This window comes from Pseudomonas sp. 008 (genome assembly GCF_016861935.1).
In the GTDB taxonomy this organism is placed as follows: domain Bacteria; phylum Pseudomonadota; class Gammaproteobacteria; order Pseudomonadales; family Pseudomonadaceae; genus Aquipseudomonas.
This window is the reverse complement of record NZ_BOMA01000004.1, coordinates 339,672-450,368: the sequence shown is the minus strand read 5'-3', so window position 1 is coordinate 450,368 and position 110,697 is coordinate 339,672. Positions and strand designations below refer to the sequence as shown.

At 59.5% G+C, this 110,697-nt stretch carries 99 protein-coding genes and 1 pseudogene (1 of these 100 cut by a window edge); 63 read left to right on the top strand and 37 right to left on the bottom strand.

All coding sequences use genetic code 11. The annotated features are described in order from the left end of the window. Positions 1-38: 38 nt before the first annotated feature. Both JUI81_RS11440 and JUI81_RS11435 read right to left on the bottom strand, forming a co-directional pair. Positions 39-989, bottom strand: a complete 951-nt coding sequence (locus tag JUI81_RS11440) for a homoserine kinase (protein ID WP_018927273.1) — start codon at positions 987-989, stop codon at positions 39-41. Between the two features lie 61 nt (positions 990-1,050). Continuing rightward, on the bottom strand, positions 1,051-1,338 hold the full coding sequence (locus JUI81_RS11435; protein ID WP_028940060.1) for a DUF2782 domain-containing protein: 288 nt from the start codon (positions 1,336-1,338) through the stop codon (positions 1,051-1,053). Positions 1,339-1,412: 74 nt separating this feature from the next. Here JUI81_RS11435 and polA point away from each other — a divergent pair, with 74 nt between their 5' ends. Continuing rightward, complete coding sequence (polA, locus tag JUI81_RS11430; protein ID WP_096481537.1) at positions 1,413-4,181, top strand: DNA polymerase I; 2,769 nt, start codon at positions 1,413-1,415, stop codon at positions 4,179-4,181. Positions 4,182-4,479: 298 nt separating this feature from the next. On the opposite strand, the gene yihA is transcribed toward polA, so the two are convergent. Then, positions 4,480-5,121, bottom strand: a complete 642-nt coding sequence (gene yihA / locus JUI81_RS11425) for a ribosome biogenesis GTP-binding protein YihA/YsxC (protein ID WP_007940707.1) — start codon at positions 5,119-5,121, stop codon at positions 4,480-4,482. A gap of 191 nt (positions 5,122-5,312) precedes the next feature. Here yihA and JUI81_RS11420 point away from each other — a divergent pair, with 191 nt between their 5' ends. From JUI81_RS11420 to JUI81_RS11390, 7 genes are all read left to right on the top strand, one after another. After that, positions 5,313-5,603 (top strand): cytochrome c5 family protein, encoded by a 291-nt coding sequence (locus tag JUI81_RS11420; RefSeq protein ID WP_003196231.1) that lies wholly within the window; start codon positions 5,313-5,315, stop codon positions 5,601-5,603. 46 nt (positions 5,604-5,649) lie between these two features. Continuing rightward, on the top strand, positions 5,650-6,261 hold the full coding sequence (locus JUI81_RS11415; RefSeq protein WP_007940706.1) for a cytochrome c4: 612 nt from the start codon (positions 5,650-5,652) through the stop codon (positions 6,259-6,261). 198 nt (positions 6,262-6,459) lie between these two features. Beyond that, positions 6,460-7,101 carry a thiol:disulfide interchange protein DsbA/DsbL gene (locus JUI81_RS11410; RefSeq protein ID WP_019580303.1) on the top strand — a complete coding sequence of 214 codons (642 nt, stop codon included), beginning with the start codon at positions 6,460-6,462 and terminating at the stop codon, positions 7,099-7,101. A gap of 14 nt (positions 7,102-7,115) precedes the next feature. Beyond that, positions 7,116-7,976 (top strand): endonuclease/exonuclease/phosphatase family protein, encoded by an 861-nt coding sequence (locus JUI81_RS11405; protein WP_007940704.1) that lies wholly within the window; start codon positions 7,116-7,118, stop codon positions 7,974-7,976. After that, a complete protein-coding gene (locus tag JUI81_RS11400; RefSeq protein ID WP_204124271.1) occupies positions 7,977-10,016 on the top strand; it encodes a GGDEF domain-containing protein in 2,040 nt (679 codons plus the stop codon). A 102-nt stretch (positions 10,017-10,118) separates the two neighbouring features. Further along, the gene (locus tag JUI81_RS11395; protein WP_019580305.1) at positions 10,119-10,898 is read left to right on the top strand and encodes an N-acetylmuramoyl-L-alanine amidase; all 780 of its coding nucleotides are present in this window, start codon (positions 10,119-10,121) and stop codon (positions 10,896-10,898) included. Between the two features lie 73 nt (positions 10,899-10,971). Continuing rightward, positions 10,972-12,588, top strand: coding sequence for an EAL domain-containing protein (locus JUI81_RS11390; protein WP_019580306.1), 1,617 nt, complete (start codon positions 10,972-10,974; stop codon positions 12,586-12,588). 12 nt (positions 12,589-12,600) lie between these two features. Here JUI81_RS11390 and JUI81_RS11385 read toward each other — a convergent pair whose 3' ends face one another. Together JUI81_RS11385 and algB are read right to left on the bottom strand one after the other, a co-directional pair. After that, the gene (locus tag JUI81_RS11385; RefSeq protein WP_204124270.1) at positions 12,601-14,391 is read right to left on the bottom strand and encodes a KinB sensor domain-containing domain; all 1,791 of its coding nucleotides are present in this window, start codon (positions 14,389-14,391) and stop codon (positions 12,601-12,603) included. A gap of 10 nt (positions 14,392-14,401) precedes the next feature. Next, the gene (gene algB, locus JUI81_RS11380; RefSeq protein ID WP_018927282.1) at positions 14,402-15,748 is read right to left on the bottom strand and encodes a sigma-54-dependent response regulator transcription factor AlgB; all 1,347 of its coding nucleotides are present in this window, start codon (positions 15,746-15,748) and stop codon (positions 14,402-14,404) included. A gap of 440 nt (positions 15,749-16,188) precedes the next feature. Here algB and JUI81_RS11375 point away from each other — a divergent pair, with 440 nt between their 5' ends. From JUI81_RS11375 to JUI81_RS11355, 5 genes and pseudogenes are all read left to right on the top strand, one after another. Further along, complete coding sequence (locus JUI81_RS11375) at positions 16,189-16,476, top strand: hypothetical protein (protein WP_204124269.1); 288 nt, start codon at positions 16,189-16,191, stop codon at positions 16,474-16,476. Between the two features lie 81 nt (positions 16,477-16,557). Beyond that, on the top strand, positions 16,558-16,722 hold the full coding sequence (locus tag JUI81_RS11370; protein ID WP_003177151.1) for a DUF1328 domain-containing protein: 165 nt from the start codon (positions 16,558-16,560) through the stop codon (positions 16,720-16,722). A gap of 66 nt (positions 16,723-16,788) precedes the next feature. Beyond that, a pseudogene (locus JUI81_RS11365) lies at positions 16,789-16,893 on the top strand (Ivy family c-type lysozyme inhibitor); the annotation flags it as partial. A gap of 683 nt (positions 16,894-17,576) precedes the next feature. Further along, positions 17,577-18,908 (top strand): glutamate/aspartate:proton symporter GltP, encoded by a 1,332-nt coding sequence (gene gltP, locus JUI81_RS11360; RefSeq protein WP_204124268.1) that lies wholly within the window; start codon positions 17,577-17,579, stop codon positions 18,906-18,908. 104 nt (positions 18,909-19,012) lie between these two features. Next, on the top strand, positions 19,013-20,242 hold the full coding sequence (locus JUI81_RS11355) for a nucleoside recognition domain-containing protein (RefSeq protein ID WP_019580309.1): 1,230 nt from the start codon (positions 19,013-19,015) through the stop codon (positions 20,240-20,242). Between the two features lie 48 nt (positions 20,243-20,290). Here JUI81_RS11355 and JUI81_RS11350 read toward each other — a convergent pair whose 3' ends face one another. From JUI81_RS11350 to JUI81_RS11310, 9 genes are all read right to left on the bottom strand, one after another. Beyond that, on the bottom strand, positions 20,291-20,917 hold the full coding sequence (locus JUI81_RS11350; protein WP_019651219.1) for an ABC-type transport auxiliary lipoprotein family protein: 627 nt from the start codon (positions 20,915-20,917) through the stop codon (positions 20,291-20,293). Continuing rightward, positions 20,914-21,852, bottom strand: coding sequence for an MlaD family protein (locus JUI81_RS11345; protein ID WP_019580311.1), 939 nt, complete (start codon positions 21,850-21,852; stop codon positions 20,914-20,916). Before JUI81_RS11345 ends, JUI81_RS11350 begins: the two co-directional genes overlap by 4 nt. A 1-nt stretch (position 21,853) precedes the next feature. After that, the gene (locus tag JUI81_RS11340) at positions 21,854-22,657 is read right to left on the bottom strand and encodes an ABC transporter ATP-binding protein (protein ID WP_018927288.1); all 804 of its coding nucleotides are present in this window, start codon (positions 22,655-22,657) and stop codon (positions 21,854-21,856) included. Beyond that, complete coding sequence (locus JUI81_RS11335) at positions 22,654-23,802, bottom strand: ABC transporter permease (RefSeq protein ID WP_204124267.1); 1,149 nt, start codon at positions 23,800-23,802, stop codon at positions 22,654-22,656. Before JUI81_RS11335 ends, JUI81_RS11340 begins: the two co-directional genes overlap by 4 nt. A 53-nt stretch (positions 23,803-23,855) precedes the next feature. After that, positions 23,856-24,884: a DUF5924 family protein gene (locus JUI81_RS11330; protein ID WP_028940067.1), complete on the bottom strand. Its 1,029-nt coding sequence runs from the start codon at positions 24,882-24,884 to the stop codon at positions 23,856-23,858. 233 nt (positions 24,885-25,117) lie between these two features. Further along, a complete protein-coding gene (locus JUI81_RS11325) occupies positions 25,118-26,494 on the bottom strand; it encodes a pitrilysin family protein (RefSeq protein WP_204124266.1) in 1,377 nt (458 codons plus the stop codon). Between the two features lie 56 nt (positions 26,495-26,550). Then, the gene (locus tag JUI81_RS11320; RefSeq protein WP_018927292.1) at positions 26,551-28,209 is read right to left on the bottom strand and encodes a Na/Pi cotransporter family protein; all 1,659 of its coding nucleotides are present in this window, start codon (positions 28,207-28,209) and stop codon (positions 26,551-26,553) included. A 211-nt stretch (positions 28,210-28,420) separates the two neighbouring features. After that, a complete protein-coding gene (locus JUI81_RS11315) occupies positions 28,421-29,188 on the bottom strand; it encodes a TerC family protein (protein WP_019580315.1) in 768 nt (255 codons plus the stop codon). An 82-nt stretch (positions 29,189-29,270) separates the two neighbouring features. Then, on the bottom strand, positions 29,271-30,578 hold the full coding sequence (locus tag JUI81_RS11310) for a CitMHS family transporter (protein ID WP_018927294.1): 1,308 nt from the start codon (positions 30,576-30,578) through the stop codon (positions 29,271-29,273). Positions 30,579-30,897: 319 nt separating this feature from the next. Here JUI81_RS11310 and JUI81_RS11305 point away from each other — a divergent pair, with 319 nt between their 5' ends. Further along, entirely contained in the window at positions 30,898-31,299 is a 402-nt protein-coding gene (locus JUI81_RS11305) for a GFA family protein (protein WP_019580316.1), read from the top strand. Here JUI81_RS11305 and JUI81_RS11300 read toward each other — a convergent pair whose 3' ends face one another. Beyond that, positions 31,300-31,626, bottom strand: a complete 327-nt coding sequence (locus tag JUI81_RS11300) for a DOPA 4,5-dioxygenase family protein (protein WP_019580317.1) — start codon at positions 31,624-31,626, stop codon at positions 31,300-31,302. A gap of 82 nt (positions 31,627-31,708) precedes the next feature. Here JUI81_RS11300 and JUI81_RS11295 point away from each other — a divergent pair, with 82 nt between their 5' ends. Beyond that, on the top strand, positions 31,709-32,374 hold the full coding sequence (locus JUI81_RS11295; RefSeq protein ID WP_019580318.1) for an NAD(P)-dependent oxidoreductase: 666 nt from the start codon (positions 31,709-31,711) through the stop codon (positions 32,372-32,374). A gap of 5 nt (positions 32,375-32,379) precedes the next feature. On the opposite strand, the gene JUI81_RS11290 is transcribed toward JUI81_RS11295, so the two are convergent. Continuing rightward, on the bottom strand, positions 32,380-33,330 hold the full coding sequence (locus tag JUI81_RS11290; protein ID WP_204124265.1) for a choline sulfate utilization transcriptional regulator: 951 nt from the start codon (positions 33,328-33,330) through the stop codon (positions 32,380-32,382). Positions 33,331-33,444: 114 nt separating this feature from the next. Here JUI81_RS11290 and betC point away from each other — a divergent pair, with 114 nt between their 5' ends. From betC to JUI81_RS11275, 3 genes are all read left to right on the top strand, one after another. After that, complete coding sequence (gene betC / locus JUI81_RS11285; RefSeq protein WP_204124264.1) at positions 33,445-34,959, top strand: choline-sulfatase; 1,515 nt, start codon at positions 33,445-33,447, stop codon at positions 34,957-34,959. Positions 34,960-34,975: 16 nt separating this feature from the next. Next, entirely contained in the window at positions 34,976-35,908 is a 933-nt protein-coding gene (choX, locus tag JUI81_RS11280; protein ID WP_028940070.1) for a choline ABC transporter substrate-binding protein, read from the top strand. Positions 35,909-36,110: 202 nt separating this feature from the next. After that, positions 36,111-37,679, top strand: coding sequence for a SulP family inorganic anion transporter (locus JUI81_RS11275; RefSeq protein WP_019580322.1), 1,569 nt, complete (start codon positions 36,111-36,113; stop codon positions 37,677-37,679). 128 nt (positions 37,680-37,807) lie between these two features. Here JUI81_RS11275 and aroE read toward each other — a convergent pair whose 3' ends face one another. Together aroE and hemF are read right to left on the bottom strand one after the other, a co-directional pair. Then, positions 37,808-38,629 carry a shikimate dehydrogenase gene (gene aroE, locus JUI81_RS11270; RefSeq protein ID WP_204124263.1) on the bottom strand — a complete coding sequence of 274 codons (822 nt, stop codon included), beginning with the start codon at positions 38,627-38,629 and terminating at the stop codon, positions 37,808-37,810. A gap of 13 nt (positions 38,630-38,642) precedes the next feature. Continuing rightward, positions 38,643-39,557, bottom strand: a complete 915-nt coding sequence (hemF, locus tag JUI81_RS11265) for an oxygen-dependent coproporphyrinogen oxidase (protein ID WP_018927302.1) — start codon at positions 39,555-39,557, stop codon at positions 38,643-38,645. A 174-nt stretch (positions 39,558-39,731) separates the two neighbouring features. Here hemF and JUI81_RS11260 point away from each other — a divergent pair, with 174 nt between their 5' ends. Beyond that, on the top strand, positions 39,732-40,709 hold the full coding sequence (locus JUI81_RS11260) for an NADPH:quinone reductase (RefSeq protein ID WP_204124262.1): 978 nt from the start codon (positions 39,732-39,734) through the stop codon (positions 40,707-40,709). A 153-nt stretch (positions 40,710-40,862) separates the two neighbouring features. Here JUI81_RS11260 and JUI81_RS11255 read toward each other — a convergent pair whose 3' ends face one another. The 3 genes from JUI81_RS11255 to JUI81_RS11245 form a co-directional block, all read right to left on the bottom strand. Beyond that, positions 40,863-41,420, bottom strand: a complete 558-nt coding sequence (locus JUI81_RS11255) for an L-threonylcarbamoyladenylate synthase (protein WP_018927304.1) — start codon at positions 41,418-41,420, stop codon at positions 40,863-40,865. Between the two features lie 55 nt (positions 41,421-41,475). Continuing rightward, on the bottom strand, positions 41,476-42,582 hold the full coding sequence (gene dprA / locus JUI81_RS11250; RefSeq protein ID WP_204124261.1) for a DNA-processing protein DprA: 1,107 nt from the start codon (positions 42,580-42,582) through the stop codon (positions 41,476-41,478). 80 nt (positions 42,583-42,662) lie between these two features. Beyond that, positions 42,663-43,688 (bottom strand): LysM peptidoglycan-binding domain-containing protein, encoded by a 1,026-nt coding sequence (locus JUI81_RS11245; protein ID WP_019580326.1) that lies wholly within the window; start codon positions 43,686-43,688, stop codon positions 42,663-42,665. A gap of 169 nt (positions 43,689-43,857) precedes the next feature. Between JUI81_RS11245 and def the strand changes: the two genes are divergently transcribed. The 5 genes from def (at position 43,858) to JUI81_RS11220 (ending at position 48,554) form a co-directional block, all read left to right on the top strand. After that, complete coding sequence (def, locus tag JUI81_RS11240) at positions 43,858-44,364, top strand: peptide deformylase (RefSeq protein ID WP_007941507.1); 507 nt, start codon at positions 43,858-43,860, stop codon at positions 44,362-44,364. A 70-nt stretch (positions 44,365-44,434) separates the two neighbouring features. After that, positions 44,435-45,394 carry a methionyl-tRNA formyltransferase gene (gene fmt / locus JUI81_RS11235; protein WP_204124260.1) on the top strand — a complete coding sequence of 320 codons (960 nt, stop codon included), beginning with the start codon at positions 44,435-44,437 and terminating at the stop codon, positions 45,392-45,394. Continuing rightward, positions 45,391-46,701, top strand: a complete 1,311-nt coding sequence (rsmB, locus tag JUI81_RS11230; RefSeq protein WP_019580328.1) for a 16S rRNA (cytosine(967)-C(5))-methyltransferase RsmB — start codon at positions 45,391-45,393, stop codon at positions 46,699-46,701. The genes fmt and rsmB overlap by 4 nt, the downstream gene beginning before the upstream one ends. 22 nt (positions 46,702-46,723) lie before the next feature. Continuing rightward, positions 46,724-48,097 (top strand): Trk system potassium transporter TrkA, encoded by a 1,374-nt coding sequence (gene trkA, locus JUI81_RS11225; RefSeq protein ID WP_018927309.1) that lies wholly within the window; start codon positions 46,724-46,726, stop codon positions 48,095-48,097. Between the two features lie 142 nt (positions 48,098-48,239). Beyond that, positions 48,240-48,554 carry a tetratricopeptide repeat protein gene (locus JUI81_RS11220; RefSeq protein ID WP_096481554.1) on the top strand — a complete coding sequence of 105 codons (315 nt, stop codon included), beginning with the start codon at positions 48,240-48,242 and terminating at the stop codon, positions 48,552-48,554. A 60-nt stretch (positions 48,555-48,614) separates the two neighbouring features. Here the strand turns inward: JUI81_RS11220 and JUI81_RS11215 are convergent, their stop codons facing one another. Then, a complete protein-coding gene (locus tag JUI81_RS11215) occupies positions 48,615-49,502 on the bottom strand; it encodes a lysophospholipid acyltransferase (protein ID WP_019580330.1) in 888 nt (295 codons plus the stop codon). Between the two features lie 40 nt (positions 49,503-49,542). Further along, positions 49,543-50,100 (bottom strand): DNA-3-methyladenine glycosylase I, encoded by a 558-nt coding sequence (tag, locus tag JUI81_RS11210; RefSeq protein ID WP_028940074.1) that lies wholly within the window; start codon positions 50,098-50,100, stop codon positions 49,543-49,545. Positions 50,101-50,181: 81 nt separating this feature from the next. On the opposite strand from tag, the gene glyQ reads away from it, so the two are divergent. From glyQ to JUI81_RS11190, 4 genes are all read left to right on the top strand, one after another. Beyond that, entirely contained in the window at positions 50,182-51,135 is a 954-nt protein-coding gene (gene glyQ, locus JUI81_RS11205; protein WP_003213601.1) for a glycine--tRNA ligase subunit alpha, read from the top strand. Continuing rightward, complete coding sequence (glyS, locus tag JUI81_RS11200) at positions 51,132-53,186, top strand: glycine--tRNA ligase subunit beta (RefSeq protein WP_204124259.1); 2,055 nt, start codon at positions 51,132-51,134, stop codon at positions 53,184-53,186. Before glyQ ends, glyS begins: the two co-directional genes overlap by 4 nt. A gap of 4 nt (positions 53,187-53,190) precedes the next feature. Then, positions 53,191-53,730, top strand: a complete 540-nt coding sequence (gmhB, locus tag JUI81_RS11195) for a D-glycero-beta-D-manno-heptose 1,7-bisphosphate 7-phosphatase (RefSeq protein ID WP_177324973.1) — start codon at positions 53,191-53,193, stop codon at positions 53,728-53,730. An 81-nt stretch (positions 53,731-53,811) separates the two neighbouring features. Further along, positions 53,812-54,591: a 1-acyl-sn-glycerol-3-phosphate acyltransferase gene (locus tag JUI81_RS11190; protein WP_018927315.1), complete on the top strand. Its 780-nt coding sequence runs from the start codon at positions 53,812-53,814 to the stop codon at positions 54,589-54,591. A 182-nt stretch (positions 54,592-54,773) separates the two neighbouring features. On the opposite strand, the gene JUI81_RS11185 is transcribed toward JUI81_RS11190, so the two are convergent. From JUI81_RS11185 to JUI81_RS11175, 3 genes are all read right to left on the bottom strand, one after another. After that, on the bottom strand, positions 54,774-57,086 hold the full coding sequence (locus tag JUI81_RS11185) for a CHASE2 domain-containing protein (protein ID WP_204124258.1): 2,313 nt from the start codon (positions 57,084-57,086) through the stop codon (positions 54,774-54,776). 18 nt (positions 57,087-57,104) lie between these two features. After that, positions 57,105-58,091, bottom strand: coding sequence for a FecR domain-containing protein (locus JUI81_RS11180; protein WP_032831056.1), 987 nt, complete (start codon positions 58,089-58,091; stop codon positions 57,105-57,107). 341 nt (positions 58,092-58,432) lie between these two features. Beyond that, positions 58,433-58,636: a hypothetical protein gene (locus JUI81_RS11175; protein ID WP_172901216.1), complete on the bottom strand. Its 204-nt coding sequence runs from the start codon at positions 58,634-58,636 to the stop codon at positions 58,433-58,435. Between the two features lie 236 nt (positions 58,637-58,872). Here JUI81_RS11175 and JUI81_RS11170 point away from each other — a divergent pair, with 236 nt between their 5' ends. Further along, positions 58,873-59,592: a response regulator transcription factor gene (locus JUI81_RS11170; protein ID WP_026331802.1), complete on the top strand. Its 720-nt coding sequence runs from the start codon at positions 58,873-58,875 to the stop codon at positions 59,590-59,592. Between the two features lie 79 nt (positions 59,593-59,671). On the opposite strand, the gene gyrB is transcribed toward JUI81_RS11170, so the two are convergent. The 4 genes from gyrB to dnaA are packed head-to-tail and all read right to left on the bottom strand — an operon-like array spanning position 59,672 to position 65,882. After that, the gene (gene gyrB, locus JUI81_RS11165; protein WP_007934319.1) at positions 59,672-62,089 is read right to left on the bottom strand and encodes a DNA topoisomerase (ATP-hydrolyzing) subunit B; all 2,418 of its coding nucleotides are present in this window, start codon (positions 62,087-62,089) and stop codon (positions 59,672-59,674) included. 5 nt (positions 62,090-62,094) lie between these two features. Beyond that, on the bottom strand, positions 62,095-63,198 hold the full coding sequence (gene recF / locus JUI81_RS11160; protein WP_018927321.1) for a DNA replication/repair protein RecF: 1,104 nt from the start codon (positions 63,196-63,198) through the stop codon (positions 62,095-62,097). 20 nt (positions 63,199-63,218) lie between these two features. Beyond that, entirely contained in the window at positions 63,219-64,322 is a 1,104-nt protein-coding gene (dnaN, locus tag JUI81_RS11155) for a DNA polymerase III subunit beta (protein ID WP_007903001.1), read from the bottom strand. Between the two features lie 39 nt (positions 64,323-64,361). Beyond that, on the bottom strand, positions 64,362-65,882 hold the full coding sequence (gene dnaA, locus JUI81_RS11150; protein ID WP_007934322.1) for a chromosomal replication initiator protein DnaA: 1,521 nt from the start codon (positions 65,880-65,882) through the stop codon (positions 64,362-64,364). Between the two features lie 568 nt (positions 65,883-66,450). Here dnaA and rpmH point away from each other — a divergent pair. The 27 genes from rpmH (at position 66,451) to JUI81_RS11015 (ending at position 94,782) form a co-directional block, all read left to right on the top strand. Further along, a complete protein-coding gene (rpmH, locus tag JUI81_RS11145) occupies positions 66,451-66,585 on the top strand; it encodes a 50S ribosomal protein L34 (protein ID WP_003213577.1) in 135 nt (44 codons plus the stop codon). Between the two features lie 16 nt (positions 66,586-66,601). Beyond that, complete coding sequence (rnpA, locus tag JUI81_RS11140; protein WP_026286513.1) at positions 66,602-67,003, top strand: ribonuclease P protein component; 402 nt, start codon at positions 66,602-66,604, stop codon at positions 67,001-67,003. Then, positions 66,996-67,241: a membrane protein insertion efficiency factor YidD gene (yidD, locus tag JUI81_RS11135; RefSeq protein ID WP_003213574.1), complete on the top strand. Its 246-nt coding sequence runs from the start codon at positions 66,996-66,998 to the stop codon at positions 67,239-67,241. The genes rnpA and yidD overlap by 8 nt, the downstream gene beginning before the upstream one ends. A gap of 2 nt (positions 67,242-67,243) precedes the next feature. Next, complete coding sequence (gene yidC, locus JUI81_RS11130; RefSeq protein ID WP_019580342.1) at positions 67,244-68,929, top strand: membrane protein insertase YidC; 1,686 nt, start codon at positions 67,244-67,246, stop codon at positions 68,927-68,929. Positions 68,930-69,008: 79 nt separating this feature from the next. Then, on the top strand, positions 69,009-70,379 hold the full coding sequence (gene mnmE / locus JUI81_RS11125) for a tRNA uridine-5-carboxymethylaminomethyl(34) synthesis GTPase MnmE (RefSeq protein WP_019580343.1): 1,371 nt from the start codon (positions 69,009-69,011) through the stop codon (positions 70,377-70,379). 550 nt (positions 70,380-70,929) lie between these two features. Further along, positions 70,930-72,828 carry a tRNA uridine-5-carboxymethylaminomethyl(34) synthesis enzyme MnmG gene (mnmG, locus tag JUI81_RS11120; protein WP_028940079.1) on the top strand — a complete coding sequence of 633 codons (1,899 nt, stop codon included), beginning with the start codon at positions 70,930-70,932 and terminating at the stop codon, positions 72,826-72,828. Continuing rightward, positions 72,825-73,469 carry a 16S rRNA (guanine(527)-N(7))-methyltransferase RsmG gene (gene rsmG / locus JUI81_RS11115; protein WP_007934329.1) on the top strand — a complete coding sequence of 215 codons (645 nt, stop codon included), beginning with the start codon at positions 72,825-72,827 and terminating at the stop codon, positions 73,467-73,469. The genes mnmG and rsmG overlap by 4 nt, the downstream gene beginning before the upstream one ends. An 18-nt stretch (positions 73,470-73,487) precedes the next feature. Continuing rightward, positions 73,488-74,285, top strand: coding sequence for a ParA family protein (locus JUI81_RS11110; protein ID WP_007934331.1), 798 nt, complete (start codon positions 73,488-73,490; stop codon positions 74,283-74,285). Between the two features lie 9 nt (positions 74,286-74,294). Further along, a complete protein-coding gene (locus JUI81_RS11105) occupies positions 74,295-75,167 on the top strand; it encodes a ParB/RepB/Spo0J family partition protein (protein WP_007934333.1) in 873 nt (290 codons plus the stop codon). 148 nt (positions 75,168-75,315) lie between these two features. Beyond that, positions 75,316-75,723, top strand: a complete 408-nt coding sequence (locus tag JUI81_RS11100; protein WP_007934335.1) for a F0F1 ATP synthase subunit I — start codon at positions 75,316-75,318, stop codon at positions 75,721-75,723. 16 nt (positions 75,724-75,739) lie between these two features. After that, entirely contained in the window at positions 75,740-76,609 is an 870-nt protein-coding gene (gene atpB, locus JUI81_RS11095) for a F0F1 ATP synthase subunit A (protein ID WP_007934337.1), read from the top strand. A gap of 133 nt (positions 76,610-76,742) precedes the next feature. Then, positions 76,743-77,000 (top strand): F0F1 ATP synthase subunit C, encoded by a 258-nt coding sequence (gene atpE / locus JUI81_RS11090; RefSeq protein ID WP_003097235.1) that lies wholly within the window; start codon positions 76,743-76,745, stop codon positions 76,998-77,000. Between the two features lie 58 nt (positions 77,001-77,058). Further along, on the top strand, positions 77,059-77,529 hold the full coding sequence (locus tag JUI81_RS11085; RefSeq protein WP_008064601.1) for a F0F1 ATP synthase subunit B: 471 nt from the start codon (positions 77,059-77,061) through the stop codon (positions 77,527-77,529). A gap of 12 nt (positions 77,530-77,541) precedes the next feature. After that, positions 77,542-78,078 carry a F0F1 ATP synthase subunit delta gene (locus JUI81_RS11080; RefSeq protein WP_019580345.1) on the top strand — a complete coding sequence of 179 codons (537 nt, stop codon included), beginning with the start codon at positions 77,542-77,544 and terminating at the stop codon, positions 78,076-78,078. A gap of 21 nt (positions 78,079-78,099) precedes the next feature. Beyond that, positions 78,100-79,644: a F0F1 ATP synthase subunit alpha gene (atpA, locus tag JUI81_RS11075; RefSeq protein ID WP_007934342.1), complete on the top strand. Its 1,545-nt coding sequence runs from the start codon at positions 78,100-78,102 to the stop codon at positions 79,642-79,644. A 50-nt stretch (positions 79,645-79,694) separates the two neighbouring features. Further along, the gene (atpG, locus tag JUI81_RS11070) at positions 79,695-80,555 is read left to right on the top strand and encodes a F0F1 ATP synthase subunit gamma (protein ID WP_007934344.1); all 861 of its coding nucleotides are present in this window, start codon (positions 79,695-79,697) and stop codon (positions 80,553-80,555) included. Between the two features lie 27 nt (positions 80,556-80,582). Next, positions 80,583-81,962, top strand: a complete 1,380-nt coding sequence (gene atpD / locus JUI81_RS11065) for a F0F1 ATP synthase subunit beta (protein ID WP_007911961.1) — start codon at positions 80,583-80,585, stop codon at positions 81,960-81,962. Between the two features lie 45 nt (positions 81,963-82,007). After that, positions 82,008-82,433, top strand: coding sequence for a F0F1 ATP synthase subunit epsilon (locus tag JUI81_RS11060; RefSeq protein ID WP_007985046.1), 426 nt, complete (start codon positions 82,008-82,010; stop codon positions 82,431-82,433). A gap of 117 nt (positions 82,434-82,550) precedes the next feature. Beyond that, positions 82,551-83,918 carry a bifunctional UDP-N-acetylglucosamine diphosphorylase/glucosamine-1-phosphate N-acetyltransferase GlmU gene (glmU, locus tag JUI81_RS11055; RefSeq protein ID WP_028940080.1) on the top strand — a complete coding sequence of 456 codons (1,368 nt, stop codon included), beginning with the start codon at positions 82,551-82,553 and terminating at the stop codon, positions 83,916-83,918. 192 nt (positions 83,919-84,110) lie between these two features. Further along, positions 84,111-84,890: a DeoR/GlpR family DNA-binding transcription regulator gene (locus tag JUI81_RS11050; protein WP_172901217.1), complete on the top strand. Its 780-nt coding sequence runs from the start codon at positions 84,111-84,113 to the stop codon at positions 84,888-84,890. 1 nt (position 84,891) lies between these two features. Beyond that, the gene (gene glmS, locus JUI81_RS11045) at positions 84,892-86,724 is read left to right on the top strand and encodes a glutamine--fructose-6-phosphate transaminase (isomerizing) (protein ID WP_019580348.1); all 1,833 of its coding nucleotides are present in this window, start codon (positions 84,892-84,894) and stop codon (positions 86,722-86,724) included. Positions 86,725-86,805: 81 nt separating this feature from the next. Then, positions 86,806-87,708, top strand: coding sequence for a LysR family transcriptional regulator (locus tag JUI81_RS11040; protein ID WP_028940081.1), 903 nt, complete (start codon positions 86,806-86,808; stop codon positions 87,706-87,708). A 131-nt stretch (positions 87,709-87,839) separates the two neighbouring features. Then, the gene (locus JUI81_RS11035) at positions 87,840-88,466 is read left to right on the top strand and encodes a glutathione S-transferase family protein (RefSeq protein ID WP_018927332.1); all 627 of its coding nucleotides are present in this window, start codon (positions 87,840-87,842) and stop codon (positions 88,464-88,466) included. A gap of 63 nt (positions 88,467-88,529) precedes the next feature. After that, positions 88,530-90,560, top strand: coding sequence for a pyridoxamine 5'-phosphate oxidase family protein (locus tag JUI81_RS11030; protein ID WP_204124257.1), 2,031 nt, complete (start codon positions 88,530-88,532; stop codon positions 90,558-90,560). Between the two features lie 402 nt (positions 90,561-90,962). After that, the gene (locus tag JUI81_RS11025) at positions 90,963-91,340 is read left to right on the top strand and encodes a DUF6124 family protein (RefSeq protein ID WP_204124256.1); all 378 of its coding nucleotides are present in this window, start codon (positions 90,963-90,965) and stop codon (positions 91,338-91,340) included. 129 nt (positions 91,341-91,469) lie between these two features. Then, on the top strand, positions 91,470-92,663 hold the full coding sequence (locus tag JUI81_RS11020) for a DUF3142 domain-containing protein (RefSeq protein WP_204124255.1): 1,194 nt from the start codon (positions 91,470-91,472) through the stop codon (positions 92,661-92,663). Continuing rightward, positions 92,650-94,782: a hypothetical protein gene (locus JUI81_RS11015; protein ID WP_204124254.1), complete on the top strand. Its 2,133-nt coding sequence runs from the start codon at positions 92,650-92,652 to the stop codon at positions 94,780-94,782. Before JUI81_RS11020 ends, JUI81_RS11015 begins: the two co-directional genes overlap by 14 nt. Before the next feature lie 3 nt (positions 94,783-94,785). On the opposite strand, the gene JUI81_RS11010 is transcribed toward JUI81_RS11015, so the two are convergent. After that, entirely contained in the window at positions 94,786-95,415 is a 630-nt protein-coding gene (locus tag JUI81_RS11010; protein ID WP_019651261.1) for a LysE family translocator, read from the bottom strand. Positions 95,416-95,559: 144 nt separating this feature from the next. Between JUI81_RS11010 and JUI81_RS11005 the strand changes: the two genes are divergently transcribed. Then, positions 95,560-96,033 (top strand): Lrp/AsnC family transcriptional regulator, encoded by a 474-nt coding sequence (locus JUI81_RS11005; RefSeq protein WP_019580354.1) that lies wholly within the window; start codon positions 95,560-95,562, stop codon positions 96,031-96,033. 65 nt (positions 96,034-96,098) lie between these two features. Here JUI81_RS11005 and lpdA read toward each other — a convergent pair whose 3' ends face one another. Next, entirely contained in the window at positions 96,099-97,499 is a 1,401-nt protein-coding gene (lpdA, locus tag JUI81_RS11000) for a dihydrolipoyl dehydrogenase (protein ID WP_204124253.1), read from the bottom strand. A 211-nt stretch (positions 97,500-97,710) separates the two neighbouring features. On the opposite strand from lpdA, the gene hflK (JUI81_RS10995) reads away from it, so the two are divergent. The 5 genes from hflK (JUI81_RS10995) to cfaB all read left to right on the top strand — a co-directional run bounded on the left by hflK (JUI81_RS10995) (position 97,711) and on the right by cfaB (position 105,077). Further along, entirely contained in the window at positions 97,711-99,675 is a 1,965-nt protein-coding gene (hflK, locus tag JUI81_RS10995) for a protease modulator HflK (protein ID WP_204124252.1), read from the top strand. Next, entirely contained in the window at positions 99,672-100,727 is a 1,056-nt protein-coding gene (gene hflC, locus JUI81_RS10990) for a protease modulator HflC (RefSeq protein ID WP_026331807.1), read from the top strand. Before hflK (JUI81_RS10995) ends, hflC begins: the two co-directional genes overlap by 4 nt. Then, positions 100,724-101,782, top strand: a complete 1,059-nt coding sequence (gene hflK / locus JUI81_RS10985; RefSeq protein WP_204124251.1) for a protease modulator HflK — start codon at positions 100,724-100,726, stop codon at positions 101,780-101,782. The genes hflC and hflK (JUI81_RS10985) overlap by 4 nt, the downstream gene beginning before the upstream one ends. Then, a complete protein-coding gene (locus tag JUI81_RS10980; RefSeq protein ID WP_204124250.1) occupies positions 101,779-103,689 on the top strand; it encodes a cation-translocating P-type ATPase in 1,911 nt (636 codons plus the stop codon). Before hflK (JUI81_RS10985) ends, JUI81_RS10980 begins: the two co-directional genes overlap by 4 nt. Before the next feature lie 203 nt (positions 103,690-103,892). Next, a complete protein-coding gene (gene cfaB / locus JUI81_RS10975; RefSeq protein ID WP_019580358.1) occupies positions 103,893-105,077 on the top strand; it encodes a C17 cyclopropane fatty acid synthase CfaB in 1,185 nt (394 codons plus the stop codon). Here the strand turns inward: cfaB and cls are convergent. Next, a complete protein-coding gene (cls, locus tag JUI81_RS10970; protein WP_204124249.1) occupies positions 105,074-106,513 on the bottom strand; it encodes a cardiolipin synthase in 1,440 nt (479 codons plus the stop codon). The genes cfaB and cls overlap by 4 nt on opposite strands. Positions 106,514-106,645: 132 nt before the next feature. Between cls and JUI81_RS10965 the strand changes: the two genes are divergently transcribed. Next, positions 106,646-107,167 carry a DUF3617 domain-containing protein gene (locus JUI81_RS10965; RefSeq protein ID WP_019580360.1) on the top strand — a complete coding sequence of 174 codons (522 nt, stop codon included), beginning with the start codon at positions 106,646-106,648 and terminating at the stop codon, positions 107,165-107,167. Positions 107,168-107,245: 78 nt separating this feature from the next. On the opposite strand, the gene JUI81_RS10960 is transcribed toward JUI81_RS10965, so the two are convergent. The 4 genes in view from JUI81_RS10960 to JUI81_RS10945 are tightly spaced (at most 34 nt apart) and all read right to left on the bottom strand, a layout consistent with a single transcriptional unit that may run on beyond the window. After that, positions 107,246-108,139, bottom strand: a complete 894-nt coding sequence (locus tag JUI81_RS10960) for a His/Gly/Thr/Pro-type tRNA ligase C-terminal domain-containing protein (RefSeq protein WP_204124248.1) — start codon at positions 108,137-108,139, stop codon at positions 107,246-107,248. A gap of 34 nt (positions 108,140-108,173) precedes the next feature. Next, a complete protein-coding gene (locus tag JUI81_RS10955) occupies positions 108,174-109,511 on the bottom strand; it encodes a dihydroorotase (RefSeq protein ID WP_204124247.1) in 1,338 nt (445 codons plus the stop codon). Between the two features lie 2 nt (positions 109,512-109,513). Continuing rightward, positions 109,514-110,074 carry a DapH/DapD/GlmU-related protein gene (locus JUI81_RS10950; RefSeq protein WP_019580363.1) on the bottom strand — a complete coding sequence of 187 codons (561 nt, stop codon included), beginning with the start codon at positions 110,072-110,074 and terminating at the stop codon, positions 109,514-109,516. Then, a protein-coding gene (locus tag JUI81_RS10945) for a metal ABC transporter substrate-binding protein (RefSeq protein WP_019580364.1) crosses the window boundary here: on the bottom strand, positions 110,071-110,697 show its 3' portion. The gene runs 249 nt beyond the window's last position; the window shows 627 of its 876 coding nt (coding positions 250-876); the start codon falls outside the window, past its right edge — the gene reads right to left on this strand; it ends in the stop codon at positions 110,071-110,073. Before JUI81_RS10945 ends, JUI81_RS10950 begins: the two co-directional genes overlap by 4 nt.

Here is a 110,697-nt window from a genome sequence, read left to right as displayed (position 1 = left end):
CACACATCCTGTAGGAGCGAGGCTTGCCCGCGAAGCTTTTAGAGGGCGAAAGGCAGCGGCGTGTCGACCTTCTGCCGCTGTGCCAAGCGCAGCTGAAATTCCATCGGATCGTGAATCAACACGTCCTGCCCAGCGAAAGACTCCGCCGCAATCAACCGCGACAACCAGAATCGCACGCACGCCACGCGCAGCATGGTCGGCCACAGCTCAGCTTCGGCAGCGGTGAACGGTCGCAGCGCGGCATAAGCGCCCAGCAACGCCCGCGCCCGAGCCCCGTCGAGCTGCCCTTGCTCGTCCGAACACCAGTCGTTCAAGGCAATTGCCACGTCATAGAGCATCGGCCCTGAACAAGCGTTGTAGAAGTCGATCAACCCGGTCAGGTGCGTGCCTTCGAACATCGCATTGTCGCGGAACAGATCCGCATGGATGTTGGCCCGCGGCAGCGCCAGAATTTTCGTCTTTTGCTGGGTGATTTCTTCCAGGGCCCGTTGCAGCAAATCGCTTTGCTCGGCGTTCAAGTGCGAAAGAAACTGCGTGCCCTCTTCCAGCATCCAGTCCAGGCCGCGATCGGTTTTGCGCTTGATCATGTTGGCCTGGGTCGCCAGGTGCAGATGGGCCAGCAGCTCGCCGACCTGAGCGCAATGCTGCGCGTTGGCGTCCTTGATGTGCTTGCCCGCCAGACGTGGCTGCAACAGCGCGGGTTTACCGGCCAGTTCGCGCAAAGCGACGCCGTCGGTGGTGCGCAGGGCATAAGGCACCGGCAGGTTGGCGTCGTGCAGCACATCGAGCAGTTCGATGAAGAACGGCATCTCCTGCACCGGACCGCGCTCGACCAGGGTCAGGACAAACTCGCCCTGCTCCAGGCTGATAAAGAAATTGGTGTTTTCGCTACCGGCGGCGATCCCCTGGAAATCAAGCAGGCGGCCGAGCCCGTAAGGGGCGAGAAAGGTTTCCAGCTCGGGCCGAGCCAGGGGGGTGAACACAGACATGGTTAAAACTGCCAGTACGGGCGCCGCTACATAGCAAGCGCCGATTAAAGTTAAGAACCGCTTACCACTTAAAGATTTCCCACGCAGGGATCAGCATATCCGGCTGATCCGAGCGGATATAGTTACCCTCCGAGCCATCAGCGCGCACCAGGAAGTACGGTTTACCGCCCTTCGGAGTGACCTTGATGGCATACAGAAAACCGTTCTGCCGGTATTCCTGAATGGTTTTATCGCCTTCCGTGCGGATCGTTACTTCCGGGTCCGCCGAGGGCTTGTCATCCGCCGCCATGACAGCCAACGGAGTGATTGCAAAGAAGCCAGCCAGCAACAAGCGATTTAGTGTGCGCATGATAACCTTGTCCCTTTGTCGTCAACGGTCCCGCTATTCTAGCGCCGGACCCGCCGAAAAGGTTGATCCTGCTCATGAGCCAAGCCCCCCTCGTCCTGGTGGACGGTTCTTCTTACCTGTACCGCGCTTTTCATGCGCTGCCACCGCTGACCACGTCCAAAGGCCTGCCGACCGGTGCGGTCAAGGGCGTGTTGAACATGCTCAAGAGTCTGCGCAAGCAGTACCCGGACAGCCCGTTCGCCGTGGTGTTCGACGCCAAGGGCGGGACGTTCCGCGACGCGATGTTCGCCGAGTACAAGGCCAACCGTCCAAGCATGCCTGACGATATGCGGGTCCAGATCGAGCCGCTGCACGCCAGCGTCAAAGCCTTGGGCTTTCCATTGCTGTGCGTGGACAACGTCGAAGCGGACGATGTGATCGGCACCCTGGCCCGCAGCAGCGCGGCCGCGGACCGCCCGGTGGTGATTTCCACCGGCGACAAGGACATGGCGCAACTGGTCGACGGGCACATTACCTTGGTCAATACGATGACTGGTAGCACGCTGGACGTGGAAGGCGTGAAGGAGAAATTCGGCGTCGCTCCCGAGCAGATCATCGATTATCTGGCCCTGATGGGCGATTCGTCCGACAACATCCCGGGCGTTCCGGGTATCGGTCCCAAGACCGCTTCCGGCCTGCTGGTTGGCGTGAATGGCGGCCTGACCGAGCTCTATGCACAGCTCGATATCGTCCCGACCCTGCCGATTCGCGGCGCCAAGACCCTGCCGGCCAAGCTCGAAGAACATAAGGAAATGGCCTTTCTTTCTTATCGATTGGCAACCATCAAGATCGACGTACCGCTGGACTTCGGCCTCGACGACCTGCATATGGGACCACCGGATCACGACAAACTTGCCGAGCTGTATTCCCTGCTGGAATTCAAAAGCTGGTTCGAAGAGAACCAGCGCGATGCCAAGCGCTCGGGCCAGGACATCGTCGAGGCTGTCCAAGAGCAGCCGGGTGCCGCCGAAGCGAAATACGAAACCATCCTCGACCAGAAGCGCTTCGAGGCCTGGCTGGACAAGCTCGAAAAAGCGCCGCTGATCGCCTTGGTCACCGAAACCAACGGCAACGACCCCCAACACGCGCAACTGGTAGGCCTGTCGTTCTCTGTCGCGGCCAACGAAGCAGCCTACATTCCGCTGACCCATTCCTACATGGGCGTGCCAGAGCAACTGGATCGCGACACCGTACTGCTGGCGTTGAAACCGCTGCTGGAAAACCCGAATAAACTGAAAGTCGGCCAACATGCGAAGTACGACACCAATATCCTCGCCAATTGCGCCATCGGTGGCGATCAGAACAACGGGATTACTGTTCGGGGTATTGCCTACGACACCATGCTCGAGTCCTACGTACTGGACTCAACGGCCACCCGCCACGACATGGACAGCCTGGCGCTCAAATACTTGGGCCAAAGCAAGACCGACATTCAGGAGATTGCGGGCAAAGGCGTCAAACAGCTGACCTTCGACCAGATTTCCCTTGAGCTGGCAGGCCCCTACGCCGCCGAAGACGCCGATGTCACCTTCCGCCTGCATCTGGTATTGCAGGAAAAACTGGCCGCGACGCCAAGCCTGGTCAAAGTGCTCAACGAAATTGAAATGCCGCTGATGCCGGTCCTGGCCCGTATCGAGCGCCAGGGCGCGCTTGTAGACGCCAACCTGCTGGGCATCCAGAGCGTCGAGCTGGGCGAGAAACTGGTCGCCCTTGAGCGTGAGGCCTTTGCCATTGCCGGTGAAGAATTCAACCTCGGCTCGCCGAAGCAACTGGGCGTGATCCTCTACGAAAAGCTCGGTTTGCCCGTACTCAGCAAAACCGCCAAGGGTCAGGCGTCGACTGCCGAAGCCGTGCTGGCCGAGTTGGCCGAACAGGACTACCCGCTGCCCAAGGTGCTGATGCAATACCGCTCGCTGAGCAAGCTCAAAAGCACCTACACCGACCGTTTGCCAGAGCAGATCAACGCACGTACCGGGCGCATTCATACGTCTTACCAGCAAGCTGTCGCAGCCACCGGGCGTTTGTCGTCCATCGACCCGAACCTGCAGAACATTCCGATCCGTACCGCCGAAGGTCGCCGGATTCGTCAGGCGTTCGTCGCGCCGAAAGGCTACAAACTGCTAGCCGCGGACTACTCGCAAATCGAACTGCGGATCATGGCGCACCTGGCCAAGGACGAAGGCTTGCTGCATGCCTTCCGCAACAACCTCGATGTCCACCGGGCCACGGCAGCAGAAGTGTTCGGCGTCGAGCTGGATGCGGTCACCAACGATCAGCGTCGAAGTGCAAAAGCCATCAACTTCGGCTTGATCTACGGCATGAGCGCGTTTGGTCTGGCCAAGCAGATTGGCGTTGACCGCAAACAGTCCCAGGCCTACATCGACCGTTATTTCGCTCGTTATCCCGGCGTGCTGCAGTACATGGAACGCACGCGCGCCCAGGCCGCCGAGCAAGGCTTCGTCGAAACCATCTTTGGTCGTCGCCTGTACTTGCCGGAAATCAACGCGAAAAACCAGGCCCTGCGCAAAGCTGCCGAGCGCACGGCGATCAACGCCCCGATGCAAGGCACCGCGGCGGACATCATCAAGAAAGCCATGGTGGCGGTGGACAACTGGCTGGCATCGTCAGGCCTGGACGCCAAAGTCATCCTGCAGGTACACGATGAATTGGTGCTCGAGGTGCGTGAGGACCTGGTCGACCAGGTACGCGAGGAGATTCGCGTGCACATGAGCAACGCTGCACAACTGGACGTACCGCTTCTGGTCGAGGTGGGCGTAGGCAACAACTGGGATGAGGCGCACTGAGCCGCCTGAAAAGACGTTTGTGCTGCGGCCTGGCGCCGCAGCACATGACGAAGGGCTATAGAGCGAAAAACGACAGTGATTATTTCCAAAGGATTTTGAAAATAGTCTGAACTAAATCCGTGAACCGCCACTCAGAGATACTGAATGGCTGGTGAAGCCCTTCGATGCTCCTATGTTGTGTTAAGTGTTGGCAGATATCTGGACCCCGCCCTAGCGGTCCGGAACTTGAACCCCGGAACTTCTCCCTCCCCATACGAAGTCCGGGGTTTTTTTTGCCTGCCGATTGGTCTCGAGAGCCTTACTCGGCAGCCTCGGCACCCTTGTCCGCCAACTCCATCCAGTCCGCCAGTACGGTGTAGGCTTCTTCCAGCCCCATGCGTTTGGGGGCCGAAAACAGCTGGATAGTGATCGTATCGCCCCAACCCTTGCGGATTTCCGATTGAACCTTGAGCAGCGTGTTTTTTGCCGCGCCGTAGGTCAGTTTGTCGGCCTTGGTCAGCAGAATATGCATCGGCATGCCGCTGGCGACGGCCCAATCGAGCATCAACAGGTCGAAGTCGGTCATTGGATGACGGATATCCATCATCAGAATCAAACCTTTCAAACTCTCACGGCCACCCAGATAGGCTTCCAGGTGACGCTGCCAGTGCATCTTCAACGGGATCGGTACTTTTGCATAACCGTACCCCGGCAGGTCGACCAGACGGCGTTCATCGTCTAGCTTGAAGAAGTTCAACAGCTGTGTGCGACCCGGTGTTTTCGAGGTCCGCGCCAGGCTGGCGTGGGTCAGAGTATTCAACGCGCTGGACTTGCCGGCGTTGGAACGCCCGGCGAAGGCCACTTCAAAGCCTTCGTCGTCGGGACATTGGTCGACTTTGGCGGCGCTGAGCATAAAGGTGGACTGTTGGCACAGGCCGAGGATGGGATTCTTGAGTTGCATGGGATTTCCGATGTGGGCGGCGCCGGGAATGGACGCGGCAAGCAGTGTCGTTTCCGTTTCAGTGACGCCAGTATATAATGCCGCAGATTTTGTGTGCGCTTTGTCCCAGCGTAGGATGAAGTTCACGAGAGCGATTGACCTTGATTGCGCATTAGAACGCAGCACGCTCTCAACCCTGAAAAGGTCGTTTTATGACGAAATGGCTGCTAGCTGCCGGTGTCTTGATGCCGCTTTACAGCGCTCAGGCTACACAGGATCCGGAAGCTGTGTACAACCGTGTTTGTGGTGCCTGTCATTCCGGCCAACTACCCATGGCGCCCCGCAAGGGCGATCAGGAAGCTTGGACGCCGAGGTTGGCGAAAGGTATGGAGACGCTGGTGCAACACGTGACCCAGGGTTTCAAGGCGATGCCGCCGCGTGGTTTGTGCATGGACTGCAGTGCCGAGGATTACCGAGCCATCATCCAGTGGATGAGCGAGTAAACCCGGTCCATAACTCTTTAACCCTTAGCCGTAGTTGGATTAGCTGATGAACAAATTGATCGTGAGTCTGCTGTTGACCGTGGGGATCTCCGGTATTGCCCATGCTGCAGGTGATGCGACTGCTGGTCAGGCGAAAGCCGCAGTATGTGGCGCCTGTCATGGCCCGGATGGCAATAGCATGGCGCCTAACTTTCCGAAACTGGCAGGCCAGGGCGAGCGTTATCTGAACAAGCAGCTGCACGACATCAAGTCCGGCAAACGCACGGTACTGGAAATGACCGGCCTGCTGACCAACCTCAGCGATCAGGACCTGGCCGATATCTCCGCCTACTTCGCCAGCCAGAAAGGCAGCGTTGGTGCCGCCGACCCGAAAATCGTGGCTCGCGGTGAAGCACTGTTCCGTGGCGGCGACCTGGCCAAAGGGCTGCCAGCCTGCACCGGCTGCCACTCGCCCAATGGCGCAGGCAACGCAGCTGCCGGCTTCCCGCACCTGGGCGGCCAGCATGCCCAGTACGTCGGCAAGCAACTGACCGAATTCAGAAAAGAAGAAGGTGGCCGGACCAACGACGGCGACACCAAACCAATGCAAAGCATCGCTAAAAAGCTGAGCGACGAAGATATCGCCGCCGTCTCCAGCTATATTCAAGGCTTGCACTAAGGCCTGTGATCGAGCGTTGTGAGTGATGTACATCTCTTGCAACGTTAACTCTCGATTAATCCGTCGATGCAAACATAAAAAGGGTAGCTTTGGCTGCCCTTTTTTGTGGCCGCTGCCGTTACACTACAGAACTCAAGCCCGCCGGAATCTGTCTGAAAACAGGTCGCGCGAGGCGCCCAAATTGTCCAGGAGTAAAGCATGCGTAATCTGATCATCAGCGCCGCACTCGTCGCTGCCAGCCTGTTCGGCATGACTGCCCAAGCCGCCGAAAAACCTGAAGCGCCCTATGTCGAACTGAGCAACCCGGTCCCAGTGGCCGAGCCTGGCAAGATCGAAGTCGTGGAGCTGTTCTGGTACGGCTGCCCGCACTGCTATGCCTTCGAACCCGTCATCAACCCATGGGTTGAAAAGCTGCCCTCCGACGTGAATTTCGTGCGTATCCCGGCCATGTTTGGCGGCCCTTGGGATGCCCACGGCCAGATGTTCCTGACGCTTGAGGCCATGGGTGTCGAGAGCAAGGTTCATGCTGCGGTGTTCAACGCAATCCAGAAAGAACACAAGAAGCTGACCGATAAAGAAGACATGGCGGACTTCCTGGCGACCCAAGGTGTAGACAAGGACAAATTCCTGGCCACCTTCGACTCCTTCGCCATCAAGGGCCAGATCAACAAAGCCAAAGAGCTTGCCAAGAAATACGAAATCACCGGGGTGCCTACCATGATCGTCAATGGCAAGTATCGCTTTGACATCGGTTCTGCCGGCGGCGCCGAACAAGCGTTGAAACTGGCCGACCAACTGGTCGCCAAAGAGCGAGCGGCAACCAAGGCCGTTGCCAACTAAGCGCGGCACCTGCCATGCGCCGCTGGGGAACTGAACGCATCGTTGGCCTGCACGACCCGCGGGTCAACGAGCATCACCTGGAATCGACGGGGTTGCCCGTGGACAGCCGTCTGCGTTTGCTCAGTTTCAATATCCAGGTCGGCATCAGTACCGAGCGTTATCGGCACTATCTGACCCGCGGCTGGCAGCATCTGTTGCCGCACACCGGGCGTGCCGACAACCTGCAAAAAATCGGCAATCTGCTGGGCGACTTCGATCTGGTCGCCTTGCAGGAAGCCGATGGCGGCAGCCTGCGATCGGGCTACGTCAATCAGGTCGAACACCTGGCGCAGCTCGGCGCCTTCCCTTATTGGTATCAACAACTCAATCGCAATCTCGGTCATCTCGGCCAGCACAGCAATGGCGTGCTCAGTCGCCTGCGCCCGTGGGCGATCGAGGATCATCCGCTGCCGGGGCCCAAGGGTCGCGGGGCCATTCTGGTGCGCTTCGGCGAAGGTCCGGAGGCGCTCGTGGTGGTGATGATGCACCTGGCGCTGGGCGCTCGCGCCCGTAGCATGCAACTGGCTTACATCCGCGAGTTGATCGGCGGTTATAAGCACCAGGTGCTGATGGGCGATATGAATACCCATGCCGGTGACTTGCTGCAACATTCCCCGCTGCGCGATTTAGGCCTGCTCGCGCCGCAGATGGAAGCGACCTTTCCCAGCTGGCGCCCACAGCGCTGCCTGGACCACATTCTGCTCAGCCCCACCCTGACGCTTGAAAAGGTCGAGGTGCTGGCACAACCCATTTCCGATCACCTGCCGGTCGCGGTAGAAATTCGTCTGCCGGGCTCGCTCACGGCCGATGCATTCCCCGCGTTGAGTCCTGCCTGAATGAGCGACGAAGCACAGCGCTGGAAAGAGAAATACCTCAAAAGCATCGAACAACAGGAAAAGCTCGAACGTCGATGGGACGCCCGGCTCGACCTGCTGCGTCGCGGGCTGGTGCGCAGCACCCTGGCTGCCGAAGGTACCGATCGCGCCGTTGACCAATGCATGAAGGAAATGCGCGAAGTCGTACGCACAGACGACATGGACGCCGGCCTGGCAGCCTTGCTGCCGCGCCTGGAAAAAGCCGTGCTCGACTCCGAGCAGCGCCGGGAAACCCGGGTTGATCAAGTCAGCGCCGCACTGACGGCGCTGGTCTCCCAGTTGCAAGCATTGCCGCTGCCACGGGAAGTGAGCCGGCCACTGAAGAGTTTCGCCAAGCAGCTGGACGGACGTGTCGGCCAGGCTCGCGAAATCCCGTTGCTGCTCAGCGAACTGAGCGGCTTGCAAGGCAAAGCCTTGAGCCTGTTGGAGAACCCTGTGGAACCGGGTCGTCCGGGTTTTCTGCAGCGCCTGTTCGGTGGCCGGGATGCAGACGAGGCTGCGCCACAGATCGCCGCCCCCGAATTGCACATGCCTGCCCCGCAACCTATCGAACCGGTTGCCGCACAACTGGCCGAGCTCCCAATCGCGACGGTCAATCTCGCGCCAGCCGCCAACAAACCGCAAGCGGTAATGCCAACCGTTGAAGCTGCCCTGCCCGCCGCTGCGCCCGCTGAACCCGTGGACACTCCGGTGCCGACAGCAACAACGGCACCCATAGCCGAAGTCGTGGCGTTCGTCCCGCCCGTCCTGGAGCCAGAGGCCACGAGCAGCCAGGCCCCAGAGCCACAAACCCAGCCGAACATCGAACAGCCGCAAGAGCCGGTTCCATCGATCGCCGTACCGCCTACCCAGGCTCCGTCGGCAATCAACCCGGATGAACTGATTCCGGAGGCCAGCGATCCGCAAACGCCAGAACACGACATTCTGTATGCCCTGCCGGACTCACCGGAACCGTCCTACAGCTCTGTGGCCAAGCACATCGAAGACACTCTGCTGGGCCTTCTCGACGACCTGACGCTGCCCGAGCGCCATCGACCGCAAGCCGAAGCGATGCGCAATCGTCTTCAAAACGGCCTGAATTGGTACGAGCTGCTACCGATCCTCGATGATCTGGCAACATTAATGCTGGCCATTACTGACAGCGGCCAACACGAATTCGAAGCCTATCTGCAGCGACTCAACGAACGCCTCGAATCATTTCAGAGCAACCTGCAAGCCGCCAGCGAAGGCCACGCCGACAACCGCTCTGCCGCGCGGGTGATGGACACGCAGATTCGCGAGCAAGTCGACGGCCTGCAAAGCAGCATGCAGGACGCGGCGGACCTCGATGACCTCAAGCACATGCTGGAAGACCATCTCGAAGGCCTGCTCGGCACCATGGACCAGCACCAGAAGCAACGCGACGAGCGCGAGCAGGAAGTCGCGGCCCGCCTGCAAAGCCTGGCTGAAAGGGTGGCCCACATGGAGCAGGAAGCGCTGGGCTACCGCGAGCACCTCGAAGAACAGCGCCAGAAGGCTTTGATCGATCCGTTGACCGGCCTGCCGAATCGAGCGGCCTGGAGCGAACGGCTGGACCACGAAATCAGTCAATGGCAACAACACGGCAACACCCTGTTGCTGGCGATGCTCGACCTCGACCATTTCAAACGCATCAACGACAACTACGGCCATCTGGCGGGCGACAAGGTGCTGAAAATCATCGCCAGTGTGCTGCGCAAGCGTCTGCGCGGGACGGACTTCATAGCCAGGTTTGGCGGTGAGGAGTTTGTGCTGTTGATGCCTGCCACGGCGCCGATGGTCGGCGCGAAACTGCTGGAAACCCTGCGCGCATCGATCGAAGCTTGCCCGTTCCACTTCAAGGGCGAGCGAGTCACTATCACCATTTCCATGGGACTGACCGCCTTCAGACCGGGCGAGCATAGCGACCTGGTGCTTAAAAGAGCCGATCAGGCGCTATATCGCGCGAAAAATACCGGCCGCAACCGGATAGAACTGGGCTGACAGTTAATTGTTCCATTTTGTTTAAAGGCGCGCTTTTGCGGTCGGCGCGCAAGGCAATACGTTACACTGTTGCATTATTGTCTCGCGTGTATTGCCTCCACCATGAAATTTCTTGCTCTTATTGCTTCGCTGCTTGTATTAGCCGGTTGCGCCAGCGGTCCCCGGATTGACACCAGCCACCCTTCAGTCAATCACGACAGCCGTATTCAGTTCGTGGTGATGCATTACACCTCCGCATCCCTGGAGGACTCGCTGCAATTGCTGACCCATGGCGAAGTCAGCAGCCATTACCTGATCGGCGACGACGAGCACGCCACCATCTATAAGCTGATGGATGAAAATCTTCGGGCCTGGCACGCCGGCGAAAGCCAATGGCAAGGCCGGACCTGGCTGAATTCCAGTTCCATTGGCATCGAAATCGTCAATCCAGGCTTCCAGGACACCCCGACCGGGCGCCTCTGGTATCCCTACAGCGAAGCCCAGGTTCAGTCGATGATCTTTCTGCTCAAGGACATCAGCAAGCGCCAGGGCATCAGCCCTCGCCATATCATCGGCCATAGCGACATCGCCCCCATGCGCAAGCTCGACCCTGGCCCGCTGTTCCCCTGGAAACGCCTGGCGGCCGAAGGCCTGGGAATCTGGCCGAACGAGCAGGCCGTGGCGCGTCAGCAAGCGCAGTTCGCCGCGCAGCTGCCAAGCATCAGCTGGTTTCAGGCGCAACTTGCCCGCCTGGGCTACGCCACGCCACAAACCGGCGAACTGGATGTAGCGACACGCAATGTGCTGGCGGCTTTTCAGCTGCATTTTCGCCCATCCCGTTTCGACGGCACGCCGGACGCGCAAACCGCAGCGCTTCTCCAGGTGTTGAATCAGACAAAATAATGACGCCCGCCCGACGGTCAGGGCCTTTTCCCAATCAGCAGCTATAACTCATTGGTAATCCTTCGGATATTCCATGATGACGGCTGCTCGAGAGAGGCTGCGTAGCTGGTTCTATCGCCCTTGGTTTCTGGCGACGCTGGCGGCTGCCTTGAGTGCAACGCTGCTGATGACCGGCAGTCTGTTCATTGCGATGCATCAGGTCGAGGACAACGAAAGCCAGGAGATGAACGCCCAGGGGGAGCGCTTTCTGGTCCGTCTGGAGCAGCTGTTCGGGCAACTGCGCGAAAGCCTCGACGACCTTGAAGCTCAACCGCTGCGGGGCTGCGATGATGAAATGATCGCCACATTGCAGCAGGTCAGCTTCAATTACCGCTTCGTTTACGAAGCCGCTTACATGGATGCTTCAGGAATCTGCTCCAACCGCCCCCGTCAGGAAGGGCTGTCGGTGATCCGGCCACCGGACATCGAGGGCCCCACCTACAGCTATTGGTTGAACACCACCACCGAACCCGATGAGAACCGCGCCGCACTGATGCTGGGGCGTGGCAATTTCCGGGTGGCTACGTCTCGCGGGCATTTGACCGACATGGTTGATCTGTCTCCGGGGAGCAGCCTGTTGGTGGTGCTCGACCACGACACCCGCGCGATTCCCGTGCTCGGTGCCGAGCAGGAGTGGCCCCCGACGCAACCCTGGCCCCCGAAAAATCACGATGCACTGCAAGTCACCCCTACCCGCCTGATTTACCGAATGCCGACCAACACTCCCGAATACCAACTGGTGCTGATCACCCCGCGTACCGGGATGCATGTGCCGGCCGTTTGGTGGTGGCTGCTTCCGGCCAGCCTCGCACTCAGTGCCTGCGTAGGCATTCTGGTGTTTCTGCTGGTGCGCCAGCGTCAATCACTGGATGCTGAACTGCACGGCGCGATACAACGAGGCGAATTGCAGGTGTTGTATCAGCCGATCTTCGACCTCGACAGTCGCAACTGTGTCGGAGCCGAAGCCTTGCTGCGCTGGCGAAGGCCGGACGGCACCTTGACCAGCCCCGAGCTGTTCATTCCCATGGCGGAAAACACCGGCCAGATCCGCCAGATGACTGATTTCGTATTACAGCGCCTGCTGGAACAGCTCGGACAACTGTTGCGCGCCAATCCGCAGTTGTATATCTCGGTCAACCTGGCGGCCTGCGACGTCATGGTGCCGCGTATCGGTCAGGTGATGGCGCGCCTGCTGGCCTTGCACCGTGTAGCCGCCAAACAGATTGCCTTTGAGGTGACCGAGCGCGGATTGGTTGATGTCGTGGTGGCCAGAGAAAACCTGCAGGCCTTGCGCGATGTCGGGCATCAGGTGCTGATCGATGACTTCGGCACTGGCTATTGCAGCCTCGCCTACCTGCAAACACTGCCCGTGGACTGCCTGAAAATCGACAAGGCGTTTATCGACGCGCTGGGTCATGACGCCGCCAGCAGCGGCGTGGCACCGCACATCATTCGCATGGCCCAGGCCCTGCAACTCAAGGTGATTGCCGAAGGCATCGAATATGAAGCCCAGGCAGAATTTCTGAGCAGCGAGGGGGTGAAGTTCGGTCAGGGCTGGCTGTTCGCGCACCCATTGAGCGCTGTGCAATTCATCGAATTGATTACCCGTGGCCGCCGACAAGCAACGCGGCGTCTGGATGACGAAGACTGAGAGGGTTCAGGCTTATACCGCCAGCGCCATGTAGAACTGCGAACCCTGCCCTGGCCGTGAATACACGCCCATCCGCCCACCGTGCAACTGCACGATCTCCTTGCACAGCGCCAGACCGAGCCCGGCGCCGCCCTTCTTGCGGCCGACCTGAACAAAAGGCTCGAATATCCTCCCTTGCTGGCCGTAGGCAATGCCTTCGCCGTTGTCTTCGACACTGATAATCACCCGCTCCCCATGACGTCGAGCCTGCAAACGTATCAGCCCGTCGCGGGAGGTATGGCGCAAGGCGTTGTCGATCAGGTTATCGAGCACCCGCTCCAGTTGCGCCTGATCGGCTTGCAGCCGCGGCAAAGCTCCCTGCACTTCCACCAACAGCTCAATGCCCTTCTCCTGCGCCGGGCCGGCAAAGCGTGCCTGGGCCTGCTCCAGCAAATCTTCGATGGAGCACGGCGCCAGGGTGAGTTTTTGCAGGCCGTTCTGATAGCGAGAGAAATTCAGCAGGTCGTTGATCAACTGCATCAAGCGCTGCATTTCTTCATTCACGGTGTTCAGCAAGTCGGCCTCACGGGAGTCCTCGGCAAAATGCGCCCGCTCGCGGAACAGGCCGAATGCCATGTGCATCCCGGTGACTGGCGTGCGTAACTCATGGGAAGCACGCAAGACGAACTCGCTGCGCACCCGTTCGAAGGCACGCTGCTCGGTGACGTCATGCAACACCATCACGGCGCCGAGGATATGACCCTGGGTATGGCTGACCGGCGTCAGGCTATACGTCAGCAATCGCGACTCCCCGTCAACCTCGATGCTCAGGTCGTCCGGCACTTGCTCCAAGGTGCCGCCGCGCAGCACCAGGTGCAGCTGTTCATCCAGCTCGGGACGCTCAAGTGCCGTGCCCAGCCCTTGGCCGAGACGCTCGGTGTCCCAGCCTAACTGGCGCTGAGCCACCGGATTGAGGTGCTCAAGATGACCTTGACGATCAATGATCAGCAAACCGTCGTCGATGCTATCGAGCACCGCTTGCAGACGTTGCTGGCCGGCGAGCAGTTCGTCGATATTGGTTGCTTGGTGTTCACGCAGGGCCTCGGCCATGATTCCGAAACGCCGGGTCAGCTGGTTCATTTCCACTGCGGAGGAAATCGGCAGAGTCACTTCGAAATTGCCTTGGCCGATGTTGTCAGCGGCCGCCGCCAGGGCCTCGATCGGGGCTCCGAAACGCTGGGCGATCGCATGGGCGGTAATGAACCCGATGAACAGCACCCCCACCCCGATCAACCCGAGCAGGCCGGCAATCAGCAACGCGCGGTCCCGGGCCTGGCGTTCGGTTTCACTGATGTTATCCAGCGCGCGCTTCTGTTCGGCGATCAAACCGTTGCGCAACATGTTGAATTTTTCCGTGAGATCCCCGCCCCCAGTGAGCACCTGTGCCGTATCGCGGGAAAGATCGTAGGCCTGCAGAAAGCTCTGGTAATCAGCCTTGGCCTTTTTGAAACCGTACTGGGCGCCCTCGCTGGACGGCTCGCGAGCAATGCCTTCATCGAGCAATTCGAGGTAATGCTGTCTGGATGCCTCGAACGCCGCGGGATCAGGTTTCTCGCCGAGCATGATGATCAGTTGATCACCCAGGGTCTGACGCAGCTTCAATCCCAGATCCAGCCTGACGAAGTTGTCACGGATCAGGGCCTCCTGCGTGCCGGCCATCTGCATCACGCTGACCAGCCCGAGCAACAGCCCGAGCAGCGCCACGGTGATCAAGGCTGAAATACTCAGGAACAACCGGGTGCGCAACGTCATCGCCAGTTTCATCGGGTGCGGCTCACAAGTTGTACTGCTTGCGCTTGCGGTACAGGGTCGAGGCATCGATACCCAGGGTCTTGGCCGCCTGATCCAGGGTATCGGCGGTGGCAAGGACCGCGCCGATGTGGGCTTTCTCCAACTCATCCAGGCTCAACGCGGCGCCAATGCGTGGCGTATTGTTGGTCGGAGCTTCGGCCATGCCCAAGTGGCTGATCTCGACCCGCTCCTGCGGACAAATAATGCTCGCCCGTTCCACCACGTTGCGCAGCTCGCGGATATTGCCGGGCCAGCGGTAGCTGAGCAGCGCCTCGCGGGCCTCGTCGCTGAAACACCGGGCCGGACGCGAGTACTCCTTGACGAAGCGCGCCAGGAAACGGTCAGCCAGGTTCAGGATGTCTTCCCTGCGTTCGCGAAGCGGCGGCAGGTGCAAGGTGATAACGTTCAGCCGATAGAGCAAATCTTCACGAAAACGACCGTCGCGGACCATGTCTTCAAGGTTGAGGTTGGTGGCCGCGAGGATTCGCACGTCGGCGCGACGGGTCACCGGGTCGCCCACGCGCTCGTATTCCTTGTCCTGGATGAAACGCAGCAACTTTGGCTGCAAGGTCAGGGGAAAATCGCCGATCTCGTCGAGAAACAACGTTCCGCCATCAGCTTGATTGACACGACCCAAGGTGCTTTCGCTGGCACCGGTGAACGCGCCACGGCTGTGGCCGAAGAGTTCACTGTCCATCAATTCCGCTGTCAGGGACGGGCAGTTGATGGTGATGCAGGATTTCTTCTGGCGTTTGCTCCAGCCATGAATGGCCTGTGACAGCTCACCTTTACCGGTGCCGGACTCTCCGAGAATCAGAATGTTGGCGTCGGTACTGGCGACCTGGCGTGCGGTTTCAAGCACCACTTTCATCGCCGGGCTGTGGGAGTCCAGCCCCTCCTTGGGTTTACGCACTTCACCTTCGAGGGCTTCCAGGCGTGCCGAGAGTTGCCGCACTTCCAGCTGTTTGGCGGTGGCCAGACGTAACTGATCGGGGCTGCAAGGTTTGACCAGATAGTCGGCGGCACCGGCCTGAATTGCATCCACGGCAGTGTCTACGGCCGAGTGAGCGGTGACGATCACTACACGCATCCAGGGCGCCTGAATCCGCATCTGGGCCAGCACATCTAGGCCGTTGTCTTCACCCAGGCGCAAATCGAGGAAGCACAGGTCGAAAACCTGACGCTGCAACAAGGCTTCGGCCTGAGCGGCGCTGGTCGCGGTGGCCACGCTGTAGCCTTCGTCTTCGAGGCAATAGCGAAAGGTTCGAAGGATGGCGGATTCGTCGTCCACCAGCAGAATGCGGCCTTGATGCTCAGTGGCTGATTCCATGTTCCTACGCTCCTTTAATAGGTGTTCTTGGTTAGTCCCGGAAAAATCGGGCAAGTTGCATGATTGATTCTGGTCGATTCCAGCCACAACAGGCTATCTATCTACTCAAAGTTCATCTAATACGCTGATTTATTTGAACTTTTATTTACAGACCATTCTTTCAGCGATTGCCTGCGTCCCTTTCTGACATCTACGCCCTCCCCGCAATTCCAAAAATATTGAAAGTGCCTGCGAACTCATCGTGCATTACGCACGACTGCAAACGGATCATCGTGCAGGATGCGTCTAAAACGTTTTCTACAAACACAATAACCTTTTGATTTCTATCGTATTTATTCTTTATTAAAGCTGGCATGCAGGCTGCAATGGTCTAGGTAATCAGGGCATTTAATGAACCAGCGCCCGCCAAAGATCACTACCCGTATGGGAGGAACTTCAGGATGAATCGCCAAAGTGCCGCCCAATTGCGTCTTTCGCCACTGCATGTCCAGCAAGCCTTGTTTGCCCTGTTGGCGTTGTTGATCACCCTGATTGGTGGCCAGCAGTACATGCGTTGGGAGCAGAGCGAGCAACCGGCGCCAGTGCACCTTTCGATTCCACATCCCCCCCAAACCCACTTCAGCGCCGTCAGCAGCAACCCGGCTGACAACGCCTCAATACGAATGATGGGCGTCGACCAGGCCCGGCCTGTGGACGAGACGCCCTCCCTGGAACGTTGGGTGTTTTAAGCAAACGAACTTGGCGCGCTTAACGCGCCGGGAAAAGCACCACAAGCAACATCCTTAAATAGAAGCGTAAGGAGAATCACCATGTTGAGCTGGGCAATCACATTCCTGATCATTGCCATCATCGCTGCAGTATTGGGCTTCGGTGGTATCGCGGGCACCGCCACGGGTATCGCCAAGATTCTCTTTGTCGTATTCCTGGTGATGTTCATTGCTTCCTTCTTCTTTGGCCGTCGCGGTCGAGGTTGATATGTGTGTTTTGGTTAAAGACATTGGCGGCCGCCCTGCTTCTGGGCGGCAGTGCCATGACGATCGCGGCCACCCACGCGACATGCCGACTACCGCTTACTCGGTAAACCGGACGAAGGCATGCAGAGGATGTGGATGGCGCGACTGAAGAAAGATCCAGGCAGGTATTGAGTTTGAAACACGAAAGAGGCCTGGCGCTTCTTTCCACTGCGCTACCCGAGGACGGTAGACGCATGACCAAGGGGTCGGGACGTTCTGACTGCTTCAGGGTCGGAGTGACCTACGGGTACAGGGAGTAGCCGCGCAAGGGCCGGGTCAGGTGAAGCTGCGACGCAAGTTCGTCGGCCTAGCGTGGCTCGACGGACTTGCGGAGAGCTTCAACGTGCAAAACGTTGATCTAGAGCATTCTGCTCATATGTTCTTGCTGCATATTCCCCGCAAAACCGTTTCGCGGTGTTTCTTCGTGACCGTATATCGAGAAAGCTCTGACTTTCATGAGAAGAAAAATCGTAGTCGAACGTAGGACATCTCCTAAATTTTCATTGGTTCAAAAAAACATCAACCTGCGCTGAAATGGCCGGTTCACGGCACTTATACCTGCCGAAATGTCGCATTCGAACCGGCTGGGACGTGGGTTTCAGTTGAAAAATCTCATGCCGATTCGGCATAGGGTAGGCGTTTACGGCATTAGACGGCGCTTCCCCGCATCGGAATAGTTGCGCCTTTTTCGCTGCCAGAGAGCTGTAAATGCTCGCTCGCGGGGACCTTATACGGGGGTTGGTGCAAGACGGCTTCGCCATTGAGCGTTGCAGTTCATGCATCGACCTGAGTCAAACGCAAGTAAGGGTAAAGATATGAAGAAGGCAAAGCTTAGCCTCGCCTGGCAGATCCTCATCGGTCTGGTTCTGGGGATAGCAATAGGTGCACTGCTCAACCACTTCAGCGCTGAAAAGGCCTGGTGGATCAGCAACGTCCTGCAACCGGCAGGCGATATCTTTATCCGTCTGATCAAGATGATCGTGATCCCGATCGTAATCTCCTCGCTGGTCGTCGGCATCGCTGGCGTTGGGGACGCGAAAAAACTCGGGCGTATCGGTCTGAAGACCATCATTTACTTCGAGATCGTCACCACCATCGCCATTCTGGTCGGTCTGGTTCTGGCCAACGTGGTCCATCCGGGCAGCGGCATCGACATGAGCACCCTGGGTACTGTGGATATTTCCAAGTACCAGGCCACTGCTGCCGAGGTTCAGCATGAACACGCGTTCATCGAAACCATCCTCAACCTGATCCCGTCGAACATCTTCGCAGCCATGGGCCGCGGCGAAATGCTGCCGATCATCTTCTTCTCCGTGTTGTTCGGTCTCGGTCTGTCGAGCCTGCAATCGGACCTGCGCGAACCTCTGGTGAAGATGTTCCAGGGCGTGTCGGAAAGCATGTTCAAAGTCACCCACATGATCATGAACTACGCCCCGATCGGCGTGTTCGCACTGATCGCGGTGACCGTGGCCAACTTCGGCTTCGCCTCCCTGCTGCCACTGGCCAAGCTGGTCGTCCTGGTTTACTTCGCCGTCGCCTTCTTCGCCTTCGTGGTGCTGGGCCTGATCGCTCGCCTGTTCGGCTTCTCGGTGATCAAGCTGATGCGCATCTTCAAGGATGAGCTGGTCCTGGCCTACTCCACCGCCAGTTCCGAAACCGTGCTGCCGCGCGTGATCGAGAAAATGGAAGCCTACGGCGCGCCGAAAGCCATTTGCAGCTTCGTGGTACCGACCGGCTACTCGTTCAACCTCGACGGTTCGACCCTGTACCAAAGCATCGCGGCGATCTTCATTGCCCAGCTGTACGGCATCGACCTGTCGATCAGCCAGCAATTGCTGCTGGTGCTGACCCTGATGGTCACCTCCAAAGGCATCGCCGGCGTACCGGGCGTGTCCTTCGTGGTGTTGCTGGCCACTCTGGGCAGCGTCGGTATTCCGCTGGAAGGCCTGGCATTCATCGCCGGTGTCGACCGCATCATGGATATGGCCCGTACCGCGCTGAACGTGATCGGCAATGCCTTGGCCGTGCTGGTCATCTCGCGTTGGGAAGGCATGTACGACGACGCCAAGGGCCAGCGCTACTGGAACTCCCTGCCGCACTGGCGCAGCAAGGAAAAGCTGCCGGTTGGTGAAACCTCCAGCAACTAATGCCCGCTCCCACAAGAGCCCCCAACAAACCCCGGAGAAATCCGGGGTTTGTCGTTTCTGCCTACCCCGCTATCATTCGCCGCATCTTCCGGGGGATTTGACTGATGCTTAATGGCCTGTGGCTTGGCTTCTTCATCGTGGCAGCCGTATCGGCGCTGGCGCAGTGGCTGATCGGTGGTAACGCCGGGATCTTTGCGGCGATGGTGGAAAGTATTTTCGCCATGGCCAAATTATCGGTCGAGGTCATGGTCCTGTTGTTCGGCACCCTCACCCTCTGGCTGGGCTTTCTGCGGATCGCCGAGAAGGCCGGGATCGTCGAGTGGCTGGCGAAAGCGCTGGGGCCGCTGTTCCTGCGCCTGATGCCGGAAGTGCCGGCCGGTCATCCCGCCATCGGCCTGATCACCCTGAACTTCGCCGCCAACGGCCTGGGCCTGGACAACGCCGCCACACCGATCGGCCTCAAAGCCATGAAGGCGCTGCAAGAGCTCAACCCCAGTGCAACGATCGCCAGCAACGCGCAGATCCTCTTCCTGGTGCTCAACGCCTCCTCCCTGACCCTGCTGCCCGTGACGATCTTCATGTACCGCGCCCAGCAAGGCGCGCCCGATCCGACGCTGGTGTTCCTGCCGATCCTGCTCGCCACCAGTTGCTCAACCATCGTCGGCTTCCTGACCGTAGCGTTCATGCAACGCCTGCGCATCTGGGACCCGGTGGTGCTGGCGTACCTGATTCCCGGCGCCCTCGCCCTTGGCGGCTTCATGGCACTGCTGGCGACGCTCTCGGCGACCGCGCTGGCGAGCCTGTCATCGGTCCTCGGCAACGTGACACTGTTCGGCTTGATCATGCTGTTTATGATCATCGGCGCATTACGCAAGGTGAAGGTCTACGAGGCATTCGTCGAAGGCGCCAAAGAAGGCTTCGACGTCGCCAAGAACCTGTTGCCGTATCTGGTGGCGATGCTCTGCGCCGTGGGTGTGCTGCGAGCATCCGGAGCGTTGGATTTCGGTCTGGACGGGATTCGTCACCTGGTGGCGTGGGCCGGTTGGGACACGCGCTTTGTCGATGCCTTGCCGACCGCATTGGTCAAACCCTTTTCCGGCAGTGCCGCCCGGGCAATGCTGATCGAAACCATGAAGACCGAGGGGGTGGACAGCTTCCCGGCGCTGGTGGCGGCAACGATCCAGGGCAGTACCGAAACGACTTTCTATGTCTTGGCGGTGTACTTCGGCGCGGTGGGCATCCAGCGTGCACGGCATGCGGTGGGCTGTGCGCTGCTGGCGGAGCTTGGCGGGGTGCTGGGGGCCATCGGGGTTTGCTACTGGTTCTTCGGTTAAACGAAAACCCTGTGGGAGCGGGCAAGCCCGCTCCTTTCAGCGGTGGCTTCAGGGCCTCAGCGGCGGCACGACTTTCTGACCCTGCTCCACCGTCCAGGCCACCACCTGCGCCGTCAACTGGTCGCTGGCCTGGCCGAACCCGGCGACCACCGCCGGCACCTTCACATCGCTCAACGGCTGGCGCACTTCAAAGCGCCGACTGGCGAGGATGCGCTGGTCATACCCACGCACCAGCAATGCATCCAGCCGCACGACCACGCTCGCCGTCGTGCCCTGGTATTCGGTCTGGAACGCCTGCAGGTTGCCGCCCAGCTCCAGGTCCGCCTGCAGATTGCTGTCATCGGTGCTGAGCAACGGCACCCGACCGTCACGCTGGAAACCATCGAGCAGGCGATTGCGCAGCAGCACCGGCGCCGGGTCGCTCCAGCGGGAAGCCTTGTAGCTGCTGATCAGGTCACCCTGAGGGATCACGGCGATCTTCGGGTTGTTCAAGGCTTCGCTGGTCTGTGGCTTGGCCAGCCGCAACGACCAGTGCAGCGCCGTGCTGTGATTGGCCGGTGCGCCGCTCTGGGCCGAGGGCAACCGGTAGACATCGGATGGCTCGGACTTGGGCAGAATCGAGCAGGCACTGGTCAGCGCAAAACCAACAGCCAAGGCTAACGGGATCAGCTTCATGGCGTGAACTCCTTGTTCTTGTCACTGCCCAGCAGGTAACCGCTGGGGTTGGCCTCAAGCCGCTGGGAAATGGTGCGCAGCGAGCTCAAGGTATCGCGCAACTCACGCACTGCCGGCGCCAGGCCATTGAGGCCCTGCATGCCGTTGTTGAGGGAATCCTGATTAGTGGTGAGCAATGAGTTGAGGGTCGCGCTGCTCTGTTCCAGGGACTTCATGGCTTGCTCGGCACTGCCAAACATCTGCTTGCCCTGATCGTTGAGCAGGCCGTTGGCGTTGCGCATCAGCCCTGCGGTTTGCTCGAGTGTGGCCGAGGCCTGTTTACCGATCGACGCCAGTTGCTGCATGGCCTGACCAATGTCGCCGCGCTGGTCGGCGATGGTGCTGGTGGTTTGCTCCAGATGCTCAAGGGTTTTGCTGATGCGCTCGACGTTTTCCGAAGAAAACATCTGATTGGCGTTCTGCATCAACACGTTCACACCGGTCATCAGATCGTTACTGTCGCTCATCAAACGGGCGATAGGCGAGGGTGATGCCACGATGGTCGGCAAATTGCCGCCCTTGCCCTTGAGCGTCGGACTTTGCGGTGTACCACCGCTGAGCTGAATGATCGAGGTGCCAGTGATCCCGGTCAGCGCCAGTTTGGCCTGGGTGTCTTCCTTGATCGGGGTATCGCCGCCCAGGCGGATCCGCGCCAACACCCGGCGTGGATCGTTCGGGTCCAGGCGCAACGTCACTACGTCGCCGACCTTGATCCCGCTGTACTGCACGGCGCTGCCCTTGGACAAACCGCTGACCGCCTCGTTGAAGACGATTTCGTAATCCTTGAATTCGGTGTCGACGCTGGACTTGGCCAGCCACAGACCGAAGAGCAGGGCGCCTGCCACCACTATGACGGTGAACAGGCCGATCAATACGTGATGGGCTCGGGTTTCCATGTCAGACCTCGTTGAGCTGGTTAGCGGCCGTCAGCGCCGCGCGGCCGCGAGGGCCATGGAAGTATTCGTGAATCCACGCGTCGTCGGTTTCCGAAACCTTGTCGATGGCATCCGCCACCAGTACTTTCTTTTGCGCCAGCACCGCCACCCGGTCGGTGATGGTGTAGAGCGTGTCGAGGTCGTGGGTGACCAGAAACACACTCAAACCCAACGCGTCGCGCAGGGTCAGAATCAATTGATCGAACGCCGCCGCGCCAATCGGGTCGAGACCAGCGGTGGGCTCGTCGAGAAACAGAATGTCCGGGTCCAGCGCCAACGCCCGGGCCAGGGCGGCGCGCTTGATCATGCCGCCAGACAGTGAAGCAGGGTACTTGTCGGCCGCCGACAAGGGCAATCCGGCCAATGCCAGTTTCACCGCCGCCAAGTGCTCGGCATCGGTACGGCTCAGGCCGGCGTGTTCGATAAGGGGCAGGGCGACGTTCTCGGTCACTGTCAGCGAAGAGAACAGGGCGCCTTTCTGGAACAACACGCCGAAGCGCCGCTCGACCAGCGAACGCTCGTGCTCCGACAGGCTCGGCAAGTTCTTGCCGAAGACCTTCACCAGCCCTTCGCTGGGCTGGCGCAAGCCGACGATGCTGCGCAACAGCACCGATTTGCCGCTGCCGGAACCGCCGACCACCGCCAGAATTTCGCCTTTGTACAAATCCAGGTCGAGGTTCTCGTGCACGCTCTGGCGGCCGAAGCGATTGCACAGCCCACGGACTTCGATCACCGCCTCGGAAGGCGCTCGGGGTAGACGACTCACCAGCCCATCTCCATGAAAAACAATGCGGCCACGGCATCGAGGACGATCACCACGAAAATCGACTGCACCACACTCGACGTGGTGTGCGCACCGACGGACTCGGCGCTGCCGCTGACCTTGAAGCCTTCAAGACAGCCGACGGCGGCGATCAGGAACGCAAAAATCGGCGCTTTGACGATCCCCACCAGGAAGTGCTGAACGCCGATGTCCGATTGCAGCAGCGACAGGAACATCGCCGGCGATATATCCAGCGACAGCGCACACACCACGCCACCGCCGACAATCCCCGACAACATCGCCAGGAAGGTCAGCATCGGCAGCGCCACCAGCAACGCCAATACCCGCGGCACCACCAGCAACTCCATCGGGTCGAGGCCGAGGGTGCGGATCGCATCGATTTCTTCGTTGGCTTTCATCGAGCCGATCTGCGCGGTGAACGCACTGGCGGTGCGGCCGGCCATCAGGATCGCGGTGAGCAACACGCCGAATTCGCGCAAAAAAGAAAACGCCACCAGGTCCACGGTAAAAATGCTCGCGCCGAAGCTCGCCAGCACAGTCGCACCGAGAAACGCTACCACGGCGCCCACCATAAAGGTCAGCAGGGCGACGATGGGAGCGGCGTCGAGGCCAGTCTGCTCAATGTGCGCGACCATCGGCGTGAGGCGCCAGCGCTTGGGACAAAACAGCCCGCGCGCGATGGTTTGCAGGATCAGGCCGACAAAACCCAGCACCTGCAGGGCGTCCTGCCAGACCGCATCGACCGCACGGCCGATACGGGTCAGCAGTTGAATGCCGACGCTGATTTCCGGCTCTTTGATCGGCACGCAGAAATCAGTCAGCGAGCAATACACCGTCTGCAACAAGGCGCGATCGGCGGAGGAAAGGGTGCAATCAGGGTGTTCGGCGGACTTGCCCAGACGCTCGGAACCCAGCAACTCCACCAACAGCGATGCACCCGCCGTGTCCAGGGCACCGAGGCCGTTGAGGTCGATGGGGGTGTTGTTGTCGTATTGGCCACGGAGCTTTTCGCTCAGGTGGCTGAGATCGGCGTAATGAGCGAGCGTCCAGTCACCCGTGACCCGCAGCAGGGCAGGGATGTGCGAGGTATCCAGTCGGACATTGCCAGGCGTTGTGCTGCTGGTCATAAGCTCCTGCTTGTTCGGCAATTGCGCAGACCAGATTAATAGCACGAACCGCGTTACTTATCTTTGATGGGTGTGCTGTCCATGACCTTGAAGCGCAGCACGCCGATCAACTGGCCGTCTTCGGTGAGCACCCGAACTTGCCATTTACCCGCGGGATTGCCGGGGAAATTCTGCTTGTGGGTCCAGGCGCGGTAGCCTTCCTTGCGCCCGCCGTGGATATCCAGAGGGATGCGGTCGACCTCTTTACCGTTGAACATCCAGACGTGATAAATCCGCTCGTCCAGCCCCCGTGGGGCATTGATCGCGGTGTAGGCGTACAAACCGTCGCCACGAATCTGCTCGGCGCTGACTTCTTCCAGGCTCTTGCCGGGGGTGCGGTCCTGCATTTGGGTGCTGATCGCCACATCGGTCATCCACAGGGTGGCCGGCGGAACCCAGGAACGCAGCACCCAGCCGACAGCGCCAATGCCCACGGTGATGCTGAGGATCGCCAACGCATTGCGCACGGTCCGAATCGGGAAGATCGACGCCAGACTCGGGAACGACAGCACCATGGCGATGCCCAGCGCCAGTTTGAAGCTCTGGGAGGTGGTCAGGTGCAGGATGACGGGCAGGGCGGTCAGCAGAGCGGCGAACAGGGTCAGGGTATGCAACGCCAGGAACGCCCAGCGGCGCGGCGCCAGCCATTTGTAGTAGAGCGGGTCGGTGATCGAGATCAGCGCCGCCATGCCCAACAACCCCGTGAAAAACAGTTGGCCACTGTTCCAGGTGGTGGTGATGAAAAAGAACGGCAGGACGAAGAACAGGCTTTCCTGATGGATCATCTGCGTCGCATAACGCAGCAGGGGCTGGGGTATTTCGCGCTTGAAGACCTTGGCGAACAACTCAGTGAGGCTGTTTTCCAGCATCAGCCAGACCCAGCTGACCAGCATGATGGTGGTGATCCAGGTCGCCAGGCCTTGCTGGCGATCCACCAAGATGAAGCTGCCGACCCCGGAAATGAAACCGCCGAGCGCGATGACCCCGGGGTAGCGCTTCATCAATTCCAGGATGCGCTGTATGTACAGGGTCAGAGTCGGCATTCGGCGGTTCACAATAGTCGTGGGAAAAATCCCCGACAGGGTACCGTCCGAGGAGCCCTGTGGCGAGGGGGCTTGTCGGAACGCCGCATCGCCCCGTTCGGCTGCGCAGCAGTCGCAATATCGGTGAATGCGGTGTACCTGATAAACCGGGTTGCCGCATTTTCAGGGCCGCTTCGCAGCCCAACGGGGGCAAGCCCCCTCGCCACACAAAACCCGTTACCACAGGGAAATAACTACTTTCTGCGGTGAACACGCCAACCCAATGCCCCAAGCACCATCAATCCAAATACCCCGGCAATCGCCCACATCAACTGGTCATAACTCACCAACGGCTTCTCGATCCGCAAATACCCCGGTTGCAGCAGCAACTCACGCATCGCCTGGTTCGCCTCGGCCAGCGTCACTTCTTGCAGTGCCTTGGCCGGGTTGGTGAAATGGCCGTCCTCGTAGTCCCCAAGGGCGCTCCAGTAGTAATCCGCCAGGGCGCTGTTGCCTTGCACCGCCCAGGCCTGACGGGCGATGGCGGCCTGCTTGAGGCGGGCGAAGGTGGTGGCGTCGAGACCGTCCTTGAGCAAATCGGCTTTGAGCTCATCCAGCACCTGTTCAGCTGCCGGCACGTCGCCGCGTTCAAGGTCGGCGTTCAGGCTCATGAAGCCCACTCCGCCAAACACCTCACGCTCGGCCGAGGGCCCATAGGACAACCCATGGACCAGGCGCAGTTGGCGATAAAGCGCCCAGTCCAGGTAATCCTTGAGCAGATCGAACGTTTCGTCGGGTTGGTCTTCCTGCACCGGTTCCGGTACCAGCCAGTGCAACTTGGCGCCACCACCGACAAAACCGTGGCTCAGAGTACGCTCGTGGGCCGCGCTGGCCTGGATTGTCGGCAAGGGCAGGTGATCGGCAGGCTCGACGGCTACGAGCGCGCCATACGCCCGTTCCAGATAGGCCGGCAGCAGGCGGTCGAGCTCGCCGACCACGATCAGGGTCATGTTGTTGGGCGCGTACCAGGCTTTGCGCACCTTCTCCAGTTGCTCGCGGGTCAGGTGATTGACTTCGGCGCGCTCCGAGCATTTGAGGCCCAGTTCCACCGCCAATTGATTACTGGCGGTGTGGCCCAGGTCCTGGCGATCCAGCCAACGTTGCAGGTGCGAATAATGGCCACCGTCTTCGCGCTCGACCACCTGCTTGGCAACGTTGATCGCGTTGTCGTCGATACGGGTCTGGGTCAGCAGCGCCAACAACAGATCGAGAACCTTACGCTGGTTTTTCGCCGGTGCTTCGATGACGAACGTGGTGTCGGCGTTGCTGGTGTAAGCGTTCCACTCACCACCCAGGGCCTGCATGCGCTCCTCCAGACCACCTTCGCCGGTGGCGTCGATGCCGCTGAACAGCAAGTGTTCGAGCAGATGCGGCAGCTCCTTGTCGGTGCAGCTGAAATCATCCAGACCCACGCCGACTACCAGCCGAATCGCCACGTGCCCGCGCTCGGTGCCCGGTTTGAGGACCAATTGCAGACCGTTGGGCAGCGTATAGCCCTCGACCTGAAAGCGATCCAGGGCAAATGAAGGCAGGGCGCCGAGCAACAGACAAGCGAATAGCAGACAACGCATAACGAGTTTCCGTACGACCAGCGTAAGTACAACAGACTTCAGGCAACTGTGGACGTTCAGGGTGAATGAGTGATGTCAGCCAAATCGTCGACCGCCAGAGCACCGGTGTCCGAAGTGCCCAACACCGCATAGGCACTGCTGCAGAACAGTGAATTCAGGCGTCTCATGTCGGCAATCAGTTCCAGATGCAGCGAACTGGTCTCGATGCTTTGCACAATCTTACGGTGCAAACGACTGACATGAGCGTGGGCCAGGCGGCGTTCCTGTGCGCGAAAGCGACGTTTCTCCCGCAGTAACTGGCGAGCACTTTCCGGGTCGGAACTGAGGAATACCGACAACCCCAGGCGCAGGTTGGCAATCAGCTGGCTGTGCAGGCCCGCCAATTCTTCCAGACCGACCTCGGAAAACGACCGCCGCTGCGCGGTTTTCTGCTGCTGAACCTTGCGCAGCATGCGTTCGATCAGGTCACTGGCCAGTTTCAGGTTGATCGCCAGCTCGATGGTTTCCGCCCACCGTTGGCTATCCTGTTCGCTGAGGTCTTCCCGAGGCATTTGCGCCAGATAGAGTTTGATCGCGCTATAGAGCGCTTCGACATCATCGGTCAGGCGACGGATTTCCTGGGTGACGGCGGTCTGTTTGCCGCGCAGTACGGCGAGCATGGCTTCGAGCATGTTGTCGACCAGATCGCCGATGCGCAGGGTTTCCCGGGCGGCATTGGCCAGCGCCAGGCTGGGGGTCACCAAAGCCGTCGGGTCAAGGTGCCGCGGCTTGGCCGTGCCGTTGATGTCCGGCCGCTCCGGCAGCAGCCACGCACAGAGCCTGGCCATCAGCCCGACGCTGGGCAACAGGATCAGGCAGCGCGCGGTGTTGTAGAGCAGGTGGAAGCCGATGACCATTTCCTGAGCGCTGAAATCGAAGCTGTCGATCCAGTGCACCAACGGATCAAGCACCGGAATGATCAGCAGCAGACCAATCAGTTTGTACAACAGGCTGCCCAGCGCCACCTGACGGCCGGCGGCGTTCTGCATGCTGGTGCTGAGGAAGGCGAGAACGCCGCTGCCGATGTTGGCGCCGATCACCAGGCCGATGGCCACTGGCAGGCTGATCACGCTGGCACCGGCGAGGGTCGCGGTCAGCAATACGGCGGCCAGGCTGGAGTATGAAATCATCGCGAACAGTGCACCGACCAGCGCATCGAGCAGGATGTCGCCGGTCAGTGAGGCGAAAATCACCTTCACCCCCTGAGCATGAGTGATCGGCGTGGCGGCCTCGACGATCAGTTGCAGCGCCAGAATGATCAGCCCCAGACCGATGCTGACCCGCCCCATCTGCCCGACCCGGGTCTGCTTGCGCGACAGGAAGAAAATCACCCCGAGGAAGATCAACAGCGGTGACAGCCACGACAGGTCGAGGGTCAGTACCCGTGCCATCAGTGCGGTACCGACGTCGGCACCGAGCATGGTCGCCAGGGCAGGGGTCAGCGCCATCAGCCCCTGACCGACAAATGAGGTGACGAGCATGGCGGTGGCGTTGCTGCTTTGGACCATGGCGGTCACCATGATCCCGGCGATAAACGCCAGCCAGCGCCTGGCCATGTTCTGGCCGATCACATGGCGCAAGTTGGAGCCATAAACCCGCAGGATGCCGGTTCGGACGATGTGCGTGCCCCAGATCAACAAGGCCACGGCCGATAACAAATTGAGCAGGGTGAGCATACAGGCCCCCTGTGGTGGTAGCGCCCCAGCGGGGCAAGTCGACGGTACCGCGTTCTTTTACGTTCTGTACTTAAGCTGTAGTTGGCTAACGGTCTGGACGCCAGCATCGCACAGCTAAAGAAGCGATTGAAACAAAACTGTCATGAAAACAGTTTGATGCAGACATGACAAAGGGGCCCGAAGGCCCCTTTGTCACAGCAGGGTGTTCGGGTTACTGGCCCGGAACATCCTTGCGCAGTTTCACCGGCTCTTGCTGTGTACGTTTTTTCGCAATCGCGGTGCGCATCCTGATGTTGATCGCTTCCACTGCCAGCGAGAACGCCATGGCGAAGTAGACGTAGCCTTTCGGCACATGCACATCGAAGGATTCGGCAATCAGCACGGTACCGACGATCAACAGGAAAGACAGCGCCAGCATTTTCAGCGACGGGTGCCTGTCGATGAACTCGCTGATGGTGCCGGAAGCCCACATCATCACCAGCACTGCGACGATGATTGCCGCGACCATGACCGGTACGTGGGACACCATGCCAACGGCAGTGATGACGGAGTCCAGCGAGAACACGATGTCGATGATCGCGATCTGGATAATGGTGTAGAGGAAGTTACCGCCCTTGCCACTTGGCTCGTCGCTGGTTTCATCCTCGCCTTCCAGCGCGTGATACATCTCTTGCGAGCTTTTCCACAGCAGGAACAGACCACCGAAGAACAGGATCAGGTCACGCCCGGAAATGCCCTGGCCGAACACTTCGAACAGGTCCGCGGTGAGACGCATGACCCAGGTGATCGACAGCAGCAACAGAATCCGCGTGACCATGGCCAGCGCGAGGCCGAAGATCCGGGTACGCGCCTGCATGTGTTTGGGCATGCGGCTGACCAGGATCGAGATCATGATGATGTTGTCGATGCCCAGGACGATCTCCAGGGCGGTCAGGGTGAAGAAGGCAACCCAGATTTCAGGGTTGGTCAGCCATTCCATGTGTATTCCTTTGAGGATGTGTTTAAACCACGAAGGGCCCAGGCTTCAAACAAAGCCTGGACCCCTCATGGCGAGTCTTGGCTTATAGCGTGCTGAACAGCGGAAATATCCCCATCAGCAAGGCCGCCACCAGTATGCACAGGCAAACCAGCACCGCCCACTTCAAGGTGAACCGCTGATGATCACCGAATTCGATACCGGCCAGGGCCACCAACAGGTAAGTCGATGGTACCAGCGGGCTCAGCAAGTGGACGGGCTGACCGACGATCGAGGCACGTGCCATTTCTACCGCGGTTATACCGTAATGACTGGCGGCTTCGGCAAGCACTGGTAACACGCCGTAATAAAATGCGTCGTTCGACATGAAGAACGTGAACGGCATACTCACCAGCGCAGTGATCACGGCCAGGTACGGGCCGAGGAAATCCGGGATGACCGCCAGCAGGCTCTTGGACATGGCGTCGACCATGCCGGTGCCTGTCAGGATACCGGTGAAGATACCCGCGGCAAAGATCAACCCGACCACCGCCAACACGCTACCGGCGTGGGCCGCCACTCGATCTTTCTGCTGTTGCAGGCAAGGATAGTTGACGATCATCGCGATACTGAACGCCACCATGAACAGCACCGGCAACGGCAGCAGGCCGGCGATCAAGGTGCCCATCAGTGCCAGGGTCAGCGCGCCGTTGAACCAGATCAGTTTTGGACGACGGGCGTCCGGGAACTGCGAAACGCTGATTTCGCTGTGGTCGATTTCATCACCGACCAGATGCAGTTCACCCAGACGCGCACGCTCGCGTTTACCGTAGACATAGGCAATCGCCAGGATCGCCACCACACCAGCCAGCATTGCCGGAATCATCGGCACGAAGATCGCGGACGGGTCCACATGCAGCGCACTGGCCGCACGAGCGGTCGGGCCACCCCAAGGGGTCATGTTCATCACACCACCGGCAAGGATGATCAGACCGGCCATGATCCGCGGGCTCATGCCGATACGGCTGTAGAGCGGCAGCATGGCAGCCACACAGATCATGTAAGTGGTGGCGCCATCACCGTCCATGGACACGATCAGCGCCAGCACGGCGGTACCGACCGACACCTTCAACGGGTCGCCCTTGACCAGTTTGAGGATCTTGCGCACGGCCGGGTCAAACAGGCCGGAGTCGATCATCAGGGCGAAGTAGAGGATGGCGAACATCAGCATCACGCCGGTCGGCGCAAGCTTGGTGATGCCTTCGAGCATCATCGGGCCGATCTTCGGCGAGAAACCACCGAACAGGGCGAAGATGATCGGGATAATAATCAGGGCGATCAGCGCGGACAGGCGCTTGGTCATGATCAGGAACATGAACGTGATGACCATGGCAAAGCCAAGGAAAGTCAGCATAGGAATACTCCAGGCGTAGCGCGGCTAGGGAATGGGCGAACCGATGAGGTCAGCGCAGAACGGAAAGCACGAAACGTACGGGCGGAGGTGCAGCGAAGAGGCGGATAGGAGCGGACATCAGAATCACCATTGTTGTTGTTAAATGGGCCGGGCGGGCAATGAAACACTCGCGTTGGCCAACCGGTCTGTTGCCGGCAGTGAGGCGATCCTAATCGGGGAAGCTTTCAGCCAGCTTTCGCGGATGAAAGCATTGACCGAATGTACGACCGGTCGTCGGCCGGGTTGAAAGTCAGCAAACACGGGCTCAGGAGGAAAAAACATGGGCGAACTTCACACTGGCGGCTGCCACTGTGGGCAAATCCGCTATCAATTCAGCGGGCCGTTGCAGGATATCGCCCACTGCCATTGCTCGATTTGCCGACGGGTCAGCGGCGGGATCGTGACCACCTGGATCACCGTGCCTGCCTCGGCATTTGCCTGGGTCGCGGGTACGCCATCCCGGTATGGCTCATCATCCACTTGCACGCGGTATTTCTGCCCCAACTGCGGGGCGCAATTGGCGCTGGTGACAACGCTCAGTCCCGAAAGCATCGACGTGACCATCGCCACCCTCGACCACCCTGAGCAGGCGCCGGCCGAGCGGCATATCTGGACGGACAGTCGGTTGCCCTGGCTGCATCTGGACGAACATTTGCCTGGCGAGGCCGAAGAACAACTCTGATCAGAAAACAGACAGGTCCAGCGGCCGGATTGCCCCCATCCAGATCGCGTGTTCAGTGTGGTCGAGCAGATCGTTGCCGGTCTCCGGGTGCAGGAACACCACCAACCCCTTGCGATTGAGCGCCAGCCACGGCAATACCTCGCCAAGGTATTGCGGCTCGAAGGCCAATTGGCAGCTCCAGTCCGGGTGCGGGCCGACCAGGCGTTCGTGCACGCGGCCCATCTTCAGCGGAAACAATTGCGCGGCCTGCTCGCACAAGGCCCGGGCCTGCGGGAGGGTGTTGGCGTCAAAATAGACATGGGCGTGGTAGCCCTTGATCTGTTGCATCTGAAACCTCTTTATACCTGGTCGAACCCACACCGTCCCTGCAGGTCTCACGCTATATAGGCAGGACGTTCGGAGCACAGCCATGAAAAATGCCGAAACCCCGGTAGTGAAGGTAGTGCTTTATGGTGCCATGAGTAGCCTTGGCAGTGCGCTGATGGCGGAAATGCTGCGGCGCCAACATGAAGTGATCGCGATTCTCGATGACCTGACGGCACTCGCGCCACGCCCCGGATTGCGCACCAAGTCCGGCAATCTGTTCGATGCCAAGCGGGTCAAGCAAAGCGTGGCCGGCTGTTCGGCGGTGATCTGCCTGCTGGATGCGCCGGGGTTGCCGATGAACAGCGAACACATCGAAAAATCCATCGTGCCTGGCCCGGTCGAGCAGGTGCTGGCAGTGGATGCACTGATTGACGGCATGCAGGCCGCGGGTATCGCGCGGTTGTTTGTGGTGGGTGATTTCGAGGTGCTGGACGATCCGGAGATAGAAGACGAACTGCAACGCCACGCCGCAGAAGAAATCCGCGAGGCACTGCAAAGCAGCCCATTGCACTGGACCCTGGTGAATGCCCCACGCGGCGTACCAGGACTGTCCATCGAGCATTTCAGTCACGTCAGTACGAGCCTGGAACCTGGCCTGGCCGAACCGCTGGAACGGCTGAACCGAGTTGCCGTCGGGATTGCCGACGAGTTATGGCTGAATTTGCATGTCGGTCAGCATGTGAATTTTGTCGCGACTTCGGAACCGTAAAGCCCTCATACCGCAATCGATGGCAAAGGAAGGCCATTAAGCGATTGCGCACTGCTGGCCTGTTCCGCCATCAACCAATCCACAAATGTTTGAATCAACGCCCCGCGCCGTTTGCGCTGGGGCAGGACCACGTAATAACCCAGCCTGGAAATCACCGTCTCGGCAATAGGTCGACACAACAGACCTTGCGCCAGCAAGTTATCCACAAGGTGCCGCCAACCGATCGCAACGCCCTGGCCGCCAATCGCCGCTTGAATCAGCAAGGTGTAATTGTCGAAGCGCAGTTGCCCCGGCGCTGGCGCCGACGTGATCCCCAGTTCGCGAAACACGCCGCTCCAGTCGAACCAGTTGCTGCTGTGTTCGCCTCGCAGGTGCAGCAGCGGAAACTCCAGCAATGACTGAGCCGGCAAGGGAAGGGGACGATCCTTCAAGAGCAGCGGGCTGCACACCGGAAACACTTCTTCACTGAACAACCAATGGCTCTCGCCTTGCTTGAACCGGCCATCGCCGAACAGCACCGCCACATCGATATCAGTGCGCAGCATGTTGTGGCTGCGCTCACTGGTAACCAGGCTGACGTCCACTTGAGGATGGGCGGTATGGAAGCGGTGCAGCCGTGGCATCAGCCAGTACGCGGCGAAGGCGAAGTCGGTGGCCACCTGCAACACTTCGTGTTGCTGCTGTGCACTGATCGCGCTCAATCCGGCGTCGATATTCTGTAAACCGAGCTGAACTTGCTCAAACAGAATCGCGCCAGCCTCGGTCAGTTCGATACCGCGATAAATGCGGTCAAACAATCGTGTAGCGAGCTGCTCCTCCAATCGTTTGATCTGCTGACTGATGGCCGGTTGCGTGGTGCCGAGCTCCACTGCAGCAGCAGTAAAGCTGCGTTGGCGGGCCGCGGCCTCAAAGACACGCAGCAGGTCCAGAGACAAATCACCGAGGGCGTCATACATAAGCTGTGCTTATCCTAGTCATTGCCTGGCATGGGCTTTACCACAAATTCCATGGGTTGCATGCTCGATCACAGCACTCTCGCATAAATATCCACTATGGAATGCCGCGATCACATGAAGCGCAAAAATATTCTTTTCATCATGGCCGATCAAATGGCCGCGCCAATGTTGCCGTTCTACGGCCCTTCGCCCATCAAACTGCCGAATCTGAGCCGCCTCGCCGCCGAAGGTGTGGTGTTCGACGCCGCGTACTGCAACAGCCCGCTCTGTGCACCGTCACGTTTCACCCTGGTCAGCGGTCAGTTGCCGAGCAAGATCGGCGCTTACGACAACGCGGCCGATTTCCCCGCCGACGTTCCGACCTATGCCCACTACCTGCGGCGCCTCGGTTATCGCACCGCGCTGTCGGGCAAGATGCACTTCTGCGGCCCGGACCAGTTGCACGGCTATGAAGAACGGCTGACCAGCGACATCTACCCGGCCGACTACGGTTGGGCGGTGAACTGGGACGAGCCGGACGTGCGGCCGACCTGGTACCACAACATGTCGTCGGTGCTGCAAGCCGGGCCCTGCGTGCGCACCAATCAGCTGGATTTCGACGAAGAGGTGGTGTTCAAGGCCCAGCAATACCTGTTCGATCACATCCGCGAGGATGGCGATCAGCCGTTCTGCCTGACCGTGTCGATGACGCACCCACACGACCCGTACACGATTCCCAAGGCGTTCTGGGATCTGTACGACGACGCCGACATCCCTTTGCCGGAAACACCCGCACAGGATGAACTCGATCCTCACTCCCAGCGCCTGCTCAAAGTCTATGACCTGTGGGACAAGCCGCTGCCTGTGGATAAAATTCGCGACGCGCGCCGTGCCTACTTTGGTGCGTGCAGCTATATCGACAGTAACGTCGGCAAGCTCCTGCAAACACTCGAGGAAACCGGGCTGATCGATGACACCATCATCGTGTTCTCCGGTGACCACGGCGACATGCTCGGCGAGCGCGGCCTCTGGTACAAGATGCACTGGTACGAAATGGCCGCCCGCGTACCGCTGCTGATCAGCGCGCCGGGGCAATTCGGCGCCGGACGGGTCAGCGCAGCGGTATCCACCGCCGACCTGCTGCCGACCTTTGTGGAATTGGCCGGCGGCTCATTGGAGCCAGGCCTGCCGCTGGACGGCCGCTCGCTGGTTCCGCACCTGCAAGGGCAGGGCGGTCACGACGAGGTGTTCGGTGAATACATGGCCGAAGGCACCATCAGCCCGTTGATGATGATTCGTCGCGGCGCCTACAAATTCATCTACAGCGAAGACGACCCTTGCCTGCTCTTCGACGTGCACAACGACCCGCGTGAACAGGAAGAACTCAGCCATTCGCCGCAACATCGTCAGCTGTTCGAGGATTTTCTCGCCGAAGCACGGGCTAAATGGAATATCCCGGCGATCCACCAACAGGTGCTCGCCAGTCAGCGGCGCCGGCGTTTCGTCGCCGGCGCCCTGACCATCGGCAAGCTGAAGAGCTGGGATCACCAGCCGCTGGTGGACGCCAGTCAGCAGTACATGCGCAACCACATCGACCTCGACGATCTGGAGCGTAAAGCCCGTTATCCACAACCCTGCCAAAACCAATAATGTTAAGGGGACGTCCATGCAAAAGTTATCCACAGTACTGACAGTCGGGCTTCTGGCTCTGGGCAGCGCCTCGGCGTACGCCGAGCAAAGCTGCGAAACGGTGAAGATGGCCGACCCCGGCTGGAGCGACATCGCCGCCACCAACGCCATCACCGGGTTTCTGCTGGACGGCATGGGCTACAAGGCCAAGGTCGACACGCTGGCGGTGCCGATCACCTTTGGCGGTCTGAAGGATGGCCAGGTGGACGTCTTCCTCGGCAACTGGATGCCGGCGCAGCAAGGCTTCTACGACAAGTTCGTGGCCAACGGCGATGTCACACAACTGGCGAAGAACCTCGACGGCACCGAGTTCACCCTGGCGGTCCCGGATTACGTCTGGGACGCGGGTGTGCATAACTTTAACGACTTGAACAAGTACGCCGAGCTACATCCAAAAGAAGTCGACAAGAAGATCTATGGCATCGGCTCCGGCGCCCCGGCGAACATTTCGCTGCAAGAGATCATCAAGAAGAATGACTACGACATGGGTCAGTGGAAACTGATCGAGTCCAGCGAGCAAGCAATGCTGGCCGAAGTGTCCCGCGCGGTGAAGAAACAGAAGTTCGTGACCTTCCTCGGCTGGACGCCACACCCGATGAACGTGCAGTTGAAAATGCATTATCTGAAGGGCGGCGAGAAGTACTTCGGTGACACCGGTAGCGTTTATACACTGACCCGCAAAGGTTATGCACAGGCCTGCCCGAACGTCGGCAAACTGCTCACCAACCTGAGTTTTACCCAGGAAATGGAGAACAGCATCATGGCCGAAGTGGTGAACAAAAAGGTCAGCAATGCCGACGCGGCCAAGGCATGGATCAAGGCCAATCCGGTGGTGCTGGATAAATGGCTGGAGGGCGTGAAGACCGTGGATGGCAAGGATGCTCTGCCAGCGGTCAAAGCCAAGTTGTAAGGTTTCCCTGTGGCGAGGGAGCTTGCTCCCGCTGGAGGGCGTAGCACTCCCATTTCGGCAAACTCGGTTTATCAGCCTCACCGAGTTGTCCGGATTTGCGACTGCTGCGCAGCCGAGCGGGAGCAAACTCCCTCGCCACAATGATCTGCCCACTACGAGCCAATGCTTTACCCTGACGATTTACCCCGTACCGAGAGGACCCATGGCCTTCCCCAGCCGCCATTCACTCTTTCCCTTCCTGACCTGGTTGCCCCGGCAAACCCGCGCCAGCGTCGGTCGTGACCTGATCGTCGGCCTGAGCGGTGCGATTCTCGCGTTGCCACAATCCATTGCCTACGCCCTGATCGCCGGCCTCCCACCGGAATATGGCCTGTACGCCGCCATCATCCCGGTGCTGATTGCCTGCCTCTGGGGTTCGTCGTGGCATTTGATCTGCGGCCCTACGGCGGCCATTTCCATCGTCCTGTATGCCAGCGTCAGTCCTCTGGCCGTCCCTGCATCGCAGGACTACGTCACGTTGATCCTGCTTCTGACTTTCCTTGCAGGCATTTTCCAGTGGTTACTGGGTTTGCTGCGGTTCGGTGCCCTGGTGAATTTCGTCTCTCACTCGGTGGTGCTGGGCTTCACCCTCGGCGCGGCGGTGGTGATTGCCATCGGGCAGCTGCCGAACCTGCTGGGGCTGGATGTGCCCAACCAGGCCACGGCGCTCAACAGCTTGATGATGCTGCTCAATCATCTGGGCGAAGTGGACAAACCCTCGCTGCTGCTGGGCCTGGCCACGGTCGCGGTTGGCATCGTGTTGAAACTGCTGGTGCCGCGCTGGCCGACGCTGTTGATCGCGCTGGCCCTGAGCGGATTGCTGGTGTGGCTGTGGCCAGCGATGTTCGGTCATGTGAAGCTGGTCAGCGCGTTTGTCGGGCGGCTGCCGCCCTTCAGCCCGCTGCCGCTGGATCTGGACCTGATATTGCGCCTGCTGCCCAGTGCGGTGGCGGTCGGCATGCTCGGGCTGGTGACGAGCCTGTCGATTGCCCGCTCCCTGTCGGCCCGCTCGCAACAGTTGCTCGATGCCAATCAGGAAGTTCGCGCCCAGGGTTTCTCGAACATGGTTGGGGCGTTTTTTTCCGGCTCGCTGTCCGCCGGTTCCTTCACTCGCTCGGGCCTGAGCTACGATGCCGGAGCCTGTTCACCGCTGGCCGGGGTTTTTTCGGCGCTGTGGGTGGCGCTGTTCGCGATCTTCGGTGCGGCATTGATTGCGCATATCCCGATCCCGGCCATGGCTGGCAGCATCCTTTTGATCGCTTGGGGATTGGTGGATCATCGCGGCATTCGTGCGTTGTTGCGGGTCAGCCATGCCGAATTCCTGGTCATGGCGCTGACCTGTGTCGCCACCCTGTTGCTCGAGTTGCAGACGGCGATCTACGCCGGGGTGTTGGCGTCACTGTTCTTCTACCTCAAACGCACCTCACAGCCACGGGTGCAGCACTGGCGTGATGGCGACGAAGACATTCTGAGGGTCGGCGGTTCGATCTTTTTCGGCGCCAGCCATTACCTGCAAGTGCGCCTGCAACGGATGCAAGGCCCGCGAGTGGTGATCGAGGCCCAGCAGATCAACTTCATCGACTACTCAGGCGTGGAAATGCTGCACCAGGAAGCACGACGGCTGCTGCGCCAGGATCGCAGCCTGACCCTGCGGCAGGCACGGCCCCAAGTGGTGGAAGAATTGAGGAAGCTGGAAGGGCCGGAGAAATGCCCGATCCGGTTTGAGGACTAAACGCCCAACCCTGGGATAAACACCGACCTGTGGCGAGGGGGCTTGCCCCCGTTCGGCCGCGCAGCGGTCGTGGCAGCTTTGGGACGGCTTCGCCGTCCAACGGGGGCAAGCCCCCTCGCCACAAAAAACTACAGTGCCAGTTGCCGGCGAAGTTCGGCCAGCACCGGCGCCGTATCCGGGCGCACACCGCGCCACAGATAGAAAGCTTCCGCCGCCTGCTCGGCCAACATGCCCAAGCCATCCATCGACACACCAGCCCCATGTTCACTGGCCCAACGGCAGAACGAGGTTGGGTCCTTGCCGTACATCATGTCGTAGCAAACCGTCTTGCCCGGTTCGATCAAACTGCCGGCAATCGGCGGTACATCGCCGGACAGACTGGCGGATGTGGCGTTGATGATCAGGTCCACCGGCTCGCGCAGCCAATCGAAACCGCTGGCCGACACCGGCCCCAGATCGGCAAACAATTGCGCCAGCAATTCGGCTTTTTCCACGGTGCGGTTGGCAATGATCACCGACGCCGGTTGCTCCGCCAGCAGCGGCTCCAGCGCGCCGCGCACCGCGCCACCGGCCCCCAGCAGCAGGATGCGTTTGCCCGCGAGGCTGAATCCGGCGTTGATCGTCAGGTCCCGTACCAACCCGGCGCCATCGGTGTTGTCGCCCAGCAGACTGCCATCGGCCAGTTTGCTCAGGGTATTCACCGCGCCGGCCCGCTGCGCCCGCTGGGTCAAGCTGTTCGCCAGGCGATAGGCATCTTCCTTGAACGGCACTGTCACATTCGCCCCACGGCCTTCGCGGAAAAATTCCAACGCACAGCCGGAAAAGTCGTCGAGAGGTGCCAGCAAGGTGCTGTAGTCCAGTTTCTGCCCAGTCTGCTCGGCGAACAGACGGTGGATCAGCGGCGACTTGCTGTGGCCGATCGGGTTACCGAATACGACATAACGGTCCATCAGAATTCCTCGTTCAGGCCTTGGCCAACCAATCGCGGTCTTGCAGGAAGTATTCGGTCAGGCGCGCTTCTTCGCTGCCCGGCTCGGCCTTCCAATCGTAGGCCCAGCGTACTTGCGGCGGCAGCGACATCAGAATCGACTCGGTACGCCCGCCCGATTGCAGGCCGAACAGCGTGCCGCGGTCATAGACCAGGTTGAATTCAACGTAACGACCACGGCGAAACTCCTGGAACTCACGCTGTTTGGCGGTGAACGCATCATTCTTGCGGCGTTGCACGATCGGCAGGTACGCGTCGATGAACGCATCACCGATGGCGCGCATGAAGGCGAAGCTGGTGTCGAAGTCCCACTCGTTCAAGTCATCGAAGAACAGGCCGCCAATGCCCCGTGGCTCGTGACGATGCTTGATGTGGAAGTAGCTGTCGCACCAGGCCTTGTAGCGCGGGTAAACGTCCGGGCCGAACGGCGCGCAGGCCTGTTCGGCGACGCGGTGCCAATGCACGCAATCTTCTTCATTGCCGTAATAAGGGGTCAGGTCAAAGCCACCACCGAACCACCAGACCGGCTCTTCACCTTCTTTTTCGGCGATGAAAAAGCGCACATTGGCGTGGGACGTCGGCACATGGGGGTTATGCGGGTGAATCACCAAAGACACGCCCAGGGCTTCGAAGCCTCGACCGGCCAGTTCCGGCCGATGGGCGCTGGCGGACGGTGGGAGACCGCTGCCAAACACGTGGGAATAGTTGACGCCGCCCTTTTCGATGACTGCACCGTTCTCAATCACCCGGGTGCGACCACCGCCGCCGGCAGGCCGGGTCCAGGCGTCTTCGACGAAACGCGCGCCGCCGTCTTCGGCTTCGAGGGCAGCGCAAATACGGTCTTGCAGGTCGAGCAGGTAGGCTTTTACGGCCTCGGTGCGGGTAGTCATGGCATCACCTTGAATCGGGCAAAGCTACGCGGCGCTCAAACAGGCCGGCGGCAAATTGCTGCGTAGGATAACACTGCACCTTGTGCCGTCGCAGTTGACGAAGATCAAGCTTGGGAGTTCGATAGGGCGCTTGGCGCTACGACTCTAGAAGCCAAAGACCTAAGGAGAGAGCAGATGGCAAAGCGTATCCAGTTCCGCGTCCATGGCGGCCCCGAAGTGCTCGAATACGTGGATTACCAACCCGCCGAGCCCGGCCCGCAACAAGTACGCGTGACCAACAAGGCCATCGGCCTGAACTTCATCGACACCTATTACCGCAGTGGCCTTTATGCACCGCCAGCCCTGCCATCGGGCCTGGGCGCCGAAGGCGCGGGCGTGGTCGACGCAGTCGGTAGCGAAGTCACCCGCTTCAAGGTTGGCGATCGCGTGGCTTATGGCAGTGGCCCGTTGGGCGCCTACAGCGACGTGCATGTCTTGCCGGAAGCCAACCTGGTGCACCTGCCGGACGCCATCAGCTTCGAACAAGCCGCCGGCGTGATGCTCAAAGGCCTGACCGTGCAGTACCTGCTGCGTCAGACATATGAGCTCAAGGGTGGCGAAACCATCCTGTTTCACGCCGCGGCCGGCGGCGTCGGATCGCTTGCCTGCCAATGGGCCAAGGCCTTGGGGGTGAAGCTGATCGGCACGGTCAGTTCAGCGGAAAAAGCCGCCCTGGCAAAAGCCAATGGTGCCTGGGCGACCATCGATTACAGCCATGAGAGCGTCGCACAACGCGTACTGGAATTGACTGACGGTAAAAAAGTCCCGGTGGTGTACGACGGTGTAGGCAAAGATACCTGGCTGACATCGCTCGACAGCGTTGCGCCGCGGGGGCTGGTGGTGAGTTTCGGTAATGCTTCAGGTGCAGTCGATGGGGTGAATCTGGGGATTCTCGCGGCCAAGGGTTCGCTGTACGTGACCCGGCCGACGCTGGCGACCTACGCCAACAATGCTGAAAACCTGCAACGCATGGCTGATGAACTATTCGAGATGATCATCAGCGGCAAGCTGAAGGTGGACATCAGCCAGCGGTATCCACTGGCTGATGCAGCGAAGGCGCAGACCGAGTTGTCGGCGCGGCGTACGACTGGTTCGACGATTCTGTTGCCTTGACACCAGACTGTGGCGAGGGGGCTTGTCGGAACGCCGCACCGCCCCGTTCGGGTGCGAAGCGCCCCCCAATGAGCGACGCGTTCTAACTGGCAGACCGCATCATCGGGTTGGGGGCTGCTGCGCAGTCCAACGGGGGCAAGCCCCCTCGCCACATTAATCCGGGCGCACCACGTGCCCCGTCGCCAGATCGCGAATCACACTCGGATTCTTGCGCCCGCCCAGATTGCCACCGAGTACATAATCAACCTGCCCCCGGAAATACTGCTCCACGCGAATCCGCGTCCGTGCCGCCGGTCGGCCCTGAGGGTTCGCCGAGGTCGACACCAGCGGGCCGACCACCGCACACAAGTCCCGCACCAGAGGGTGGTCGCTGACCCGCAACGCCACCGTTTCATGCACACCGGTAATCCACTGGGGCAACAGATTCTGATGCGGCACCAACCAGGTGTTGGGGCCCGGCCAGGTGCTGGCCATGCGGTCCATCCACAACTCCGGGAAGTCTTCGAACAGGAAGTCGAACTGACGAATATTGTCGGCCACCAGAATCAGGCCCTTATCCACAGATCGGCCCTTGATCATCAGCAGACGATCCACCGCCTCTTCGTTCCACGGGTCGCAACCCAGTCCCCAGACGGCTTCCGTTGGGTAGGCAATGACCGCCCCGGCGCGAATTTCTCGTGCGGCTTGTTGCACACGCCAACTGTTAACCATGAAAAAACTCTCCGGAATAAGGCTCTGCGCAGTTTACCGATCTTCCTTATAAAACCTAGTTTACCCGCGCAAACCATCGACCGCTCTCACAGACCGCCCGGCCATCCATCTCCAGCTCCGTCAGCGCTGCCAGCACTTTCGACAAGGCCCAGCCGCTGGTGACCGCCAGGGCTTCGCTGGTATGAGGCGCCGCGTGGAGCAACATGAGCAGTGGATGAGTCACCGTCGTTTGCGGCGTTTCTGTGGATAACGGCAGCCGTTGCCAGCCGCGCAAGGCCTCAAGGATGTGCTCGATGGTTTCCACCAGCACCGCGCCGTCGCGGATCAGTTGATGACAGCCCTTCGCGCCAGGGTGATGGATCGACCCTGGAATCGCATACACCTCACGCCCCTGTTCCGCCGCCAGTCTCGCGGTGATCAATGAACCGCTGGCGACACTTGCCTCGACCACCAGTACACCAAGGGACAAACCGCTGATGATCCGATTGCGCCGGGGGAAGTTGCTCGGGGAAGGGCCGGCGTCCAGCGGGAACTCCGAAAGTACCGCACTTCCCGAGGCGATCATGGCGTCCGCCAGTCGTCGATTACGCTGTGGATAAAAATTTTCCAGCCCCGTGCCAAGCACCCCGACCGTTTGCCCGCCAACATCCAGAGCCGCCTGATGCGCGGCAGCATCGATGCCCAGAGCCAGACCGCTGGTGATGACAAAACCGGCGCCGGCCAGACTGCGGGAAAATGCGGTGGCAGTGTCCATGCCTGGTCGCGATGCGCGACGGCTGCCGACCATCGCCAACTGCGGTTTTTCCAGAATGCCCGGATCGCCCGCGACGAATAATAGCGGCGGCGCATCACTGATTTGCGCCAGCAGCGCGGGGTAGTCAGGTTGGTCCCACATCAGTAAATGCTGGCCCGGACGCTCTAGCCAGGCCAATGCGTGGCTGGCGCCATCACGAATTTCACTGCAGCGCCGAGCCTCCGCGCAAGCAAGGGGCAGCCCCAACGCGCGCCAGGCACTGGCCGGTGCGCTGATGGCTTTGGAGGCAGAACCGAAAGCCTCCAGCAACTTCTTGAAACGTGCCGGACCGAGTTCAGGCAAAAGGTGCAGGCGTAAACGGGCTTCCAGTTCCGCAGGGGAAACGGACGTACAGGCAGACAGCGACATGGATCATCCTTGATCGTTATAAGGTCCCGTAGAATCGGGAATAAGCTGTGGATAACTCTGTTGGTAACTTGTGAGCAGGCTTAAGGATTTCGCACCTTGTCCATCACCGCCAAGGAGCGCGATGCGTTGAGCACCAGCCCGTAGCTGAGCTTGTCGTAGGTGCGGAATACCATCAGCAGGCCGGCCCGTTCGTCGGGGATTTTCAAGGGCTGACCGGTGATCCGGTCGCGCACGGTTTCGCCGGTTTTCATCACCACCAGCACATTGCCCTCGGCCAGGCCATCGCGCTGCCCTTTGTTCAGCGTGACGACATCCAGCGCGCCAATCTGGGTGACCCCACGCGGCACATCGATGATCAGGCCATTGATGTCGGTGGTTGGCGCACTGGGCATGAAGGTCGAATTGATCGAGCGCTCTTCGCCGCTGAACAACCGGTCGCCGAGTCGCACCTCCTGAGTGGTGCGTTGCAGGGCCAGGGTGGCGACGTCACCTTCAGTGGCAATGATCTCGCCGCCGCCGATGTCGTCGGCGTTGATCCCCAGGAACTCCTTGCTCTGCGGATCGGTGTAGACCTTGCCCTGACGAAAGATGCCGTAGACCGACTGCGCCGGATCGAAATGGCCGCGCGCGAAGATTCGATCGCCGGTGCCGCTGAGCACCCGTTCGGCGTCGCCGGCAACGATGTACGGCGCCTTGTCGAAATCCTCGACCTTGTCGACGATACGATTGCTCAACAGAAAACTGTTGATCGACTTCAGCGGAATGCTCGGGATGGCGTCGGCCACCGGTGAACTGCGGACTCGTGGCGACAGCTTGATGGTGCCCCGGGAAGCGCCGCGGTTGAGGGTCAGGCGTGGCTGACCGTTGACGTAGACCAGCGACAGCGTATCGCCGGGATAGATGAGATTGGGGTTTTCAATCTGTGGATTGGCTTGCCAAAGCTGCGGCCACTGCCACGGCTCACGCAGGTATTTGCCGGAAATGTCCCAGAGTGTGTCCCCTGCCACCACGGTGTATTGCTGTGGAAAACCTTCCCTGAGTTGCACTTGCCCATGCGCAAAACCGGCCGAGGCCAGAAGGAGCAAGGCGAGTAGTGATTTCCTCATGCGGTGAATCCCTTTATTATGTACGTTCGCGTGAAACGCCAGAGCCCTCGTGGCTCGCCTCCGGCTCATTATTGAAAAACCGGAAGCTACGTTCACAACGGTAGCCTGCATCTTCGGACTCGCCAGGCCATCGACCCGACTTTACCTCACACGTGCAGCAATTAAGCTTATGGCCATTTTAGACATCCTCGAATTCCCCGATTCGCGCCTGCGCACTATCGCCAAACCAGTGGCCGTAGTGGACGACGAAGTGCGTCAGTTGGTCGATGACATGTTTGAAACAATGTATGAAGCGCCAGGCATCGGCCTCGCCGCTACCCAGGTCAACGTGCACAAACGTATCGTCGTGATGGACCTCTCCGAAGACCGCAGCGAACCGCGGGTGTTCATCAACCCCGAGTTCGAAACCCTGACCGACGAGATGGGCCAATACCAGGAAGGCTGCCTCTCGGTGCCGGGCTTCTACGAAAACGTCGATCGCCCGCAAAAGGTCAAGATCAAGGCCCTGGACCGCGACGGCCAGCCTTACGAACTGATCGCCGAAGGTCTGCTCGCCGTGTGCATCCAGCATGAATGCGACCACCTCAACGGCAAGTTGTTCGTCGATTACCTGTCCACGCTCAAACGCGACCGGATCAAGAAGAAACTGGAAAAGCTCCACCGCCAGAACGCTTGATGCCCTTCTTTCAAAGGCTTGCCGCGGCAAGCCTTTTTCTTTTCAAGATGCTTTGCAATTGAGAGCTTCCATGACTGAGCCACTGCGCATTGTCTTTGCCGGCACCCCGGAATTCGCCGCCGAACACCTCAAGGCCCTGCTGGGCAGTCCTTACGAGATCGTTGCGGTCTACACCCAACCAGACCGTCCGGCGGGCCGTGGGCAGAAGCTGATGCCAAGCCCGGTCAAGCAATTGGCTCTGGAGCACAACATCCAGGTGTTGCAACCGCCAACCCTGCGCAACGAAGACGCTCAGGCGGAACTGGCCGCGCTGAAACCGGATTTGATGGTGGTGGTCGCCTACGGCCTGATCCTGCCGCAAGTGGTGCTGGATATCCCACGCCTGGGTTGCATCAACAGCCACGCCTCCTTGCTGCCACGCTGGCGCGGTGCGGCGCCGATCCAGCGTGCCGTTGAAGCGGGCGACAGCGAAAGCGGCGTGACCGTGATGCGCATGGAAGCCGGCCTCGATACCGGGCCGATGCTGCTCAAGGTCACCACGCCGATCAGCGCCGAAGACACCGGCGGCAGCCTCCACGATCGCCTCGCAGAGATGGGCCCACCGGCCGTGATCCAGGCGATTGCCGGCCTGGCTGCGGGCACACTGGAAGGCGAAGTGCAGGACGACAGCCTCGCCACCTATGCACACAAATTGAACAAGGACGAAGCGCGCATCGACTGGAACCGCCCGGCGGTTGAGCTGGAGCGTCTGGTTCGCGCCTTCAATCCATGGCCGATCTGCCACAGCACGCTGAACGGCGAAGCGCTGAAAGTGTTGGCCGCAAGCCTGGCCGAAGGGCAGGGCGCACCGGGGAAAATCCTCAGCGCCAGCAAGGACGGCTTGATCGTCGCCTGCGGTGAACAGGCGCTGTGCCTGACCCGTCTGCAATTACCCGGCGGCAAGGCACTGAACTTCAGCGACTTGTTCAACAGCCGTCGTGAGAAATTTGCCGTCGGCACCGTCCTCGGTCAAACGGCAGACGCTCAATGAACCCACGTCTGGCCGCCGCCAAGGCACTTGCTGCAGTTCTTAACGGAAAAGCCTCACTCAACAGTTCTCTGCCGACACAAATGGACAAGGTCGAAGACCGCGATCGCGGCTTCACCCAGGACCTGGCGTTCGGCACGGCTCGCTGGCAGCCGCGTTTGTCGGCGTTGGCGGCCAAGCTGCTGCAAAAGCCGTTCAAGGCGGCTGATGCCGATGTCGAGGCGCTGTTGCTGGTGGGGCTTTATCAACTGCTCTATACCCGCGTCCCGGCTCACGCCGCCATCGGCGAAACCGTCGGTTGCGCCGATAAACTGAAAAAGCCGTGGGCCAAAGCCTTGCTCAACGCCGTACTGCGCCGCGCCCAACGGGAAAGCGAAGCGCTGCTGGCCGAGCTGGAACGCGACCCGGTGGTGCGCACCGCCCACCCGCGCTGGCTGCAAAAATCCCTCAAGGCCTTCTGGCCTGAACAATGGGAAGCCATTTGCGCAGCGAACAACGCACACCCGCCGATGATTCTGCGGGTCAATCGTCGTCATCACACTCGCGACGCTTACCTTGGCTTGCTGAGTGACGCTGGCGTGGCCGCCAAGCCCTGCATTTATAGTCGCGACGGCATCATTCTCGACGCCGCCGCCGACGTACGCAGCCTGCCTGGGTTCGCTGAAGGCTGGATCAGCGTGCAGGACGAAGCCGCGCAATTGGCCGCCGATCTGCTGGACCTCGCGCCGGGCCAACGGGTGCTGGACGCCTGCTGCGCACCGGGCGGCAAGACCTGCCACATCCTTGAGGCCGAGCCCAAACTGGCCGGCGTGGTGGCTGTGGATCTGGAAGCCAAGCGTCTGGTGCGGGTGCGGGAAAACCTCGCACGCCTGGGCCTGAGCGCAGAATTGATTGCCGCCGACGGTCGCGATACCGCCACCTGGTGGGACGGCAAACCGTTCCAGCGCATTCTGCTCGACGCGCCATGCTCGGCCACCGGGGTGATCCGCCGTCACCCGGATATCAAACTAACCCGCCAACCCGACGACATCGCCGCACTGGCGGTGCTTCAGGGCGAACTGCTCGACGCCATGTGGATAACTCTGGAGGTGGGCGGCATTCTGCTTTACGCCACCTGCTCCACGCTGCCGACCGAAAACACCGAAGTCATCGAAGCGTTCCTCGCCCGCACGCCAGGCGCCCGTGAACTGGACCTCGCCACGGCGGCCGGCATCAAGCAGCCCCATGGTCGCCAGTTGCTGGCCCAGGAAGGCGGCCACGACGGGTTCTACTACGCCAAGCTGATCAAAATTGCCGCCGCGCGCGGTTAACCGGGTTTAAGGGAGTGACTGGATGAAGATCATCATCCTCGGCGCAGGGCAGGTCGGCGGTTCGCTGGCAGAACACTTGGCCAGCGAGGCCAACGACATCACCGTGGTCGACACCGATGGCGAACGCCTGCGCGACCTCGGCGATCGGCTGGACATCCGCACCGTGCAGGGTCGCGGCTCGCTGCCGACCGTGCTGCGGCAGGCTGGTGCCGACGACGCTGACATGCTGGTGGCCGTGACCAACAGTGACGAAACCAACATGGTCGCCTGCCAGGTCGCCCACACCCTGTTCCACACCCCCACCAAGATCGCCCGGGTCCGCGAAGCCGCGTACCTGACCCGTGCCGAACTGTTCGACAATGAAGCGATTCCGGTCGACGTGCTGATCAGTCCGGAACAGGTAGTCACCAATTACATCAAGCGCCTGATCCAGCATCCGGGCGCATTGCAGGTGATCGACTTCGCCGAAGGCAAAGCGCAGCTGGTAGCGGTCAAGGCGTACTACGGCGGGCCGCTGGTGGGCCAGCAATTGCGCCAGTTACGCGAACACATGCCGAATGTCGAAACCCGCGTCGCGGCGATTTTCCGTCGTGACCGGCCGATCCTGCCCCAGGGCGATACGGTGATCGAGGCTGACGACGAAGTGTTTTTCATCGCCGCCAAAGCGAATATTCGTGCAGTGATGAGCGAAATGCGCCGCCTCGATGAAAGCTACAAACGCATCGTCATCGCCGGTGGCGGGCAGATCGGTGAACGCCTGGCCGAAGCCATCGAAAGCCGTTACCAGGTGAAGATCATCGAGATGAACCCGGCCCGCTGCCGCTACCTCTCGGACAACCTCGACAGCACCGTGGTGTTGCAGGGCAGCGCTTCGGATCGGGATCTGCTGCTGGAAGAAAACATCGCCGACGCCGATATTTTCCTCGCCCTGACCAACGACGACGAAGCCAACATCATGTCTTCGCTGCTGGCCAAGCGCCTGGGCGCGAAGAAGGTGATGACGATCATCAACAACCCGGCCTACGTCGACCTGATCCAGGGCGGCGACATCGACATCGCCATCAGTCCGCAACTGGCGACCATCGGCACTTTGCTGGCCCACGTCCGGCGCGGGGACATTGTCAGCGTGCACTCACTGCGCAGGGGCGCGGCGGAAGCCATCGAGGCAATTGCCCACGGCGATGCGAAGTCGAGCAAGGTGATAGGCAAGGCCATCGAAAACATCGGCCTGCCACCGGGCACCACCATCGGCGCGATCATCCGCGACGAAGAAGTGATCATCGCCCACGACGACACCGTGATCGAAACCGGCGACCATGTGATTCTGTTCCTTGTGGATAAGAAGCATATTCGGGACGTGGAGAAGCTGTTCCATGTGGGGCTGAGCTTCTTCTGATCCGAAGACCTCTTCGCGGGCAAGCCCCGCTCCTACAGGTTTGAGCCGTCCAGCTATTATGCGAACGACTGAACCGTGTAGGAGCGAGGCTTGCCCGCGAAGGCGATTTCGAACTCCCCCAAAAAACCAGAGGTGCCACCCAATGATCGAATCCCTGGAAAAAATGCTCGCCAAGGGTGTGGATAACTCATTGCTGCGCTTCGGCCTGGGCAAGGGCTATCTGGATCTTGGGGAAAACGCCAAGGCCGCGGAGCATTTCCAGCGCTGCGTCGAGTTCGATCCGAAGTATTCGGCAGCCTGGAAGCTCTTGGGCAAGGCCCATTTGGCGCTGGCGGATTACGCGGCGGCGCGGCAGACCTGGGAACAGGGCCTGGAAGCCGCCCGCGCTCATGGCGACAAGCAGGCGGAGAAAGAGATGACGGTGTTTCTGAAAAAGCTTGAGCGACAGACGCACTGATCAGCGATAACGCAGGCCAAGATCAATAGAACGCAGCCTGCTGAGTTATCCACAGCAGCGTCAATACCAGCGTGCTTCGCCCGGTGGACGCTTCTTGAAGCGCTTCATGCTCCACATGTACTGGCTCGGATAAGCCCGCACGTAGCGCTCGACTACCTGGCTCATGGCCGCGCAGGAGGTTTCGGTATCGGTGCTGTACATGGCCTCTGGCGCGGCTTCGAGAATCACTTTGTAACCCGAACCGTCCGGCAGCCGCAGGGCATGCAGGAACACGCCGACCGCTTTGCCACCGGCGAGCATGTTCGGCACGAATTTGCTGGTCAGGGCCTGAGTGGCGAAGAACGGCACGAAGATCCCGGCGGATTCGGCCGGTTCCGGGTCAGCCGGAATGCCCACCGCGCCACCCTTGCGCACTTCCTTGATCACGCTGAGGATGCCTTCCTTGGTGGAAGCCGCCACCCGGTTACCCAATTGCACCCGCTGCTTGCGCAGCAACTCATCCACCGCCTTCAGTTTTGGCGGGCGGTAGAAAATGATCGGTTTGCACTGGCTGCAATAGAAGTGGTTCAACACTTCCCAGTTGCCCAGGTGGCTGGTGATGCCAACCACGCCTTTACCGGACGCCAACGCCTCTTTCAAAACGTCGAGGCCTTCGACTTCGCGCACCAGTTCAATGGAACGCTGGGCCGGCCAGATCCACGCGCAGGCGCTTTCAGTCAGAGACTTGCCGATGTCTTTCAGGCTTTGACCCACCAGACGCTCACGCTCGGCCGGGTCCATCTGCGGAAAGCACTTGGCGAGGTTGATCCGCACCACGTCGCGGGAACGGTTGGGGGTTTTCCACATGATCCAGCCAATCGCCGAACCCACCGCCTGCACTGCCCGCCACGGCAGCAGGGCAAACAGCCGCAGAGCGCCTACCAGCAAGGCGCCTTTAAACTTATCCACAGGTCACTCCTGATTTTGTGGTGTGCGCGAGGCGGCTATTCTAACCGCCGTTCGCCAAGGTGGCGTAGCGATCGCAATCCAGGGTGTGGTCCATGACCATGCCTGAAGCCTGCATCAGCGCGTAACAAATGGTCGGGCCGACGAACGTGAAGCCGGCTTTTTTCAGGCCTTTGCTCATCTCGATGGCGGCCGGTGTCACCGCCGGCACTTCACTGCGATCCTTGAAATGATTGATCACCGGCGTGCCGCCGACGAACGACCAGAGAAACCCCACCGGGTCTTCCAGCTCCAGCCAGGCCTGGGCATTGCGCCGGGCTGCGTTGAGTTTGAGACGATTGCGGATGATCCCCGGATCGAGCATCAGTTCATCGATTTCCGCATCGCTCATCTGCGCCACGCGCTGCACGTCGAAGCCGAACAGCACCTCGCGATAACGCTCTCGCTTGCGCAATACAGTGATCCAGGAAAGCCCGGCCTGGAACCCTTCGAGCAAAAGCAACTCGAACAATCCCTGCGCATCGCGTAGCGGCGTGCCCCACTCCTGATCGTGATAAGCCATGTACAGCGGATCTTCGGTACACCAAAAGCAGCGTGGCATAAGGCTCCAGGGGGCGTGCGCAGGACCGAATCGGGTATACTCCCGCTCTTTAAATCGCAGCCCAAGAAACAGGTGAATTTCGTGAGCCAGCCTACGCCAGCCGTGCGTACCTTCCAAGACTTGATCCTCGCCCTCCAGCAATACTGGGCCGAGCAAGGTTGTGTGGTACTTCAGCCCTACGATATGGAAGTAGGCGCCGGCACTTTCCACACTGCCACGTTCCTGCGCGCCATCGGCCCGGAAACCTGGAACGCCGCTTATGTGCAGCCCAGTCGTCGCCCGACTGACGGCCGCTACGGTGAAAACCCGAACCGTCTGCAGCACTACTATCAGTTCCAGGTAGTGCTGAAGCCGAACCCGGACAACTTCCAGGAACTGTACCTGGGCTCCCTCAAGCACGTGGGTCTGGACCCGCTGGTGCATGACATCCGTTTCGTCGAAGACAACTGGGAGTCGCCAACGCTGGGCGCCTGGGGTCTGGGCTGGGAAGTCTGGCTCAACGGCATGGAAGTGACGCAGTTCACTTACTTCCAGCAAGCGGGCGGCATTGAGTGCTACCCGGTGACCGGCGAGATCACTTACGGTCTGGAGCGTCTGGCCATGTACCTGCAAGGCGTGGACTCGGTCTACGACCTGGTCTGGGCTGACGGTCCGTTCGGCAAGGTGACCTACGGCGACGTGTTCCACCAGAACGAAGTGGAGCAGTCGACCTACAACTTCGAACACGCCAACGTCGAGAAGCTGTTCGAACTGTTCGACTTCTATGAAAGCGAAGCCAAGCGCCTGATCGAACTCGACCAGCCGCTGCCGTTGCCGAGCTACGAAATGGTGTTGAAGGCTTCCCACACCTTCAACCTGCTGGATGCGCGCCGGGCGATCTCGGTGACCGCGCGTCAGCAATACATTCTGCGTGTACGCACCCTGGCGCGTTCCGTTGCGCAAGCCTACCTGCTGGCTCGCGCCAAGCTGGGCTTCCCGATGGCGACCCCGGACCTGCGTGATGAAGTACTGGCCAAGCTGGAGGCTGCACAATGAGTGCTCAAGATTTTCTGGTTGAACTGGGCACCGAAGAACTGCCACCCAAAGCCCTGAACACCCTGGCCGAGGCATTCCTGGCCGGTATCGACAAAGGCCTGCAAGCCGCTGGCCTGAGCTACGAGAGCAAAACCGTCTACGCCGCGCCGCGTCGTCTGGCCGTGCTAATCACCGCGCTGGCAACCCAGCAGCCGGATCGCAGCATCAACCTCGACGGCCCGCCACGCCAGGCTGCGTTTGATGCCGAAGGCAACCCGACTCAAGCAGCCCTGGGCTTCGCCAAGAAGTGCGGTGTAGAACTGAGCGAAATCGATCAGAGCGGCCCGAAGCTGCGCTACAGCCAAAGCATCGCCGGCAAGCCGACCGCGAGCCTGATGCCGACCATCGTCGAAGATTCCCTGAACGACCTGCCTATCCCCAAGCGCATGCGCTGGGGTGCTCGCAAGGAAGAATTCGTTCGTCCGACCCAATGGTTGGTGATGCTGCTCGGTGACCACGTCATCGACTGCACCATCCTCGCCCAGAAGGCCGGCCGTGATTCCCGTGGTCACCGCTTCCACCACCCTGAAAGCGTGCGCATCACCTCGCCGGCCAACTACCTGAACGATCTGCGTGCTGCTTATGTACTGGCCGATGCCAACGAGCGTCGCGAACTGATCAGCAAGCGCACCAATGAACTGGCGACCATGCAGGAAGGTACGGCGATCGTTCCGCAAGCCTTGCTCGACGAAGTGACCGCGCTGGTTGAATGGCCGGTGCCGCTGGTGTGCTCGTTCGAAGAACGTTTCCTCGACGTGCCGCAAGAAGCGCTGATCACCACCATGCAGGACAACCAGAAGTACTTCTGCCTGCTGGATGCCGACGGCAAGTTGCTGCCACGTTTCATTACCGTGGCCAACATCGAAAGCAAGGATGCGCAGCAGATCATCGCCGGTAACGAGAAAGTGGTTCGCCCACGCCTGACCGACGCCGAGTTCTTCTTCAAGCAAGACAAGAAGCAAAAACTCGAAGAATTCAATCTGCGTCTGCAGAACGTGGTGTTCCAGGAAAAACTCGGCAGCGTCTACGACAAGGCCGAGCGCGTGTCGAAGTTGGCGGCCTACATCGCCGCTCGCATCGGCGGCAATGCTTCCTGGGCGGCGCGTGCCGGCCTGCTGTCCAAGTGCGACCTGGCGACCGAGATGGTCGGTGAGTTCCCGGAGATGCAAGGTGTCGCCGGTTACTACTACGCCCTCAACGACGGCGAGCCGGAAGACGTCGCCCTGGCGCTGAACGAGCAGTACATGCCGCGCGGTGCCGGCGCTGAACTGCCGACCACCCTGACCGGTGCGGCCGTGGCCATCGCCGACAAGCTCGACACCCTGGTGGGCATTTTCGGTATCGGCATGCTGCCGACTGGTAGCAAAGACCCGTATGCCCTGCGCCGTGCCGCGCTGGGTGTGTTGCGGATCCTGATCGACAAGAAGCTCGATCTCGACCTGAACGACGCCGTGGCCTTCGCCGTGAATGCGTTCGGTGCCAAGGTCAAGGCTGCCGGCCTTAATGACGCGGTGCTGGAGTTCATCTTCGACCGTCTGCGTGCTCGTTACGAAGACGAAGGCGTGGACGTCGCGACCTACCTGTCGGTACGTGCCCTGAAGCCGGGTTCGGCCCTGGACTTCGACCAGCGTGTACAAGCGGTAGAAGCGTTCCGCAAATTGCCGGAAGCCGCCGCCCTGGCCGCCGTGAACAAGCGCGTGTCGAACCTGCTGAGCAAAGTCGAAGGCTCCGTGCCGACGGTCGTTGAAGCCAAGTACTTCGACAACGCCAATGAGTTCTCGCTGTATTCGGCGATCCAGCAGGCGGACCAGGCTGTGCAGCCAATGGCCGCTGCCCGTCAATACAGCGAATCGCTGGCGCGTCTGGCCGCATTGCGCGAGCCAGTGGATGCGTTCTTCGAAGCCGTGATGGTCAACGCCGAAGACGCCAAGGTGCGAGCCAACCGCTATGCGCTGCTGGCGCGTCTGCGTGGGTTGTTCCTCGGCGTCGCCGACATTTCATTGCTGGGCTGAGGAGCTGCTGTTGAAACTGCTGATTCTCGATCGGGACGGGGTGATCAATTACGACTCCGACGCGTACATCAAGTCGGTGGAGGAGTGGATTCCACTCCCCGGTTCGATCGAAGCGATCGCGCAGTTGAGCAAGGCCGGCTGGACGGTGGCGGTCGCCACCAACCAGTCGGGCATCGCTCGCGGCTATTACGACATCGCGACCCTGGAGGCCATGCACGCGCGCTTGCGCGAGTTGGTGGCGGAGCAGGGCGGCGAAGTCGGGCTGATCGTCTATTGCCCGCACGGGCCAGACGATGGCTGCGATTGCCGCAAGCCAAAACCCGGGATGTTGAAAACCATCGCCGCGCATTACAACGTTTCGCTGACGAATCTATGGTTCGTCGGCGATACTCTCGGTGACCTGGAGGCCGCCAAAGCCGTCGACTGTCAGCCAGTTTTGGTAAAGACCGGGAAAGGCGAAAAGACTCAGGGCAAGACCCTACCGGCAGGCACCTTGATTTTTGACGATCTGGCGGCGATTGCCGCAGAACTTATCCACAACTAAGGCTCTTCTGACATCCTGGCCAAGGACTGATCGGGAGTGCGCTTGAATAGGCGGGCAGTGCCCGCAACGGTAAATGTCGCCATGTCGATACTGCAGGCCATCAGAACTTTCCTCTTTTACCTGCTGCTGGGCACCAGTTCGTTGCTCTGGTGCACCCTGAGCTTTTTTATCGCGCCGTTTCTGCCATTCAAGGCGCGTTATCGCTTTATCAACGTGTATTGGTGCCGCTGCGCCTTGTGGCTGAGCAAAGTCTTTCTGGGTATTCGCTACGAAGTGAAGGGCGCCGAGAATGTGCCTGAACAGCCCTGCGTGATTCAGTCGAACCACCAGAGCACCTGGGAGACGTTCTTTCTCTCGGCCTACTTCGAACCGTTAAGCCAGGTGCTCAAGCGCGAATTGCTCTACGTGCCGTTTTTCGGCTGGGCCATGGCCATGCTGCGGCCGATCGCCATCGACCGTGACAACCCGAAAGCTGCGCTCAAGCATGTAGCAAAGAAGGGCGATGAACTGCTCAAGGACAATGTCTGGGTGCTGATTTTCCCAGAAGGGACTCGCGTTCCCTACGGCACCATCGGCAAGTTCTCCCGAGGCGGCACCGCGTTGGCCGTCAATGCGTCATTGCCCGTGCTGCCGATTGCACACAATGCCGGCAAGTTCTGGCCAAAAACCGGTTGGGCCAAAAAGCAGGGCGTGATTACCGTGATCATCGGCGCGCCAATGTACGCCGAGGGTAGCGGGCCACGGGCCATCGCCGACCTGAATGACCGGGTGCAGGCCTGGAACGAACAGATGCAACGCGAAATGGGTTCGCTGCCAGCAGCCCCGGCGGCACCAAGTGCAACCGATCAAGTGACTGTCTGAGATTCTGTGGATAACCTGTGTACCGTTTTGTTGAAAATCGCTGTATTTCGTTTTTAAGCTTTTGATTTGCATACATATTTCTTAAGCAAATAAAACTTCGGAAAACGTGCATAAGTTTTTTTCGGACGTAAAAAAACCGGCTGATATAGCCGGTTTTTTTATGCCTGTGAAAAAGATCAGGCTCACTCGCTCAATAGGGGCAGCTGGACACTGAACGTCGTACCTTGCCCCACCACGCTATGACAGGAAATCCGCCCGCCGTGACGATCCACCACCGCCTTGACCATGGACAACCCCAGCCCCAGGCCGTCACTGCCGTGAGCCGATGCAAAGCGTCGATACTGACTGAACAACTCGGGGAGTTCTTCGACGGCAATCCCTCGGCCCTGGTCGGCGATCTCGCACGTTAACCAACCCTCAGTACAACTCACCCGCACGCTGATCCGCGAACCCGCCGGACTGTACTTGATGGCGTTTTCCAACAGGTTGAACAGTGCCCGTGTCAGTAACGACTGATCGGCCAGGACCAGCGCTTCAGCATCTTCGTCGAGGTCATGCAGCAACTGAATGTTCTTCAGATGAGCGATGCTCGAGGCCTGGTCGAAGGTATCGAGCAGCAACATCGCGAACATACTCGGCTGAAACTGATAGGCCTCGGATTCAGCCTTTGCCAACTGCACAAAGGCCTCGGTCAGGTTCAGCGCCTTGCGCACTTGTAACTCGATCTGACTGAACACTTGAGTGTCGCCAGACACCTGATGCCGCTGAACGTCGAGCAAAGCCAGAATCGCCGAGTGGGGGGCCCTCAGGTCATGAGACAGAAAACGCAGCAACACGGCCCGCTGCTCCTCGGCGTCCCGTTCGACGCTCAAGTCAGTGAGGCTCAGTAACCAGCCAATCACCGAGTCGCCTTCGGCCGGCAACAGCGGCGCCAGGTCCAGACGCAGGCTGCGTGCCTGGGTATCACGAAATTCCAGCGGCTCCAGGGTCGACAACGCCGGTAGCGTTCCATCGGACGGCACCGGGTAACCCAACTCGCTCAGTTGCTCGAGCATCTCCTCGCCCACCAGGCTGCCGGAAAATATCTCCCGAGCCTTACGGTTGGCCAACAGAATGCGCCCGTTCGGATCGCTGATCAGCGTCGCCACCGGCAAGTACTCAAGGCCATCGGCAATGAAACGCCGGGTGTCACGTGTCCGGCTCATGGCCTGTTCCAGCGCGACGATTTGCCCTTGCAGCACATCGCCAGCCGGGGCCTGGGTACGGCGGCGTTCGGGAAACACTTTCGGCTCGCTGTCCAGACGCGCCAGTTCCCAGCCGAAATAGGCGAGCACCGCATTCAGCCTTCGCCAATTCCAGATCAGGTAACCCAACAGCATACCCAGCAGACTCGCGGCCGGTGACCACCACCAGCCAAGACGTAACAGCAGGCTCGAACCCAGCAGCGCGACCGCCATTGCCCCCAGGGTCAGCCATAACGCGCGACGCGGACGCACCAACATCAGGCCCAGCAACTCACCGACAATCACCACCGATAACAACGCCGCCAAACGTTCATCGAGAGCCACAATGTTGCGCTGTTGCAGCAGCCCATTGAGGATATTTGCCTGAATTTCGATGCCCGGGGTGGTGCCCATGCTCGCCGATTGCGGTGTCACGTAACGGTCCCCCAAACCTGGAGCGGTGGAGCCGATCAGGATCAAGCGATCGCGCAGCAATTCGGGCGGGACTTCACCGCGCAAGACGCTGACGTAGGGCACACTGGGAAAACCCGCATCGGAACGGATGAAAGGAATCCGTATTTCGTGGGCTCGCTGCCAGCCTTGTGTCGACGGCAGGGCCGGGGTCCCGGGCATCGGTACATTCTCCTTGTCGGCAAGGGTCTGTTCGTACAGCAGCCAGGCCAGTTGCGCACGTGTTTGTTGTGCCGGTCCTTCGCTTAAGTACACACTGCGAACGATCCCGTCGGCATCCGCTTGGGCATTGATGTGCCCGACGCCTTTGGCGCAATGGCTCAGTGGCGCCACCGGTTCAATTTCCCCCAAAGGCTGTCCATAACGCGCCACGCCTTCACGCAGCAACGGCACGAAGACATTTCCGGCACGGCAGGCCGCCTGGGCCAGAAGCTGATCGTTGCCGGGATGGCTATCGGGCTCGCTGAAAATTACGTCGAACAGAATGCCTTTGGCGTTCGCAGCGCCTAGCCGATCAAGCAACTGCGCGTGCATGGCCCGCGACCAAGGCCATTTGCCTAGCTGCTGCAAGCTGTAGTCATCGATCGTGACGATGAGTATTCGTGGGTCCACCGGCAGCGGGCTCAGCCGACGCAGGTTGTCGTACAGCAGATTGCTCAAGACCAGGCCATGGGTCATGGACAGCACTGCCGTCAGCGGCAACAGGATCAGGCTGACCCACAGCCACTCGCGGACCATTCGCCGAAACAGCCGCTGAGCCTGGGTCGGCTCGCGACCATCCTTCCTTGGGCGGCCCTTCATCGGTCGTCGGCCAGGGCGCTATTGGACACGCGTGGTCCTGGGGTAATAGAAAATGTCATACACCCCGGTCTCTCCTTCTAACCCCTGAGCGTCATACGCCGACAGGCGAACATGGTAGAACAACGCCTTCAACCCGCTGAATTTGACCTCGGGCGTGCTGGAAAACTGCTCTTGCTTGATGTCCAGAAAGGCCGCGTCGGTGGCCACTTGCGCCCGATAACGCGTGGCGCCTTCGATGGGCTTCATGATCAATTGCCAGACAGGCACATTACCCGTTTGACCGGCCTGCCCCAACAAACGTGGGGCAGGTAACAAGTCGATTGGCGTCAACGTGCCTTGTTTCTGAATACGCAAACCCTGACGGGCCATGACCTGGACTTCATCATCCTCAGGGCCCTGAGTCCGTTTGGCAGTGGAGCGGGCAGAGCGGGGGCGCGACAGTTCCTCATCACGATTGACCGCCACGTGCCCGTTCAGCACTTCCAGTAATGCCTGGCCACCATCATCGTTGCGCACCCGGAAGTGCGTACCCCGTACGCCCAGTACACCGACCGGCGTGACGATCTGAAAACGATCATGGTCGCTGGCACGCTTGATCACATACGACTCGACCTGGCCCTGCTCGAGGATAACCTGAGGGATCGAATGTTCTTCATTGAGGTGTAGCGTGATCTGGGAGCTGGAAGGCAGCACTACCCGCGAGCCATCGCCCAGGGACAGGCTGACAAACGCCGAGGGTGAAGTCTTGATGCCTTCCTGCTCATCGATCGGCATGCCTTCCTGCAGTGGCGTCTGTCTGCCTTTAGCATCCAGCTTCCAGGCTTCTCCGGTCAGGTGCTCGACAGTCGCGGGCAGCGGTTGGCCGCGACATTGTTGATTGTCATCGATATAAGGCAGACGTTTTGCCGAGGCGGCAGCCGCCGATGCACTCTGGGTGAACAATTCCATCAACCCTGCAACCAGTAAAAGACAAACGCCAGAACGGCGTGGGAGCAATAAGGTCATGAGGTTCATGGATTGGCTTTTATGCTCTTATACAAATCATGCCGGGAAACGCCCGCGCTGACGCACGATACCTGACCGGATGCTCTGGCAGATAGCCATGGGCGCAAAGGAAATGAGATGACACATCCCTGTGTCAGAACTGAGCAGGCACTCCATGTGTTTTCCCCTGAACTGCAGACCCGCCGAAAACCGGCGATCGACGGTCCTGCAGTTTGGCATTGACGCTCCCTGCGTCGGAGCACATCCCAATGCCCCTGTGCCGCTCAGCGAAAACGAATTTACCGGCATAAGCGACCTTGCGCGGTCATTCTCAATATTTGTTCAGAATTGACTGAAGGCGCCTAAAACACCCAACGTTGTTGCGCCGAACGAATGTCGAGCTGGGCGGCTTCCACCTGTGCGGAGTGCACCGGGGCAAAGCCTGGCGAGTCGCCCATCACCGTGTTCGTCTCTGCCGGGCCGAAGTAACGCGGTGCAACATTCTGCTCGATGACTGATATTGACTGGACCGTGGTACATCCCAATCCGAGACCCGCGGCTAACATCAACGCTGCTAATCTTGTAAACCCGTTAAAGATAATCTTTAGACGCATTTTTTCCCACAGTCCCTCTGGAGCATTCTGCCGATCATTCATCACCTACCGGCTAAGTGATATCAGCGTATCCACACTTGGGAAGTTCACAGCAATTCGCCACAATTGTTCAGATTCAATCAATCAGCCTAAACTCCCGCAGGGATTTTCTTAACCGTTGCACTTACGAGATGAAGGAAGCACTCGGCATGCGTGTCGCAATACTGGATGACGAACCCGCCGAACTCCGCCGGGTGGAACAGACACTGCGACAGATCCCCGTCACGGGGGAGCAGGCGTGGACGTTGCACAGTTTCGAGCGGGGAGAGGACCTGTTACGGCAACTTCGCCGGGAAACTTTCGATCTGCTGATCCTCGACTGGCAATTGCCCGACATCAGCGGTCTGTCGTTGTTGCGCTGGACCCGGGAACACATGGACTCACCACCGGCCGCGATCATGCTCACCAGTCGCGATACCGAAAGCGATATCGTCCAGGCCTTGAACGCCGGAGCCGACGATTACGTGAGCAAACCGTTTCGTCCTAACGAGCTGATGGCTCGGGTGAGCGCCGTGCTTCGTCGGCATGGACTGCAACGCGCGGCAGCCACCGAAGTACTCACATTCAATGACCTCGAATTCGACGACGCCGAACTCACTGTCACCCGTGCCTCCACCCCCATCAGCCTGACCGAACGGGAATACCGTCTCGCCCGCTGCCTGTTCGCCAATCTGGGCCGACCTTTATCCCGTGAATACTTGTATGAGCGCTTTTGGACCCATGAAGAAATCGTCTCCTCCCGGCCCCTGGATACTCATATTTATCGCCTGCGCAACAAGCTGGGGCTGACGGCTGATCGCGGTTGGCAACTGCTGACGATTTACGGGTATGGGTATCGGCTTGAGAGCGTAGCGACTGCCAGCGAGTGAAGAGCTGTTACATTCCTACGATTAATAAAAAAGGCCAACGCTTAGCGTTGGCCTTTTTTGTTTTAGCGGTCCTGCCGGATCAGAAGTCCAGGTTGGACACCGCCAGGGCATTGCTTTCGATGAAGTCACGGCGAGGTTCGACCGCATCACCCATCAGGGTGTTGAAGATCTGGTCGGCGCCGATGGCGTCTTCGATGGTCACTTTGAGCATGCGGCGCGAGCCCGGATCCATGGTGGTTTCCCACAGCTGATCAGGGTTCATCTCACCCAGACCTTTGTATCGCTGGATGGTATGACGCTTGGTGCTTTCGGCCATCAACCATTCAAGGGCTTCCTTGAATTCGGTGACGGCTTTCTTGCGTTCGCCACGCTGGATATAAGCGCCATCGTCCAGCAGGGTGCTCAGTTGAGCGCCCAGGGAAACGACGGTCTTGTAATCGTTGCTGCCGAAGAAGTCGCGGTTGAAGGTGACGTAGTTCGACAGGCCGTGGGAGATCAGTTCGACCTCTGGCAGCCAGACGTTACGCTCACGGTCTTCGCGCAAGCTGGCCTTGTAGACCAGGCCGGACTTCTCGACGGTGCGCAGACGAACTTCGTACTGAGCCAGCCAATCCTGCATCGCTGCGTGATCGGACAGTTGCTCCATGCTGACCGCTGGCAGGTAGATGAAGTGCTCGGTCAGTTCCTGTGGGTACAGGCGCGACAGGCGCTTGAGGGTCTTCATCACCAGACGGAAGTCATTCACCAGACGCTCGAGGGCTTCACCCGAGATACCCGGTGCTTCCTCGTTCAGGTGCAGGCTCGCATCTTCCAGGGCCGACTGCGTCATGTACTCTTCCATGGCGTCGTCGTCTTTGATGTATTGCTCTTGCTTGCCTTTCTTCACTTTGTACAGCGGTGGCTGAGCGATATAGATGTAGCCGCGCTCAATCAGCTCTGGCAACTGACGGAAGAAGAAGGTCAGCAGCAGGGTACGGATGTGCGAACCGTCGACGTCAGCATCGGTCATGATGATGATGTTGTGATAACGCAGCTTGTCGATATTGTACTCGTCGCGACCGATGCCGCAGCCTAGCGCGGTGATCAAGGTGCCCACTTCTTGCGAAGAGATCATCTTGTCGAAGCGCGCCTTCTCGACGTTCAGGATCTTGCCCTTCAATGGCAGGATGGCCTGGGTCTTGCGGTTACGTCCCTGCTTGGCGGAGCCGCCAGCAGAGTCACCTTCCACGAGGTACAGTTCGGAAAGGGCAGGGTCTTTTTCCTGGCAGTCCGCCAGTTTGCCCGGCAGGCCGGCGATGTCCAGCGCGCCTTTACGACGGGTCATCTCACGGGCTTTACGCGCCGCTTCACGAGCACGCGCCGCGTCGATCATCTTGCCGACGACCAGCTTGGCTTCGTTCGGGTTTTCCAACAGGAAGTCGGAGAAGTACTTGCCCATTTCCTGTTCGACCGCGGTCTTCACTTCGGAAGACACCAGCTTGTCTTTGGTCTGGGAGCTGAACTTCGGATCCGGCACTTTCACCGAAATGATCGCCGTCAGGCCTTCGCGGGCATCGTCACCGGTGGTGGCGACTTTGTGCTTCTTCGCCAGGCCTTCAGCTTCGATGTAGGTGTTCAGGTTACGCGTCAGCGCCGAACGGAAACCCACCAGGTGAGTACCGCCATCGCGCTGTGGAATGTTGTTGGTGAAGCACAACAGGTTCTCGTTGAAGCTGTCGTTCCACTGCAGGGCGATTTCCACGCCGATGCCGTCTTCACGCTGGATGTTGAAGTGGAACACCTGGTTGACCGCAGTCTTGTTGGTGTTCAGGTATTCAACGAATGCACGCAGACCACCTTCGTACTTGAACAACTCTTCCTTGCCGCTGCGCTCGTCCTTGAGGACGATGCCGACACCGGAGTTGAGGAAGGACAGTTCGCGAATCCGCTTGGCCAGGATGTCCCAGCTGAAGTGGATGTTCTTGAAGGTGTCAGCCGAAGGCTTGAAGTGAATCTGGGTACCGGTGGATTCGCTGTCGCCAACGATTTTCATCGGTTCTTGCGGAACACCGTGGACGTAAGTCTGTTCCCAGATCTTGCCGCTGCGGCGAACGGTCAGGACCAGTTCTTCGGACAGGGCGTTAACCACCGATACACCTACACCGTGCAGACCACCGGAAACCTTGTAGGAGTTGTCGTCGAACTTACCGCCGGCGTGCAGCACGGTCATGATGACCTCGGCCGCCGAAACGCCTTCTTCTTTGTGCACGTCTACCGGGATACCACGACCGTTGTCGCGAACGGTGATGGATTCATCCGGGTGGATGATGATGCTGATGTCGTCGCAGTGGCCGGCCAAAGCTTCGTCGATCGAGTTATCGACCACCTCGAACACCATGTGGTGCAGACCGCTGCCATCGTCGGTGTCACCAATGTACATACCGGGACGTTTGCGTACGGCATCCAGGCCTTTCAGCACTTTAATGCTCGTTGAGTCGTACGTATTTTCTTCGCTCAATGCCTTCACTCCCGATGGTCGTGGGTCTGGGTGATACGGCCCTGTTCCACGTGGAACAAAGCGACTGGCGTTTCCGTCTGCCAGCCTTCCCTCAATAATTCGTGATCTACACAGGTGATAAAGACCTGGCAGCGTAAGTCTTCCAGCAAGCGGCAAAGCGCGCGACGGTGGTGCTCGTCCAGTTCGGACGGCAGGTCATCCACCAGATAAATACACTGGCCGCGTCGGGCCTGGCTGACCAAGTGCCCTTGGGCAATCCGCAATGCACAGACCACCAACTTCTGCTGACCACGGGACAAGATATCCGCGGCGTTATGTGCGCCTAATCGGAGACGCAAATCAGCCCGTTGTGGTCCGGCCTGGGTATGACCCATTTGCTGATCCCGCTGAAGGGATCCGGCGAGCACTGCACTCAACTCACGGTCTTTGTCCCAGCCTCGGTAATAGCTGAGCGTCAAGCCCTCAAGCTCAACCAGTTCGCTCAAGGTCTGTTCAAAGACTGGTTTCAAGGCTTTGATGTAAGCGCGGCGGTATTCATCTATTTCATCGCTGGCCTGGCACAGTTCCCTGTCCCAAACCGCTTGCGAAACGGCGTCAAGTGTACCATGCCGCAGCCAAGAGTTTCTCTGGCGCAAGGCCTTCTGCAAGCGCTGCCACGTAGACATGAATCGCGGTTCCACGTGGAACACACCCCAGTCGAGAAACTGCCGGCGAATCTTCGGCGCGCCTTCCAGCAGGCGGAAGCTGTCCGGGTTGATCAACTGCAGCGGCAGGATCTCCGCCAGTTGTGCCGCACTACGGGCGTTCTGCCCGTCGATGCGGATCTGGAACTCTCCCTGACGATCGCGAGATATCCCCAATGCGCTGTGCCCGCCCTCGGCCAATTCGACCTGGCCAAATACCGTGCACGCCAATTGTTCGTACTGAATAACCGGCAACAGGCGGGTGCTACGAAACGAACGGGCAAGCCCCAGCAGATGAATGGCTTCCAGAACACTGGTTTTGCCGCTGCCGTTGGCGCCGTAAAGAATGTTGATTCGGGGGGAGGGGGAGAAGGTCACCGGGTGCAGATTGCGCACCGCGGTGACCGAGACGCGACTTAAGGACATCTAGCTTCTGCTGAGCATGATTACAGACGCATCGGCATGACAACGTAAGCCGAGTCGTCGTTGTCGGACTCTTGCACCAGCGCACTGCTGTTGGAGTCGGACAGGATCAGGCGAACCTGCTCGGTGGTCATCACGCCCAATACGTCGAGCAGATAGCTCACGTTGAAGCCGATTTCCAGAGAGCCGCCGTTGTACTCAACGCCCACTTCTTCTTCCGCTTCCTCCTGCTCCGGGTTGTTCGCCTGGATCTTCAGCTGACCGTTGGCCAGTTGCAGACGGATGCCGCGGTACTTCTCGTTGGACAGAATCGCGGTACGGCTGAACGCTTCACGCAGGGCCTGGCGATCGCCGAGTACCAGCTTGTCGCCGCCTTTAGGCAGAACGCGCTCGTAGTCAGGGAATTTACCGTCGACCAGTTTCGAGGTGAAGGTGAACTCGCCGGTGGTGGCACGGATGTGGTGCTGGCCCAGCACAATGCTGACGTTGCCGTCCGGTTCGGTCAGCAGACGTGCCAGTTCCAGGATACCTTTGCGTGGCACGATCACCTGATGACGATCCGGCTGACCGATATCGGCCTGCATCGAGCACATGGCCAGACGGTGACCGTCGGTCGCCACGGCGCGGATGATCCCGGCCGAGACTTCCAGCAGCATGCCGTTGAGGTAATAACGCACGTCCTGCTGCGCCATGGCGAAGCTGGTGCGTTCGATCAGACGACGCAGTTTGCTTTGCTCAAGGCTGCAGGTCAGCGAACCCGGGCCTTCTTCCACCGTCGGGAAGTCGTTGGCCGGCAGGGTCGACAGGGTGAATCGGCTACGGCCGGCCTTCACCACGAGCTTCTGCTCATCGACCTTGATGTCGATCAGCGCATCGTTTGGCAGGCTCTTGCAGATGTCCATCAGCTTGCGCGCAGGCACAGTGATGGAACCCGGGTCTGCAGGCTCTTCGAGTTGCACACGACCGACCAGCTCGACTTCCAGGTCGGTACCGGTCAGCGACAGTTGCTGGCCTTCGACAACCAGCAGCACGTTGGAAAGCACCGGCAAGGTCTGTCGGCGCTCGACGACGCCTGCGACCAGTTGCAGGGGTTTCAACAGGGCTTCGCGTTGAATGGTGAAATGCATGGTCTAGTCCCTTGCCTTAATAAGCTGCGCTGGTGTTCATCAAGTGGTCAGTGTACGCAGCAGGTTCTTGTAGTCCTCGCGGATGTCCGCGTCGGATTCCTTAAGCTCGTTGATCTTGCGGCAGGCGTGCAAAACAGTCGTGTGGTCGCGGCCGCCAAACACATCGCCGATTTCCGGCAGGCTGTGGTTGGTCAATTCCTTGGACAACGCCATAGCGACCTGACGCGGACGTGCTACCGAGCGTGAACGACGCTTGGACAGCAGGTCGGAGATCTTGATCTTGTAATACTCAGCGACGGTGCGCTGAATGTTATCCACAGAGACCAGTTTATCTTGCAACGCCAACAAGTCTTTCAGGGATTCGCGAATCAACTCGATGGTGATGTCGCGGCCCATAAAGTGCGAGTGGGCGATCACGCGTTTGAGCGCGCCTTCCAGCTCACGGACGTTGGAGCGAATACGCTGAGCGATGAAGAATGCCGCGTCGTGTGGCAGATCGACTTTGGCCTGGTCGGCCTTTTTCATCAGGATCGCTACACGGGTTTCCAGCTCCGGCGGCTCGACGGCAACCGTCAGACCCCAGCCAAAGCGGGATTTGAGGCGTTCTTCAAGGCCTTCAATTTCTTTCGGATAGCGGTCACTGGTGAGAATGACCTGCTGGCCACCTTCGAGCAGGGCGTTGAAGGTGTGGAAAAACTCTTCCTGCGAACGTTCCTTGCGAGCGAAGAACTGAATGTCATCGATCAGCAACGCATCCACCGAACGGTAGAAGCGTTTGAACTCGTTGATCGCGTTCAACTGCAGCGCCTTGACCATGTCGGCCACGAAACGCTCCGAATGCAGGTACACGACCTTGGCATTCGGGTTCTTCTTTAATAGGTGGTTACCCACAGCGTGCATCAAGTGGGTTTTACCCAAACCGACGCCGCCATAAAGGAAGAGCGGGTTGTAACCGTGTTTGGGGTTGTCCGCCACCTGCCAGGCCGCAGCCCGTGCCAGTTGGTTGGACTTACCTTCGACGAAGTTCTCGAAGGTGAATGTGCGGTTCAGGTAGCTGGTGTGCTTGAGCGCACCTTCGACCTGCACCGTGCGCTGCTCGGAACGAACCGGGGCCTGTTGCGAACTGGCGCCGGCCATAGGGTCGAAGCTGTCGCGGGACGGTTCTTCACTGACCTCGGCAACTTTTTGCGTCGAACGCTTGGTCGGTGCCGCTGCCGGAGCAGGGGCTGGAGCGCTGACCGGTGCGGCCGCCGCCTGAGCCTGGGACGCCGCAGCGGCCAACGGGGCATTGGGTGCCGCACGCGGTGCCGAACTGCGTTTGCTGCCTATTAATAAGGAAAGCGCCGGCGCCATGCCATTGCCGTGCTCATCCAGCAGTTCAAGGACGCGGCCCAGGTACTTTTCGTTGACCCAGTCGAGAACAAAACGATTCGGTGCGTAGACACGCAACTCGTCGCCTTCGGCTTCGACCTGTAGCGGGCGGATCCAAGTGTTGAATTGTTGGGCAGGCAGCTCATCGCGCAAAAGCTCCACGCACTGCTGCCAAAGTTCCACTGACACGGATATCCCCTAAGTTGAAAGCCGGTGAGGCAAAAACAAGCGGTCATTGTAGCGGCCAGACGCCCACTTATCCACATGCAGGTTGCGCACAGGGCATGAATTATCAATGCGTTAACCCTCAAAAAGAAGACCAACGGTATGTGCATAAGCTCTGTGGATAACCGCCCATGAGGGCACTGGACAAGTGGGGGCGAAACTCGGTGGATAACCTGCCTGTGGATAACTGACCTTTCCACGCACAGCTTATCCGATAGCGCAGCACAGGCTGATCACCGTTTTCCACTGTAGTTGTCATTCTCTGTACATCACGGTTTTTAAGGGCTTAAGGCAGTTATCCACAGATCATCGCGTGCCTAGCTTTTACAAGCTTTACAGAAAAGCTTTAAATAATTCCCTTCTTTATTTCTATATCTAGCGAACGACCTGCGGACGAGCAAATCCTCTGGAGATCTATTTATAAGGAAACGTTGGTTGGAAATTGACCTAGAGGCTTGCTTTCTCTAGAATCCCCGGTCTCTTAAAACGGGGGCCATTCCGGCCCGTTGTGGACGAACCAGGTAACACGACAATGAAACGTACTTTCCAACCAAGCACTATCAAACGCGCTCGTACCCACGGTTTCCGTGCTCGCATGGCTACCAAGAACGGTCGTGCCGTCCTGTCGCGTCGTCGCGCCAAAGGTCGTGCGCGTCTGGCAGTTTGATAATCCGGCACTGGAGGTGAGTCAGGACTTCAGTCGGGATAAGCGTCTGCTTACTCCCCGGCATTTCAAGGCAGTCTTTGACTCCCCTACCGGCAAGGTTCCGGGGAAAAATCTCCTGCTCCTTGCGCGCAATAACGATCTTGATCACCCCCGTCTCGGGCTGGTTATCGGGAAAAAGAGCGTAAAGCTCTCCGTCGAGCGCAATCGCCTCAAACGTCTGATGCGCGAATCGTTTCGCCTGAACCAGGATTCACTGGTCGGTTGGGACATTGTTATCGTCGCGCGCAAAGGTTTGGGTGACGTAGAAAACCCCGAATTGATTCAGCATTTCGGCAAACTCTGGAAACGTCTGGCACGCAGCAAGCCGGTACCAGCAGTCAAAGCCGAAACTGTAGGGGTAGACAGTCCCGATGCGTAAACTGGCACTCGTTCCGATCCAGTTTTATCGCTATGCCATTAGTCCCCTGATGGCCAATCACTGTCGTTTCTACCCCAGTTGTTCCTGCTACGCGTTAGAAGCCATAGAAAATCATGGCCTTCTGCGCGGTGGCTGGCTGACCTTTCGTCGTTTAGGTCGCTGTCATCCGTGGAATCCCGGTGGTTATGACCCGGTTCCACCTATCCCTACCTCCCGTTCTTCTTCGATGGCCGAGTAATCATGGATATCAAACGCACGATCCTGATCGTCGCCCTGGCAATCGTGTCCTACGTTATGGTTCTTAAATGGAACCAGGACTATGGCCAGGCTGCCCTGCCGACTCAGAATGTTGCTTCCAGTACTACCGCACCGGGTCTACCGGATACGGCGACTGGCAATAATGCTTCCGCCAGTGACGACATCCCGCGCGCCGCAAGCGATACCAGTGCAACTGCACCTGCTGAAACGCCAGTGGCTGCAAGCAAAGACCTCATCCAGATCAAAACGGATGTGCTCAACCTGGCTATCGATCCACAAGGTGGCGATGTTGCCCAGTTGACGCTGCCGCTGTATCCACGTCGCCAGGACCATCCGGAAATTCCATTCCAGTTGTTCGATAACGGCAACGAGCGGACTTATCTGGCTCAGAGCGGCCTGATCGGCACCAACGGTCCGGACGCAAGTCCTGCCGGTCGTCCGGTTTACTCCTCCGAGAAGAAGATTTATCAACTGGCTGACGGTCAGGACCAATTGGTCGTGGACCTGAAGTTCAGCAAGGACGGCGTCAACTACATCAAGCGTTTCACCCTGAAACGTGGCCTGTATGACGTAACCGTTTCCTACCTGATCGACAACCAGAGCGCTCAGCCCTGGTCCGGTGCAATGTTCGCGCAACTGAAGCGTGACGCCAGTTCCGATCCTTCTTCCAGCACTGCCACCGGCACCGCGACTTACCTGGGCGCCGCCCTGTGGACAAGTAACGAGCCGTACAAGAAAGTGTCGATGAAGGACATGGACAAGGCTCAGCTGAAAGAAACCGTCAGCGGTGGCTGGGTTGCCTGGTTGCAGCATTACTTCGTGACCGCGTGGATTCCGGCCAAGGGCGAAAACAACGTCGTCCAGACCCGTAAAGACAGCAAAGGCAACTACATCATTGGCTACACCGGTCCTTCTCTGACCGCTGCGCCAGGTGCCAAGGTTGAAACCAGCGCCGTTCTGTACGCAGGTCCAAAAAGCCAGGCTGTCCTGAAACAGTTGTCCCCAGGCCTGGAACTGACCGTCGACTACGGCATTTTGTGGTTCATTGCCCAGCCAATCTTCTGGTTGCTGCAACATATCCACGCACTGGTTGGTAATTGGGGCTTCTCGATCATCTTCCTGACCATGCTGATCAAGGGGATTTTCTTCCCGCTGTCGGCCGCCAGCTACAAATCCATGGCACGCATGCGTGCAGTGGCACCGAAACTGGCCGCGCTGAAAGAGCAACATGGCGAAGACCGGCAGAAAATGTCGCAAGCCATGATGGAGCTGTACAAGAAAGAGAAGATCAATCCACTGGGTGGCTGCTTGCCAATCCTGGTGCAGATGCCGGTTTTCCTTTCGCTGTACTGGGTTCTGCTGGAAAGCGTGGAAATGCGCCAGGCGCCATTCATGCTGTGGATTACTGACCTGTCGATCAAGGATCCGTTCTTCATTCTGCCGATCATCATGGGCGCAACCATGTTCATCCAGCAGCAGTTGAACCCGACGCCTCCGGATCCGATGCAGGCCAAGGTGATGAAGCTGATGCCAATCATCTTCACCTTCTTCTTCCTGTGGTTCCCGGCCGGTCTGGTACTGTACTGGGTAGTGAACAACTGCCTGTCGATCGCCCAACAGTGGTACATCACGCGTAAGATCGAAGCAGCTACCAAAGCAACTGCCTGATTTACACTGTGGATAACCACTCAAAACGCCCCCTAGTGGGGCGTTTTGCTATCTGTCACTTTTGTCTGGATACCGGTTTATGAGCGTTCCTCGTGAAACCATCGCAGCCGTCGCCACCGCTCAAGGTCGCGGCGGTGTGGGCATCGTCCGTATTTCCGGGCCGCTGGCGAGTGTGGCGGCCAAAGCCATCAGCGGCCGCGAGCTGAAACCGCGGTTCGCCCATTACGGCCCGTTCCTCAGTGAAAACGAAGAGGTGCTGGACGAAGGCATCGCGCTGTATTTCCCGGGACCGAATTCGTTCACCGGCGAAGATGTGCTGGAGCTGCAGGGCCACGGCGGACCAATCGTCCTGGATATGTTGCTCAAACGCTGCCTGGAACTGGGCTGCCGTCTGGCCCGACCGGGTGAATTCAGCGAACGCGCCTTCCTCAATGACAAACTCGACCTGGCTCAGGCCGAAGCCATCGCCGATTTGATCGAGGCGAGTTCTGCACAGGCTGCACGAAATGCCCTGCGTTCGTTGCAAGGGGCGTTTTCCCAGCGTGTGCATAACCTTACCGAGCAATTGATAGGCCTGCGCATTTACGTCGAAGCGGCTATCGACTTCCCTGAAGAAGAAATCGACTTCCTCGCCGATGGCCACGTGCTGAGCATGCTGGACAAAGTGCGCGACGAATTATCCACAGTGCTTCGGGAAGCCGGGCAGGGGGCCTTGCTGCGTGACGGCATGACGGTAGTCATTGCCGGCCGGCCGAATGCCGGCAAGTCCAGCCTTCTGAACGCCCTGGCCGGACGTGAAGCCGCGATCGTGACCGAGATTGCCGGCACGACCCGGGATATTCTTCGCGAACATATCCACATCGATGGCATGCCGTTGCATGTGGTCGACACTGCCGGGCTGCGGGATACCGACGATCAGGTCGAGAAAATCGGCGTAGAACGGGCATTGAAAGCCATCGGCGAGGCGGATCGGGTATTGCTGGTGGTCGATGCCACGGCTCCCGAGGCCCTTGATCCATTTGCCTTGTGGCCTGAATTCCTCGAAACCCGCCCGGATCCGGCAAAAGTGACGCTGATTCGTAACAAGGCAGACTTGACGGGTGAAGCGATTGCCCTGGAAGTCAGTGGCGATGGCCACGTCACGATCAGCCTCAGTGCCAGGTCCGCCGGCGAAGGCCTGGAGTTGTTGCGCGAGCATCTCAAGGCCTGCATGGGTTACGAGCAGACCTCTGAAAGCAGCTTCAGTGCTCGCAGACGTCACCTGGAGGCACTGCGCCACGCGAGTGCGTCCCTCGAACACGGCCGCGCGCAGCTGACGTTAGCGGGTGCCGGTGAACTGCTGGCCGAAGATTTGCGGCAAGCCCAGCAGTCTTTGGGCGAAATCACCGGGGCATTCAGCTCCGATGATCTGCTGGGCAGGATCTTTTCCAGCTTCTGCATCGGTAAATAGTCCTTCTGCGTTACCCACAGACAGGCCGTTCTGGCCTGTCTGCTCCCCTTCTTCTGAAATAGACCTCCGCTCCCGAGCAGATTTTTCTGTTCGCGCGGATTTTCCGTGCCCGGGATTTGCTCGGTCAGCCCTTTTCTGTGGATTAAGCCCTGTGAATAACTGCCGCTAAGGGCAGTTGATAACAAGGCCTCAAAACTGAAGATAACCGCCTCTGTGGATAACAGCCCCTTTCATCCACAGGCTTACACCGGTTATCCAAGGGCCTCCTCGGCACATGACCACAGGGTTTTGAATCTCTGTACACATTGAAAATAAAGGCCTGTATGAATCTATCCACAGAAAGGTGGGGCAGTAGAAATAAACATAAAAACAAAGATTTAATAAATCTCTCTCTTTTTAATTTCTATAACCCCGACTTCTCCACAGCTGGTTAAATTTTGTGCAAAGGGTTCTTTAGGAAGGGCGAAGTCCCTATACTTGCCGACCAGGTCCAAGAACCTGAGCTCAAACTATTCCGGATTACCTGACTAAAGCAGGCACGAGGTGCGTGGTGGATTTCCCTTCCCGTTTTGAAGTGATCGTCATCGGCGGCGGTCATGCCGGTACCGAGGCAGCACTTGCATCAGCACGTATGGGGGCAAAAACCCTGTTGCTGACGCATAACGTGGAAACCCTCGGTGCCATGAGCTGCAATCCCGCCATTGGTGGGATCGGTAAAAGCCATCTGGTCAAGGAAATCGATGCCCTGGGCGGCGCGATGGCCATGGCTACCGATAAAGGTGGTATTCAATTTCGCGTATTGAACAGCCGCAAAGGCCCGGCCGTGCGTGCAACTCGCGCCCAGGCAGATCGGGTGCTGTACAAGGCCGCTGTCCGTGAAGCTTTGGAAAACCAGCCGAACCTGTGGATATTTCAACAGGCCGCGGACGACCTGATCGTCGAACAGGAACAAGTGCGCGGCGTTGTCACGCAAATGGGCCTGCGTTTCTTCGCCGACTCCGTGGTGCTGACGACGGGCACCTTCCTCGGTGGACTTATCCACATCGGCATGCAGAATTATTCCGGCGGTCGCGCCGGTGATCCGCCTTCGATTGCTTTGGCACGTCGTCTGCGTGAACTGCCATTGCGTGTCGGTCGCCTGAAAACCGGTACTCCGCCGCGTATTGACGGTAGGTCTGTGGATTTCTCGGTCATGACCGAGCAAGCCGGTGATACGCCGATCCCGGTCATGTCGTTCATGGGCTCCAAAGAGCAGCACCCGAAACAGGTCAGTTGCTGGATTACCCACACCAACGCCCGGACCCACGAAATCATTGCCGCCAACCTCGACCGTTCGCCGATGTATTCCGATGCCGGGTTGATCGAAGGCATCGGCCCACGTTATTGCCCATCGATCGAAGACAAGATCCACCGCTTTGCCGACAAGGAAAGCCACCAGGTCTTCATCGAACCGGAAGGGTTGACCACTCACGAGCTGTACCCGAACGGGATATCCACATCCTTGCCGTTCGACGTGCAATTGCAGATCGTGCAATCGATCCGCGGCATGGAAAACGCGCACATCGTGCGTCCGGGCTACGCCATCGAGTACGACTATTTCGACCCGCGTGACCTGAAGTACAGCCTGGAAACCAAAGTCATCGCCGGTCTGTTCTTCGCCGGGCAAATTAACGGCACCACCGGTTACGAAGAAGCCGGCGCCCAGGGTTTGCTGGCTGGAGCCAACGCCGCACTGCGAGCCCAGGGCAAAGATGCCTGGTGCCCGCGTCGTGATGAAGCGTACATCGGCGTTTTGGTTGACGACCTGATTACCCTCGGTACCCAGGAACCGTATCGGATGTTCACATCCCGCGCCGAATACCGCTTGATTCTGCGCGAAGACAACGCCGACCTGCGCCTGACCGAAAAAGGTCGCGAACTGGGTCTGGTGGATGACGTGCGTTGGGCGGCTTTCTGCAAAAAACGCGAAAGCATCGATTTGGAAGAGCAACGCCTGAAAAGTACCTGGGTTCGCCCGGGCACCGAGCAGGGCGATGCGATTGCCGAGAAGTTCGGTACGCCGCTGACCCACGAATACAATTTGCTCAACCTGCTGAGCCGTCCGGAAATCGACTACGCTGGTCTGATCGCCGTGACTGGCGGGGGCGCAGAAGATCCACAGGTCGCCGAACAGGTTGAAATCAAGACCAAATACGCCGGTTATATCGACCGTCAACAGGATGAAATCGCACGCCTGCGGGCCAGCGAAGACACCAAACTGCCTGTGGATATCGATTACACGAACATCTCCGGTCTCTCCAAGGAGATCCAGAGCAAGCTCGGTGCGACCCGTCCAGAGACTTTGGGCCAGGCGTCGCGTATTCCGGGCGTGACCCCGGCGGCGATTTCGCTGTTGATGATTCATTTGAAAAAACGCGGCGCGGGCCGTCAGTTGGAGCAAAGCGCTTGAGTTCGTTGGTTACCTCGCAACATGCAGAAGAGTTATCCACAGGTGCTCGCCAGCTCGGTGTCACACTGACGGAAGCCCAGCACGCTCAGCTGCTGGGTTATCTGGCCTTGTTGATCAAATGGAACAAGGCTTACAACCTGACCGCCGTGCGCGATCCGGACGAAATGGTCTCCCGTCACCTGCTCGATAGCTTGAGCGTGATGTCGTTCGTCGAAAACGGTCGCTGGCTCGACGTTGGCAGCGGCGGCGGCATGCCGGGTATTCCGTTGGCGATCCTGTTTCCAGAGTCCCAGGTGACCTGTCTGGACAGCAACGGCAAGAAAACCCGCTTCCTGACCCAGGTCAAACTCGAACTCAAACTGGATAACCTGCAAGTTATCCACAGTCGCGTCGAAGCCTTCCAGCCTGAACTGCCATTCAACGGGATCATTTCCCGGGCGTTCAGCAGCATGGAGAACTTCAGCAACTGGACTCGCCATTTGGGCGACGCCGATACACGCTGGCTGGCAATGAAGGGCGTTCATCCCGCCGATGAGCTGGTAGCATTGCCGGCAGACTTCCACCTCGATAGCGAACACGCCCTGGCCGTACCCGGTTGCCAAGGCCAACGCCATCTGCTGATACTGCGCCGCACGGCATGATTGGGAACACAAGCAAGAATGGCTAAGGTATTCGCGATAGCGAACCAAAAGGGTGGTGTGGGCAAGACCACCACCTGCATCAACCTCGCAGCTTCCCTGGTCGCTACCAAGCGTCGGGTGCTGTTGATCGATCTTGATCCACAGGGCAACGCCACCATGGGTAGCGGTGTGGATAAACACGGCCTGGAAAACTCGGTCTACGATCTGTTGATCGGTGAATGTGATCTGGCCCAGGCCATGCACTATTCCGAACACGGTGGTTACCAGTTGTTGCCGGCAAACCGCGATCTGACCGCGGCCGAAGTCGTTCTGCTGGAAATGCAGATGAAGGAAAGCCGCCTGCGCAGCGCGTTGGCGCCGATCCGTGAGAACTACGATTACATTTTGATCGACTGCCCGCCATCGCTGTCGATGCTCACGCTCAATGCGCTGGTTGCCGCCGACGGGGTCATTATCCCCATGCAGTGCGAGTACTTCGCGCTCGAAGGGTTGAGCGACCTTGTGGATAACATCAAGCGCATTGCCGAACTGCTGAACCCGAACCTGAAAGTCGAAGGCCTGTTGCGGACCATGTACGACCCGCGCCTGAGCCTGATGAACGACGTCTCGGCGCAGCTCAAGGAACACTTTGGCGATCAGCTCTACGACACGGTGATTCCGCGCAACATCCGTCTGGCCGAAGCGCCAAGTTATGGCATGCCGGCGCTGGCGTACGATAAATCATCGCGCGGCGCGATTGCCTATCTGGCATTGGCCGGTGAGATGGTTCGCCGTCAACGCAAAAATTCACGCACCGCCGCTGCCCAGGCAACTTAAGGAATCCCCATGGCCGTCAAGAAACGAGGTCTCGGACGTGGACTGGATGCACTGCTGAGTGGTCCGACTGTCAGCTCGCTGGAAGAACAAGCAGTGCAAGCCGACCAGCGTGAGCTGCAGCACCTGCCCCTGGACCTGATCCAGCGTGGCAAGTACCAGCCACGTCGGGACATGGATCCTCAGGCGCTGGAAGAGCTGGCGCAGTCGATCAAGGCCCAGGGCGTGATGCAGCCGATCGTGGTTCGTCCGATTGGCAGCGGCCGCTTCGAAATCATCGCCGGCGAACGCCGCTGGCGCGCCAGTCAGCAGGCTGGCCAGGAAACCATCCCGGCGATGGTCCGCGATGTACCGGATGAAACCGCCATCGCCATGGCGCTGATCGAGAACATCCAGCGCGAAGACCTCAATCCGATCGAAGAAGCGGTGGCCTTGCAGCGTTTGCAGCAGGAATTCCAGCTGACTCAGCAACAAGTGGCCGAGGCTGTGGGTAAGTCCCGCGTCACCGTGGCCAACCTGTTGCGCCTGATTTCGTTGCCGGAAGTCATCAAGACCATGCTGTCTCACGGCGACCTGGAAATGGGTCATGCCCGTGCCTTGCTGGGTTTACCGGAAAACCAACAGGTTGAAGGGGCGCGACATGTTGTCGCACGGGGGCTGACTGTGCGCCAGACTGAAGCACTGGTTCGCCAGTGGTTGAGTGGCAAACCGGAGCCTGTGGAACCGGCAAAACCGGACCCGGATATCGCCCGGCTCGAGCAGCGCCTGGCCGAGCGCCTAGGCTCTGCGGTGCAGATCCGCCACGGAAAGAAGGGTAAGGGGCAGTTGGTGATCGGCTACAACTCTCTTGATGAACTTCAAGGTGTGCTCGCACACATCCGCTGAAACAATTCCTCTTGTAGCGTGAAGTCGGAAATCACTACCTGACAGTTGAATAGGGGCAGAACCGCCCCTATACTCTGCGCGCATTTTGTCGGCACAAATTATGCCAAGTTATTGAATTTCGGCAGCCGACCATTGGGGAGCAAAAGTGATGGAAAACCGCACGCCAGACCGCTTGCCTTTCCATCGATTGGCTGTTTTTCCGGTGTTAATGGCTCAACTTGTCGTTTTGCTGATTGCCGCTTTGGCGCTCTGGCGATGGTATGGAGTCGTTGCCGGGTACTCAGGACTTTGCGGAGGCCTGATAGCCTTGCTTCCCAATATTTATTTCGCTCACAGGGCATTTCGGTTTTCCGGCGCCCGAGCAGCTCAAGCCATCGTCCGGTCTTTTTATGCTGGCGAGGCGGGCAAACTGATTTTGACGGCAGTGCTGTTTGCATTGACGTTTGCAGGTGTGAAGCCATTGGCGCCGTTAGCAGTATTCGGCGTCTTCGTGCTGACCCAACTGGTCAGCTGGTTCGCTCCCCTGCTTATGAGAACAAGACTTTCGAGACCTTAGGGCGTTTGAGGCAACCATGGCAGAAACAACCGCTTCGGGCTATATCCAGCACCACTTGCAGAACCTGACCTTCGGTCAGCTACCCAACGGCGGCTGGGGCTTTGCCCACTCCGCAGCAGAAGCCAAGGAAATGGGCTTCTGGGCTTTCCACGTCGATACCCTCGGCTGGTCGGTCGCATTGGGTCTGATCTTCGTTCTTCTTTTCCGCATGGCGGCAAAGAAGGCGACTACCGGTGTACCTGGTGCTTTGCAGAACTTCGTTGAAGTATTGGTCGAATTCGTCGATGGCAGCGTGAAAGACAGCTTCCATGGCCGTAGCCCGGTGGTTGCACCACTGGCACTGACCATCTTCGTCTGGGTGTTCCTGATGAACGCCATCGACCTGGTACCGGTCGACTGGATTCCTCAGCTGGCCATCCTGATCTCCGGCGACCACCACATCCCGTTCCGCGCCGTGTCGACCACCGACCCGAACGCTACTTTGGCCATGGCCTTCACGGTGTTTGCGCTGATCATTTTCTACAGCATCAAGATCAAGGGCCTCGGCGGCTTCATCGGCGAGCTGACCCTGCACCCGTTCGGCAGCAAGAACATCTTTGTTCAGGCGCTGCTGATTCCGGTGAACTTCCTGCTGGAATTCGTGACCCTGATCGCCAAGCCGATCTCCCTGGCTCTGCGTCTGTTCGGCAACATGTATGCCGGTGAGCTGGTGTTCATTCTGATCGCTGTGATGTTCGGCAGCGGTCTGCTCTGGCTGAGCGGCCTGGGCGTAGTTCTGCAGTGGGCGTGGGCTGTGTTCCACATCCTGATCATCACCCTGCAGGCATTTATCTTCATGATGCTGACCATCGTTTACCTGTCGATGGCGCACGAAGAGAACCATTAAGACCAGTCTCGACTGGTCTGATGTCCCACCCGGTCAAACGGGTGGGTGCCCTAACAGGGCTATGAAACGATTTGTTTTACCGCTTTAAAATCTAAAAAACCTAAACCATACGACGTAAAAGTCGGGAGGAAAGATGGAAACTGTAGTTGGTCTAACCGCTATCGCTGTTGCACTGTTGATCGGCCTGGGCGCACTGGGTACCGCAATTGGTTTCGGCCTGCTGGGCGGCAAGTTCCTGGAAGGCGCAGCGCGTCAGCCAGAAATGGTTCCAATGCTGCAAGTTAAAATGTTCATCGTTGCCGGTCTGCTCGACGCCGTAACCATGATCGGTGTTGGTATCGCTCTGTTCTTCACCTTTGCGAACCCGTTCGTTGGTCAGATCGCTGGCTAATTACTCGGATCTTCCGGGTAATTTGGTGTGATGGACAACGTAACTGCGAGGTGTTGGCGTGAACATTAATGCGACCCTGATTGGCCAGTCCGTTGCGTTCCTGATTTTTGTACTGTTCTGCATGAAGTTCGTATGGCCTCCGGTCATTGCGGCTCTGCACGAACGTCAAAAGAAGATCGCTGATGGTCTGGACGCTGCCAGCCGAGCAGCTCGCGACCTGGAGTTGGCCCAAGAGAAAGCGGGTCAGCAACTGCGCGAAGCGAAAGCTCAGGCAGCTGAAATCATCGAGCAAGCCAAGAAACGCGGTAATCAGATTGTCGAAGAGGCTGTTGAAAAAGCCCGTATCGACGCTGACCGTGTGAAGGTTCAGGCTCAGGCCGAGATCGAACAGGAACTGAACAGTGTCAAAGACGCGCTGCGTGCCCAAGTGGGCTTGCTGGCAGTCGGCGGCGCCGAGAAGATCCTGGGTGCCACAATCGATCAAAACGCGCACGCAGAGCTGGTTAACCAACTGGCTGCTGAAATCTAAGCGAGGGCGATCATGGCAGAACTGACCACGTTGGCCCGACCTTACGCTAAGGCGGCCTTCGAGCACGCTCAGGCCCACCAGCAACTGGCCAATTGGTCAGCCATGCTCGGCCTGGCAGCACTGGTGTCGGAAGACGACACCATGCAGCGCGTGCTCAAGGCCCCGCGACTGACGAGCGCAGAAAAGGCCGCCACGTTTATTGACGTGTGCGGCGACAAGTTTGATGCCAAGGCACAGAACTTCATTCACGTCGTTGCCGAAAACGACCGTCTCCCGCTTCTGCCGGAGATCGCCGCTCTGTTTGACCTGTACAAGGCCGAACAAGAGAAATCGGTAGACGTGGAAGTAACCAGTGCTTTTGCATTGAACCAAGAACAGCAAGACAAACTCGCCAAGGTTCTCAGTGCACGACTCAACCGGGAAGTGCGCCTGCAAGTTGCGGAGGACGCTGCCCTTATTGGTGGTGTCGTCATCCGCGCCGGCGACCTGGTTATCGATGGCTCGATTCGCGGCAAAATCGCGAAACTTGCCGAAGCATTGAAATCTTGAGTTTGAAGGGGCAGCAGAGCAATGCAGCAACTCAATCCTTCCGAAATAAGTGAAATTATCAAGGGCCGCATCGACAAGCTCGATGTGACCTCCCAAGCCCGTAACGAAGGCACTGTCGTCAGCGTATCTGACGGTATCGTGCGGATTCACGGTCTGGCCGACGTAATGTACGGCGAGATGATCGAGTTTCCGGGCGGCGTCTTCGGTATGGCCCTCAACCTGGAGCAAGACTCCGTAGGTGCCGTTGTATTGGGCGCATACCAGTCTTTGGCTGAAGGCATGAGCGCCAAGTGCACTGGCCGCATCCTCGAAGTTCCGGTTGGTAAGGAACTGCTGGGTCGCGTAGTCGACGCACTGGGTAACCCTGTTGACGGCAAAGGTCCACTGGGCAACACCGAGACCGACGCGGTCGAGAAAGTTGCTCCAGGCGTGATCTGGCGTAAGTCGGTAGACCAGCCTGTACAGACTGGCTACAAGGCTGTCGATGCCATGATCCCTGTCGGCCGTGGCCAGCGTGAGCTGATCATCGGTGACCGTCAGATCGGTAAAACCGCTCTGGCGATCGACGCGATCATCAACCAGAAAGACAGCGGCATTTTCTGCGTCTACGTAGCAATCGGTCAGAAGCAATCGACCATCGCCAACGTTGTTCGCAAGCTGGAAGAAAACGGCGCCCTGGCCAACACGATCATCGTGGCTGCCAGTGCTTCGGAATCTCCTGCGCTGCAATTCCTGGCACCGTACTCCGGTTGCACCATGGGTGAATTCTTCCGCGACCGCGGTGAAGACGCGCTGATCGTTTATGACGATCTGTCCAAGCAAGCAGTGGCTTACCGCCAGATTTCCCTGCTGCTGCGCCGTCCACCAGGCCGTGAAGCTTACCCAGGCGACGTGTTCTATCTCCACTCCCGTCTGCTGGAGCGCGCATCCCGCGTTTCGGAAGAGTACGTAGAGAAGTTCACCAACGGCGCAGTGACCGGCAAAACCGGTTCCCTGACCGCACTGCCGATCATCGAAACCCAGGCTGGCGACGTTTCCGCGTTCGTTCCGACCAACGTGATTTCCATCACCGACGGTCAGATCTTCCTGGAATCGGCCATGTTCAACTCGGGCATCCGTCCTGCAGTGAACGCCGGTGTTTCGGTATCCCGTGTGGGTGGTGCCGCTCAGACCAAGATCATCAAGAAGCTGTCCGGTGGTATCCGTACCGCTCTGGCTCAGTACCGTGAACTGGCGGCATTCGCCCAGTTCGCTTCTGACCTGGACGAAGCGACCCGTAAGCAACTTGAGCATGGTCAGCGCGTTACCGAGCTGATGAAGCAGAAGCAATACGCACCAATGTCGATCGCTGACATGGCGCTGTCGCTGTATGCCGCTGAGCGTGGGTTCCTGACTGACGTTGAAATCGCCAAGATCGGCAGCTTCGAACAAGCGCTGATTGCTTTCTTCAACCGCGATCACGCCGACTTGATGGCGAAGATCAACGTGAAAGGTGACTTCAATGACGAAATCGACGCTGGCATGAAAGCCGGTATCGAGAAGTTCAAGGCCACCCAAACCTGGTAAGCCGCAGCGGGAGCCGCAAGGCTCCCGCTTGCTAACCTGATAGGTGTTACATGGCAGGCGCAAAAGAGATTCGCAGTAAGATTGCGAGCATCAAAAGCACGCAAAAGATTACCAGCGCCATGGAAAAAGTGGCGGTCAGCAAAATGCGCAAGGCACAAATGCGCATGGCTGCTAGCCGTCCTTATGCGGAGCGCATCCGCCAGGTTATTGGCCATCTGGCCAACGCTAACCCGGAATATCGCCACCCGTTCATGATCGACCGTGAAGTAAAGCGCGTTGGTTATGTCGTAGTGAGCAGTGACCGTGGTCTGTGTGGTGGCTTGAACACCAACCTGTTCAAGGCCCTGGTCAAGGACATGGCGGTAAACCGCGAAAACGGCGTCGAGATTGATCTGTGTGTCGTTGGTAGCAAGGGTGCGGCCTTTTTCCGCAACTTCGGCGGTAACGTCGTTGCAGCTATCAGCCACCTGGGTGAAGAGCCGTCGATCAATGATCTGATTGGCAGCGTCAAGGTGATGCTGGATGCCTATCTGGACGGCCGTATTGACCGCCTGTCCGTGGTGTCCAACAAGTTCATCAACACCATGACGCAACAGCCTACCGTGGAGCAGTTGATTCCACTGGTGGCAACCCCGGATCAAGAACTCAAGCACCACTGGGACTATCTCTACGAACCGGACGCCAAAGAGCTGCTTGACGGCTTGATGGTCCGTTACGTGGAGTCGCAGGTCTACCAGGCGGTGGTCGAGAACAACGCGGCTGAACAAGCTGCGCGGATGATCGCGATGAAGAACGCTACCGACAACGCCGGTGATTTGATCAGCGATTTGCAGCTGGTCTACAACAAGGCGCGTCAGGCTGCGATCACCCAAGAGATCTCGGAAATCGTCGGCGGCGCTGCCGCGGTTTAACGGTTCAAATATTCAGAGGATCCAGCTATGAGTAGCGGACGTATCGTTCAAATCATCGGCGCCGTTATCGACGTGGAATTTCCACGCGACAGCGTACCGAGCATCTACAACGCGCTGAAAGTAGTGAGCGCGGCTGAAACCACTCTGGAAGTTCAGCAACAGCTGGGCGACGGCGTGGTTCGCACCATTGCGATGGGTTCCACAGAGGGCCTGAAACGCGGTCTGGAAGTTACCGATTCTGGCGCAGCCATCTCCGTACCGGTCGGTAAAGCAACCCTGGGCCGGATCATGGACGTCCTCGGTAACCCGATCGACGAAGCTGGTCCGATCGACACCGAAGAGCGTTGGGGCATTCACCGCCCAGCACCTTCGTTCGCCGAACAGGCAGGCGGCAACGACCTGCTGGAAACCGGCATCAAGGTTATCGACCTGGTTTGCCCGTTTGCCAAAGGCGGTAAAGTCGGTCTGTTCGGTGGTGCCGGTGTAGGCAAGACCGTAAACATGATGGAACTGATCCGTAACATCGCCATCGAGCACAGCGGTTATTCCGTGTTCGCCGGTGTGGGTGAGCGTACTCGTGAGGGTAACGACTTCTACCACGAGATGAAGGATTCCAACGTTCTGGACAAAGTGGCACTGGTTTACGGTCAGATGAACGAGCCGCCGGGTAACCGTCTGCGCGTAGCACTGACCGGCCTGACCATGGCCGAGAAGTTCCGTGACGAAGGTAACGACGTTCTGCTGTTCGTCGACAACATCTATCGTTACACCTTGGCCGGTACTGAAGTATCCGCACTGCTGGGCCGTATGCCTTCGGCAGTAGGTTACCAGCCGACCCTGGCTGAAGAGATGGGCGTTCTGCAAGAACGTATCACTTCGACCAAGGAAGGTTCGATCACTTCGATCCAAGCGGTATACGTACCTGCGGATGACTTGACTGACCCGTCGCCAGCGACCACCTTCGCCCACTTGGACGCTACCGTCGTTCTGTCCCGTGACATCGCTTCCCTGGGTATCTACCCAGCGGTTGATCCACTCGACTCGACTTCGCGCCAGCTGGACCCGAACGTAATCGGCCAGGACCACTACGACACCGCTCGCGGCGTCCAGTACGTGCTGCAGCGTTACAAAGAACTGAAGGACATCATTGCGATCCTGGGTATGGACGAGCTGTCGGAAGCCGACAAGCAGTTGGTAAACCGTGCTCGTAAGATCCAGCGTTTCTTGTCGCAGCCGTTCTTCGTGGCTGAAGTCTTCACCGGTGCATCGGGTAAATACGTTTCCCTGAAAGACACCATTGCTGGCTTCAAAGGCATCCTCAACGGTGACTACGACCACCTGCCAGAACAAGCGTTCTACATGGTTGGCGGCATCGAAGAAGCGATCGAGAAAGCCAAGAAACTGTAATCCCGGCGCCCGGCAACGGGCGCTAATTTAGGTTGAGGCAATCAGATGGCTATGACAGTCCATTGCGATATCGTCAGCGCGGAAGGAGAAATCTTTTCCGGTCTGGTCGAGATGGTGATTGCGCACGGTGCACTGGGTGATCTTGGTATCGCCCTGGGTCACGCGCCGCTGATCACTAATCTGAAGCCAGGTCCGATCCGCCTGGTCAAGCAGGGCGGGGAAGAGGAGGTGTATTACATCTCCGGTGGTTTCCTCGAGGTTCAGCCGAACATGGTCAAGGTTCTTGCCGACACCGTGCAACGCGCTGCCGACCTGGACGAAGCCGCAGCTCTGGAAGCCGTTAAGGCTGCCGAGAAAGCCTTGCATGAGCGAGGCGCGGAATTCGATTACGGTTCTGCTGCCGCACGTCTGGCCGAGGCTGCAGCTCAGCTGCGCACCGTCCAGCAGATCCGCAAGAAGTTCGGCCACTAATCGGCCATCGACTTGTTGCGCGATTGATTAAAAAGGGTAGCCTCGGCTACCCTTTTTTCTTTTTCGATATTCATCATCTGGTCGCAGTTGCTGACCACCCAGGATTGGTAGCCAGTCATGTCCCTTGAAATCGTTATCCTCGCTGCCGGCCAAGGCACTCGCATGCGTTCGGCCTTGCCGAAAGTCCTGCATCCGATTGCCGGTAATTCAATGCTTGGCCATGTTATCCACAGCGCTCGGCAACTTGATCCACAGCGCATCCACGTGGTGATCGGCCATGGTGCCGAAGCGGTGCGCGAGCGTCTGGCCGCCGATGACCTGAATTTCGTCCTGCAGGACCAACAGCTGGGTACCGGTCATGCGGTGGCCCAGGCTGTGCCGTTCATCGAGTCCGATACCGTGCTGATTCTCTACGGTGACGTGCCGTTGATCGAAGTCGAAACCCTGCAACGTCTGCTCAAGCAGGCTGCACCGCAGCAATTGGGTCTGCTGACTGTCGAGCTGGATGACCCGACTGGCTACGGCCGCATTGTCCGTGATGCCGCCGGCAAAGTGACTGCCATCGTCGAGCAGAAAGATGCCAACGCGGCTGAGCGTGCGATCACCGAAGGCAATACCGGCATTTTGGCGGTGCCTTCCCAGCGTTTGGGCGATTGGCTGAGCCGCCTATCCAACAATAACGCCCAGGGCGAGTACTACCTGACTGACGTGATCGCCATGGCGGTCAGTGATGGTCTGGTGGTGGCCACCGAACAACCCCATGACGCCATGGAAGTGCAGGGCGCCAACGATCGCAAACAACTGGCCGAGCTGGAGCGTCATTATCAACTGCGCGCCGCTCGTCGTTTGATGGCTCAAGGCGTAACCCTGCGCGACCCGACACGTTTCGATGTGCGCGGTGAGGTTACCGTTGGTCGCGATATCCTGATCGACATCAACGTGATTCTCGAGGGCAAAGTGGTCATCGAGGACGACGTGGTGATCGGCCCGAACTGCGTGATCAAGGACAGTACCCTGCGCAAAGGCGTGGTGATCAAGGCCAACAGTCATATCGAAGGCGCGATTCTCGGCGAAGGCAGCGATGCCGGCCCGTTTGCTCGTTTGCGTCCCGGCACAGTGCTGGAAGCCCGCGCGCATGTGGGTAACTTTGTTGAACTGAAGAACGCTCACATGGGCGAAGGTGCCAAGGCCGGTCACTTGACGTATCTGGGCGATGCCGAGATCGGTGCGCGCACCAACATTGGCGCCGGCACCATCACCTGCAACTACGACGGTGCCAACAAGTGGAAAACCGTGCTGGGTGAAGATGTATTCATCGGTTCCAATAACTCGTTGGTGGCGCCTGTGGATATCTCCTCCGGTGCGACCACGGCGGCCGGTTCGACTATTACCCAGAATGTGGATAACGCTCAGTTGGCCGTAGGCCGGGCTCGACAGAAGAACATCGACGGCTGGAAGCGGCCTGAGAAGATCAAGAAGAGTTAAGTTATCCACAGATCAAAAGATCGCAGCCTTCGGCAGCGCCTACAGGGAATTTGTGTTCACTCTGTAGGCGCTGCCGGAGGCTGCGATCTTTTTTTGAGTTATCCACACATCTTTTTTTCTGACGTTGGCTTGACGAAGTTTCGCTGATAGGTTTTGATTGCTTACGTTATCTTTCGAATCGAAACTTACCAAATCATGTCAAAGCGCAACACGCCCCAACGCCGCCACAATATCCTCGCCTTGCTCAATGAGCAGGGCGAAGTCAGTGTGGACGAGCTGGCCAAACGCTTCGAAACCTCGGAAGTTACGATTCGCAAGGATCTGGCCGCGCTTGAAAGCAACGGTCTGTTGCTGCGTCGTTATGGCGGCGCGGTCACCATGCCGCAGGAGCTGGTCGCCGACATCGGCCAACCGGTTTCGAAATACAAGCAGGCCATTGCCCGCGCCGCCGTCACGCGGATTCGCGAGCATGCGCGCATCATCATCGACAGCGGCAGTACCACCGCCGCGATGATCCCGGAACTCGGCCAGCAACCGGGCCTGGTGGTGATGACCAACTCCCTGCATGTCGCCAACGCGTTGACTGAACTCGAGCACGAACCGGTGCTGTTGATGACCGGTGGTACCTGGGATCCGCATTCCGAATCCTTCCAGGGTCAGGTGGCAGAGCAGGTACTACGCTCATATGACTTCGATCAGTTATTTATTGGCGCCGATGGCATCGATCTGGTGCGCGGGACCACCACCTTCAATGAATTGCTGGGACTGAGCCGTGTCATGGCCGAGGTCGCCCGCGAAGTGATCGTGATGGTCGAGGCCGACAAGATCGGCCGCAAGATCCCCAATCTGGAGCTGCCTTGGAGCAGCGTCCATACCCTTATTACCGATGATCGCCTGCCGCTTGAGGCCCGCGATCAGATTCAGGCCCGCGGCATCAATGTGATTTGCGCCGCTGTCAGTCAGGAGAAATAGCATGTGTGGAATTGTCGGTGCAGTCGCAGAACGGAACATTACCGCCATCCTGCTCGAAGGCCTCAAGCGTCTGGAATACCGTGGTTATGACAGCGCCGGCGTGGCGGTGTACACCAACGATGAAAAACTCTTGCGCCTGCGTCGGCCGGGCAAGGTCAGCGAACTGGAACAGGCGCTGATCGAAGAGCCTCTGGTCGGTCGTCTGGGCATTGCCCACACCCGCTGGGCGACCCACGGCGCGCCATGCGAACGCAACGCTCACCCGCATTTTTCGGGCGATCTTGCGGTGGTGCATAACGGCATCATCGAGAACCACGAAGCCCTGCGCGAGCAACTCAAGGCCCTGGGCCACGTGTTCACCTCGGACACGGACACTGAAGTCATCGCCCATCTGCTCAACGAAAAACTCAAAGAGCAGCCTGACCTGACCGCGGCCCTGAAAGCGACCGTCAAAGAACTGCACGGCGCATACGGTCTGGCAGTGATCAGCGCTCGGCAACCGGATCGCCTGGTAGCAGCCCGCAGCGGCAGCCCATTGGTAATCGGTCTGGGCCTGGGTGAAAACTTTCTTGCCTCCGACCAGTTGGCCCTGCGCCAGGTCACTGACCGCTTCATGTACCTGGAAGAAGGCGATATCGCCGAAATTCGCCGCGACAGCGTGCAGATCTGGGACATCAACGGCACGCTCGTCGAGCGTGAAAGCGTTCAGTACCGTGACGGTGCCGAAGCCGCTGACAAAGGCGAGTTCCGGCATTACATGCTCAAGGAAATTCACGAGCAACCGGCCGTGGTGCAACGCACGCTTGAAGGTCGCCTGAGTCAGAATCAGGTGCTGGTCCAGGCGTTTGGTCCACAAGCGGCCGAGCTGTTTGCCAAGGTGCGTAATGTACAGATCGTTGCCTGCGGCACCAGTTATCACGCCGGTATGGTTGCCCGTTACTGGCTCGAAGAACTGGCCGGCATTCCGTGCCAGGTCGAAGTCGCCAGCGAATTCCGCTACCGCAAAGTAGTGGTGCAGCCCGATACCCTGTTCGTGAGCATCTCCCAGTCAGGCGAAACCGCCGACACCTTGGCCGCGCTGCGCAACGCCAAGGAACTGGGCTTCCTTTCCAGCCTGGCAATCTGCAACGTCGGCATCAGCTCCCTGGTGCGTGAATCGGACCTGACGCTGCTGACCCAGGCCGGTCGCGAAATCGGCGTGGCCTCGACCAAAGCCTTCACCACTCAATTGGTGGGCCTGCTGTTGCTGACCCTGGCCCTGGGTCAGGTTCGCGGCACATTGGCCGCAGGCGTCGAAGCCACACTGGTGGAAGAACTGCGTCGCCTGCCGACCCGTCTGGGCGAAGCCCTGGCCATGGACAGCACTGTGGAAAAAATCGCCGAGCTGTTCGCCGAGAAGAACCACACCCTGTTCCTCGGTCGCGGTGCGCAATTCCCGGTGGCGATGGAAGGGGCGCTCAAGCTCAAGGAAATCTCCTACATCCACGCCGAAGCCTACCCGGCGGGCGAGCTGAAACATGGCCCGCTGGCGCTTGTGGATAACGACATGCCAGTGGTCACCGTGGCACCGAACAACGAGTTGCTGGAGAAGTTGAAGTCCAACCTCCAGGAAGTCCGCGCCCGCGGCGGTGAACTGATCGTCTTCGCCGACGAGCAGGCCGGCATGACCAACGGTGAAGGCACTCATGTTGTGCACATGCCGCACATCCACGACATCCTGTCGCCGATCCTCTACACGATTCCGTTGCAGCTTCTTTCGTACTACGTGGCAGTGTTGAAAGGCACTGACGTTGACCAGCCACGAAATCTGGCGAAGTCGGTGACGGTGGAATAAGTTATCCACAGGTGATCGAAAACAATAAAAATCGCAGCCTACGGTTGCGATTTTTTTTTACCTGAACGAAGGACATACCCGATGGACCGATTCCAGGAAATGCAGGTCTTCGCCGCTGTCGCCCAGGACCAAGGTTTCTCGGCGGCGGCGCGGCGTTTGGGGATGTCGGCAGCCAGCGTTACCCGGGCAGTGGCGGCGCTTGAGCAGCGCATTGGCACCCAGTTGCTGACGCGCACCACCCGTAGCGTGCATTTGAGCGAGGCAGGTCAGCGTTATCTGGAGGACTGTCGGAGAATTCTCGCCGAGGTGCAGGAAGCCGAAGATTCGGCCGCCGGAAGCCATGCCCAACCCCGTGGGCAACTGACGATCACGGCACCGGTATTGTTCGGCGATTTGTTCGTCACGCCGCTCATGGTCGGTTACTTGACTCAATTTCCTGAAGTCAGCATCAACGCTGTGCTGGTCGACCGGGTGGTGAGCATGGTCGAGGAGGGCATCGATGTGGCTGTGCGCATCGGTGAGTTGCCTGACAGCAATCAGCATGCCATTCGAGTGGGCGAAGTGCGGCGGGTGATCTGCGCTTCCCCCGGTTTCCTGACTGACCATGGTCGGCCTCGGCATCCGGCAGATTTGAGCCGCGCCCCGATCATCGCCACCTCGTCCATCGGGCAGCCCAGAAGCTGGCCGTTCCTTGAGGCGGGAGAGCCGGTCAGTGTTCGTCCGGAGCCGCGTCTGGTGGTCTCTGCCAATCAAGCGGCGATCACTGCCGCCGCCATGGGCCTGGGATTGACCCGAGTCTTGTCGTATCAAGTGGCGAGCAAGATCGCCACCGGTGAGCTGGAAATCGTCCTGGCTGACTTCGAACTGCCGCCATTGCCCATTCATGTGGTCTACCAGGGTGGGCGCAAGGCCCCGACGCGGGTTCGCAGTTTTGTGGACTTTGCGGTGAAGGGGCTGCGCGAACACCCGGCCCTGCACGGCTGAAGGTTTATTGCACTGGATGAAATAATGGATTGCGTTTGCTGGTTATTCTGTTGCTTTGGTTGTGGATGGAAGATAGCGCTCCATCGGCGCTGATCTTTCCTGAGCGGCGCCACCACCCAGCGGAGTCGACCATGCAAGCCATCAAACTCTACAACTTCCCCCGTTCCGGCCATGCTCACCGTGTAGAGCTGATGCTGTCGTTGTTGCAACTGCCGACCGAGCTGATCTTCGTCGATCTGGCCAAGGGCGCACACAAACAAGCGGATTTTCTTGCGCTCAACCCGTTTGGCCAGGTCCCGGTAATTGAGGATCAAGGCATGGTGCTGGCCGACTCCAACGCGATCCTGGTCTACCTTGCGCAAAAATATGGCAACGGTCGCTGGCTGCCAACCGATCCGGTCGGTGCAGCCAAGGTTCAGCGTTGGTTGTCGGTCGCCGCCGGGCCGATTGCCTTTGGCCCCGGCAGGGCAAGGCTGATCACTGTATTTGGTGCGCCTTACAACGCTGAAGAGGTGATCGCCTATTCTCACACCTGGCTCAAAGTGATCGATCAGGAACTGGGCGCAACGGCCTATCTGGCCGGTAGCGAGCCGACCATCGCCGACATCGCCGCCTACAGCTACATCGCCCATGCTCCGGAAGGCAATGTGTCGCTGGACGACTACGCCAACATCCGCGCCTGGCTGGCGCGCGTTGAAGCCTTGCCAGGGTTTGTCGGCATGCCGCGCACCATCGCCGGTTTGCAAAAAACTGCCTGATGTTCACGGCCCTATTCAGTCGGGCCGTTCTTATTGCGCGATGAGCGCAGGGGAGAAGCCGTTATGGAACGTTCACCTTGGCACGCAGGCGAGAAAAAATTGCAGGCCCATGTGGGTGTCGTCGAGCGAATGGAGGCATTGGGTCGTAGGGTGATTCGCGGCGAGATGCCGGACCAGCACCGCACGTTCTATCAGCAACTGCCGTTCATGCTGTACGGCGCGGTGGATGCCGACGGCAACCCTTGGGCCAGTATTCTTGAAGGGGCGCCGGGCTTTGCGAAGTCCCCCGAGCCCGGGCTGTTGCAGATCGGCTGCCTGCCCGGTCGCGACGACCCTGCACAACTGCAAGACGGGGCGGCGATCGGTCTGCTCGGTATCGAGCTGCACACCCGGCGTCGCAATCGTCTCAATGGTCGAGTCGGCGCTGTAACGGCGAGCGGCTTCGAGGTGACGGTGGAGCAATCCTTCGGCAATTGCCCGCAATACATTCAATTGCGCCAGTTTCGCTCGGTGCCATTGGCGGATCCGGCGACCCGTGTTGCGCAGCATCTCAATGGGCTGGATGACACTGCCAAAGCCATGATCGCCAGCGCCGATACCTTCTTTGTCGCCAGTTATGTGGACGTCGATGGCCAGCGCTCGGTGGACGTTTCTCATCGGGGCGGCCAGGCCGGTTTCGTCCAGATAGAAGGCAATCGCCTGACCATCCCGGACTTCGCCGGCAACCTGTTCTTCAATACCTTGGGCAACCTGCTGATCAACCCTCGGGCCGGTTTGCTGTTCATCGATTTCGATTCGGGCGATTTGCTGCACCTCAGCGGTCGCACGCAAGTCATCCTCGAAGGCCCGCAGATCGAAGCCTTTCAAGGCGCCGAGCGGCTGTGGACATTCGAGGTGGAGCACGCGGTGCGTCGGCCCGCGGCACTGGCCTTGCGCTGGCGCTTTGACGGCGTGTCGCCCACCAGTCTGCTGACCGGCACCTGGGCGCAGGCGAATGCACGCCTGCAAGCCCAGGCGCTGGGGAATCGCTGGCGGCCGCTGCGAGTGACGCGCATCGAGCGGGAGAGCCACAACATCCGTTCGATCTATCTGGAGCCTGCCGATGGCGCCGGATTGCCGGTGTTTCAAGCTGGGCAACATTTGCCCTTGCGGTTCAACATCGCAGGCGATGTGCACATCCGCACGTACAGCTTGTCGAGCGCGCCATCCGATGACTTTTTCCGCATCAGCGTGAAGCGTGAAGGCCTGGTGTCCTCGCACCTGCATGAGCAGATTCGTGTCGGCGATGTGCTTGAAGCCCGCTCGCCTCAAGGGCATTTCACCGTGGCGCCGAATGAGCGTCGGCCGCTGGTGCTATTGGCTGCCGGCGTGGGGATCACGCCGCTGCTGTCGATGCTGCGGGAGGTGGTTTATCAAGGCCTGCGCACGCGGCGCATCCGTCCTGTGTGGTTCTTCCAGAGCTCGCGGACCTTGGCCGATCAACCGTTTCGCCCTGAGCTGGATCGCCTGCTCGACGGTCTCGGTGATGAGGTGCGGGTGCTGCGTTTGCTCAGTCAGCCGGAGTCCGATGCCCGTGAGGGTGAAGATTACGACCTGACAGGGCGCATCGACGCCGACTTGCTCAAGACCACTCTTGAGGTGGAGGACTACGACCAAGTGGATTTTGTCCTGTGCGGTCCGGGAAGTTTTACCCAGGGTCTGTACGACAGCCTGCGGGATCTGGATGTCCCTGATTCAAGGATTCATGCCGAAACCTTTGGCCCGTCGACGCTGCGTCGCAAGCCGGACCCGGACGCGGTGGTCATCGAGCAATTGCCGGCCGCTACCGTTTCTGTGCCCGTCGTGTTCCAGCGCTCTGCCAAAGAAGCGCGTTGGCAGCCGGACGGCGGCAGTTTGCTGGAGTTGGCGGAGAGCCGTGGCTTACGCCCGGAATTCAGTTGCCGCGGCGGTTCTTGCGGGACCTGCAAAACCCGGTTGATCAGCGGAGAGGTGAATTATCCACAGCCTCCGGCGGAGGTTCCCGATGCGGGTGAGGTGCTGATTTGTTGTGCGGTGCCGGCGCAGGGTTCGCAGCCGTTGGTGCTCGACCTTTAGAAAAAGATCGCCGCCTTCGGCAGTTCCTACAGGGTGCAAACGAATCCTGCGTAGGCGCTGCCGAAGGCGGCGATCTTTTGATCTTCAGGCAGTCCTACAGACGATGATTTTGGGGGATGTTTCCGACAGGTTTTGACGGTTGTCGGGTGGGAAGTGGAGTGGATAGGCTTTGAGGGTCGTTGGCAATTCAGCGATCGGGCCTGGAAAACCCGAAGTATAGGATCACAGCAGGTGACATAATGCGGCGCTTTTTCAGCTCTGCAGTTATGGCGGCTGTGCGTGGGAGACCTTCGGGTCTGCCGGGTTTGATCCTCTACCGGTTTTTCCAGTCCGCGTACAGCTGCCACCCCTTTCGTCTGGAAAACGAAAAATGGCAGCTCCATCTCTTTAAGGATCTTTGCCATGTTTAAGCCGACACCAAATCCGCCCGAAGCGGACAGCACTTCCCCCTACGAATCCCCAAATTCAAAAAAGCTCAACGAAGCCGCCGAGCGCGCGCTCGATCACTACCTCAACCCCTCAGCCCTCAAACCACCGGTCGCCCGCAAGCCGAGCACGATGTTTATGGTTGCACCGGATATCAAAGACGAAGACCTGTTGGCCCACACCTGTGAATCGTTGGCCCAGGCCAGTGTGATGGCGAGTGATTTTGCGGGGTATCTGCAAGGGCCGCACCGGCATACGGCGATGGCGATTCAACAGATCGTCATGCTGGCGGAACTGGCGGTGAACCGGATGCTGGATAACGTCGCCATACCAAAACCTGCGCCACACAGCTGATTTGATGTGGGAGCGGTAATGGCGAAAAATCAGGTGATCATTGCCCGCAAGCTGATAGCTGAGTAGGGTAACGAGCAGAGTGACAAAGGGCCTTGGGAGGCCCTTTTTGCATTTCAGGGATTGGTGTTCATGGTCTTTTTCACACGCTTGATCGTTTTGCTGGCAGCGTTGTTGCTCAACGGTTGCGAGCAACCGGACGCGCCGCCGCTCGATCAGCAACTCTATGTCTGGCAACGGCAATGGACGCCGGCGCATGACGCCGCGCTGCGCGACAGCCGCACCGATTTCTCGACCTTGCGCGTGCTGGCCTTGCAGGCATTTCCACAGTCTGGCTGGAGCCGGGCGCGGATCGATCCGGCGCTGCTCAAGCGTGATGGCCGACCGCTGATTGCGGTGGTTCGTCTGGATGGCCAGCTCAATGGGCTGGACCGGGACGAGGTCACGGCGCAGATCCAGCAGGTGCTCAGCGATTGGCAAGGGCAGGGGCTGATCCTTTCCGGCGTGGAAATCGACCACGATGCGGGCAACGCCCGGTTACCGGCCTACCGCGAATTCCTCACCCATTTGCGTGGCGTTCTGCCGGCGTCCTTGCCGCTGAGCATCACGGCGTTGCCGGCCTGGCTCGACAGTTCTGAATTGCCGGCGTTGCTGGCAACAGTCGACAGCAGCGTGTTGCAGGTGCACGCGGTGAGCGATCCGCGGCGTGGGCTGTTCGACCCGGATCAGGCACGGCAGTGGGCCAGGGCCTGGAGTCGCAACACATCGAAACCGTTTTATCTGGCGCTGCCGGCTTATGGCGTGGCGCTGTTGCCAGGAGCCGGTGGCGCGCCGGTCGTGGAAAGCGAAGTGCCCATCGAGCAAGGCGGCGAACGTCGGGAGTTGCTGGCAGACCCGCAGCAACTGAGCAAGCTCGGCGCCGAGTTGCGCGCCGATCCACCGGCCCGTCTGGCCGGGCTGATCTGGTTTCGCCTGCCCCTGGCCAATGATCGCAGGGCCTGGAGCCTGACCACGCTAATCGCTGTGGCGCGTGGCGATACGCTCGACAGTCGTGTGGGCCTGAAGCTCTCGGCGCAGGACGGCCTCTATGACATCAGCCTCAGCAACCAAGGCAACCTCGACAGTGCCTGGCCCGAACGCCTGACGCTGGCGGTGCAGGGCTGCGAGGGCGCCGATGCGCTGGCCGGTTATGCGTTGCAACAGCGCCCGGATCTGCTTACCTTCACCCGCCTGCGTGACGGTCGAATCCCGGCCGGCGGGCAGCGCGCCATCGGTTGGGCTCGCTGCGCACACATTGATCAAGGAGGTTCGAATGTTTACCCGTAACTGGCCCCGCCATGTGCTTTGCCTGAGCCTCAGCCTGCCATTGGGTTCGGCGCTGGCCTGCGGGCCGGACTTTCCCATGCGCCTGCTGGACAACCGTGGCCAGTCGCTGGCGGAACTGCCGGAAGGCAACTTCAACCTTGAGATCAACCGTCTGGGGCATGCCATCGAGGGACTGAAAAATGTCACCGCCGCCACCAACATTCCGGGGGACGGTTATGGCGATGCGCCCGATTACACTCGTCAGCGCGACACCGCCGAACAGGCCGGTCTGACGCCTGAGCAGCAAGCGCTGGTGAAACAACTGCGCAGCCTGACCGATGCCCGTCAGGTTGAAGAGCAAGGCGCGAATCTGCCACCCGAGCACAGGCTCTATCTGGCTGGCGCCGTGGCGTTCAGCGCCGGTGACCATGGCCTGGCCGCCGACTACTTCCAGAAAGTGCTGGCGCTGCCGGCGGAACAACGCCCGTTGCGTAGCACCTGGGCGGCGTACTCGTTAGGCCGGGCGCTGTTTGCCATGAGTTCAGAGGCAGGCGCGACCCCTGACCTGTTGGCTCAGTCCCGCAAGGCCTTCGAGCAGACCCGTCAACTGAGCATCGACGGCTTCAGCGACCCGTTGGAACTGGGTGTCGCCAGCCTCGGCGAAGAAGCGCGAGTGGCCCGCACTGCGGGTGACTGGGACAACGCCATCCAACTCTACGCCACGCAGAACCTTCACGGCTCGGCGGTGGGCTACACCTCGCTGAAGCTGTTGATGGCCGATCTGGCCGCTATGCCTGACGAGCAACTGGCCGGGTTGCTCAAGGGCAAAGCGGTGCAGCAACTGGTGACGGCGTCGTTGATCAGCCGGCTGGGTTGGTCATTCGGTGATCAACCGCCGAACGAACAGAAACTGATCAAACTGCTGCAAAGCAGCACCCGTGGCAGTCTGGATAATGCCGATCGCCTGGCGGCGATGAATTATCAACAGGGCGATTACGCCAGCGCCAAAGCCTTCCTCGAACAGGCTGGTGACGGTGGCCTTGCGTGGTGGTTGCGGGCGAAGCTGGCGGTGCGTGATGGCGACAAAAACGCTGCGGCGGCGGCCTATGCCAAAGCCGCCCAGGCCTTCCCGCAGAACGAATCCTGGGGCGAGCGGCGCACGCCCGACTGGGATTACGAAACACTCCAGCCCAAGTGCCGGGTCGAGGGTGAAAGCGCGATTCTGGCCCTGCAACGCGGGGATTACCTGCAGGCCTTCGATCAGCTCTATCGCAGCCAGGGTATCTACTGGTTCGACGCGGCCACCGTGGCCGAGCGGGTGCTGACCCTCGATGAACTCAAGCAGTACGTCGACACCCAGGTGCCGGCACCGCCACCGCTCAGCCAGCAGGATCGCGACAATTATGTGCCGTTGCCGGTGGCCGCGAGCCTGCGCAATCTGCTCGGGCGGCGTTTATTGCGTGAAGAGCGTTACGATGAGGCTCCGGCTTACTTCGACAACGCGGATTTGCAGGCCAAGGCCAAATGGTATGGGCAATTGCGCAAGGAGGCCGAATCCAAATGGTGGCCGACCTCCAAGGCATTCGCTTATTACTACGCCGCGACGCTGGCTCGCTACGATGGGATGGAGCTGTTGGGCTACGAGATGTCCCCGGATTATGTGACCTTCGGTGGCAATTACAGCCTGGAAGCTCCGGAGCTCAAGGTCGGACCGCTGATGACCGAGGGCGAAGTGCAGCGTCAGCAAGCTACGGTGGCGCAACCTGATGAGCGTTTCCATTACCGTTATGTCGCCACGGCTCTGGCGAGTAAGGCCGCCGATCATCTGCCCCACAGCAGTCAGGCGTTTGCTTCGGTGCTATGCAAGGCCTCAGGGTGGGGCACCAACCTGCAAGAGCAAAGCGCGTTCTATCGTCGTTATGTCGAGGAGGGGCCCTATGTGGTCTGGGCCGGTGATTTCGGTCATCAATGCCAGGAGCCGGACTTCCAGAATGCCGACAAGCGCTATGTGACCCAGGTCACCGACGCTATGCGGTCCACGCTGCGACCCTACAAAAAAACATTGCAGATCGGCGCCGTGTTGGCCGTTACGGCAGCGGCGCTGTTGTTGATCAGTCGCCGCCGTCGGAAAGCGCGATAACGCTCAAGCTTGTTGAACAAAGGTCAGCCGCACAGCAAAACCAATCAACAGGCTGCCAAACAACCACTGCTGTACCCGCTGGGCCGATGGACTGCGTTGCAGCCAACGGCCCAACGCAGCGCCGACCAGCGCGTAGGCGCTGTCGAACAGCAAGCCGACGCCGACCAGCATCATGCCGAGGGTCGCAAATTGTGCGAGCACCGGTCCGGCTTGAGGGTTGATGAACTGCGGCAGCAGCACCGAGCAAAACAGCAGCGCCTTGGGGTTGAGCAGGTTAGTCAGCAAACCGCGCTGGATCGCCTCCGGCCACCGTGGTTTAGCAGTCGTTGCGTCTGCACCGTTCAAGCTCGGCAGCATCGTGGTGCGCAGGCACTGAATGCCGATCCAGAGCAGGTACGCGGCGCCGGCCAGGCGCACCACGTCGAAAGTCCAGGGCGCAGTCCTGAACAGCGTCGCCAAACCCAATGCCGCCAATGCCACATGACAACCGCGCGCCACGCCCAGCCCCAATGCCGTGGCCAGCGCCGCGCCTTTGCCCTGACGAGCGCCGGTCTGCAACAGCAGAATCATGTCCGGGCCCGGCAACAGGTAGACCACTGTCAATGCCATGAAAAACAGCCAGAGTTCTGTCATGTTGCCCCCATTCGTTGTCGATTTGGTGGGTTCAGTCTACGGCCGAGGGGCAGGGCAGGTGGTTGCGTAGTCAGCTTCTAAAGCTTCGATATTTGGCATAACCTGCCAGTTTGTGACGATCGAACCATCAGGATCTGCCAAAACATGAAACTGGACGCCTACGACCGCAAAATTCTCACGGCGCTGCAACGGGACGGACGCCTGAGTAACGTACAACTGGCCGATGAGATCGGCTTGTCGGCCTCGCCCTGTTTGCGCCGGGTCCGGATGCTGGAAGAGGCCGGTGTGATTCGTGGCTATCAGGCCAACCTCGATCGAGATGAAGTGGGCCTTGGGCTGACGGTGTTTGTCGGGGTCAAGGTCGAACGGCATAACGATGAACAAGCCGAAGCGTTCCGCCTGGCCGTGACGGCATTGCCTGAGGTGATTTCGGCGTTTCTGGTGTCCGGGGAATCGGATTTTCTGCTGCAAGTGGTGGTACCGGACTTGCGCGCCTATGACCGTTTCCTCACCGGGCGATTGCTGAAATTGCCTGGCGTGAGCGATATCCGCAGCAATTTTGCAATTCACACGGTGAAGACGCCGGGAGCGTTGCCGTTGGGGCATTTGCCTGACTGAAAAAGCGAAAAGATCGCAGCGCCCCGTAGGAGCTGCCGAAGGCTGCGATCTTTTGATCTTTTGACCTACATTTGCGTCGCCATCCCCTCCACGTTCATCGCCGCCTGGCGCAAGGCCTCGGAGCGGGTCGGGTGTGGATGGCAGGTCAGGGCGATGTCTTCGGCCGAGGCGCTGAACTCCATGGCCACGCAATATTCGCCAATCATTTCGCTGACGCTCGGGCCCACAAGGTGCACACCGAGGACTTCGTCGGTGCGCTCATCGGCCAGTACCTTGGCGAAGCCTTCGGTTTCGTGGTTGATCTTCGCCCGGCTGTTGGCGGTGAAGGGGAATTTGCCGACCTTGTAGGCGCGACCTTCGGCCTTCAGCTGTTCTTCGGTCTTGCCGACGCTGGCCAGCTCCGGTTTGGTGTAGATCACGCTGGGGATCAGGTCGTAATTGACCTCGCCAGCTTTGCCGACGATTTGCTCGATGCAGGCCATGGCTTCGTCTTCGGCCTTGTGGGCGAGCATCGGCCCTGAGGTGACGTCACCGATCACCCAGACCCCCGCAGCCTCAGTGCGGTGGCCCTTGTTGGCGAGCATGCCGCGTTTGTCGGTGGCGAGGCCGACGTTCTCCAGCCCCAGGCCCTGGGTGTAAGGACGGCGACCGATAGCCACCAGCACGTAGTCGGCTTCCAGCAGCTCGGCGGTGCCACCTGCGGCCGGTTCGACACTGAGTTGAACTCCGCTCGCCGAGGAGGTGGCGCTGGTGACTTTCGAACTCAACTTGAAGCGGATGCCTTGCTTGCTCAATGAGCGCTGAAGTGTTTTACCGGCTTCAGCATCCACTCCCGGGCAGATTCGGTCGAGAAATTCGACGACCGTCACCTGAGCACCCAGGCGCCGCCATACCGAACCCAGTTCCAGGCCGATCACTCCAGCGCCTATCACCACCAGGTGCTTCGGTACTTCAGCCAGCGACAGCGCGCCCGTGGAGTCGAGGATGCGTTGGTTGTCGATGTCCACGCCCGGCAGGGGAGTGGGTTCGGAACCGGTGGCGATGATGATGTCCTTGGCGCTCAGCTGGATCTTGCCACCCTGGTTGTCGGTCACTGTGACGCTGCCCGGCCCGTCGATGTGGCCCCACCCCTTGATCCAGTCGACCTTGTTTTTGCGAAACAGAAACTCGATACCCTTGGTCAACCCTGTGACGCTTTCATCCTTCTGTTTCATCATCTGAGCCAGGTTGAGCACAGGTTTAACCTCGATCCCGAGGTTGGCGAATTCCGCCCCCATGGCCGCGTCGTAGAGCTCGGAGGCATGCAGCAATGCCTTGGACGGCATGCAGCCGACGTTCAGGCAGGTCCCGCCGAGGGTGGCGCGGCCTTCCACGCATGCCGCTTTCAAGCCCAACTGCCCGGCGCGGATCGCTGCGTTGTAACCGCCGGGGCCGGCGCCCAGAATCACGACGTCATAGGTGCTCATGGTGCAACTCCTGGATTGAGAGGGACGGGATCGATAAAAAGTAGTCTTCAATAAAAAATTACGAACGTAATATGTGCGTTTCTCTCCATTTCGGTCAAGGCTTCAGCTTGGCGACAGGTTCAGCGCTTTTAGATAGAACGATTCAGGACGAAAATTTCACCATTTTCGTTATATCGTAACGAATTGTGATGTGAGCAATGGCTGGGGTGGTATGCAAGTCGATCTCGATGGCGATGGAGCACAGATAGCAGGGCTGCCGCGCTTTCAGCAGGCGGTCGTTCAAGGACGTCGATTGCGCCAATGGGCAATCGGTTTGGGTGCCTTGGCGGCCGCAGGGCTGGTGCTGGCGTTTTTTGTCGGGCTGTTTGCACCGCAATCGCTCTGGCCCGCGTTGCTGGTCAATCAGAGTGCCGGTTTGCTGGTGTTGGTCGCCGGTCTGCAGTCGGCCTGGTGGGTAACGCAGTGGCGTGCACGAGCGATGAATCCGGCCGAGTTGGTGCCGGTGGCTATCACTGAAGAAGTCGTTGTCGCCGAAGGTTGGTACGAGCGGTTGCTGGACGGCATCAGTCAGCGTTGGCTGCGCTTGCTGGGGCAGATCGGTGCACCGACGCTCTGGCTTGGCGGCTGGGCGTTGTTGAGTTTGTACAGCATCGAGCAGGTCTGGAACCTCGCTTTGCCACCCGCTGCGTTGGGATTATCGGCCAGTGTTGGCGCGGCGTTGTCGTTGCTGCTGGCGTTCGGTTTGCTGGTACTGGAGCGGCAACTGGCGCAGGAAAATGTCGCCCAATGGCCTGAAGCCGGGTCGTTGGCGCAGCTGACGCGGGTCGCGATTATTGGCCTGGTGCTCAGCGCCTTGTGTCTGTTGTTCGGCAGCGAAACAGCCGTCTGGCCGGTGCGTCTGGCGGTGCTGATCGGCTTGTTGCCGGGGCTGGTCGCCATCGAGTTGTTGCTGCGCGCCGTGTTGTCACTGTTCAGCCCCCGTCGTGAACAGCTTGAACCGACCTTGCTGGCGCGAAGCTTCGTCGCCGATATGTTGCGCTGGCCGCCACAGCCCCTGCTCGCATTGCAGCACGAGTTGCACAATCGCTTCGGTATCGACCTGCGACAAATCTGGGCCTTCACCTACATGCGCCGGGCGTTTTTGCCGGTGCTGGCGGTGGTGGCAATCGTCGGTTGGTCGCTCACCGGCATTCATGAAATACCGCTGCAGGGGCGGGGTATCTACGAACGTTTCGGCAAACCGGTGGAAGTGTTTGGGCCCGGTTTGCACGCCGGTTTGCCGTGGCCGCTGGGTCGCGTGCTGAGCGTCGAGAACGGCGTAGTCCATGAATTGGCCACCAGCGTGGGCGAAGCATCGGCCCCGGTCGCGGCCGAACCTGCCGAAGGCCCGGCACCGGCCATTGCCAATCGCTTGTGGGACGCCAGCCATGTGAATGACAAATCCCAGGTGATTGCCAGCAGCCGTGCCGACAAGCAGAGCTTTCAGATCGTCAATATGGACGTGCGCTTCGTCTATCGCATCGGTCTGAGCGATCAAGCGGCTCTGGCCGCGACGTACAACAGCGCCGACGTGCCGACGCTGATTCGCAGCACCGCCAGCCGGATTCTGGTTCATGACTTCGCCTCAAGAACCCTCGACGGTTTGCTCGGCGAAGACAGGGTAGGGCTCTCTGAAGAAATCGGCCGCGCCGTGCAAGCGGATCTGCGAAAACTCGACAGCGGCGTGGAAATTCTCGCCACGGTGGTCGAGGCCATTCATCCGCCAGCGGGGGCTGCCAATGCTTATCACGGCGTTCAAGCAGCGCAGATTGGCGCCCAGGCATTGATCTCCCGCGAGCGCGGTGCCGCAGCGGAGGCGACCAACCAGGCGCAATTGCAGGCCAGCATCGCTCGCGATCAAGCCACGGCCAGTGCCCATGAAATCAACTCAAGCGCTCAGGCCGCCGACCTGAAATTTGCCGCTGAGCGAAAGGCATATTCCAGTGCCGGCCAAGCCTTCGTGCTGGAGCAATACCTCAGCCAACTGACCCAGGGTTTGGCTAACGCCAAGCTGCTGGTTCTCGATCACCGTCTGGGTGGCAGCAGCAATGCGCCGACCATCGACCTACGTACATTCACGCTGCCGGCTGACCCTGCGCCGTCGCGTAATACCGCTCAGCCAGGAGCCGCCCATTGAGCCAGTCGACGCCTACTCACGATCATCACGACCACGATGACCACGCCGGCCACGATCACGGCCATGGCGGGCATCACCACGGTCATCATCACCATCACCACCACGGTGATCCGCACGAAGCTGGCCCTTTTCCGTGGCGGCGAATGGGCTGGGCGGCGCTGCTGGTGGCCTTTGCCATTGCGGCGGCGAGCCTGGTGCAAGTGCGCTCGGGGGAGGCCACGGTGATTACGCGCTTTGGCAATCCATCGCGGGTGTTGCTGGAGCCGGGTCTTGGCTGGCGTTGGCCGGCGCCGTTTGAGGCGGCGATCCCGGTGGATCTGCGGCTGCGCACCACCTCCAGCGGTTTGCAGGATGTGGGCACGCGCGACGGTCTGCGCATCATCGTGCAAGCCTACGTGGCCTGGCAGGTACAGGGCGACCCTGACAACGTGCAGCGTTTTATGCGCGCTGTACAGAATCAACCCGATGAAGCCGCGCGGCAGATTCGTACCTTTGTCGGCTCGGCGCTGGAAACCACGGCCAGCAGTTTCGACCTGGCCAACCTGGTGAACACCGACGCCAACCAGGTGCACATCGCCGACTTCGAAGCGCAGCTGCGTCAGCAGATCGATCAGCAGTTGCTCACCACCTATGGCGTGCGAGTGCTGCAAGTCGGTATCGAGCGCTTGACTCTGCCATCGGTGACACTCACCGCGACGGTCGATCGTATGCGCGCCGAGCGTGAAACAATCGCCACTGAGCGCACAGCCATTGGCAAACGCGAAGCTGCACAAATCCGCTCCGCAGCCGAGCGTGATGCGCGAATCGTACAAGCCGATGCGACGGTAAAGGCCGCAGACATCGAAGCCCAATCCCGCGTCGAAGCCGCGCAGATTTACGGCCGGGCCTACGCAGGCTCACCGCAGCTCTACAATTTGCTGCGTTCGCTCGACACCTTGGGCACCATCGTCGCACCGGGCACCAAACTGATTTTGCGCACCGATGCGGCGCCGTTCCGGGTGTTGGTTGACGGCCCACCGACGCTCGATAACAAGTCCGGGTCGCAGCCATGAGTTTGGTTCCACGTGGAACAAATGAATTGAGCAGCCCCTGGATTCAGGCCGGGCGCTTGGCTTTTCTCGCGCTTTACGCCGTGACCGTGCTGGCTGCTTTGGCGTGGGCATTTTCCAATGTGCGGCCGATCGACCCGCAGAATCGTGCCGTGGTGCTGCACTTCGGTGCACTGGATCGCATTCAGAACTCCGGTTTGCTGTTGGCGTGGCCGCGACCGTTTGAGCAGGTGGTTTTGTTGCCGGCAGCGGACCGGGTGATCGAGCGACGGGTGGAAAATCTGCTGCGCACCGATGCTGCGTTGCAGGCCGACCGGGTGGCGAGCTTCGCCACACCCATCAGCGATGCGCTCGCCGGCTCCGGTTATCTGCTGACCGGTGACGCGGGCGTGGTGCAGCTGGATGTGCGGGTGTTCTACAAAGTCACTGAGCCCTATGCCTTCGTTCTTCAGGGTGAGCATGTGTTGCCGGCCCTGGATCGACTGGTGACGCGCAGTGCCGTGGCACTCACCGCGGCGCGAGACCTGGACACCATTCTGGTGGCTCGACCGGAACTGATCGGTGCCGACAATCAGGCTGCCGAACGTCGCGAACGTCTACGCGGAGATCTGGTGCGGGGCATCAATCAACGCTTGGCCGAATTGACGGCGACCGGGCAGGGCTTGGGTATTGAAGTGGCGCGGGTCGATGTGCAATCGAGTCTGCCCGGCCCGGCGGTGAGCGCGTTCAACGCCGTGTTAACTGCCAGTCAGCAAGCTGACAAGGCCGTGGCCAATGCGCGCACGGAAGCGGAGAAGCTGACTCAGTCCGCCAATGAACAAGCCGACCGCACGCTGCAAGTGGCTCACGCCCAGGCCAGCGAACGCCTGGCCAAAGCCTCCACCGACACCGCCACAGTATTAAGCCTGGCCAAGGCGCAACAGCAGGGCACCGACCCGCAAATGCTGCTGCGTATTTACCGTGAGCGGATGCCGAAGATTCTCGGTCAGGCTGGTTCGGTGACGACGGTCGATCCGAAAGACGATTCCCGCCTGATCATTCAGGGAGCTGCACAATGACTGCCCAAACCGCCGCCGCGCCGAGCATGTTGTCCTCGGCTGAACAACGTAGCGCCGCGCGCCAGTTGACCCTGGCCATGCTTGCGCTGGGCTTGCTTGCGCTCGGCCTGATCTGGCGCTGGTCGTTGCCGGAGCAGACCGGGGTCAGCCAATTGCTGCTGGGTTTTGCTTCGTTGCTGGTGGCCGTGCCGGTCATGCGTTCGGCGTGGTACAGCCTGCGTTATCCGAGCCTGCACGGGATCACCGATCAGTTGATTGCCCTGGCCATGCTCGGCGCTTGGGCCACTGGCGATCTGCTTACTGCGGCACTGCTGCCGATCATCATGATCTTCGGCCATGTGCTGGAAGAGCGCAGCGTGATTGGCTCCCAGGAAGCGATTCATGCTCTCGGCAAACTGACGCGCAGCCATGCGCGCAAGATTCAGGCTGACGGCTCTATCGTCGAAGTCGATAACGGCACACTCAAGGCCGGCGACCTGGTGGAGGTGCGTGCGGGTGATCGCGTGCCGGCCGATGGTCGGGTGTTGTCCGGTCAGGCGAGCCTCGACACTGCATCGATCACCGGTGAGTCGGTGCCCATAGAGGCCGTTGTGGGCATGCCAGTGTTCGGCGGAGCGATCAACCTTGATGGCTTGTTGCGCATTGAAGTGACCCGCACCGGTCACGAGTCGACACTGGGTAAAGTCATCGCGCTGATGCAAAACGCCGAACGCTCCAAGCCGCCGATCACCCGTTTGCTCGAACGCTACGCTGGCAGCTACATGGTGCTGGTGTTGCTGCTGGCCGCCGTGACCTGGTTCGTCACCAACGATGCCCAGGCGATGCTTGCGGTGTTGGTGGCGGCCTGTCCTTGCGCGCTGGTGTTGTCGGCACCGGCCACGGCGATTGCCGGGGTGGCGGTCGCTGCTCGGCACGGGATTCTGATTCGCAGCTCGGCGTTCCTCGAAGAATTGGCTGACCTGACGTCGTTGGTGGTCGACAAGACCGGAACCCTGACGTTCGGCACCTTGCGCCTGCAATCGATCGACAGTCCGCTGAAAGATCGCAGTCACGTACTGAAACTCGCCGCCAGCCTTGGTTCTGCCAGCAGCCACCCAGTCAGCCGCGCGTTGGCCGGGTTGGTCACTCAGGAACATTTTCTGCTGCTCTCTGACATTCGCGAGCGTCAGGGGCTGGGTGTCGTGGCGATGACGGAGCAGGGCGAAGCGGCCCTCGGTCGTCCGGAGCTGTTCGCGCAATTGGGCATCGTCACCTCAGCTGTTCCCGGCCACGATGGCCCGATTGCGGGGCTGGCACTCAACGGTGAATTTCTCGCTTGGCTGTTGCTCGCCGACAGCGTCAAACCCGAGGCGCGGTTTGCCCTGAGCGAGTTGCGTGAACTGGGCCTGGGTCGTCAGTTGTTGTTGACCGGGGATCGACAAAGCGTGGCTCATACGCTGGCCCGGGATGTGGGCATCAGCGATGTCGAAGCCCAGGCCTTGCCCGAGGACAAACTCAATCGCGTGTTGAAAGAAATCGACAGCGGTTTCCGGCCGATGGTGGTGGGAGACGGCATCAACGATTCCCTGGCGCTGAAGGCCGGTGTGGTCGGCGTGGCCATGGGCGCGGGCGGCGCGGACATCGCGCTGGCCTCGGCCGATATCGTACTGATCGGCAGCGACCTGCGCCGGCTCGGAACCTGTGTGCGCCTGAGTCGCCAATGCCGGCAGACTTTACAGGTGAACGTAATCATCGGTCTGGGCTGGACCCTGGCGATTGTCGCCTTTGCCGCATTCGGCTGGCTGGGCGCGGCCGGGGCGATGATTGCCGCGCTGTTGCACAACTTGAGTACGTTATTGGTGCTCGGTAATGCCGGGCGTTTGCTACGCTTTCAGGAACCCCTACTCAAGCTTAAGGATGAGGTGTGAGCGACTACTCAACTTTTCAGAACTGTGTGCCGGGTTTGTAGTCTTTTAGGTTAGAGGCGGGTCATTACAAGGTTCGCCGGTTGGCTGGGCTTTACCGTTGGTGGCAACACCGGGAATAGAAAAAGGCTATTAATTCGATAGCCTGCTATTTTTCAAGGATGGTCTACCCTCAGATTTGACGTCTGAAACAAGGGGGACTTTTCATGCTCGCGCAACTTCCACCGGCCTTACAGAATTTGCAGTTACCGCTTCGCTTGCGACTCTGGGACGGCCATGAGTTCAACCTGGGGCCGACGCCCAGCGTCACCATTGTGGTCAAGGACCCGCACATGGTTACCCAGTTCACCCATCCGAGCCTGGACGCGCTGGGGGCGGCGTTCGTCGAAGGCAAACTGGAGCTGGAAGGCTCCATCAGCGACGTGATTCGTGTCTGCGATGAATGGAGTCAGGCGCTGATCAGCGAAGACGACGATGCGCAACCGGTGCGCCTGGTTCACGACAAGGAAACCGACGCCAAAGCCATCTCCTACCACTACGACCTTTCCAACGAGTTCTATCAGCTGTGGCTCGACAGCGACATGGCGTATTCCTGCGCCTACTTCGAGACCGGCAGTGAAACCCTTGAGCAGGCTCAACAAGCCAAGTTTCGCCACCTGTGCCGCAAGTTGCGCTTGCAGCCAGGGGAGTATCTGCTGGATGTCGGTTGCGGCTGGGGCGGGTTGGCGCGGTATGCCGCGCGGGAGTTCGGCGCGAAGGTGTTCGGGATCACGCTCAGCCAAGCGCAATTGGATTTGGCTCGTGAGCGGGTGAAAGCCGAAGGCCTGGAAGACCAGATCGAACTGCAACTGCTCGACTACCGCGATCTGCCTCAGGACGGGCGTTTCGACAAGGTGGTCAGCGTCGGCATGTTCGAACACGTCGGCCACGCCAACCTGGCCGAATACTGCAAAACCTTGTTCGGCGCGGTGAAAGAGGGCGGTCTGGTGATGAACCACGGGATTACCGCCAAACACACCGACGGTCGTCCGGTCGGGCGCGGCGCTGGTGAGTTCATCGAGAAGTATGTGTTTCCCAACGGCGAGCTGCCGCACCTGTCGATGATCTCCGCCGAGATCAGCGAAGCGGGGCTGGAGATTGTCGACGTCGAGAGCCTGCGCCTGCATTACGCGCGGACCCTGGACCACTGGAGCGAACGCCTGGAAGACAATCTGGAAGCCGCCGCCAAACTGGTGCCGGAGCAGGCGCTACGGATCTGGCGGTTGTACCTGGCGGGGTGCGCCTATGCGTTCGCCAGGGGCTGGATCAACCTGCATCAAATCCTCGCGGTGAAAGCCCATCCCGATGGCAGCCATGAACTGCCGTGGACCCGCGACGACATCTACAACTAGAGAATCGGCGAAATAAGCCGGGCGATCCGCATGCCGACCTGTTGCAGGCGGTGGGTCTCCCGGCTTTCTTCTTTGGCGATTTCGTGAGCCTGGGCGAAGTCGTTGTTGAGCATCTGCGCCACTTCGGCGGCAAACCCGCTGTCGACCGTCAGCAGCATCACTTCGAAATTCAGCCGGAACGAACGGTTGTCCATGTTGGCACTGCCGATGGCGCTGATCTCGTCGTCGATCAGCACCACTTTCTGATGCAGGAAGCCGGGCTGATAACGGAACACGCGCACCCCGGCGCGTACGGCTTCGAAGGCATAAAGGCTGGAAGCGGCGTAGACGATCCGGTGATCCGGCCGCGACGGCAACAGGATCCGTACATCCACACCGCGCAGCACCGCCAGTCGCAACGCGGCGAACACTGCTTCGTCGGGGATGAAGTAAGGGCTGGTGATCCACACGCGTTCCGTCGCCGCATGGATGGCTTCGACGAAGAATAGCGAACAGGTTTCGTAGGAATCCGCCGGGCCGCTGGCCAGTAATTGGCAGAGCACGCCGTCACCTGGATAAACGTCTGGCAGGATCAGCGGGGGCAGCGAGCGGGCTGCCCAGAACCAGTCTTCGGCGAAGGACTCCTGCATGCAGGCCACCACCGGCCCGCGAACTTGCACGTGGGTATCGCGCCAGGGCGCCAGGGGTGGTTTTTCGCCCATGTACTCGTCGCCGACATTGAGCCCGCCGACAAAGCCGACAAGCCCGTCGACGACTACGATCTTGCGGTGGTTGCGGAAATTCACCTGAAAGCGGTTGAGCCAGCCGCTGCGGGTGGCGAAGGCTTTGACCTCGATACCGGCATCTCGCAACGGTTGCACATACTCGTGGGGCAGGGAGTGGCTGCCGATGCGGTCGTAGAGCAAGTAAATCGCCACGCCCTCGGCGGCTTTCTTCGTCAGCAGGGTGTGCAGGCGTTGGCCGAGGCGGTCATCGTGGATAATGAAAAACTGGATAAGCACCGCTTTACGGGCGTTGCTGATGGCGTCGAAAATTGCATCGAACGTGGCTTGGCCGTCGATCAACAAGCGCACATCGTTGTTTGCCAGGCATGGCATGCGCCCCAGCTTCGGCATGGCCCGCAAAGACGCGTAAGCGCTGGAGGCACGCGCAGCCAGTGCCTCTTCTACCCAGGGGCGCCAGTTCAGTTCGGAGATGGCCTTGCGCATTTCCTCGTTGGCTTGCCGTCGGGCCTTGATGTAACCATCGAAGGTGCTGCGGCCGAAGACCAGATACGGGATCAGCGTGAGGTAGGGAATGAACAGCAGTGACAGGGCCCAGGCGATCGAGCCCTGAGCGGTCCGAACGGTCAACACGGCATGGATGGCGGCGATCGAGCCCAGTGTGTGCAACAGTGCGATCAGATAACCGAATACATGCGGTCCGAAATAATCCATGGGGCAGTCTTGCTCCTTGAAGATTCAATGCTTAACAGACCATGTTCCGGGCAGAATGTCGCTATTTAATTGGCCCATGAACCGAAGCCCGTGGCCGACGTCTAACGGCCACTAATGATCAGGAGTTACTCGATGAACGTTCGTCTGCTGGGTTTGGCCATGGCATTTGGTTTGGCACTTCCTGTGGCCGCTCAGGCACAGATGCTGCAACCGGGCTTGTGGGAATTGACCTCAAGCAACATGAAGGTCGATGACCAGAACATGCCCGATCTGCAATTGATCCTCGGCCAGCTACAAAACCAGATGACCCCCCAACAGCGGGCGATGCTGGAGAAACAAGGTATCACCATGGGCGGCAAAGGGATTCGGGCGTGCCTGACACCTGAGCAGGTGAAGAGCGACAACATTCCGCTGACGGACCCGCAATCGGGCTGCAAGCAGGAAATCACCGAGCGTACCGGTAACCAGTGGAAATTTCGTTTCAGCTGTCCGAAAGCCCAGGGCAGCGGAGTGGCCACTTTTATGAGTGATCGTGAGTTCACCACCAAGGTCAACGGCACCTTCAACGCCACCGGCATTCAGCAGAAGGGTAGCCTCGATACCCGCGCTGTGTGGTTGGGTCAGGATTGCGGCACAGTGAAGCCAAGGGCCTAAAAGCTTTGCGGGTAGGCTCGTTCCCACCAGGTCATTTGTGATCCCTGTGGGAGCGGGCTTGCCCGCGAAGGCGTCCGCTCAGGCACCACCAGTCTTGGGCGGGTTCAACAAATCACACACCGCCTCAATCCCTTTCTCCCCGAAATCCTCCCCGCTGCCACTGCGCATGCTGACAAACCCACCGTCCTTTTCCTTCTCTCCGACTACCAACAGGTATGGCACTTTCTGGCTGTGCTGGCGAATCTTGCGGCTGATTTTCTCGTGACGCAGATCCGAGTTGGCGCGCAGTCCGTGCCGGCGCAGCGCTTCGGTCACCGAGTGCGCATAATCGCTCTGACGCTCATCGATATTCACAACCACGACCTGGGGTGGCGCTCGCAAGGTGTCCAGTTCCTGTTGGCTGGACCAACAGGTGCCATAGATTCGTTGCTGCAACGTGCCGCTGATGTGGTCCAGTGCGAAGGCCTGCAACACTTTGGTGGTGGGAACATGCGGGCCTGCCGCGAAACCCTCGAAGTCCCCCAGACGATACAGCGATAGCCTTTCGGTTGGCGTTTGCTCCTGCCGGCGGATCGAATGGTTGGTCGCCGCCAATTCACGCATACGCGCTTCGATCACTGGCAGAGCGGCCAGGGTTAACGATCGCTGGAAAGCAAACTCATAAAAGAAGCCGTCACCCAACGCCGATCCGGCCCGCAACTGCGTATTCGGATGCAGCTGTTTTACGGCCATGGCCAGCATCAGCGCACAGGAACGCCGAAGGATCTCCAGACCGTCGGGCTCTTGGGACGTGACGATGCTGACCCGCGCATCGCACTCGATCAGAAATCCGCAGTCCACCAGCACGCCGTCCACCCGACCCGCGAGCGCTGCATTAGCCAGGCCGAGGCTGATACTCGCGGCAACCTCAAACACGGACAGCGGTTGGTCATACTCACGCAATGAACCATCAGGCAGGGTGATGTGGATCATGATCGGTGTTCTCGAATGTTTTCGATAACGTGCGTCAGCGCATAAACCGTAGCGGTAAGCCCTGACAGTTATCATTAAGACGTTTGTCGTGCCACGCAATTTGTCCCGACACGACCGTGGTGCTGACGCTGTGGCGAAAGCGATGCCGGGCGAATGGCGTCCAGCCACATTGCGAAAGGATCGGTTGCCGGGAAACGGCCACGCCATCGGGCTCGTGTTTGATCAACACCAGGTCAGCCCAATACCCTTCGCGCAGGTAGCCGCGGTCGGGAATGGCAAACAGATCGGCGACCCGGTGACTGGTTTTGGCCACAAGGGTGGTGATCGGCAGGATCTCATCAGCCACCAGTTCCAACAGTGCGGGCAGGGCGTGTTGCACCAACGGCAAACCGGACGGCGCCTGGCTGTAGGGGCGCTGTTTTTCGGCCCAGGTGTGAGGCGCGTGATCGCTGCCGATCACGTCCAGCCGATTACTCAACAGCGCTTTGCGCAAGGCATCGCGGTCGGCCTGGGTCTTGATCGCCGGGTTGCACTTGATCAGGTTGCCGAGGCTCGGGTAGTCGCGGTCGTCGAATAGCAAGTGATGCAGGCAAACCTCGGCAGTGATGCGTTTCTGTGCCAGCGGCTTGTCTTCGAACAGTGCCAGCTCACGGGCGGTGGTCAGGTGCAAAACGTGCAGACGGGTGCCGTGACGTCTGGCTAGATCGACGGCCATTGAGGAAGATCGAAAGCACGCTTCGGCATTGCGGATAAGCGGGTGAGCGGCGGGCGGAAGGTGCTCGCCGAACAGCTCTCGCAGGTTCGCCGCGTTGGCTTCAATGCTGGGCGTGTGTTCGCAGTGGGCCAATAAAAGGGTCGGCACCTCGGCGAATAACCGCTCAAGAATTCGCGGATCGTCCACCAGCATATTGCCCGTGGAGGCGCCCATGAACACTTTGACCCCGGCCACTTCGCAAGGATTGAGTGCGGCGACGGTATCGAGATTGTCGTTGCTCACGCCGAAATGAAAACCGTAATTGGCCACTGAGTGAGTTGCCGCTCGACGTTTCTTGTCTGCCAGCGCGGCGAGGGTCAGGGTGGCCGGCGAGGTGTTGGGCATGTCCATGAAGCTGGTGATGCCGCCGGCCACCGCAGCTCGAGATTCAGTATGGAAGCTGCCCTTGTCCGGTGCCCCTGGATCACGGAAATGCACCTGGTCATCGATCATGCCTGGCAGCAGCCATTGGCCGTTTGCGTCGATTTCCACGGCGGCTTTTTCGCCTTCGATGCTGCTGGCGATCTTGACGATGCGACCGTGGCTTACCAGAAGATCACCGTCGAATTCCCGACCTTCGTTCACCAGTCGGGCGTTGCGGATCAGCACGCTGCTCATGGTCAGAACTCGTTCTGCAGGGCTTTGTAGCCGCGCACCAAATCGACGTTGGTGCGCGCTACGTCTTCGGAAAACTCCGAGGCGCTGACGCTGACGGGTGGGAACTGCGACAGGTCGGTGTTGGGGCCGATGCGTGTGGTGGAGGGCACGTAGAAGGCGTCAGGCAAGTCACGACCATCAACTACCGAGTTGTGCCGCACCACGCAACCGTCGCCCACCGCGCAGTTGAACAGCACGCTGTTGAAACCGATGAACACGCGATTGCCGACACTGCAGGGGCCATGGACGATGGAGCGGTGGGCGATGGAGCTGAACTCGCCGATGGTCACCGCCGCGCCGGACTTGGAGTGGATCACCACGCCGTCCTGGATGTTCGAATTGGCGCCGATGGTGATTGCTTCCATCTCGCCCGAGTCGTCCACTTCATCGGCGCGAATCACTGCGTAGGGGCCGACGAAGACGTTCTCGCCGATCACCACTTTGCCGCAGATGATTGCGGTTTTATCCACGTACGCCGACTCCGCAATCAACGGCAGATCACCTGAAGGATTCTTGCGGATCATGGCTTGCTCAGTGCCTCGTACAAGGTGTTGAGGTTGTATTCGAACAGCCCGGTGAAGGTGCTGGCTGGGCCAGTTGCAGCGAGGGCATCGGAGTACAACGTGCCACCGATGTGCGCGCCGCTTTCATCAGCGATTTGCTTGAGCAGGCGCGTGTCCTTGATGTTTTCCATGAACACCGCTTTGACCTTGGCCTGACGGATCTGTGTGATCAGCGCAGCGACTTCGGCGGCCGAAGGTTCGCGTTCGGTGGACAGACCTTGCGGCGCCATGAAGTTGATGCCGTAAGCCTGACCGAGATAGCCGAAGGCATCATGGGAGGTGACGATTTTGCGATTACCCGGCGGCAGCGAACCGAGCTTGGCTTTAGCCTCGGCGAGCAAGGCGTAGATCTTTTTCAGATAGGCCTGGCTGTTGTGTTCGTAGTCGGTTTTGTTTGCAGGGTCGGCGGCGATCAGCGCTTTGGTGATGTTGCTGATGTACAACTCGGTGTTCGCCAGGTTGTGCCAGGCGTGCGGGTCGGGAATGGTTTCGCCGTCTTCATCCAGCGAGCGCGGAATGACACCGTGGCTGGCGCTGATGACCGGGGCTTTGGTTTCGGTGCTGGTCACCAGGCGGTCCAGCCA

Coding starts and splice junctions, on each gene's coding strand:
- hemF (WP_018927302.1), bottom strand. CDS start 39,557: ATGACTACCCGCACCGAGGCCGTAAAAGCCTACCTGCTCGACCTGCAA.
- JUI81_RS11110 (WP_007934331.1), top strand. CDS start 73,488: ATGGCTAAGGTATTCGCGATAGCGAACCAAAAGGGTGGTGTGGGCAAG.
- hflK (WP_204124252.1), top strand. CDS start 97,711: ATGCAAGTCGATCTCGATGGCGATGGAGCACAGATAGCAGGGCTGCCG.
- JUI81_RS10950 (WP_019580363.1), bottom strand. CDS start 110,074: ATGATCCGCAAGAATCCTTCAGGTGATCTGCCGTTGATTGCGGAGTCG.
- betC (WP_204124264.1), top strand. CDS start 33,445: ATGAAGCGCAAAAATATTCTTTTCATCATGGCCGATCAAATGGCCGCG.
- trkA (WP_018927309.1), top strand. CDS start 46,724: ATGAAGATCATCATCCTCGGCGCAGGGCAGGTCGGCGGTTCGCTGGCA.
- JUI81_RS11080 (WP_019580345.1), top strand. CDS start 77,542: ATGGCAGAACTGACCACGTTGGCCCGACCTTACGCTAAGGCGGCCTTC.
- atpA (WP_007934342.1), top strand. CDS start 78,100: ATGCAGCAACTCAATCCTTCCGAAATAAGTGAAATTATCAAGGGCCGC.
- JUI81_RS11400 (WP_204124271.1), top strand. CDS start 7,977: ATGAGCGACGAAGCACAGCGCTGGAAAGAGAAATACCTCAAAAGCATC.
- JUI81_RS11345 (WP_019580311.1), bottom strand. CDS start 21,852: ATGGAAACCCGAGCCCATCACGTATTGATCGGCCTGTTCACCGTCATA.
- yihA (WP_007940707.1), bottom strand. CDS start 5,121: ATGCAACTCAAGAATCCCATCCTCGGCCTGTGCCAACAGTCCACCTTT.
- choX (WP_028940070.1), top strand. CDS start 34,976: ATGCAAAAGTTATCCACAGTACTGACAGTCGGGCTTCTGGCTCTGGGC.
- aroE (WP_204124263.1), bottom strand. CDS start 38,629: ATGGACCGTTATGTCGTATTCGGTAACCCGATCGGCCACAGCAAGTCG.
- JUI81_RS11375 (WP_204124269.1), top strand. CDS start 16,189: ATGAATCGCCAAAGTGCCGCCCAATTGCGTCTTTCGCCACTGCATGTC.
- JUI81_RS11015 (WP_204124254.1), top strand. CDS start 92,650: ATGTTTACCCGTAACTGGCCCCGCCATGTGCTTTGCCTGAGCCTCAGC.
- JUI81_RS11035 (WP_018927332.1), top strand. CDS start 87,840: ATGCAAGCCATCAAACTCTACAACTTCCCCCGTTCCGGCCATGCTCAC.
- JUI81_RS11220 (WP_096481554.1), top strand. CDS start 48,240: ATGATCGAATCCCTGGAAAAAATGCTCGCCAAGGGTGTGGATAACTCA.
- mnmE (WP_019580343.1), top strand. CDS start 69,009: ATGAGCGTTCCTCGTGAAACCATCGCAGCCGTCGCCACCGCTCAAGGT.
- yidD (WP_003213574.1), top strand. CDS start 66,996: ATGCGTAAACTGGCACTCGTTCCGATCCAGTTTTATCGCTATGCCATT.
- JUI81_RS11320 (WP_018927292.1), bottom strand. CDS start 28,209: ATGCTCACCCTGCTCAATTTGTTATCGGCCGTGGCCTTGTTGATCTGG.
- JUI81_RS11100 (WP_007934335.1), top strand. CDS start 75,316: ATGGAAAACCGCACGCCAGACCGCTTGCCTTTCCATCGATTGGCTGTT.
- JUI81_RS11105 (WP_007934333.1), top strand. CDS start 74,295: ATGGCCGTCAAGAAACGAGGTCTCGGACGTGGACTGGATGCACTGCTG.
- hflK (WP_204124251.1), top strand. CDS start 100,724: ATGAGTTTGGTTCCACGTGGAACAAATGAATTGAGCAGCCCCTGGATT.
- atpG (WP_007934344.1), top strand. CDS start 79,695: ATGGCAGGCGCAAAAGAGATTCGCAGTAAGATTGCGAGCATCAAAAGC.
- JUI81_RS11395 (WP_019580305.1), top strand. CDS start 10,119: ATGAAATTTCTTGCTCTTATTGCTTCGCTGCTTGTATTAGCCGGTTGC.
- JUI81_RS11295 (WP_019580318.1), top strand. CDS start 31,709: ATGAAAAATGCCGAAACCCCGGTAGTGAAGGTAGTGCTTTATGGTGCC.
- JUI81_RS11255 (WP_018927304.1), bottom strand. CDS start 41,420: ATGGTTAACAGTTGGCGTGTGCAACAAGCCGCACGAGAAATTCGCGCC.
- JUI81_RS11305 (WP_019580316.1), top strand. CDS start 30,898: ATGGGCGAACTTCACACTGGCGGCTGCCACTGTGGGCAAATCCGCTAT.
- JUI81_RS10965 (WP_019580360.1), top strand. CDS start 106,646: ATGAACGTTCGTCTGCTGGGTTTGGCCATGGCATTTGGTTTGGCACTT.
- JUI81_RS11410 (WP_019580303.1), top strand. CDS start 6,460: ATGCGTAATCTGATCATCAGCGCCGCACTCGTCGCTGCCAGCCTGTTC.
- JUI81_RS11405 (WP_007940704.1), top strand. CDS start 7,116: ATGCGCCGCTGGGGAACTGAACGCATCGTTGGCCTGCACGACCCGCGG.
- cls (WP_204124249.1), bottom strand. CDS start 106,513: ATGGATTATTTCGGACCGCATGTATTCGGTTATCTGATCGCACTGTTG.
- gltP (WP_204124268.1), top strand. CDS start 17,577: ATGAAGAAGGCAAAGCTTAGCCTCGCCTGGCAGATCCTCATCGGTCTG.
- JUI81_RS11435 (WP_028940060.1), bottom strand. CDS start 1,338: ATGCGCACACTAAATCGCTTGTTGCTGGCTGGCTTCTTTGCAATCACT.
- glmS (WP_019580348.1), top strand. CDS start 84,892: ATGTGTGGAATTGTCGGTGCAGTCGCAGAACGGAACATTACCGCCATC.
- tag (WP_028940074.1), bottom strand. CDS start 50,100: ATGCCACGCTGCTTTTGGTGTACCGAAGATCCGCTGTACATGGCTTAT.
- JUI81_RS11180 (WP_032831056.1), bottom strand. CDS start 58,091: ATGACCTTATTGCTCCCACGCCGTTCTGGCGTTTGTCTTTTACTGGTT.
- JUI81_RS11040 (WP_028940081.1), top strand. CDS start 86,806: ATGGACCGATTCCAGGAAATGCAGGTCTTCGCCGCTGTCGCCCAGGAC.
- JUI81_RS11415 (WP_007940706.1), top strand. CDS start 5,650: ATGAACAAATTGATCGTGAGTCTGCTGTTGACCGTGGGGATCTCCGGT.
- glmU (WP_028940080.1), top strand. CDS start 82,551: ATGTCCCTTGAAATCGTTATCCTCGCTGCCGGCCAAGGCACTCGCATG.
- JUI81_RS11290 (WP_204124265.1), bottom strand. CDS start 33,330: ATGTATGACGCCCTCGGTGATTTGTCTCTGGACCTGCTGCGTGTCTTT.
- JUI81_RS11385 (WP_204124270.1), bottom strand. CDS start 14,391: ATGAAACTGGCGATGACGTTGCGCACCCGGTTGTTCCTGAGTATTTCA.
- dprA (WP_204124261.1), bottom strand. CDS start 42,582: ATGTCGCTGTCTGCCTGTACGTCCGTTTCCCCTGCGGAACTGGAAGCC.
- JUI81_RS10980 (WP_204124250.1), top strand. CDS start 101,779: ATGACTGCCCAAACCGCCGCCGCGCCGAGCATGTTGTCCTCGGCTGAA.
- cfaB (WP_019580358.1), top strand. CDS start 103,893: ATGCTCGCGCAACTTCCACCGGCCTTACAGAATTTGCAGTTACCGCTT.
- JUI81_RS11350 (WP_019651219.1), bottom strand. CDS start 20,917: ATGAAGCTGATCCCGTTAGCCTTGGCTGTTGGTTTTGCGCTGACCAGT.
- rpmH (WP_003213577.1), top strand. CDS start 66,451: ATGAAACGTACTTTCCAACCAAGCACTATCAAACGCGCTCGTACCCAC.
- yidC (WP_019580342.1), top strand. CDS start 67,244: ATGGATATCAAACGCACGATCCTGATCGTCGCCCTGGCAATCGTGTCC.
- atpD (WP_007911961.1), top strand. CDS start 80,583: ATGAGTAGCGGACGTATCGTTCAAATCATCGGCGCCGTTATCGACGTG.
- JUI81_RS11330 (WP_028940067.1), bottom strand. CDS start 24,884: ATGCCGACTCTGACCCTGTACATACAGCGCATCCTGGAATTGATGAAG.
- JUI81_RS11020 (WP_204124255.1), top strand. CDS start 91,470: ATGGTCTTTTTCACACGCTTGATCGTTTTGCTGGCAGCGTTGTTGCTC.
- polA (WP_096481537.1), top strand. CDS start 1,413: ATGAGCCAAGCCCCCCTCGTCCTGGTGGACGGTTCTTCTTACCTGTAC.
- JUI81_RS11260 (WP_204124262.1), top strand. CDS start 39,732: ATGGCAAAGCGTATCCAGTTCCGCGTCCATGGCGGCCCCGAAGTGCTC.
- fmt (WP_204124260.1), top strand. CDS start 44,435: ATGACTGAGCCACTGCGCATTGTCTTTGCCGGCACCCCGGAATTCGCC.
- JUI81_RS11010 (WP_019651261.1), bottom strand. CDS start 95,415: ATGACAGAACTCTGGCTGTTTTTCATGGCATTGACAGTGGTCTACCTG.
- atpB (WP_007934337.1), top strand. CDS start 75,740: ATGGCAGAAACAACCGCTTCGGGCTATATCCAGCACCACTTGCAGAAC.
- JUI81_RS11315 (WP_019580315.1), bottom strand. CDS start 29,188: ATGGAATGGCTGACCAACCCTGAAATCTGGGTTGCCTTCTTCACCCTG.
- JUI81_RS11170 (WP_026331802.1), top strand. CDS start 58,873: ATGCGTGTCGCAATACTGGATGACGAACCCGCCGAACTCCGCCGGGTG.
- JUI81_RS11060 (WP_007985046.1), top strand. CDS start 82,008: ATGGCTATGACAGTCCATTGCGATATCGTCAGCGCGGAAGGAGAAATC.
- JUI81_RS11175 (WP_172901216.1), bottom strand. CDS start 58,636: ATGTTAGCCGCGGGTCTCGGATTGGGATGTACCACGGTCCAGTCAATA.
- dnaN (WP_007903001.1), bottom strand. CDS start 64,322: ATGCATTTCACCATTCAACGCGAAGCCCTGTTGAAACCCCTGCAACTG.
- JUI81_RS11190 (WP_018927315.1), top strand. CDS start 53,812: ATGTCGATACTGCAGGCCATCAGAACTTTCCTCTTTTACCTGCTGCTG.
- JUI81_RS11030 (WP_204124257.1), top strand. CDS start 88,530: ATGGAACGTTCACCTTGGCACGCAGGCGAGAAAAAATTGCAGGCCCAT.
- def (WP_007941507.1), top strand. CDS start 43,858: ATGGCCATTTTAGACATCCTCGAATTCCCCGATTCGCGCCTGCGCACT.
- JUI81_RS11275 (WP_019580322.1), top strand. CDS start 36,111: ATGGCCTTCCCCAGCCGCCATTCACTCTTTCCCTTCCTGACCTGGTTG.
- JUI81_RS10960 (WP_204124248.1), bottom strand. CDS start 108,139: ATGATCCACATCACCCTGCCTGATGGTTCATTGCGTGAGTATGACCAA.
- glyS (WP_204124259.1), top strand. CDS start 51,132: ATGAGTGCTCAAGATTTTCTGGTTGAACTGGGCACCGAAGAACTGCCA.
- JUI81_RS11005 (WP_019580354.1), top strand. CDS start 95,560: ATGAAACTGGACGCCTACGACCGCAAAATTCTCACGGCGCTGCAACGG.
- JUI81_RS11025 (WP_204124256.1), top strand. CDS start 90,963: ATGTTTAAGCCGACACCAAATCCGCCCGAAGCGGACAGCACTTCCCCC.
- JUI81_RS10955 (WP_204124247.1), bottom strand. CDS start 109,511: ATGAGCAGCGTGCTGATCCGCAACGCCCGACTGGTGAACGAAGGTCGG.
- JUI81_RS11245 (WP_019580326.1), bottom strand. CDS start 43,688: ATGAGGAAATCACTACTCGCCTTGCTCCTTCTGGCCTCGGCCGGTTTT.
- atpE (WP_003097235.1), top strand. CDS start 76,743: ATGGAAACTGTAGTTGGTCTAACCGCTATCGCTGTTGCACTGTTGATC.
- JUI81_RS11355 (WP_019580309.1), top strand. CDS start 19,013: ATGCTTAATGGCCTGTGGCTTGGCTTCTTCATCGTGGCAGCCGTATCG.
- recF (WP_018927321.1), bottom strand. CDS start 63,198: ATGTCCTTAAGTCGCGTCTCGGTCACCGCGGTGCGCAATCTGCACCCG.
- JUI81_RS11185 (WP_204124258.1), bottom strand. CDS start 57,086: ATGAAGGGCCGCCCAAGGAAGGATGGTCGCGAGCCGACCCAGGCTCAG.
- JUI81_RS11390 (WP_019580306.1), top strand. CDS start 10,972: ATGATGACGGCTGCTCGAGAGAGGCTGCGTAGCTGGTTCTATCGCCCT.
- JUI81_RS11370 (WP_003177151.1), top strand. CDS start 16,558: ATGTTGAGCTGGGCAATCACATTCCTGATCATTGCCATCATCGCTGCA.
- JUI81_RS11335 (WP_204124267.1), bottom strand. CDS start 23,802: ATGACCAGCAGCACAACGCCTGGCAATGTCCGACTGGATACCTCGCAC.
- JUI81_RS11325 (WP_204124266.1), bottom strand. CDS start 26,494: ATGCGTTGTCTGCTATTCGCTTGTCTGTTGCTCGGCGCCCTGCCTTCA.
- algB (WP_018927282.1), bottom strand. CDS start 15,748: ATGGAATCAGCCACTGAGCATCAAGGCCGCATTCTGCTGGTGGACGAC.
- JUI81_RS11420 (WP_003196231.1), top strand. CDS start 5,313: ATGACGAAATGGCTGCTAGCTGCCGGTGTCTTGATGCCGCTTTACAGC.
- JUI81_RS11310 (WP_018927294.1), bottom strand. CDS start 30,578: ATGCTGACTTTCCTTGGCTTTGCCATGGTCATCACGTTCATGTTCCTG.
- JUI81_RS11440 (WP_018927273.1), bottom strand. CDS start 989: ATGTCTGTGTTCACCCCCCTGGCTCGGCCCGAGCTGGAAACCTTTCTC.
- JUI81_RS11300 (WP_019580317.1), bottom strand. CDS start 31,626: ATGCAACAGATCAAGGGCTACCACGCCCATGTCTATTTTGACGCCAAC.
- rsmB (WP_019580328.1), top strand. CDS start 45,391: ATGAACCCACGTCTGGCCGCCGCCAAGGCACTTGCTGCAGTTCTTAAC.
- lpdA (WP_204124253.1), bottom strand. CDS start 97,499: ATGAGCACCTATGACGTCGTGATTCTGGGCGCCGGCCCCGGCGGTTAC.